The 115,343-nt window shown below is 66.6% G+C and carries 98 protein-coding genes, 1 tRNA gene, 2 rRNA genes and 1 pseudogene (2 of these 102 cut by a window edge); 41 read left to right on the top strand and 61 right to left on the bottom strand.

All coding sequences use genetic code 11. The annotated features are described in order from the left end of the window. A 23S ribosomal RNA gene (locus M9952_06125) occupies positions 1–312 on the top strand (it extends 2,770 nt beyond the left edge of the window). A gap of 48 nt (positions 313–360) precedes the next feature. After that, a 5S ribosomal RNA gene (gene rrf, locus M9952_06130) occupies positions 361–477 on the top strand. A gap of 89 nt (positions 478–566) precedes the next feature. Here the strand turns inward: rrf and M9952_06135 are convergent. Further along, the gene (locus tag M9952_06135) at positions 567–1,280 is read right to left on the bottom strand and encodes an HAD family hydrolase (GenBank protein ID MCO5312501.1); all 714 of its coding nucleotides are present in this window, start codon (positions 1,278–1,280) and stop codon (positions 567–569) included. Positions 1,281–1,512: 232 nt separating this feature from the next. Between M9952_06135 and M9952_06140 the strand changes: the two genes are divergently transcribed. Genes M9952_06140 through M9952_06170 form a run of 7 tightly spaced genes read left to right on the top strand, consistent with a single transcriptional unit; the run spans position 1,513 to position 7,996 of the window. Beyond that, the gene (locus tag M9952_06140) at positions 1,513–2,511 is read left to right on the top strand and encodes a hypothetical protein (GenBank protein ID MCO5312502.1); all 999 of its coding nucleotides are present in this window, start codon (positions 1,513–1,515) and stop codon (positions 2,509–2,511) included. After that, positions 2,508–4,070 (top strand): aldehyde dehydrogenase family protein, encoded by a 1,563-nt coding sequence (locus M9952_06145; protein ID MCO5312503.1) that lies wholly within the window; start codon positions 2,508–2,510, stop codon positions 4,068–4,070. Before M9952_06140 ends, M9952_06145 begins: the two co-directional genes overlap by 4 nt. Further along, positions 4,067–4,933: an aldehyde dehydrogenase family protein gene (locus tag M9952_06150; protein MCO5312504.1), complete on the top strand. Its 867-nt coding sequence runs from the start codon at positions 4,067–4,069 to the stop codon at positions 4,931–4,933. Before M9952_06145 ends, M9952_06150 begins: the two co-directional genes overlap by 4 nt. Positions 4,934–4,990: 57 nt before the next feature. Continuing rightward, a complete protein-coding gene (locus tag M9952_06155; GenBank protein MCO5312505.1) occupies positions 4,991–5,797 on the top strand; it encodes a TatD family hydrolase in 807 nt (268 codons plus the stop codon). Next, a complete protein-coding gene (locus tag M9952_06160; GenBank protein ID MCO5312506.1) occupies positions 5,794–6,408 on the top strand; it encodes a hypothetical protein in 615 nt (204 codons plus the stop codon). Before M9952_06155 ends, M9952_06160 begins: the two co-directional genes overlap by 4 nt. After that, entirely contained in the window at positions 6,405–7,265 is an 861-nt protein-coding gene (gene rsmA, locus M9952_06165) for a 16S rRNA (adenine(1518)-N(6)/adenine(1519)-N(6))-dimethyltransferase RsmA (protein ID MCO5312507.1), read from the top strand. The genes M9952_06160 and rsmA overlap by 4 nt, the downstream gene beginning before the upstream one ends. An 11-nt stretch (positions 7,266–7,276) precedes the next feature. Further along, a complete protein-coding gene (locus M9952_06170; GenBank protein ID MCO5312508.1) occupies positions 7,277–7,996 on the top strand; it encodes a 4-(cytidine 5'-diphospho)-2-C-methyl-D-erythritol kinase in 720 nt (239 codons plus the stop codon). A gap of 36 nt (positions 7,997–8,032) precedes the next feature. Here the strand turns inward: M9952_06170 and M9952_06175 are convergent, their stop codons facing one another. After that, positions 8,033–8,134, bottom strand: a complete 102-nt coding sequence (locus M9952_06175) for an AURKAIP1/COX24 domain-containing protein (GenBank protein MCO5312509.1) — start codon at positions 8,132–8,134, stop codon at positions 8,033–8,035. Between the two features lie 209 nt (positions 8,135–8,343). Between M9952_06175 and M9952_06180 the strand changes: the two genes are divergently transcribed. The 11 genes from M9952_06180 to M9952_06230 all read left to right on the top strand — a co-directional run bounded on the left by M9952_06180 (position 8,344) and on the right by M9952_06230 (position 22,097). Beyond that, positions 8,344–9,696, top strand: coding sequence for a hypothetical protein (locus M9952_06180; GenBank protein ID MCO5312510.1), 1,353 nt, complete (start codon positions 8,344–8,346; stop codon positions 9,694–9,696). 150 nt (positions 9,697–9,846) lie between these two features. After that, a complete protein-coding gene (locus M9952_06185; GenBank protein MCO5312511.1) occupies positions 9,847–11,358 on the top strand; it encodes a sugar transferase in 1,512 nt (503 codons plus the stop codon). Between the two features lie 49 nt (positions 11,359–11,407). Next, positions 11,408–12,406, top strand: a complete 999-nt coding sequence (locus tag M9952_06190; protein MCO5312512.1) for a glycosyltransferase family 2 protein — start codon at positions 11,408–11,410, stop codon at positions 12,404–12,406. An 81-nt stretch (positions 12,407–12,487) separates the two neighbouring features. Continuing rightward, positions 12,488–12,560: transfer RNA gene (locus tag M9952_06195), tRNA-Gln, on the top strand. Between the two features lie 49 nt (positions 12,561–12,609). Next, on the top strand, positions 12,610–13,722 hold the full coding sequence (locus M9952_06200; GenBank protein ID MCO5312513.1) for an NTP transferase domain-containing protein: 1,113 nt from the start codon (positions 12,610–12,612) through the stop codon (positions 13,720–13,722). Between the two features lie 13 nt (positions 13,723–13,735). Continuing rightward, complete coding sequence (locus M9952_06205) at positions 13,736–14,722, top strand: ribose-phosphate diphosphokinase (protein MCO5312514.1); 987 nt, start codon at positions 13,736–13,738, stop codon at positions 14,720–14,722. Positions 14,723–14,868: 146 nt separating this feature from the next. Then, positions 14,869–15,480, top strand: a complete 612-nt coding sequence (locus M9952_06210; protein MCO5312515.1) for a 50S ribosomal protein L25 — start codon at positions 14,869–14,871, stop codon at positions 15,478–15,480. A gap of 35 nt (positions 15,481–15,515) precedes the next feature. Continuing rightward, positions 15,516–16,148, top strand: a complete 633-nt coding sequence (gene pth, locus M9952_06215) for an aminoacyl-tRNA hydrolase (protein ID MCO5312516.1) — start codon at positions 15,516–15,518, stop codon at positions 16,146–16,148. 2 nt (positions 16,149–16,150) lie between these two features. After that, the gene (gene mfd, locus M9952_06220) at positions 16,151–19,693 is read left to right on the top strand and encodes a transcription-repair coupling factor (GenBank protein ID MCO5312517.1); all 3,543 of its coding nucleotides are present in this window, start codon (positions 16,151–16,153) and stop codon (positions 19,691–19,693) included. A 20-nt stretch (positions 19,694–19,713) separates the two neighbouring features. Beyond that, complete coding sequence (locus tag M9952_06225) at positions 19,714–20,694, top strand: hypothetical protein (GenBank protein MCO5312518.1); 981 nt, start codon at positions 19,714–19,716, stop codon at positions 20,692–20,694. Then, positions 20,691–22,097 carry a MazG family protein gene (locus M9952_06230; protein MCO5312519.1) on the top strand — a complete coding sequence of 469 codons (1,407 nt, stop codon included), beginning with the start codon at positions 20,691–20,693 and terminating at the stop codon, positions 22,095–22,097. Before M9952_06225 ends, M9952_06230 begins: the two co-directional genes overlap by 4 nt. 57 nt (positions 22,098–22,154) lie before the next feature. Here the strand turns inward: M9952_06230 and speB are convergent, their stop codons facing one another. Then, the gene (gene speB / locus M9952_06235; protein ID MCO5312520.1) at positions 22,155–23,120 is read right to left on the bottom strand and encodes an agmatinase; all 966 of its coding nucleotides are present in this window, start codon (positions 23,118–23,120) and stop codon (positions 22,155–22,157) included. A 135-nt stretch (positions 23,121–23,255) separates the two neighbouring features. Between speB and eno the strand changes: the two genes are divergently transcribed. The 3 genes from eno (at position 23,256) to M9952_06250 (ending at position 26,442) form a co-directional block, all read left to right on the top strand. Beyond that, on the top strand, positions 23,256–24,545 hold the full coding sequence (gene eno, locus M9952_06240; GenBank protein MCO5312521.1) for a phosphopyruvate hydratase: 1,290 nt from the start codon (positions 23,256–23,258) through the stop codon (positions 24,543–24,545). Beyond that, positions 24,542–24,892: a septum formation initiator family protein gene (locus M9952_06245; GenBank protein ID MCO5312522.1), complete on the top strand. Its 351-nt coding sequence runs from the start codon at positions 24,542–24,544 to the stop codon at positions 24,890–24,892. Before eno ends, M9952_06245 begins: the two co-directional genes overlap by 4 nt. 83 nt (positions 24,893–24,975) lie before the next feature. Continuing rightward, positions 24,976–26,442: an aldehyde dehydrogenase gene (locus M9952_06250; GenBank protein MCO5312523.1), complete on the top strand. Its 1,467-nt coding sequence runs from the start codon at positions 24,976–24,978 to the stop codon at positions 26,440–26,442. A 61-nt stretch (positions 26,443–26,503) separates the two neighbouring features. Here the strand turns inward: M9952_06250 and M9952_06255 are convergent, their stop codons facing one another. Continuing rightward, positions 26,504–27,253 (bottom strand): SDR family oxidoreductase, encoded by a 750-nt coding sequence (locus M9952_06255; protein ID MCO5312524.1) that lies wholly within the window; start codon positions 27,251–27,253, stop codon positions 26,504–26,506. 133 nt (positions 27,254–27,386) lie between these two features. On the opposite strand from M9952_06255, the gene M9952_06260 reads away from it, so the two are divergent. Genes M9952_06260 through M9952_06270 form a run of 3 tightly spaced genes read left to right on the top strand, consistent with a single transcriptional unit; the run spans position 27,387 to position 29,904 of the window. Beyond that, positions 27,387–28,328, top strand: a complete 942-nt coding sequence (locus M9952_06260; GenBank protein MCO5312525.1) for a DUF501 domain-containing protein — start codon at positions 27,387–27,389, stop codon at positions 28,326–28,328. Next, entirely contained in the window at positions 28,325–29,248 is a 924-nt protein-coding gene (locus M9952_06265; GenBank protein MCO5312526.1) for a Ppx/GppA family phosphatase, read from the top strand. The genes M9952_06260 and M9952_06265 overlap by 4 nt, the downstream gene beginning before the upstream one ends. Positions 29,249–29,259: 11 nt before the next feature. Further along, the gene (locus tag M9952_06270; GenBank protein MCO5312527.1) at positions 29,260–29,904 is read left to right on the top strand and encodes a GNAT family N-acetyltransferase; all 645 of its coding nucleotides are present in this window, start codon (positions 29,260–29,262) and stop codon (positions 29,902–29,904) included. 38 nt (positions 29,905–29,942) lie between these two features. On the opposite strand, the gene M9952_06275 is transcribed toward M9952_06270, so the two are convergent. After that, on the bottom strand, positions 29,943–30,695 hold the full coding sequence (locus tag M9952_06275; GenBank protein ID MCO5312528.1) for an enoyl-CoA hydratase: 753 nt from the start codon (positions 30,693–30,695) through the stop codon (positions 29,943–29,945). Between the two features lie 57 nt (positions 30,696–30,752). Here M9952_06275 and M9952_06280 point away from each other — a divergent pair, with 57 nt between their 5' ends. Continuing rightward, complete coding sequence (locus M9952_06280; GenBank protein MCO5312529.1) at positions 30,753–31,988, top strand: glycosyltransferase family 4 protein; 1,236 nt, start codon at positions 30,753–30,755, stop codon at positions 31,986–31,988. Here M9952_06280 and M9952_06285 read toward each other — a convergent pair. Both M9952_06285 and M9952_06290 read right to left on the bottom strand, forming a co-directional pair. Further along, complete coding sequence (locus M9952_06285) at positions 31,910–33,097, bottom strand: NAD-dependent epimerase/dehydratase family protein (GenBank protein ID MCO5312530.1); 1,188 nt, start codon at positions 33,095–33,097, stop codon at positions 31,910–31,912. The two genes, M9952_06280 and M9952_06285, sit on opposite strands and share 79 nt — an antisense overlap. After that, positions 33,097–34,128 carry an acyltransferase family protein gene (locus M9952_06290; protein MCO5312531.1) on the bottom strand — a complete coding sequence of 344 codons (1,032 nt, stop codon included), beginning with the start codon at positions 34,126–34,128 and terminating at the stop codon, positions 33,097–33,099. The genes M9952_06285 and M9952_06290 overlap by 1 nt, the downstream gene beginning before the upstream one ends. A gap of 68 nt (positions 34,129–34,196) precedes the next feature. Between M9952_06290 and M9952_06295 the strand changes: the two genes are divergently transcribed. Then, complete coding sequence (locus tag M9952_06295) at positions 34,197–35,438, top strand: MFS transporter (protein MCO5312532.1); 1,242 nt, start codon at positions 34,197–34,199, stop codon at positions 35,436–35,438. Positions 35,439–35,473: 35 nt separating this feature from the next. Here M9952_06295 and M9952_06300 read toward each other — a convergent pair whose 3' ends face one another. Then, positions 35,474–36,457 (bottom strand): PD-(D/E)XK nuclease family protein, encoded by a 984-nt coding sequence (locus tag M9952_06300; protein ID MCO5312533.1) that lies wholly within the window; start codon positions 36,455–36,457, stop codon positions 35,474–35,476. A gap of 71 nt (positions 36,458–36,528) precedes the next feature. On the opposite strand from M9952_06300, the gene M9952_06305 reads away from it, so the two are divergent. Then, complete coding sequence (locus M9952_06305) at positions 36,529–36,996, top strand: tRNA (cytidine(34)-2'-O)-methyltransferase (GenBank protein ID MCO5312534.1); 468 nt, start codon at positions 36,529–36,531, stop codon at positions 36,994–36,996. A gap of 22 nt (positions 36,997–37,018) precedes the next feature. Here M9952_06305 and M9952_06310 read toward each other — a convergent pair whose 3' ends face one another. After that, positions 37,019–37,477: an Rrf2 family transcriptional regulator gene (locus tag M9952_06310; GenBank protein ID MCO5312535.1), complete on the bottom strand. Its 459-nt coding sequence runs from the start codon at positions 37,475–37,477 to the stop codon at positions 37,019–37,021. A 43-nt stretch (positions 37,478–37,520) separates the two neighbouring features. Between M9952_06310 and M9952_06315 the strand changes: the two genes are divergently transcribed. Then, positions 37,521–39,680 (top strand): ATP-dependent helicase, encoded by a 2,160-nt coding sequence (locus tag M9952_06315; protein MCO5312536.1) that lies wholly within the window; start codon positions 37,521–37,523, stop codon positions 39,678–39,680. An 84-nt stretch (positions 39,681–39,764) separates the two neighbouring features. On the opposite strand, the gene M9952_06320 is transcribed toward M9952_06315, so the two are convergent. The 12 genes from M9952_06320 to M9952_06375 form a co-directional block, all read right to left on the bottom strand. Beyond that, entirely contained in the window at positions 39,765–41,255 is a 1,491-nt protein-coding gene (locus tag M9952_06320; protein ID MCO5312537.1) for an HNH endonuclease, read from the bottom strand. A 71-nt stretch (positions 41,256–41,326) separates the two neighbouring features. Next, positions 41,327–42,328 carry a 3-dehydroquinate synthase gene (locus tag M9952_06325; GenBank protein MCO5312538.1) on the bottom strand — a complete coding sequence of 334 codons (1,002 nt, stop codon included), beginning with the start codon at positions 42,326–42,328 and terminating at the stop codon, positions 41,327–41,329. Next, on the bottom strand, positions 42,325–42,993 hold the full coding sequence (locus tag M9952_06330) for an AAA family ATPase (GenBank protein MCO5312539.1): 669 nt from the start codon (positions 42,991–42,993) through the stop codon (positions 42,325–42,327). The genes M9952_06325 and M9952_06330 overlap by 4 nt, the downstream gene beginning before the upstream one ends. An 85-nt stretch (positions 42,994–43,078) precedes the next feature. After that, on the bottom strand, positions 43,079–44,500 hold the full coding sequence (locus tag M9952_06335; protein ID MCO5312540.1) for a hypothetical protein: 1,422 nt from the start codon (positions 44,498–44,500) through the stop codon (positions 43,079–43,081). A 33-nt stretch (positions 44,501–44,533) separates the two neighbouring features. Continuing rightward, positions 44,534–45,520: a DUF4388 domain-containing protein gene (locus M9952_06340; GenBank protein ID MCO5312541.1), complete on the bottom strand. Its 987-nt coding sequence runs from the start codon at positions 45,518–45,520 to the stop codon at positions 44,534–44,536. A 148-nt stretch (positions 45,521–45,668) separates the two neighbouring features. Beyond that, positions 45,669–46,511, bottom strand: coding sequence for a shikimate dehydrogenase (gene aroE / locus M9952_06345; GenBank protein MCO5312542.1), 843 nt, complete (start codon positions 46,509–46,511; stop codon positions 45,669–45,671). Then, the gene (gene mltG / locus M9952_06350) at positions 46,508–47,665 is read right to left on the bottom strand and encodes an endolytic transglycosylase MltG (protein ID MCO5312543.1); all 1,158 of its coding nucleotides are present in this window, start codon (positions 47,663–47,665) and stop codon (positions 46,508–46,510) included. The genes aroE and mltG overlap by 4 nt, the downstream gene beginning before the upstream one ends. Beyond that, positions 47,662–48,105, bottom strand: coding sequence for a Holliday junction resolvase RuvX (gene ruvX / locus M9952_06355; GenBank protein MCO5312544.1), 444 nt, complete (start codon positions 48,103–48,105; stop codon positions 47,662–47,664). The genes mltG and ruvX overlap by 4 nt, the downstream gene beginning before the upstream one ends. A 13-nt stretch (positions 48,106–48,118) precedes the next feature. After that, complete coding sequence (gene alaS / locus M9952_06360; protein ID MCO5312545.1) at positions 48,119–50,704, bottom strand: alanine--tRNA ligase; 2,586 nt, start codon at positions 50,702–50,704, stop codon at positions 48,119–48,121. A gap of 12 nt (positions 50,705–50,716) precedes the next feature. Further along, the gene (locus M9952_06365) at positions 50,717–51,178 is read right to left on the bottom strand and encodes a hypothetical protein (GenBank protein ID MCO5312546.1); all 462 of its coding nucleotides are present in this window, start codon (positions 51,176–51,178) and stop codon (positions 50,717–50,719) included. After that, positions 51,178–51,540 carry a hypothetical protein gene (locus M9952_06370; protein ID MCO5312547.1) on the bottom strand — a complete coding sequence of 121 codons (363 nt, stop codon included), beginning with the start codon at positions 51,538–51,540 and terminating at the stop codon, positions 51,178–51,180. Before M9952_06370 ends, M9952_06365 begins: the two co-directional genes overlap by 1 nt. Positions 51,541–51,679: 139 nt before the next feature. Then, on the bottom strand, positions 51,680–52,783 hold the full coding sequence (locus M9952_06375) for an AAA family ATPase (protein MCO5312548.1): 1,104 nt from the start codon (positions 52,781–52,783) through the stop codon (positions 51,680–51,682). Positions 52,784–52,843: 60 nt separating this feature from the next. Here M9952_06375 and M9952_06380 point away from each other — a divergent pair, with 60 nt between their 5' ends. Both M9952_06380 and M9952_06385 read left to right on the top strand, forming a co-directional pair. After that, entirely contained in the window at positions 52,844–53,647 is an 804-nt protein-coding gene (locus M9952_06380) for a hypothetical protein (GenBank protein MCO5312549.1), read from the top strand. An 87-nt stretch (positions 53,648–53,734) separates the two neighbouring features. Next, complete coding sequence (locus M9952_06385; protein MCO5312550.1) at positions 53,735–54,037, top strand: hypothetical protein; 303 nt, start codon at positions 53,735–53,737, stop codon at positions 54,035–54,037. 24 nt (positions 54,038–54,061) lie between these two features. On the opposite strand, the gene aspS is transcribed toward M9952_06385, so the two are convergent. From aspS to ruvC, 12 genes are all read right to left on the bottom strand, one after another. Then, complete coding sequence (gene aspS / locus M9952_06390; GenBank protein ID MCO5312551.1) at positions 54,062–55,888, bottom strand: aspartate--tRNA ligase; 1,827 nt, start codon at positions 55,886–55,888, stop codon at positions 54,062–54,064. A 17-nt stretch (positions 55,889–55,905) separates the two neighbouring features. After that, the gene (hisS, locus tag M9952_06395) at positions 55,906–57,189 is read right to left on the bottom strand and encodes a histidine--tRNA ligase (GenBank protein MCO5312552.1); all 1,284 of its coding nucleotides are present in this window, start codon (positions 57,187–57,189) and stop codon (positions 55,906–55,908) included. Between the two features lie 207 nt (positions 57,190–57,396). After that, positions 57,397–59,601, bottom strand: a complete 2,205-nt coding sequence (locus M9952_06400) for a bifunctional (p)ppGpp synthetase/guanosine-3',5'-bis(diphosphate) 3'-pyrophosphohydrolase (GenBank protein ID MCO5312553.1) — start codon at positions 59,599–59,601, stop codon at positions 57,397–57,399. Between the two features lie 39 nt (positions 59,602–59,640). Further along, on the bottom strand, positions 59,641–60,162 hold the full coding sequence (locus M9952_06405) for an adenine phosphoribosyltransferase (protein ID MCO5312554.1): 522 nt from the start codon (positions 60,160–60,162) through the stop codon (positions 59,641–59,643). 81 nt (positions 60,163–60,243) lie between these two features. Further along, positions 60,244–61,437, bottom strand: coding sequence for a protein translocase subunit SecF (gene secF, locus M9952_06410; protein ID MCO5312555.1), 1,194 nt, complete (start codon positions 61,435–61,437; stop codon positions 60,244–60,246). Beyond that, the gene (secD, locus tag M9952_06415) at positions 61,434–63,386 is read right to left on the bottom strand and encodes a protein translocase subunit SecD (GenBank protein MCO5312556.1); all 1,953 of its coding nucleotides are present in this window, start codon (positions 63,384–63,386) and stop codon (positions 61,434–61,436) included. The genes secF and secD overlap by 4 nt, the downstream gene beginning before the upstream one ends. A 69-nt stretch (positions 63,387–63,455) precedes the next feature. Beyond that, entirely contained in the window at positions 63,456–63,785 is a 330-nt protein-coding gene (gene yajC / locus M9952_06420; GenBank protein ID MCO5312557.1) for a preprotein translocase subunit YajC, read from the bottom strand. Positions 63,786–63,840: 55 nt separating this feature from the next. Next, positions 63,841–64,956, bottom strand: a complete 1,116-nt coding sequence (tgt, locus tag M9952_06425; GenBank protein MCO5312558.1) for a tRNA guanosine(34) transglycosylase Tgt — start codon at positions 64,954–64,956, stop codon at positions 63,841–63,843. 16 nt (positions 64,957–64,972) lie between these two features. Then, the gene (gene queA / locus M9952_06430; protein ID MCO5312559.1) at positions 64,973–66,115 is read right to left on the bottom strand and encodes a tRNA preQ1(34) S-adenosylmethionine ribosyltransferase-isomerase QueA; all 1,143 of its coding nucleotides are present in this window, start codon (positions 66,113–66,115) and stop codon (positions 64,973–64,975) included. Next, positions 66,108–67,229: a Holliday junction branch migration DNA helicase RuvB gene (gene ruvB / locus M9952_06435; protein MCO5312560.1), complete on the bottom strand. Its 1,122-nt coding sequence runs from the start codon at positions 67,227–67,229 to the stop codon at positions 66,108–66,110. Before ruvB ends, queA begins: the two co-directional genes overlap by 8 nt. A 22-nt stretch (positions 67,230–67,251) precedes the next feature. After that, a complete protein-coding gene (gene ruvA, locus M9952_06440; GenBank protein MCO5312561.1) occupies positions 67,252–67,881 on the bottom strand; it encodes a Holliday junction branch migration protein RuvA in 630 nt (209 codons plus the stop codon). Then, positions 67,878–68,393, bottom strand: coding sequence for a crossover junction endodeoxyribonuclease RuvC (ruvC, locus tag M9952_06445; GenBank protein MCO5312562.1), 516 nt, complete (start codon positions 68,391–68,393; stop codon positions 67,878–67,880). The genes ruvA and ruvC overlap by 4 nt, the downstream gene beginning before the upstream one ends. Before the next feature lie 164 nt (positions 68,394–68,557). Here ruvC and M9952_06450 point away from each other — a divergent pair, with 164 nt between their 5' ends. The 5 genes from M9952_06450 (at position 68,558) to M9952_06470 (ending at position 75,756) form a co-directional block, all read left to right on the top strand. Beyond that, complete coding sequence (locus M9952_06450) at positions 68,558–70,060, top strand: HNH endonuclease (protein ID MCO5312563.1); 1,503 nt, start codon at positions 68,558–68,560, stop codon at positions 70,058–70,060. Between the two features lie 605 nt (positions 70,061–70,665). Continuing rightward, positions 70,666–71,850, top strand: coding sequence for an alpha/beta hydrolase (locus tag M9952_06455; protein ID MCO5312564.1), 1,185 nt, complete (start codon positions 70,666–70,668; stop codon positions 71,848–71,850). 176 nt (positions 71,851–72,026) lie between these two features. After that, complete coding sequence (locus M9952_06460) at positions 72,027–73,685, top strand: acyl-CoA synthetase (GenBank protein ID MCO5312565.1); 1,659 nt, start codon at positions 72,027–72,029, stop codon at positions 73,683–73,685. Positions 73,686–73,695: 10 nt separating this feature from the next. Beyond that, on the top strand, positions 73,696–74,502 hold the full coding sequence (locus M9952_06465; protein ID MCO5312566.1) for a ubiquinone/menaquinone biosynthesis methyltransferase: 807 nt from the start codon (positions 73,696–73,698) through the stop codon (positions 74,500–74,502). Positions 74,503–74,541: 39 nt separating this feature from the next. Continuing rightward, a complete protein-coding gene (locus M9952_06470) occupies positions 74,542–75,756 on the top strand; it encodes an isochorismate synthase (GenBank protein ID MCO5312567.1) in 1,215 nt (404 codons plus the stop codon). 6 nt (positions 75,757–75,762) lie between these two features. On the opposite strand, the gene menD is transcribed toward M9952_06470, so the two are convergent. Then, positions 75,763–77,658: a 2-succinyl-5-enolpyruvyl-6-hydroxy-3-cyclohexene-1-carboxylic-acid synthase gene (gene menD, locus M9952_06475; protein MCO5312568.1), complete on the bottom strand. Its 1,896-nt coding sequence runs from the start codon at positions 77,656–77,658 to the stop codon at positions 75,763–75,765. A 28-nt stretch (positions 77,659–77,686) separates the two neighbouring features. Here menD and M9952_06480 point away from each other — a divergent pair, with 28 nt between their 5' ends. Continuing rightward, positions 77,687–78,421, top strand: coding sequence for an alpha/beta fold hydrolase (locus tag M9952_06480; GenBank protein ID MCO5312569.1), 735 nt, complete (start codon positions 77,687–77,689; stop codon positions 78,419–78,421). A 22-nt stretch (positions 78,422–78,443) separates the two neighbouring features. Here the strand turns inward: M9952_06480 and M9952_06485 are convergent, their stop codons facing one another. After that, complete coding sequence (locus M9952_06485) at positions 78,444–79,361, bottom strand: 1,4-dihydroxy-2-naphthoate polyprenyltransferase (GenBank protein MCO5312570.1); 918 nt, start codon at positions 79,359–79,361, stop codon at positions 78,444–78,446. Continuing rightward, positions 79,358–80,302 (bottom strand): 1,4-dihydroxy-2-naphthoyl-CoA synthase, encoded by a 945-nt coding sequence (gene menB / locus M9952_06490; protein ID MCO5312571.1) that lies wholly within the window; start codon positions 80,300–80,302, stop codon positions 79,358–79,360. The genes M9952_06485 and menB overlap by 4 nt, the downstream gene beginning before the upstream one ends. Before the next feature lie 69 nt (positions 80,303–80,371). Here menB and M9952_06495 point away from each other — a divergent pair, with 69 nt between their 5' ends. After that, positions 80,372–81,493: an AMP-binding protein gene (locus M9952_06495; protein MCO5312572.1), complete on the top strand. Its 1,122-nt coding sequence runs from the start codon at positions 80,372–80,374 to the stop codon at positions 81,491–81,493. An 83-nt stretch (positions 81,494–81,576) separates the two neighbouring features. Here M9952_06495 and M9952_06500 read toward each other — a convergent pair whose 3' ends face one another. The 3 genes from M9952_06500 to M9952_06510 form a co-directional block, all read right to left on the bottom strand. Further along, a complete protein-coding gene (locus M9952_06500) occupies positions 81,577–83,121 on the bottom strand; it encodes a hypothetical protein (protein ID MCO5312573.1) in 1,545 nt (514 codons plus the stop codon). Between the two features lie 111 nt (positions 83,122–83,232). After that, positions 83,233–84,984 carry an alkaline phosphatase D family protein gene (locus tag M9952_06505; GenBank protein ID MCO5312574.1) on the bottom strand — a complete coding sequence of 584 codons (1,752 nt, stop codon included), beginning with the start codon at positions 84,982–84,984 and terminating at the stop codon, positions 83,233–83,235. Positions 84,985–85,005: 21 nt separating this feature from the next. Beyond that, the gene (locus M9952_06510) at positions 85,006–85,746 is read right to left on the bottom strand and encodes an SDR family oxidoreductase (protein MCO5312575.1); all 741 of its coding nucleotides are present in this window, start codon (positions 85,744–85,746) and stop codon (positions 85,006–85,008) included. Between the two features lie 89 nt (positions 85,747–85,835). On the opposite strand from M9952_06510, the gene M9952_06515 reads away from it, so the two are divergent. Further along, positions 85,836–87,113 carry a hypothetical protein gene (locus M9952_06515; protein MCO5312576.1) on the top strand — a complete coding sequence of 426 codons (1,278 nt, stop codon included), beginning with the start codon at positions 85,836–85,838 and terminating at the stop codon, positions 87,111–87,113. Between the two features lie 9 nt (positions 87,114–87,122). On the opposite strand, the gene M9952_06520 is transcribed toward M9952_06515, so the two are convergent. The 6 genes and pseudogenes from M9952_06520 to M9952_06545 form a co-directional block, all read right to left on the bottom strand. Continuing rightward, positions 87,123–89,582, bottom strand: coding sequence for an MMPL family transporter (locus M9952_06520; GenBank protein ID MCO5312577.1), 2,460 nt, complete (start codon positions 89,580–89,582; stop codon positions 87,123–87,125). A gap of 62 nt (positions 89,583–89,644) precedes the next feature. Next, positions 89,645–90,247, bottom strand: a complete 603-nt coding sequence (locus M9952_06525; GenBank protein MCO5312578.1) for a nitroreductase family protein — start codon at positions 90,245–90,247, stop codon at positions 89,645–89,647. A gap of 3 nt (positions 90,248–90,250) precedes the next feature. After that, a complete protein-coding gene (locus M9952_06530; GenBank protein ID MCO5312579.1) occupies positions 90,251–90,919 on the bottom strand; it encodes a hypothetical protein in 669 nt (222 codons plus the stop codon). Between the two features lie 106 nt (positions 90,920–91,025). Then, positions 91,026–94,586, bottom strand: coding sequence for a DNA polymerase III subunit alpha (dnaE, locus tag M9952_06535; GenBank protein ID MCO5312580.1), 3,561 nt, complete (start codon positions 94,584–94,586; stop codon positions 91,026–91,028). Positions 94,587–94,593: 7 nt separating this feature from the next. Next, positions 94,594–95,061 (bottom strand): annotated as a pseudogene (locus M9952_06540) (bacterial proteasome activator family protein). Between the two features lie 241 nt (positions 95,062–95,302). Further along, complete coding sequence (locus tag M9952_06545; protein MCO5312581.1) at positions 95,303–96,412, bottom strand: alkaline phosphatase family protein; 1,110 nt, start codon at positions 96,410–96,412, stop codon at positions 95,303–95,305. Between the two features lie 106 nt (positions 96,413–96,518). Here M9952_06545 and M9952_06550 point away from each other — a divergent pair, with 106 nt between their 5' ends. Beyond that, complete coding sequence (locus M9952_06550) at positions 96,519–96,965, top strand: Rrf2 family transcriptional regulator (protein ID MCO5312582.1); 447 nt, start codon at positions 96,519–96,521, stop codon at positions 96,963–96,965. A gap of 30 nt (positions 96,966–96,995) precedes the next feature. Here the strand turns inward: M9952_06550 and M9952_06555 are convergent, their stop codons facing one another. The 16 genes from M9952_06555 to M9952_06630 form a co-directional block, all read right to left on the bottom strand. Next, entirely contained in the window at positions 96,996–97,988 is a 993-nt protein-coding gene (locus tag M9952_06555) for an RluA family pseudouridine synthase (protein MCO5312583.1), read from the bottom strand. Beyond that, positions 97,985–98,593, bottom strand: a complete 609-nt coding sequence (locus tag M9952_06560) for a signal peptidase II (protein ID MCO5312584.1) — start codon at positions 98,591–98,593, stop codon at positions 97,985–97,987. Before M9952_06560 ends, M9952_06555 begins: the two co-directional genes overlap by 4 nt. Before the next feature lie 9 nt (positions 98,594–98,602). Next, on the bottom strand, positions 98,603–99,418 hold the full coding sequence (locus tag M9952_06565; protein ID MCO5312585.1) for a TraR/DksA C4-type zinc finger protein: 816 nt from the start codon (positions 99,416–99,418) through the stop codon (positions 98,603–98,605). A gap of 164 nt (positions 99,419–99,582) precedes the next feature. Further along, positions 99,583–101,022 (bottom strand): DivIVA domain-containing protein, encoded by a 1,440-nt coding sequence (locus tag M9952_06570; protein MCO5312586.1) that lies wholly within the window; start codon positions 101,020–101,022, stop codon positions 99,583–99,585. 87 nt (positions 101,023–101,109) lie between these two features. Next, on the bottom strand, positions 101,110–101,763 hold the full coding sequence (locus tag M9952_06575) for a cell division protein SepF (protein ID MCO5312587.1): 654 nt from the start codon (positions 101,761–101,763) through the stop codon (positions 101,110–101,112). Between the two features lie 76 nt (positions 101,764–101,839). Beyond that, a complete protein-coding gene (locus M9952_06580) occupies positions 101,840–102,586 on the bottom strand; it encodes a polyphenol oxidase family protein (GenBank protein ID MCO5312588.1) in 747 nt (248 codons plus the stop codon). 3 nt (positions 102,587–102,589) lie between these two features. Continuing rightward, on the bottom strand, positions 102,590–103,699 hold the full coding sequence (ftsZ, locus tag M9952_06585; GenBank protein MCO5312589.1) for a cell division protein FtsZ: 1,110 nt from the start codon (positions 103,697–103,699) through the stop codon (positions 102,590–102,592). Positions 103,700–103,904: 205 nt separating this feature from the next. After that, complete coding sequence (locus tag M9952_06590; GenBank protein ID MCO5312590.1) at positions 103,905–105,227, bottom strand: FtsQ-type POTRA domain-containing protein; 1,323 nt, start codon at positions 105,225–105,227, stop codon at positions 103,905–103,907. Beyond that, positions 105,224–106,243: a UDP-N-acetylmuramate dehydrogenase gene (gene murB / locus M9952_06595; GenBank protein MCO5312591.1), complete on the bottom strand. Its 1,020-nt coding sequence runs from the start codon at positions 106,241–106,243 to the stop codon at positions 105,224–105,226. Before murB ends, M9952_06590 begins: the two co-directional genes overlap by 4 nt. Further along, a complete protein-coding gene (gene murC / locus M9952_06600) occupies positions 106,240–107,652 on the bottom strand; it encodes a UDP-N-acetylmuramate--L-alanine ligase (protein MCO5312592.1) in 1,413 nt (470 codons plus the stop codon). Before murC ends, murB begins: the two co-directional genes overlap by 4 nt. Positions 107,653–107,660: 8 nt before the next feature. Beyond that, positions 107,661–108,854: a UDP-N-acetylglucosamine--N-acetylmuramyl-(pentapeptide) pyrophosphoryl-undecaprenol N-acetylglucosamine transferase gene (locus M9952_06605; protein MCO5312593.1), complete on the bottom strand. Its 1,194-nt coding sequence runs from the start codon at positions 108,852–108,854 to the stop codon at positions 107,661–107,663. Further along, the gene (locus M9952_06610; GenBank protein ID MCO5312594.1) at positions 108,851–110,344 is read right to left on the bottom strand and encodes an FtsW/RodA/SpoVE family cell cycle protein; all 1,494 of its coding nucleotides are present in this window, start codon (positions 110,342–110,344) and stop codon (positions 108,851–108,853) included. The genes M9952_06605 and M9952_06610 overlap by 4 nt, the downstream gene beginning before the upstream one ends. Continuing rightward, positions 110,341–111,711: a UDP-N-acetylmuramoyl-L-alanine--D-glutamate ligase gene (murD, locus tag M9952_06615; GenBank protein ID MCO5312595.1), complete on the bottom strand. Its 1,371-nt coding sequence runs from the start codon at positions 111,709–111,711 to the stop codon at positions 110,341–110,343. Before murD ends, M9952_06610 begins: the two co-directional genes overlap by 4 nt. Further along, positions 111,711–112,796, bottom strand: coding sequence for a phospho-N-acetylmuramoyl-pentapeptide-transferase (mraY, locus tag M9952_06620; protein ID MCO5312596.1), 1,086 nt, complete (start codon positions 112,794–112,796; stop codon positions 111,711–111,713). The genes murD and mraY overlap by 1 nt, the downstream gene beginning before the upstream one ends. Next, positions 112,763–114,223: a UDP-N-acetylmuramoyl-L-alanyl-D-glutamate--2,6-diaminopimelate ligase gene (locus M9952_06625; GenBank protein ID MCO5312597.1), complete on the bottom strand. Its 1,461-nt coding sequence runs from the start codon at positions 114,221–114,223 to the stop codon at positions 112,763–112,765. The genes mraY and M9952_06625 overlap by 34 nt, the downstream gene beginning before the upstream one ends. Then, a protein-coding gene (locus M9952_06630; GenBank protein MCO5312598.1) for a penicillin-binding protein 2 crosses the window boundary here: on the bottom strand, positions 114,216–115,343 show its 3' portion. 1,020 nt of this gene lie beyond the right edge of the window; the window shows 1,128 of its 2,148 coding nt (coding positions 1,021–2,148); the start codon falls outside the window, past its right edge; the stop codon is at positions 114,216–114,218. Before M9952_06630 ends, M9952_06625 begins: the two co-directional genes overlap by 8 nt.

The following is a 115,343-nucleotide window of genomic DNA, read 5'->3' on the forward strand; positions in this document are numbered from 1 at the left end:
AACGTCGCGAGACAGTTCGGTCCCTATCCTCTACAGCCGTAAGTGACTTGAGAAAAGCTATCCCTAGTACGAGAGGACCGGGATGGACGTAGCTCTAGTGTGCCAGTTGTTCCGCCAGGGGCATGGCTGGTTGGCTACCTACGGAAGAGATAACCGCTGAAAGCATCTAAGTGGGAAGCTCCTTTCAAGATGAGGTCACTCACCAGGTTAACTGGGTAAGGCCTGTGATAGACGATCACGTTGATAGGCCGGAAGTGTACGCACGGTAACGTGTTGAGCTGACCGGTACTAATCGGCCGAGGGCTTTAGTTGTTCTACATGGTTGTTCGTACTTGCTATCAACTTTTCAAAGATCTTGGTTTCGGTGGTTTTAGCGAGAGGGTCACACCCGTTCCCATCCCGAACACGGTAGTTAAGCCTTTCAGCGCCGATGGTACTTGGGACGGGAGTCCCTGGGAGAGTAGGACGCCGCCGGATTTCGTATGAAACGGGTTGGAGGAACCAGTTGCTGGTTCCTCCAACCCGTTTTCGCTCGTTTTTCCGTATTTAACCGCCATCAACCGCCATCAACCGAGGAGATCGTCGACGGCGCGGGGAACGTCATGGAGCGTCGATGTGCGGCGGTACCGCGGGTGGTCCAACGGATCCTCGGCGGTCTCGAGCGCCCAGGTGGTGTGATAGGGGACGTGAACTGCCCCGGCCCCAAGCCCAAGCACCGGCCACACGTCCGAATGCAGTGAGTTTCCGACCATCACGAAGCCGGCGGAGTCGATCCCGTGACGTTGAAGGACCTTTGCGTAGGTATCGCTGTCCTTTTCATGCATGATTTCGACGGCGTCGAAACGTTCCGCAAGCTGGGAGGCGTCGATCTTGCGATGTTGATCCTTTAGATCACCCTTGGTGAGCAACACCAGGCGGTGGCAGGAAAGGGCGTCGAGCGCGTCGTGGACGCCGTCGAGGATTTCCACCGGATGGTGCATCATCGCCTTGGCTCGTTCGACCAGCCGAAGTATCTGTGATGTGTCGATCTCGCCATGCGAGATCGCGATAGCGGCTTCGATCATCGAGATCGTCGCTCCCTTGATGCCATAGCCGAAGCTCGGAACGTTGCGGCGCTCGGTCTCGATCAAGGCATCATGGGCCGCTTGGCGTGGGTCGGCGTGATCGGCTTCGAGGTAAGGCGCGACGAGTTCAGCGAAGAGGTCGTAGGACTCGACGAAGTAGTGCTCGTTGTGCCACAAGGTGTCGTCGGCGTCGAAACCGATCCAGATGTCGCTCACCGCTCAAGTGTCGCTCACCCCCCAGTTCTGCGCACCCTCGCGAGGATGGCGGTGGCTCAGCTGGAGCCGCCCGGCAGGCGCCGATGACTGGCTCCCCCCGAGAGGATTAGTCTTTATGCGGTGTGGCGTCGCTGGGGCGCCATGACGAGGATGTGGCGATGGCGAGCGCGTATGGGCGGGCACGTGGCACCGCGGAGGTCGGCGGATCGTCGAGGGCCGTCGGTGGTTTTCGATGAGCGGCGGTGGAACCCTGGGCTATCGGAGAGCTTCTGGGGTCGGGGCTGGAGCGTTCACGACCTTGTCGGTGAGGCCGGTTGGCGCTCCGGTTCCGGTGTTGTCGACCGGACCCGGACCAGCCGAGCTTGGCCGTGTTGCGTTGGAGGCGGTTCGATTCGGCTCGGTCGACGCTGCTGGGCTTGAGCGCCGCGCAGAAGAACTGGGCGGCCGGGTCGTTACGGGATCCTCGCTCGCTGCAGGTCTCGATCTGACGATTCGCTGTATGGACCTGGTCGGTCCAGAGAATCTCGAGTCGGCATCGAGCGTCGCAGCGCTTGCATCACGCGCCGGCGAACCAGACCGCTCCGACCCCGCGTGTCCGGCAATCGCTGCGGTGCGTGTCGACCCCCGCTTCGTCGCGGCCGTGACCGACGCTCTCGCAGGGTCCCCGGTGCGGGTCGTGTCGGGCACCGCAAGGATTGCGATTGGCGAGCATCGGCCATCGCAGCGGTTGGTCGAAATCGGTGAGACCGTTACCGCTGGAGCCCACGAGGTCGACATCGTCTTCGAAGGCGGGCAGCGGTATTCGGACGGTATCGATCGATGGTACGAAGCGATCGTGGCCGCGACGCGTGCGTGCGCGCCGGCAAAGCTCAACGTCGGTCTCGAGCTCGGTGGGCTCGACGGATACCAGGAAGTTCGGCGCGCCTCGATGGTGGCGATGGCGGCCGGGGCCGACATGATCAGGATCGCTACCGGGACCCGTACACCACGAGCGTCGCAGGCCGCAGTCCTCTGCGTGAGCGAGGCGATCAGCGATTTCGCAGTGCAGAGCGGACGGCGAGTCGGTTTGAAGGTCGACGGCAACGCGCTGGGTGTCGAGCAGGCGCTGCGCTATCTGGTGATTGTCAACGAGACGTTGGGAATCGCCTGGCTCCGCCCCGATTGGTTTCGCCTCGCATCGACGGGCCTGCTCGATGAGGTAGTCGAGCAACGTCGGACGGGGCGTTCATGACCCCAGGCGACCCCACCTTCAACGCCACGAGGTCCGCCGGCGGTTTCGCCGACTACTCGCCGGCGCTTGAGAACCGGCGACGTGTCGTCATACGTGAGGTCTACGCCCACGTGATCGACGGGGCATTCGTGCCATCGGCCAGTTCGAAGACGCTCACGGTCGTTGAGCCGGCAACGGGTGAATCACTCGCGGAGGTGGCCTCCGGGAATGCCGCGGACGTCGACCTCGCGGTTCGGGCGGCGCGTCGTGCATTCGACAGGTTGTGGAACGACACGGACCCGCTCGAGCGCGGCAGGCACTTGTTTCGCCTCTCGCAGGTGATACGACGGCGATGCCGCGAGTTCTCGGTCCTTGGAGCGATCGAAAGCGGCCGACCGGTGCGTTGGCTGCGGGAGACCGACGGGCCGGCGGCGGTGGCGCAGATCTTCCATTTCGCTGGTTGGGCCGACAAGTTGGAGTGGGCCGTCGGAGGCGGTGTGAGACCGGTCCCCCTCGGTGTGGTGGGCGTCATCTTGCCGCCGGGGGCCGGCGTGGCAGCATTGGCGCGCTCCGTCGCTGCGGCGTTGGCAGCTGGAAACACCGTCGTGGTGAAGCCATCTCAACGCGCGTCGCTGAGCGCGTTGATGTTCGCTCACATCTGCCGCGAGGCAAGGTTGCCTCCAGGGGTGGTCAACGTGGTCACCGGCGGCGACGACACGGGGGCCGCACTCGCTGCTCACCCGGCGCTGGGGGCCCTGGAGTTCACCGGTTCGGCTGAAGCCGGCAAAGCCGTCGCACAATCGACGGCGAAGGCTGGCACCCGGTTGTTGTTGGAACTGGAAGGCAACTCCGCGCAGCTGATCTTTGACGACGCGCCGCTCGATCAGGCGATCGACGCGGTCGTGCGTGGAATTTGGCAACATCGAAGCGAGCCATGGGATGTCGCGAGCCGAGTGCTCGTCGAGGAGTCGATCGCAGAAGAGGTGGTCGACCGTCTCGCCCGGAGACTGCAGCAGGTACGGGTAGGAGACCCGCTCGACAACAACACCGACGTCGGCCCGCTCGACTCGGCCGAACAGGTGGGTCGGACTGAGGCTCTGGTGGCGGCAGCGAGGCAAGATGGGGCTGAGGTCGTTCGCTGGGCCAAGCGGCCGCCCGAGCGCGGATGGTTCGTCAAACCGACCCTCTTGCACCGAGTTGAATTGCCTCATCGCTCGCTGGCTGAGGTGACCCGCGGTCCGGTGCTCAGCGTGTTGACATTTCGGACTCACGACGAGGCCGTAGCGATTGCGAATCAGGTGGCGTCGGGGCGGTCGGCCGGGGTGTGGACCACCGACGCTGCCCGCTCACAGTGGGTGGCCGATCAGCTGCACGCCGGGTTTGTGTGGGTGAATTCCTACGACCTGGTCGACCCTGCGAGTCCGACTTGGGGACTCGCCCGGTCGCTGGGAGGGGACCGTGGAGGGCGGTTCGGGGTCGGTGCTTATCTCGAGCTGTCCGCCGATCGCGGCCGGTGCGAGGGCGCCAGCGCAATCGACGGGTGTCGGCCTCGACACGGCGACGGGGGAGAGACGCCATGAGTTCGGTCGATCCGCGGAGAGCCTCCCCGATGTCGACGACGTCTCGACGTCGTTACCGGCATCTCATCGGCGGTGCCATGGCCGAATCGATGTCGGGGCGTTGGGCGGAGGTGACCCTCGCCGACGGTACGACGGCAGGGATATGCGAGGCGGACACGGCCGAGGTTTCCGCCGCGGTCGCGGCCGCCATCGACGCACGCTCGGAGTGGGCAGCGCTGGCACCGCAACGGCGAGGCCAGGTGCTCTTCGAGGTGGCAGAGGCGCTCGACGGTCACCGCTCACATCTGGTCGAGGAGTTGTGCCTCGGAGGCACCGACCGGGAAGCGGCGGAGGCGGAGGTCGCCGAGACCATCGATTGCTGGACACATTGGGCCGGGTGGGCAGACAAGCTTGCGGCGGTGTTCGGCGGCGCCAGTGCAGTGGCCGGGTCGTTCCTCGCTTCGACCACCCCGCACCCGATCGGTGTTGTCGGCGTTGTCGCCTGCGCCCGACGCCCTCTGTTTGCGTCGGCAGCGTTGGTGGCTCCGGTCGTCGTTTCAGGCAACGCGGCGGTGGTCCTGGTAGACGGATTTGCCCCATGCGGTCCGCTTGCCGTCGGCGAAATCCTCGCAGCGAACGATCTTGCCGCTGGAGTGATCAACCTGTTACACGGCCCGGCGCCGACGCTGTCATTGGCCCTCGCTGACCGGGTCGATGCGATCGCGCTGCCCGAGGTGGCCATCGGCCTCGACCTGGTGGGGGAACTGGCGGAGCGGGCCAGCAGGCGGTTCGTGAGGGTCGTCCGCCTGAGCGATGCCCGCGATCCGCGTGGGGCAGCCGAGTTCGTCGAGTTCTCGACGGTGTGGCACCCCGCCCGCGTGTGATGTGGTCGCCGATCAAGCTGAGCGTGGTCTTGGTGGGGTTTTACCCACCGGGTGGCTGTGAACGAAGCTGTAGCGATGTGGATCGATAACCACTGCCATCTTCCGGCCGATCAGCCGGAACTCGTGCGTCAGCTGATCGACGAGGCGGCTGCCGGGGGCGTGGAGGCCTTCGTCAATGTCGGATGCGACCTCGCCGGGTCAGCGGCGGCAATCCGAGTCGCCCGAGATCACCCTTCGGTCTACGCGACGGTCGGCGTCCACCCCCACGACGCGAAGGACGGCACGGACGGGATTCGCGATCTTGCGGGCGGCGACCAGGTCGTGGCGATCGGGGAATGTGGACTCGATTACTTCTACAACCATTCTGAACGCGAGGTTCAACGAGCGGTGTTCGCCGAGCAGATCGGCCTCGCCCACGAACTTGGCTTGCCGCTCGTCATCCATTCGCGCGAGGCGTGGAAGGAGACCTTCGAGATCCTCGATGTCGAAGGGGTGCCTCGCAATACGGTGTTTCACTGCTTCACCGGAGGTCCGGGAGACGCCGAGGAGTGTCTCGAACGCGGCGCCATTTTGAGCTTCAGCGGAATCGTGACCTTCCCATCCGCTGAGGACCTCAGGCAAGCGGCAATGATGTGCCCGCTCGACAAGATGATGGTCGAGACCGACTCGCCGTACCTCGCCCCGGTCCCGCACCGGGGCAAGCCGAACCGTCCCGCGCACGTCGCAGTCGTCGGGGAGTACCTCGCGCAACTCCGAGGGGTCGATGGTGAACACTTCGCTCAGCTGACCTCGGCGACGACTCGGTCGTTCTACGGGTTGGGGACCGACGGTGGAGTTGCGCTGAGTCGCGGAGCGGGGGCATGACGCCGATGCGCGGGGCGCAGAATTCCCCAGGCGAATCGGTTCGACGCGTTTTCATCATCGTGTTGAGCGTTCTGACCGTCGTGGCGGTTCCCTGGGTGATCATCGGCAAGATTCGAGATGGTGGATCCGAATCCACGGCCGCGACGTCGACGACGGCGCAGGTCGGTTCCACCTCGGTGGAGACGACGTTGATCGAGTCGCCCACGACGGTCGCCGAAGGCGGCGACGTGGTGCAGGTCGCGTTGAATCCGCGATGGGTTCAGCGGGGTACGAGTCGCTACTCCGAAACCGATGCGCAGCGGCGAGAACGGATTCGACGCCAGCAGCTCGGAGCCGTCGCTCCGTCGGAGTCGGCGGGGCGGGGCGACTCGACGGTTGACGCCTCGGAACCGACGCCGCAATCAGGTTCGGTGACAACGACGGTTGCGCCCCCGAAGAAGTCGACGACGACCGCTGCCGCGGGGACGGCGCCAGCCGCGACCGCCACCCCGACGACAGCCCCGATCCCGACGACCGCCGTCACGGTGCCCGAAGTGGATCCGGTCGAGCCGCCGGTGTCGATCGAACCACCGCCGGCGGTGGCTCCGGCCATGGAGGTCCTCAGTCCATGACCGAGCCGCGACCCGGTTCGACGTTACCGCTGTTGACCCGTACGCGGTTGCTTGAGGTGATGGCTGAACACGACCTCGCGCCACACCGCACCCTCGGTCAGAACTTCGTGATCGACCACAACACCATCCGAAAGATCGTGCGGCTCGCCGGTGTGCAGCCAGATGACGTGGTGGTTGAAGTCGGCCCTGGTCTGGGCTCGTTGACGCTCGGCCTGCTCGAGGCGGGGGCGTCGGTGCGCGCGGTGGAGATCGACGCCCGTCTCGTGCCAGCGATGCAAGCGATCACCGCGGGCGCCGCTGAGGTCACCGTCGCCGATGCGCTCGAGGTCGACTGGTCGAAGGTGACGAGAGGCGAACCCTGCACCCTTGTTGCGAATCTGCCCTACAACGTCGCGACCCCGGTCGTGTTGCGCATCCTCGATGAGGCGCCCGAGATCGGTCGGCTGGTCGTCATGGTGCAAAAGGAGGTCGCCGAACGGCTGGCTGCCACGCCTGGTTCGAAGGCGTACGGTATCCCGTCGGTCAAAGTGACCTACTGGGCCACCGCGCGAATGGTGGGCACCATCGGTTCGGAGGTGTTCCATCCGCGTCCGAAGGTGACCTCTGCGCTCGTGGAAATCATCCGGAGACCCCAGCCCGTCGATGGCTCCGATCCGACCGCGTTGTTCGCTCTGGTGAAGACGGGGTTCGGGCAGCGGCGAAAGACGCTTCGGCGTTCGTTGTCATCGCTGGTCGACGACGAGGCGTTCGTCGCCGCCGGGGTTTCCCCTTCGGCGAGGGCCGAAGAACTCGACGTGGTGGCCTGGTGTCGTCTCGCTGCGGCGGTTCGTAACAAGGCGGAGTCAGCGCTGTCATAGGTTGGTGGACGATGATTGAACTCCTTGCACCGGCGAAGCTGACCGTCTCGTTGCGCCTGACCGGCGTGCGGCCCGACGGCTATCACCTGATCGATGCCGAGATGGTGTCGCTCGATCTGTGCGATCGGCTGTGGATGTCGCCGGGACGCGGTGTTGAGATGCGGGGTCGCTACGCCGGGGAACTGGCCGGGCCGACCGACGGTACCGACCTGGTGTCGAAGGCGCTACGCCTGATCGGTCACGAGGCATCCGTGGTCGTCGAAAAGAACATTCCTGCCGGCGCCGGACTCGGGGGAGGTAGTAGCGACGCGGCCGCCATTCTTCGATGGGCGAACTTCGACGACCTCGCGGCGGCGGCGGAGCTCGGCGCCGATGTCGCCTACTGCCTCGTCGGTGGGCGGGCCCGGGTCCGCGGCATCGGGGATATCGTCGAGCCGCTGGACGAGCGCCGCCAGACGTTCACCTTGGTGACGCCTCCCGTGCATTGCTCCACCCCGGTCGTGTACCGGGTCTGGGACGAGCTTGGGGGCCCGACCGCGCCGATGGACGCGGTCGAACCGAACGACCTGACCGAAGCTGCGCTGATGGCATTTCCGGAGATCGCTCGGTGGAGAGACGAACTCGCCGAGGCGAGCGGTCTCACCCCCCGGCTAGCGGGGAGTGGGTCGACCTGGTTTGTAGAGGGCAGCTTCCCCGGCGCCGGTAGACAGGTCGTGACGACGTTGTCATGACGCGTTCGGCGGCCGGAAAATTCTCCGGCCCTGGGGTTACTTGCCGCGTGCTCGACGTTGGTGACGAGTGCGGCGAAGGAGCTTGCGGTGCTTCTTCTTCCGCATCCGCTTACGGCGTTTCTTAATCAATGAACCCATGGCGGGTGGAACTCTAGCGAGCACCCCCGTACGCGTGCGAACCCGCTGGTGTTCGACACAACACCACCACCCTTCACAGTTCTTGCACGCGGCGCCTACTTCCGTTCGGGTGCGTGCACCGGTAGCGTGGACACGGCCCGTTCGCGTACGGCCGGACGGCGAAGGACCACAGGAGGGACACTCCGGTGGCGTAGGGAAGTTGAGGTTTCATGTCTGAGCTCGGGACGACGGCGGTGGGCACACTGGCGACACTGCCTGATCCGACCCTTGTCGAGGAACACAACCCGATCAGTTTCCGCTTTCCCCGTCGTACCTGGTTGCTGATCGGGCTGGCGACGCTGGTGGCAGGAGTTCTGGCGTCGCTGGCGACACTGGCGTTGCCCGAGCAGTACGCGGTGACCCGGACGTTGTTCGTGATGAACAGTTCCAATCCGACCGATATCGATACCCTCACCCGACTGCTCGAGGAGCTCATCGCCGACAAGGGCTTTGCGATGGAGCTCAAGCAGATGGCCGATGTCGATCTCCCCGTCGAGAAGGTCAAATCGATGGTGAGCACCAACCGGCCACCGTTGTCGGCGTCGCTCGACGTCGTTGTTCGCGCCGCCGACAGGGAAACGGCGGCGACCCTTTCGGCCGCGATCGTTCCCACGCTGGAAAAGGTCTTCGAAACCCCCTTCAAGAACGTCCCCATCAGCTCGCGTATCGCCACGCCGGTGGTGTTGGACATGTGGGAAGGCGGCGTCGCCGAACAGGAATACGTTCCGTGGTGGATGGGCTTCGTGGCCGGCGCTGCCGTTGCGTTCATGTTCGGGTTCGTGGTCGCTGCGTATCGCCAGTATCGGCGTCCGGTGATCGCCTCGGCGCGAGACGTGGGAGAGGCGCTCGATCTCCCGGTGCTCGCTCGCGTCGCGACGATCGGCGACGGCCGAGGAACCAACCCGTCCGACGCCGTTCTCGGCATGCTCAGCGCGATCGAACGGTTGGGAACCGCGGGCCCGATTCATCGCCTGGTGGTCGTTGGCCCCGAGGCGGATCTCGAGCGTTCGAAGCTCGTGTTGGCGCTCGGGTGTGCCATCGCCCGAAATTTCGATCAGCCGGTGGCGATCGTCGACGCTGACCTGCAGAACGCGTCGCTGTCCAAGTTGGTCGGAGCGATCGATGAACCGGGTCTCGCGGAATGCCTCAGCGGCGATCTCCGGGTCGACCAGACCCTGCTTCGCATCGAGAACGGACATATGCCCGCGGTCCTCGACTCGATGGCTCCTCCTGCGGGCATGATCCGATTGATGCCCGCAGGCATCGATCGGAGCGGCAACCTGTTGCGCATGCGGTCGAACCTTCACCAGGTGCTCGGCACGATGTCGGGCAAGTACGTCGTGATCATCGACGGCCCGCAGGTGCCGGGATCGGTGCCGACCCACCAGTTGTTGACGCTTGCCGATGCGACGGTCGTCGTGGTGACAGAGGGGGGCACTTCGATTCGCGATGCCAGGTTCACCGGCAACGCGGTTCGGTCGAACACGACGAATCCGGTTGGCGCGGTGGTCCTGCGCCGGTGAACGCAACCCGTATTTGTGAAGAAACTGAGGAAACCCCCTTGAGTGTTGAAGGGCGGCGTGCTTAGCTCTTGAGGTACTTGGGGAGTCGAGAGTCATGACGACGCGGCGTCGGGGCTCGGCACTGTTTGGGAAACCAACGGGAGTTGATCGATGCTGAAGCCTGCCGCTGCGAGGCCATCCGAACACGACGCATCGGAATTCGAGGCGTCCGAGAGCTCGAAGCGTCGATCGCTGCGGCTCGTCGGTCGAGACGGGGGATTCGCCAGCGATTCGCACGGCGACGCGGCGCCGTTCACCCAGCAACAACGTCGGGGTATCGGCGCATGGGCGTTGTTGCTCGGCGTTGCTCTCGACGCCGTCATCGTCTTGGGGGTCGCCTACCTCACGAGGCGGGGTTCCGGGAGCGATCGCGACCTTGGCAACATCATTCTCGCCTATACAGCGATTTCCACGGTGCTCCTCCTGCCCACGCACCGTCGCGGTCGGGTGGTTCCACGCCCGAGCGAAACCGCCCTTTCGGTTGTCGTGCGCATCGGATTGGCACCGCTGATCGCGTCGGTGCTCGCCGGGTGGGTCTCCGCCGTCGACATCACGGTCTGGGCCCAGTTGGTCGCCATCACCTCGGCACTCGTGCTGCTGGGCAGGCTCGTGTCGTTCAAGCTCGTCCAGGGCCTGCGTTCTCGTGGGTACGACCTGGAGGATGTGATTCTCGTCGGCGCCGGGGCGGTCGGCCGCGACCTCGCCGAGGCCATCGACCAGAACCCGGACTGTGGGCTGTTGCCGATCGGGTTTCTCGACCGCTTCGACGAGCGCGGCCGTCTTCCGGTGATCGATCGCCCCGAGAACCTCGCCGAGGTCTGCGCGGAGCGCAACATCCGCCACGTCATCTTGGGGTACGGTGCCGCCACCGAGCACGAGATCGTCGGGTATGTCCGCCAGTGCGCCGCCATGCCGATCCAGTTCTACACGGTTCCACGATTCTTCGAACTCGGGGTGGCCTCCGGTGCCACCGGCTTCGAGGTCGACGGGTTCGCCATCACCACGCTCGGCCGCGCCGGACGTCACCACCTCATGTGGCCACTCAAGCGGGCATTTGACCTCGTAGTGACCAGCGTGATGTTCATCCTCACGCTGCCGGTGTTCATCGTCGTCGCCGCGGCGGTCAAACTCACCAGTCCCGGCCCCATCCTGTTTCGCCAGGAACGGGTGAGTGTCGACCACGTCCCATTCGAGATTCTGAAATTCCGCACGATGGCCCATGTCGCCGATCCGAAGAAGCAGGCGGAACTCGATCAGCGTGCACAGGCGGTCAACCTCGACGACGACCGAATCACTCCGATCGGTCGGTTCCTTCGCAAGTCGCACCTCGATGAGCTTCCCCAGTTGATCAACGTGTTGAAGGGCGAGATGTCGATCGTCGGTCCGAGGCCGGAGCGTCCGTACTTCGTCGACCAGCACTCCGAGGAGTACCCGGCCTATGCCCACCGGCATCGCGTTCCGGCCGGGATTACCGGCTGGGCGCAGGTGAACGGGTTCTGGGGCGATTCGTCGCTGGAGACTCGCGTGCGTCTCGACAACCGCTACATCGACGACTGGTCGCCGGTGCGCGACCTGGTGATCGGGCTGCGCACGATCCCGACGCTGCTCGGCAAGCGCCGCTGAGCGCGCGCTGTGGTTCCTGCCACGACGAGGTCTCGGTAAGACTGCTCGAATGACTTCGACAACTCCGCGCTCCGGTGGCCAGCCGCTCGTGAGCGTCGTGATCCCTGCGTACAACGAAGAACGGTCCATCTCCACGTGTCTCGACGCGGTGTTGGCTCAGACGTGGGACAACCTTGAGGTGCTGGTGCTCGATGGTGGTTCCCAGGACCGAACCCGCGAGATCGTGGCGGAGTACACCGCCGTCGACCCGAGAGTTCGCGTCGTGGCGAATCCGGGGCGGACCCAGCCGGCCGCGTTGAATGCCGCCCGTGCGAGCATCACCTCGGACTGGATGATCCGGATGGACGCCCACAGCACGATTCCCGCCAATTACGTCGAATCGGTGATGGCGCACCTCGGTACCGGAAAGTGGGGTGGGGTCGGCGGTCGCAAAGACGGTGTCGCCACCACCGCCGCCGGCCGTGCCATCGTCGCCGCGCTCGGGTCCAAGTTCGGGGTCGGCAACTCGAAGTACCACCACAGCACCGAGGTGGAAACCGTCGATCACATTCCGTTCGGCGCCTACCCGATGTCGGTCGTCAACGAACTCGGTGGTTGGGATGAGTCGAACGTGTCCAATGAGGATTTCGAGTTCGACTACCGCGTGCGGCAGTCGGGACGCGAGCTGCTTTTCGACCCGGGCATCGTCATCTTCTGGCAGACCCGGGAGACGATCGGGTCGTTCTTCGAGCAGTATCGACGCTATGGCAGAGCCAAGGCTGTCACGCTGCTCACCCACCCGAAATCTGCCTCGCCGCGCCACGTCCTGCCGGCCGTGCTGGCGTTGGCGATGATGTTCGCGGCGGTCATCGGCTGGCGCAAGCCCAAGGTCGCGGCTGCGATCGTCACGCCCTATCTCGGCGGCATCGCGGTGGCGACCGCGTCGATCGCACCTAAGTTGACCGCCCCGGAGTCGCTTCGATTCGTTCCGGGTGCGTTGATGGCGATGCATTTGGGGTACGGCGTGGGATTGTTGGAAGCGTTCGTGCTGGGTCGGCGTAACCGCTGAGGCGCGGTTCGGATTCGCGGCGGGCCACGGTGGTTTCGGTTGTGGAATGACGGGTTCGATCGAATACGCTCAACAGATCCTTCGCGGGTAGTTCAATTGGCAGAACACCGGACTTTGAATCCGGTTGTTGCAGGTTCGAGTCCTGCCCCGCGAGCATTCATCGATTCGTCCGCACGGATGATGCGGGCGGTGCCGGGGGCGCCGTGACCACAACAGTCGAGCAGCGACGTCCGCTCTACGCCGTGGTGCTCGCGGCTGGGGAAGGGTCGCGGATGAAATCCGAACGACCCAAACCGTTGCACCGGTTGTGCGGGAAACCGATGCTGGCCTACGTCCTGGAGTCCCTCGAGACGAGTTCGGTCGATGCGATCGCCATCGTCGTGGGTCACAAGGCCGAGGTGGTGACAAAGAAGATCACCGAACATCCGCTGTCGACCGCACTGCATTTCGCTCACCAAGAGGTACAGCGCGGCACCGGAGACGCAGCTCAGATTGGCCTTGCCGGTCTGCCGGAGGATGTCGATGACGACAGCGACGTGATCGTCCTGCCCGGCGATGCGCCGCTATTGCGCGCAGAAACGATGCGCGAGCTCGTCGAGCGGCATCGCAGCAGCGGTGTGGCGGCGACGCTGCTGACCGCGGAGCTCGACGATCCGACCGGGTACGGCCGGATCGTGCGGGCCGCGGGCGGGGCGGTGGTCGACATCGTCGAACAAAAGGATGCGACCCCCGATCAACTCGCCATCCGCGAGGTCAACACGTCGATCTATTGCTTCAAACGTTCGCTCCTCACACCGGCCCTGCGGCGACTCAGCCCGGACAACGCGCAGGGCGAGTACTACCTGACCGATGTCGTGAAGGTGCTTGCCAGTGCGGGCCATAGCGTCGACTCGATGATCGCGCCCAACCCGGAGGAGGCTTCGGGGGTCAATGACCGGTTGCAGCTGTCCCATGCGGAGGCGGAGATGCGTCGCCGCACGAACGAGGCGTTGATGCGGTCGGGTGTTTCGATGCTCGATCCGGCGACGACCTATGTCGAAACGACCGTGACCGTCGGCCGTGACGTGACGCTGTTTCCCGGTGTCGTCCTCCAGGGGCGAACGGTGATCGGCGAAGGCGCCGAGATCGGTCCGAACTCGCGCCTCGTCGACAGCGTGGTCGGACGCGACGCGATCATCGAGTCGACGGTCGCTCGAGGAGCGGTGATCGGCGACCGCGCCGTGGTCGGTCCATTCGCCTGGTTGGGCGCTGGGTCCGAGATCCCGTCCGACGCGGTCACCGGAGCGTCCTACAATTCTGACACCGCCCAGCCCTGATCGGGAGTTGCTCATGGAGCTCGTCACCAAGAAGCGTTTGCACCTCGTCGCGGGGCGTAACAATCGCCCGCTCGCAGAGGAGGTGGCGCAACGCCTCGATGTCTCGCTCGGACCGATCTCGGTGTCGGAGTTCGCCAACGGTGAGCTCCACTGCAAGTACGGCGATTCGATCCGCGGCTCCGACGTGTTCATCTTCCAGGGGCATTCCTCGACACCCGAACTGTCCATCAACGACGCGTTGATGGAGCACCTCATCATGGTCGACGCCGCCCGCCGCGCCTCGGCCAAGCGGATCACGGTCGTCGCTCCGCTCTACGGGTATTCGCGTCAGGACCGAAAGGCAGAGGGACGCGAGCCGATCACGGCGAAACTCATCGCCGATCTGTTCAAGGTGGCGGGTGCGAAGCGGCTGGTGTCAGTCGACCTGCATTCAGGGCAGATCCAGGGGTTCTTCGACGGCCCGGTCGATCATCTCACGGCGATGCCGGTTCTGGTGCAGTGGATGCAGGACAACCTCGGCGATACCGATCTGGTCGTGGCATCCCCCGACGCCGGCCGGGTGAAGGTCTCCGAGCGCTACGCGAACCAGTTGCACGCGAACATCGCCATGGTTCACAAGCGTCGCGTGCGCGGTCTGAAGAACACCGTCGAAGCCAAAGATGTCGTCGGTGACGTCGCCGGCAAGGTGTGCGTGCTGATCGACGACATGATCGACACGGGCGGGACGCTGGTGGCCGCCGCCGAACTGCTGGCCGAACGCGGGGCGTCCAAGGTGTACGCGGCTGCGACCCACGGAGTCTTCAGCGGTCCGGCGATCGAACGGATCGAGAATTCCGTGCTCGAGAAGGTCGTGATCACCAACACCGTCTACCAGCCGCCCCAGAACCGGATCGCGAAGATCGAGGTCCTGTCGGCCGCCGGCATCATCGCCGACGCGATCGATGCGGTGTTCGAAGACACGTCGGTGTCGGAGATCTTCCACGGCGAGAACCAGCACTGATCCAAACGTCAGCGCTGACGCAAACCGCCGCGCTCCGGCACGATTTCGGGCCCCACTTGGCCCTCGCGGGGGTGGGCGGATAGTCTCTCAATCCGGCCTTGGCGCGTCCCCGCGCGGCCGTGACGTTCGTTTGAGGAGTAATTGTTATGGCTGAGGTCACCCTGACCGCCACCACCGGCCGCGAACTCGGCACCAGCTCGTCGCGCCGCCTGCGCGCCGAAGGCTTCATTCCCGCCACGGTGTACGGCATGGGCAAAGACGCGAGCTCGGTGCAGGTCGCTCGCCCCGACTTCCGCAAGGCGATGACGACCGACGCCGGTGTCAACGCGCTCATCAAGCTCACGGTCGACGGTGAAACCGAGTACGCGCTCGTCAAGGAGATTCAGCGTCACACGGTTCGTCGTGAGGTGATCCATATCGACCTCCTGCGCATCGATCCCGAGGTTCCGATCGTTCTTGACGTCCCCGTCGTGTTGACCGGCGAGGCGAAGCAGGTCACCGCAGGTGGCGGCATGATCAACCAGCGTCTGCGTAGCCTCCGGGTGACGGTGCGGCCGGACTCGATCCCCACCGAGATCACGATGTCGATCACCAACCTCGATGTCGAACAGACCTTCACCGTCGGCGACCTGGCGTTGCCGGACGGGGTGACCACCGAGTTGGACCCGACGACGGCGGTCGTGTCGGCCCCGCTGACCCGCGCTGCAATCGTCGCTGCCCGCCAGGCGGCCAAGGGCGACGACGCCGCGGAATCCTGATCGCATCCGGTTCGCCCCGGCCCTGCTGATCGATCGTGGTGTTGCGGCGCGGCGGGTCCGCCAGGTCCGGTGCGAAGGAGCACACCACGACCCCGTGGGATCTGATGGTGGTCGGCCTCGGCAATCCGGGCCCGAAATACCGCGGGACCCTGCACAATGTCGGAGTCGAGGCGATCGAGTTGATCGCCGAGCGAACCGGCTCGCGGTTTCGGACCGCCAAGGAATCGGCGCTGGTCGCGGAGACCCGGCTTGGTCCGGCGCGGGTGGCGCTGGTCTTTCCGCAGACCTACATGAACGAGTCGGGCCGAGCCGTGGCCCCGCTGGTGAAGCGTTACGGAATCACCGACCTGTCAACGCTGGTGGTCGTGCACGACGAGCTCGACCTCGAGCCGGGCCGAATGAAGGTGAAATTCGGCGGCGGGCTCGCTGGCCACAACGGTCTTCGTTCCATCAAGGCCCACCTGCATTCCGACGGGTTCACGCGCATCCGCATCGGGGTCGGTAAGCCCCCGGGTGGCAAGGACCGAGGGGCGGATCACGTGCTGGCCCAGCCGACGAAACGCGACCGCGAACTGATTTCGGTGTGCGTGCACGAGGCGGCGGACGCGGTCGAGATGATCCTGACCGATGGGGTGGAGGCTGCGATGGGTCGGTATAACCAGAAATGACCGTGACCGACCCACCGAGGCTCGAAGCGGGCCGCAGCGCATTCGACGGTGCAGGGGCGTTGGGCGCACTCGCTCCGCTCTTGCGCGATGAGCCGGCGCTCACGTCGACCTTTGGTCGGGTCTCGGCGACCATGGCGGTGCCCGAACCCGCTCGGGCCGCGACGATCGCAGCGATCGCCACGTTGTCGGAGCGTGCGCCGATCGTCGTGGCAACGCCGACCGCGCAGGATTGTGAGCGCCTCGCGAGCGATCTGGTGAGCTTCCTTGGACACGACGCGGTCGAGACCTTTCCGGCTTGGGAGACCCTCCCGTTCGAGCGCGTCAGCCCGTCGGTCGAAACGATGGGGCGACGTCTGCGCACGATGTGGCGTCTGCGGACACCCGGACGGTCGCCGAGGGTCGTCGTGGCCTCAGCGCGGGCGCTCGTGCAGCGCCTCGGCCCGCATGCGGATGACGTCGAACCGGTCGTGGTCAGACCCGGCGCGGTGATCGACCAGGAACGGCTCGTGGGCGGCCTGGTCCAGGCCGGCTATCGCCGTGAATACCAGGTGGAACACCGCGGCGAACTGGCGGTGCGCGGTTCGATCGTCGACGTGTGGCCATCGACGGCGGACGGTCCGATTCGAATCGATCTGTGGGGCGATGAGGTCGATCGGCTCACCTCGTTTTCGGTCAACGATCAGCGATCCGATACCGATGTCGACCAGGTTGAGATCTTCCCGTGTCGCGAGCTGATGCTCACCGACGAGGTGCGCGAGCGTGCGGCAGCGCTCGAGACCTCCGAGCCGTGGGGTGCCGAAACGTGGGCGCGCCTTGCCGGCGGAGAAACGTTCGACGGCATGGAGTCGTGGCTTCCGTGGTTGGTGGCCGGCGGGGCGTCTGGCGACGGGGAACGGGTGCTGTTCGATCTCATCGGCGACGACGCGCAGGTGGTCCTCGTCGAACCGCGACGGATGCGCGATCGGGCCGGTGACATCATCGCTGAAGAGGTCGACCTGGCGCGGGTGCTGTCGGGAACGTGGGGGGCGAGTTCGGACGGGGTGCTGCCGCGGCTGCATCTCGATTTCGATCGGTTGCTGAGCCACACACGGGCGCCGAGTTGGTCGATGACGGTCGCTCCCGAAGGGCCCGAGGTCGAGACGATCCAGGCGGCCGGGTGGGCGTCGGCCTCCGGCGACGGTTCGCGCTTGGTTGCACAATTGAAGGATCTCGCCAGCACGGGGTATCGCATCGTCGTCGCGGCGGAGGGTGCAGGATCGGCCGAGCGGCTTGCCCGGCTGCTCACCGAACAGGGTGTGTCCTACCCGCTGCACCTTGAGGGCGGCCCGGCGCTGTGCGAGCCGGGCGGTCACATCGTCGTGGCGCCGCTTCACCGCGGATTCATTCTCACGACCTCGAAGGTCGCGGTGCTGAGTGAAGCAGACCTGACGGGTCGTCGTCGCACTCACCGGGTCGTGCGCGCCCGCAAGCGTCAGTCGGAGAGCTACTTCGACGACCTCAAGGTGGGCAGCTACGTCGTACACCACCACCATGGGGTTGCTCGCTTCGGCGGCATGGTGAAGCGAAGCATCGGCGGGGTCGAGCGGGACTACCTGCTGTTGGAATACCGCGGCGACGACAAGTTGTACGTGCCCTCCGAGCAGATCGACTCGGTGCGGCACTACTCCGGCGGCGAGACGCCGACCCTGTCGAAGATGGGGGGCGCTGATTTCGCCAAGGCCAAGTCCAAGGTCGCGTCAGAGGTGGCGACCATCGCCCAGGAGTTGGTGGTGCTGTACCAGAAGCGGGTGCATACGCCAGGAATCTCGTTCGCGGCCGACACTCCGTGGCAACACGAGATGGAAGACGCGTTCGCGTTTGCCGAAACCCCCGATCAGCTAGCGGCCATCGCCGACGTCAAGGGTGACATGGAAGCCGATCGGCCCATGGATCGACTGGTCATCGGTGATGTGGGGTTCGGCAAGACGGAGGTCGCGATCCGCGCCGCGTTCAAGGCGGTGCAGGACGGATACCAGGTGGCGGTGCTCGTGCCCACGACACTGCTCGCGCAACAGCACTTTGCGACGTTCTCGGAACGCTTTGCCGCCTATCCGGTTCGCGTTGAGGTGATGAGCCGTTTCCTCACCGCGAAGCAGGGCAAAGAGGTCGCCGCCGGGCTGGCCGCGGGCGAGGTCGACATCGTGATCGGGACTCACCGCCTGTTGTCGGGCGACGTCGAGTTCAAACGGCTCGGCCTGTTGGTGGTCGATGAGGAACAGCGCTTCGGGGTCAGCCACAAGGAGGCGATCAAGCAGTTCCGCACCGACGTCGATGTGCTGACGTTGACCGCGACCCCCATCCCTCGAACGATGGAGATGTCGCTCACCGGAATTCGGGACCTGTCGCTGTTGCAGACGCCGCCGGCTCAACGTCAGCCGATCCTCACCTATGTCGGCGAGTACGACGACCGGGCGGTGGCCGAGTCGATCCGCCGTGAGCTGCTGCGCGAGGGGCAGGTGTTCTTCGTGCACAATCGGGTGGCCGACATCGACCAGAAGGCCGAGGAGCTGCGCGACCTGGTGCCCGAGGCTCGCATCGCCGTCGCTCACGGACAGATGGATGAGGGCACGCTCGAACGTGTGGTGGTCGAGTTCTGGGAAGGCGCGTACGACGTGCTCGTGTGTACGACGATCATCGAGTCGGGCATCGACATGCCGACGGTGAACACGCTGGTCGTCGAGCGTGCAGATCTGCTCGGGCTCGGCCAGTTGCATCAGTTGCGCGGACGCGTCGGGCGCTCCGGCAGCCGAGCGTACGCCTATCTGTTCTTCCCGCCCGATCGTGAGCTGTCGGAGGAGGCCTACGAACGCTTGCGCACGATCGGCGAGGCCACCGAGCTCGGGTCGGGGTTCCGGATCGCCATGCGCGACCTCGAGATCCGCGGCGCTGGAAATCTGTTGGGAACGGGCCAGAGCGGCCATATCGCCGCCGTGGGCTATGACCTGTACTGCTCGATGGTCAACGAGGCGATCAACGAGTTGAACGGTGAGACGCCGACCGAACCGGCCGAGATCAAGATCGAGTTGCCGGTGGACGCCAACTTGCCGGCGTCCTATGTCGCCCGTGACGACCTTCGCCTCGAGGCGTATCGCCGGCTGGCGGTGGTGACGACCGACGCCGATGTCGACGACATTGCGAGCGAGTGGACCGACCGCTTTGGGCCGATCCCAGAGCCGGCCCAGTCGTTGTTGGACGTGGCTCGGGTTCGCGTGCAGTGCGTTCGCACCGGAGTCACCGAGATCTCGGTCGCCAAGTCGACCGGGTTCGGCGGTCCCGCGCTCGTCGCCAAGCTCGCTCCGCTCGAGTTGCCGCAATCGAAACAGATGCGTCTCGAGCGCCTGTACAAGGGGGCGCACTATAAGTCCGATCTGCGCCAAGTCCAGCTTCCTGTGAAGTCGGGTCGAGTCGTGATTGAGACCTTGTTGGACGCTTTTGCGAAACTCGTCCCCATCGATGACGTTGTTCCCGCCTCCGAGGTGACCTCCTCGGGCAAACGGGGCATCTGACCAGTACGATCTGAGGTTCTGTGAAACGACTTCTCGCCACCACCACCGCAGCCGCGTTGTCGCTTGCCATGTTCGCCACGGGCTGCGGGGTTGCCGCAGACGAGACGGCGGCCACCGTCGACGGCACCGACATCTCGACCCGCACGATCGGCGAACTCGCCGAGTCGAGCGAGATTCTCAAGAATCTGCAGATTGCCGCTACGTCGCGCGACGGTGTCGTCAACGCCGAAGCGGCGCGCGCTGCGTTGGGGCAGGTGGTCCAGGTTCGAGCGATCGAGGCGTTTGTCGAACGCTTTGGCGACGGGGTGACCGAAGCCGATCGGGCCGCGGCGGAAGCGATCTCCACCGGCGCGACCGACGAGGCCTTCGCCTCGCTCACCACGGACTATCTCGCGGCGAACAACGCGTTGACCAGGTTGTCGGATTCGCTCGCCGACATGGCCCCCGAAGAGGCCCGGTCGGAGCTCTTCCGTTGGACACACCGTTCGATCGGTGCGACCCACTGCATCGAGGCCGCGCTCGTCGACGGCGCGGCGGCCGAGCAGTTCGGCGCCGCGGTCGGCACCGACGCGCCGCTCGCAGATATCGACGCGGAAGCGATCGAGTTCACCCCGCTCACCGATGGTGAGGAGTGCCACGCTGAGGCGGTGCTCACCGGGTTTGTGACGCCCATTCGCAACGCCCCGATCGGTTCGTGGTACTCCGAGGAGATCACCGTGCAGGGGATGACCTACACGATGTTCGTCAAGAAGGGGTCCGAGGAGGCCACCTCGCTCGACAACCCCGCCACCGTCGAGTTGATCGACGGGATCATGTCGTCGGGGCAGACCACCCAGTTCCTGCAGTTCGCCGCCGTCAGCCAGGCCCGTGTGGCCATCGATCCGCGATACGGCACGTGGAACGTCGACCTGGGAGCCGTCGACTCGCCGTTGCGGCCGACGTTTCCGGCGGCTTCCTCGAGCAACGAACCCTCCCTTGAGGACCTGCTCGGAGCAGCGTGAGCCCGCAGGTCATCGTCGTCGGGCTCGGTCCGGGCGGCGCGGATCTCGTCACACAAGGCGCCCTCGACCTGATCGGGGCCAGCGAAGCGGTCTTCGTTCGGACGCAGCGACATCCCGCGTGCGCGATTTTCGCCGACGAGGCCGCACCGGGGCGACGTCAGGTGACCTACTTCGACGACGTCTATGACACAGCGCCGACGATGGACGACGTGTATCGCGAGATCGTCGATCGTCTGTGCGCAGCCGCCGTTGAGCACGGCTCGGTGGTCTATGCGGTGCCTGGGTCTCCGGTCGTGGCTGAACGGACCGTGCAGTTGCTGGTGGCCGATGATCGGGTGGAGACGAGGATCGTGGCGGCGTTGTCGTTTCTCGACCTGGCGTGGGCGCGACTCGGGATCGATCCGATCGATCGCGGGGTTCGGGTCGTCGACGGCCACCGATTTGCGACCGACGCCGCGGGCCAGACGGGCCCGTTGCTCGTGTGCCAATGCGACTCGGCGATGATCCTGAGCGACATCAAGCTCTCGCTCGAGGATTGGCCCGCCGAGCCGGTGACGGTCATCCAGCGACTCGGCTTGCCCGACGAGGCGATCTTCGAGGTGCCCTGGCAGGAACTCGACCGCGAGGTCGTGCCCGATCACTTGACGTCGCTGTACATCCCGACCCTCGACGCGCCGGTGGCGGCCGAGTTGGTCGCCTTCGACGAGCTGGTGCACGCGCTTCGCACCGGTTGTCCGTGGGATCGCGAGCAGACCCACGCCTCGCTGAAGCGTTACCTCCTGGAGGAAAGCTATGAGCTGTTGGAGGCGATCGACGACCTCGACCCCGTGACCGGAGACGGCGCCGACGAGTTGTGCGAGGAACTCGGGGACGTGTTGTTTCAGGTGTTCTTCCACGCGACGATCGCCGCCGAAGCGGGGTGGTTCACGCTTGCGGACGTTGCCCGCGACGTGCACGACAAGCTCTACCACCGCCATCCCCACGTCTTCGGCGATGCGGTCGTCTCCTCGACCGAAGAGATGGTGTCGCAGTGGGAGGCGACGAAGGTGGTCGAGAAGCAGCGCGAGTCGATGCTGGACGGAATTCCGCGCGAGCTCCCTGCGCTCGCCACGGCGCTGAAGATGGCGAAGAAGGCCGCGGCGAAGGGGTTCGTCGATGACGGTCCTGGCCCGCAGGTTCGAGCGCTTGCCGCCTCGATCGAGACCGCAGGGCTCGGGGTCGAGGATCTTGGCGATCTGCTGTTTGCGATCGCCGGGTCGGCGCAGGCCTCGGGGATCGACCCGGAGGATGCTTTGCGCCTGAGCAGTCGTCGGTTCCGGGAACGCTTCATCGAGGCCGAACAGGCCGAACAGGCCGAACACACGACTGTGGCGTCGGAGACGTCGGGGCCGCAGCGGTCCTGAGTCGGCCGCTGATTCGAGGCGGCCGCTGTATCGCGGCGGCTGCTGTATCGATGCGGCTCAGCGAATGATTCCGGCGCGTCGGTCGCGGGCGATGCCGAGGAGGTAGAGCTCGTCGTGCGCAAGGGTTGCCCCCGCGAGCGCCGTGATTTGCCCGGTCGGGTCGTAGGCCGGTGCCACCTCGACCAGGTCGGCGCCGACGATGTCGAGTCCAGCGAGCCCCATGAGGAGCTGTCGTGCCTGCCACGTCGTTGCACCACCGACGACCGGGGTGCCAGTGCCCGGGGCGTACGCGGGATCGAGGAAGTCGATGTCGACGGTGAGATAGCAGGGTCGAGCCCCGACGATTGCGCGGATCTCCGCGATCGTCGCATCGACGCCGAGTTCGAAGAAGCGATCGGCACCGATGACGTTGAACCCGTGTGTGTCGTTCGGGGTGCGCAGTCCGACTTGCACCGATGTCGTCGGGTCGATCAGTCCCTCGCGGGCGGCCCGCAGAAACATCGTGCCGTGGTTCAGTTCCTCGCCCGCATCCCAGGTGTCGCTGTGGGCATCGAAGTGGATGAGTGACAGCGTTCCATAGCGCTGCGAGGTCGCCTGCAACAGAGGGTAGGAGATGACGTGATCACCGCCGAGTGCGACGACGTTGACCCCGGCGTCGAGCAGGCGGCCGATGTGGTCGCGCACGTTCTGCGCCATTTCGGAGGGAATGCCGGGGTGATAGGCGATGTCGAAGTAGTCGATCGTGCGGTGACGCTCGAACACGTTCCATGTCCACGGCCACAGTCCGTCAGGGAACTCGCTGGAGAGCGTGGACGCCTCGCGAATGGCGCGGGGGCCAAAGCGGGCGCCGGGGCGATTCGTCACGGCGTTGTCGAACGGAACACCGACGATCGCGAGGTCGACCCCGTCGAGGTTCCGGGTCGCAGGCCGTCGGCCGAAGGACAGCTGGCCTCCCCAGGTCATGTCGAATCCTGCGGCGTCGGAGACATCGCCCGACTCGGGCTTGGTGGGGTCCGATTCCATGGGGCCAGCTTTGCAGCTGGATCGGCGTGAGCGGTGGTGGTGCCGGACCGGCGAATCGGTTTGGCGGGCGGGGACTCCCTGTGCTCCCATGAACCTCGAACTATCGTTGATTCGAACCGTTTGTGGAGTAGCCATATGAGCATCATCGAGCACATCCACGGTCGTCAGATTCTTGACTCCCGTGGCAACCCGACCGTCGAGGTGGAAGTCCTCCTGACCACCGGAGCCGCAGGCCGCGCCGCGGTCCCCTCCGGCGCCTCCACGGGGCAGTTCGAAGCGGTGGAGCTTCGCGACGGCGGCTCGGACTATCTCGGCAAGGCGGTCACCAAGGCGGTGGAGCACGTCAACGACGACATCGCCGAAGCGATCGTGGGGCTCGATGCGCTCGATCAGCGCCAGATCGACCGGATCCTGTTGGACGTCGACGGAACCCACAACAAGGGCCGACTCGGCGCCAACGCCATCCTCGGCGTTTCGCTTGCGCTCGCCCGCGCTGCGGCCGAAGAGGTCGGTTTGCCGGTGTTTCGCTACGTGGGCGGCGCGAATGCCCACGTGTTGCCGGTGCCGATGATGAACGTGCTCAACGGTGGCGAACACGCCGACAACAACGTCGACCTGCAGGAATTCATGATCATGCCGGTGGGCGCCGGATCCTTTTCCGAGGCGCTTCGATGGGGGACCGAGACCTACCACGTGCTCAAGAACGTGCTTCACGACAAGGGACTCAGCACCGCGATCGGCGATGAGGGTGGATTCGCGCCGAACCTCGCGAGCAACGAGGAGGCGGTGCAGTTGCTCATCGCTGCGATCGAAAAGGCGGGTTACGAGCCGGGTGAGCAGATCGCGATCGCACTGGATGCGGCGAGTTCGGAGTTCTACCGCGACGGCAACTACGTGTTGGCGGGCGAAGGCCGAACGCTGAACCCCTCGGAGTTCGCGGGCTACCTCGCCGAGCTCACCGACAAGTACCCGATCGTGTCGATCGAAGACGGCATGGCGGAAGAGGACTGGGACGGTTGGGCGGAGCTGACCCACCAGATCGGCGACCGAGTGCAGCTCGTCGGCGACGATCTGTTCGTCACCAACGTCGAGCGCCTGTCCCGAGGCATTGAAGCCGGGGTCGCCAACTCGATCCTGGTGAAGGTCAACCAGATCGGTTCGCTCACCGAAACGCTCGAGTCGGTGGAGCTGGCACATCGCAGCGGCTACACCGCGGTGATGTCGCATCGCTCGGGTGAGACCGAGGACACGACGATTTCCGATCTCGCCGTCGCGACCAACTGCGGCCAGATCAAGACCGGAGCTCCGGCTCGTTCGGATCGGGTCGCGAAGTACAACCAGTTGCTGCGTATCGAGGAGTTGCTCGGCGCGGATGCGGCGTTCCGAGGTAGTTCGGCGCTCGCCCGCGGGGCGGCAACGTCGTGACAGGCAGGCGTCGTGTCGTTCGAGTCGGGGTCGTGGTGGCGATGGTCATCGCGGTCTCCGTGCTGATCTCGCCGACGCGACGCCTGATGGCCCAGAGTCGTGACATGGCGGTGGCCGAGCAGCAACTCGTCGAGGTGAAATCGGAGAATCGGCGACTCTCCGAGCGGGTCTCCGCGCTGTCGTCGGATTCGCTCATCGAAATGGAGGCGCGCGAGCGCTTCGGGCGGGTCTATCCGGGCGACGAGTCGTACTCCGTGCCGGAGTCCGGTCCGATCGAGTTGCACCTGCCAGAGGTCTGGCCGTTCACCCGGGTGGACGAGGCGCTCCGCGAGGCAGCGGCTGGTTGAACGGCCGTTCAGGAGCGGTGGGTCCCGTGGTAATCTGATGGGACGTCAGAAGGTGGCCGCGACGGCCGGACCGGGGGTTTGTAATGGTTGATGTCCCGAGCTTCGACTCGCTCTTCATCGGCGGCAAGTGGGTCGCCCCCGCGAGCGATCGGCGTTTCGAGCTGCGAAGCCCGTCGACCGGCGAGCTGCTGGCGAGTGCTCCCGAGGCGGTCGAGGCCGATGTCGACGCGGCCATTGCCGCGGCGCGTGACGCGTTCGACAACGGCCCGTGGCCGCGCATGAGTGCGGCCGAACGTGGGGCGATCATGGACCGCTTCTATGACCTGTTCATCGAGCACTCCAACGAGTTGGCCGAACTGATCACCGCCGAGGTCGGCTCACCGTTGTTGTTCAGCCACTTCGGCCAGGTCGGAGCGTCGGGAATGACGCTCGACTTCTTCCGCAACCTCGTCAAGAGCTACGAGTTCGAACAGGTCCGCGACGGGATGTTGGGGCCGGTGCTCGTGCGTCGGGAGCCGGTGGGTGTGTGCGCCGGCATCATCCCGTGGAATGTGCCGATCTTCATCACGATGCTCAAGTTGGCCCCGGCGCTGGCATCGGGAAGTTGCATCATTTTGAAGCCGTCGCCCGAGACTCCGATCTCGGTGCTTCGCCTTGCTCAACTCATCGAGCAGGCCGGGGTTCCCGCGGGTGTCGTGAGTGTGCTGCCAGCGGGCCGCGAGGTGGGCGAACACCTCGTGACCGCGCCCGGTATCGACAAGGTGAGCTTCACCGGTTCTACCGCCGCCGGTCGTCGCATCGGCGCGCTGTGCGGCGAACGTTTGCGGCGTGTGACGCTCGAACTCGGCGGCAAGTCGGCGGCCGTGGTGATGCCCGATGCGGATTTCGTCGAGGTGGCACCACAACTTCTGCCTTACGGGATCATGAACAACGGCCAGGCGTGCGTTGCCCAGACTCGCATTCTGGTGCCGCGCAGCCGCTACGACGAGGCGGTGGAGGCGTTCAGCAACGCGGTGAGTGCGTTGAAGGTCGGCGATCCAGCGGAGATGGATACCGATGTCGGTCCGCTCATCGCCGAGCGACAGCGCGATCGCGTCGAGGGCTACATCGCCAAGGGCATCGCCGAGGGCGCTCGCGTCGCGGTCGGCGGCGGACGCCCGGACAGTGAGTCCGGTTGGTTCGTCGAGCCGACGCTGTTCGTGGACGTCGACAACAGGATGACGATCGCGCAGGAGGAGATCTTCGGACCGGTTCTGGCGATGATCGCCTACGAGGACATCGACGACGCGATCGAAATCGCGAACGACAGCGATTTCGGCCTGTCAGGGTCGGTGTGGGGCCCCGATGTGGATGCTGCTCTCGACGTCGCCCGTCAGATCCGAACCGGCACGGTGAGCATCAACGGGTTTGCCATGGAGTGGTCGGCGCCGTTTGGCGGGTTCAAGGACTCCGGCCTCGGTCGCGAACTTGGGCCGGAGGGCCTTGAGGCGTACCTCGAGGACAAGTCGATCGCCTTGCCCGCTGGCTACGAGCCGACGTTGACTCAGTAGGTTTCCACCGACCCCACCACTCAGCACTGCATGGCCGACAGTGCCAGCCGGCACTGTCGGGTCAGATGAGCGCGGTGCTGGCGCCGCCGTCGAGTAGTAGCGAGGTGCCGGTGATGAACCCGGCATGCTCGCTGCACAGGAACGCGGCGGCCGCTCCGAATTCGGCGGCGTCCCCGAGACGCCCGACCGGCACCGAAGCGGCCGCACCCGATGGGTCACCCCCGTGAAGCGCCAAGACCCGATCGGTGGCGTGAAGGCCGGGCTGGATCGTGTTGGCGGTCACCTTGTCGGCGGCGATCTCCAACGAGAGCGTCTTGATGAACGAGGTCATCGCTGCGCGCGCCGAACTCGACGCGGCGAGATTCGCGATGGGTTGACGCGCCCCGATCGAGGTGACGGCGATCACCCGACCCCAGCGTTGCGCCCGCATCGGCGAGACGACCGCTTGGATCAGTTCGACTCCGGAGATGAAGTTGAGTTCCAGCGCGCCGCGGTAGGCGTCCGGGTCGGTGCTCAACGCGGTGCCCGGAGGCGGCCCGCCAGCATTGGCGACCACGATATCGATGGTTCCGCCAAGTCGGTCCTGCGCCTCCGCTGCGAAACGGGTCGCGTCCCCTGGCACGGACATGTCGGCGACGATCGCGACGGCCCCGCTGCCGAGCGAGGCGAGCGCGGCGTTCAGACGGTCGGGGTTTCGCCCACAGATCGCCACGGCGACCCCCTCACCAGCGAGCGCCCGTGCGGTCGCGAGCCCGAGTCCGGCAGATCCTGCCGCAACGATTGCACGCCGATGTGAAATTCCGAGGTTCATGGTGCTCCCTGGTAGCTGCCGTTCGGACCCATCCTGTCGGACGTGATGCCACGCGTCACCCCCGACCACAGGAACGGATCGGCGTCCCGGCGGGGAGTCCACCGGTCGGGGGCGCGATGGTACGGTCGTGGTGATGTCCGTGCTCGCGATGCTGTTCGACCCGGCCGGGTTCGACCACCCGGTCGACCTGGCGCCGACCGACCGGTGGGGGGCGACGACGGTCCGTGCGGCCGCCGTCACGAACGTGTTGGCCATGGGCCTTGGAGAGGTCGTCGTCGTCAGCGACCGATCCGCCCACGCCGACCTTCGCGGCGAGGTCGAGGCGTTCAATCGAATCCATCGGCGTCGGTTCGCCTCGCCGCTCACCACGGCGGCGGTCCCACCGGTGACCGTCGACGCGAGTCGTGTTCTGGTTGGCTGGCTGGATCAGCCGACCGCGGCCCCGGCGTTGTGGCATCGCCTGCACCTCGCCGACCTTCCGGTGGTTAGCGCCGGGGTGATGACTCAGCGTGCTCCGATGGCGCTGGCGGCCCCGCGGTGGGACGCCGGTGCGCCGGGGGTGCCGATCCTCGGCGACACCGTTGCGGTCGAACTCGATGTGTGGGCGTCGTTTCAGCGCACGCCGACGCGGGATGGCGCGTATGTGCGCGAGTGCCTCGGGCGGGAGCCGCGTGCCGCCTTCACCATCGCTGCGCGACGTTGCGACGGCCGCCCGACCGTGATTGAGAACCCGCCGTTTCTCGACGACGGGACCCCGATGCCGACGCGGTTCTGGCTGGTCGATCCCGACTACAACCGTCGCATCGGCACGATCGAGGCAAGCGGCGCGATCGATGAGGTGGAGGCTGCCCTCGGCCTTGAGGTGCTCGCCGAGGCTCACGACCGTTATGCCGCGCAGCGCGATGGCGCCATCGCCGACGACCACGAGGGGCCGCGGCCCACGGGTGGTGTCGGAGGCACCCGTGTCGGCGTGAAGTGCCTGCACACGCACTATGCGTGGTACCTGGCCGGCGGGGACGACCCGGTCGGCGCGTGGGTTCATGAACAATTGAGTGGCGGCGAGGAGAACGAGTGACCCGTTACGCAGCGATCGACATCGGTACCAATTCGGTGCGCCTACTCATCGGCGACGGCGTGACGAGCGATGAGCGCGAGATGCGCATCACCCGCCTCGGTCGCGGCGTCGACGCAACCGGCAAACTCAATCCGGACGGGATCGACGCCACGCTCGCGGTGCTTCGGCAGTATCGAGACATCATCGACCGTTACGAGATCGGCGGTTTGCGTGCCACCGCAACCTCGGCGGCGCGCGATGCCGCGAACCGCGACGAGTTCTTCGGTCCGGCGACCGAGGTGCTCGGGGTGACGCCGGAGCTGTTGAGCGGTGACGACGAGGCGAGGTTGAGTTTCCTCGGTGCCGTGTCGGGCGTTGACGCGTCGCATGCCCCGTTTCTCGTCGCCGACATCGGTGGGGGGTCGACCGAGTTCGCGTACGGCACGATCATCGACGGGGCACCGCGATTCGACCGAGGGATCTCCATCGATGTCGGCTGCGTCCGCATGACCGAGCGGTTCATCCACTCCGATCCGCCCGATCCGGCCGAGTTGGCGAACTGCCTCGAGGTGTTGTCGATGCACTGGGACGACGTGCGTGGAGCCATTCCCGAGGCATCGATGGGCCCGACGTTCATCGGGTTGGCAGGAACGGTGGTGAACGTTGCCGCGGTCGAGTTGGGGTTGGCTGCGTACGACCGAAACGCAATCCATCACTTCGTATTGACCAAAGACGCCGTCGAGGACGTGTTCAGAACTCTCGCCACCGAGTCGCTTGAGGATCGCAAGCACAACCCGGGCTTGGAAGAGGCGCGCGCGGATGTGATCGTCGGGGGGCTGTGCATCCTGGTGTCGATCATGCGTAGCTTCGGCTTCAGCGAATGCCTGGTGTCGGAAAGCGACATCCTCGATGGGCTCATTCTGAGCCAAGCCAAACGGTAGGCTCAGCCGCGATGTGGACTCGCCGGTCGATGCAGAAAAGCCTGGGGACTGCACCCGTCGCTCAAGGGGTCACGCTGATCGGTCGTCGGGTCGTGCTTCGGCCATTGAGCAGTGCCGATTTCGACCAGTGGAGCGAAGTGCGGTTGAGTTCGGAGGAGTGGCTCACGAAGTGGGAGCCGGCACGGGTACCGGGGGCCCCCGACATCGTGGAAGACCGTCAAGCCTTCGCCGCGCGATGCGGCGCGCGCGGCCGCGAGATCCAGCTCGGGTCTGGCTACAGCTTCGGGATTTTCATCGACGGGAGCTTCGGTGGGGAGATCAACATCAGCTCCGTGCATCGCGGTCCGTTTCAAAGCGCGTACGTCGGGTACTGGATCGATGTGCGCCGGGCGGGGCACGGGTACATGCCCGAGGCGTTGGTCCTCGTGATGCAGTTTGCGTTCGAGCAGATGGGTCTTCATCGGCTGCAGGTGTCGATCGTGCCTCGCAACGCCGCCTCGCGGCGAGTCGCGGACAAGCTCAACCTCCGCAACGAGGGGATTGCGGAGCGGTACCTGGAGATCAACGGCGTCTGGGAGGACCACGTTCGCTACGCGATCACCTCCGAAGAGTGGCAACAGCGGGGGCCGGAACTTCTGTCGACCTGGACCTACTGACCACGATCGTGGTCAGGTCGGCGGCTGGAGCAGCGTGGTCAGCGACTCGTGATCTTCGCTTGGAGCGCGGCAAGGCGTTCGGCGAACGCCGGTTCATTGAGCGACCACACCTGCGGTTCGAGCTCGGCGGCAACCGCTTCGGAGTGGTCGTCGATCGAAGCCATGGCTCCGAGCGATGCCTTGACCTTGATGACCAACTCGCGGGGCGCGCTCGCGGCGCGATCCGCCATCGAGATGCAGTACTCGACGAGTTCCTCGTCCGCGACGCAGTCCCACGCCAGGCCGATGCGTTTGGCCTCCTCGCCGCTGAGAATCTGGCCGAACAGCACCATCGCCGCGGCGGCCGCCGGGCCGACGATACGGCGCATCATCCAGGTGTGACCGCCACCGGGGTGCAGGCCGAGATCTAAAAAGCGCGTGTCGAAGCGCGCCGACGCCCCAGCGACCCGCACGTCGCAGGCCAAGGCCAGGTTCATGCCAGCACCGACCGCAGCGCCGTTCACCGCGGCGATCGTGGGAAGCGAGCAGTTCGCCACCGCGAGGAACCCGGCGTAGATGCGCTTGAGGCCCTCGTGCTGAGAAGCGCCGAGCTGGCTGAGGTCGGCTCCGGCACAGAACGCCGGAGCGGCCCCGGTGATCACGATGGCACCGAGCGAGTGGTCGGCCTCGATGTCGCTGATGGCCTCGATCAGCTCAGCGTTCAGGTCGAGGTTGAGGGCGTTGCGGCGCTTGGGGTCGTCGAGGGTGAGCACGGCAACTCGGCCGTGGCGGGAGATTGAGAGAAATGACATGGCCTCATCTTCACATGTCCCGCGCCGGCACCGCCGTCCCACCGCTACCCTGACCCGATGAAATCGCTCGTCATAGCCGAGGCGTTCCCGTGGCCGACCGACGACGGGTACCGGCTCCGGTTAGCCAACCTCCTCGGAGCATTCCTGGAGCTCGGGGAGGTGGACTTCCTGTGTCTCGACGGTCGACGCCGCACGCGGGATCACGCTCCGGAGGGGGTGACCGTCATCGACGCACCCGGCGGCCCCGACCGTGCGATCTCGTCGTGGCTCCGGCCGTGGCTCACCGGATCGGATCCTCGCCGGTTGTTGCGGAGCGACTTCAGCGAGGGGCGCCGCCGCCTCGAAACCCTCGATCAGTCGAACTACGACGTCTGCTTCGTCAGCCACGTCGACTGCTGGTACCCGATCGAGGATCTCCTCACGATCCCCACGATCGTCGATTTCGACAATCTCGAGAACCTCCTGACGCGCACGATTCGCGAGGCGGGCCCGATCATCGAGCCGGGAGCGTCGGTCCGACGACGCGTTGCAGCGTCGGCTCGGTGGGTGGTGGCCAGTGCGTTCAATCTGGTGGATGAGCGGCGCTGGGACTCGGTGCAACGCCGTCTGGCGAATTCGGTCGACCTGGCGTTTGTGTGCAGCTCACTCGATGTGGAACGAAGCGGATATCCCAACACCGTCGTCGTGCCGAACGGCTACGAGCGGACCTTTGAACCTGCCGACCACGTCGAGTTGAACGACTCGACTGCACCGGTGTTCCTGTTCGTCGGGTTGATGAGCTACGACCCGAATTCTGATGCTGTCCGCCGTTTCGCCTCGGCGGTGATGCCTCGCATCCGACGCGAGCTTCCGGGGGCGCGGTTTCGTATCGTTGGGCGCAACCCCGAGTCGGTGGCATCGCTTGAGCGCCTCGACGGGGTGGAGGTCGTGGGGGCGGTCGATTCCCTCGAAGCGGAGCTGCGTGGGGCGGACGTCGCGGTCGTCCCGTTACGTGCCGGCGCAGGAACTCGACTCAAAGTTGTGGAGGCGATGGCGAATCGCCTACCGATGGTCACGACATCGATCGGGTGCGAGGGGATCGACATCGTCGACGGTGTCCACGCCTGGATTCGCGACGATGACGAGGGAATCGCTGAGGCGTGCATCGAGGCCGTGCGCAACATCGACGCCCGCCGATCGGTGATCGATGCCGCCGAGGCGCGATACGAGGAGCGTTACCGCTGGGAGTCGATCCGATCGACGGTGGCCTCGATGGCCTCGTCGGTTGCATCGGAGGGCTTGCGCCGATCGTAGGGTGGGGCCTCGCGCACGACGGCGGGGGAGTGTCGGAAGAACTGCTCGACGTCGCGTTCGTATCGGTACTCACCGGAGTGGGATCCTACGGTGCGTCGGAGTCGAAGTCCCTCGATGAACGCCTTGATCGCTTGGGCCGACGTGTAGTCGTATTCGAAGCCGGATTGCTTCAGCTTCGTGTTGTCGACGCCGCGTCCGTAGCGCAACAGGTTGAGGTACTCCTCGGGAAGTCCGGACAGCCCGAACTGGCGCAGCGGCAACGTGGCGAGGGAGGTGACTCGGGCCATGAGCGGCAGGCGCCGTTTCCCACACAGCGAGACCACCTCGCTCCACGGCAGCAGACCGTCGCCGGCGACGTTGTAGACGCCGGACAGATCGTGGTCCAGCACGTACAGGATCGACCGGATCACGTCGCTTTCGTGCACGAACTGAAACCGCGGATCGAATCCGAGCACCGACGGTACGAGTGGGAGTTCCAACGCTCGGGTGAGCGGGGTGGAGATCTCGGTGCCGATGACGTTCGAGAACCGAAGCAGTGAGACGCGAACGTGCGGGTTGTCCTCCGCGAAGTCGCGGACGTAGCTTTCGACCTGGTCGAGGCTGCGTTCGACCGGGCGTCGCAGCGGTGCGGACGGCTCCATGTCCTCGGTGAACCACGTCGGGTCGCTCGCCGCGCAGCCGTAGACCGCGGTGGAGGATTTCACGATCACGTTCCGCACCGTGGAGTCCGGTGCGGACGCCGCTGCGAAAAGGTTCATCGTGCCGATGACGTTGACTTCGTGCATCGCCCGAGCGGTCATGATGGTGGGGTCGACGATCAAGAACGTATGGATGATCGTGTCGATCTTCGCCGCGGCCACGATCTTGTGCAGGATCGAGTAGTTGGCGTCGACGCGCACGTATTCGGTTCGTTCGAGTTCGACGGTCGGTTCGGTCGTGTCGAGCCCGAGGATCACTTCGACGCAGGGGTCGTCCTCGAGAGCCTGCGCGATGCGACCACCCCAGAAGGAACCGAGGCCCGTGACGAGGACCCGGCGGCCTCGGGGAGGAGTAACCGCTGGCCGTTCGCCGGAACGTTCGACGGATTCGTAGGTCGATCCGGGGGCCATCAGCCGAACCAGACCGATCGTCGTTTGCTCAGCATTTCGTACAGAGCGTCCTGGATCTCATCGCGGATCTTTTCGGATTCGTCCATGATCCGGCTCTTTGAGTAGCGGGCGAGGTCGGGTTCGACGTCGAAATGGATCGGGTCGAGCACCCGGAGTTTGAACTTCGACGGGAAGTACGTGAACAGACCCGCCGGTCCGAACAACAACATGTTGGCGGTGATGGGGACATACGGAGCACCGAACACTCCGGCCAACGACGGCAACTTGGCGACGATGGGCATCGACTCCTCGGCACCGACGACCGCGATCGGGATGATGGGAACGCCCGCTCGCATGGCGATCTCCACGAACCCACCCCGACCGAACCTGGCGAGTCGGTACCGTTCGTCCATCCGCTTCGCCGGACCCTTGGAGCCTTCAGGAAAGACCAGGACCAGCTGATTCTGCTCCCGTAGCAGGCGGTAGGCGTTGTCTGGGTGAGCCGGGAGGCCGCCGAGTCGTGACCACATGGTGCCGACGACGGGCAGGGTGCGAAAGAAGTTGTCGGCGAGGCCGTAGACCGGCCGACGAAGCTGCGTCTCGATGCCGTGCATGATCGCCGGGGCATCGGACGGAATCGCTCCCGCGTGGTTCGCGACGAGCAACGCCCCGCCGTCGATCGGGATCTTTTCGAGCCCTTCCCATTCGACGCGGAAATACGACGAGTACAGCGGTTCGTAGAGGAAACGGGCGAGGCGCCGAGCTCGTTCGGATCGGCCCCACTCGTCGACGTCGCCGCGGCGGATCTCGGCATCGGTCAACTCAGGTCGCGAACGTCGCCGCGTGGGCTTCACCGGTACCAGCGCGGTCGAACTCGATGCGGTGGAGCCGTCCTTCGGCGCGGATCCGTAGGCGGTCCCCTGCGCCCGGGCAGCGACCCGGCCGAGAGATTCGCTGGTGAGGATGGGGTCTCGCGGTTTGGGTTCTCGCCTTGGTCCGCCTTGACGGCCTTGACTGCCTTGACGGATGGCGGCGTCGCGTTCGGGGGCCATTGGCGTTGAGCCTATCGGGGCACGCTTATCGTGGCTGCAATGTCTGGCGTCGAAACATCCCGCGAGCGATGAGTGCTGGTGGGCTTCGTGGGGCCACGGTTGCGTTGCAACACCGGGAGTTCCGGATCTTCTGGATCGCGGCGTTCGTGTCGAACACCGGCGGTTGGATGCAAAGCGCCGGGCTCCCCTATGTCGCCTACCAACTGACCGGAACCAACGGCGGAGTCGGTGCGACCGGGTTCATGCAATACGTTCCCGTCCTGATCGCGGGCGCGGTCGGCGGGTGGCTCGCCGACTCGTTCGATCTGCGGAAACTGCTGATCCTGACCCAACTCGCGCAGGCGTGTATTGCGTTCGCTCTGTGGGTCTTGGTCTCCCAGGGTTGGGCGACCCCCACGAGTCTGGCGGCGGTCGCGTTTCTCGGTGGGTTGGCGAGTGGTCTGAACATCCCGGTGTGGCAGTCGTTCGTCGGCAAGCTGGTGCCGCGCTCGATCATGTTGAACGCGGTGACCCTGAACTCGACACAGTTCAACGCGGCCCGGGCGTGCGGCACGTTCAGCGCAGGGATTGTCATCGCCCTGGCCGGCCCCAGCCTCGTGTTCGCCATCGATGCGGTGAGCTTCGTTGCCGTTCTGTTTGCGCTGTCGCTCATCCGTGACTACCGCCGCCGCGACCCGGTCCCCCGTGTCCACCCGGTTCGGGACCTGATCGCCGGCGCCCGGTACGTCTGGGGCACCGGCGCAATCCGCAGCGCGTGTTTCGCCATCGCTGCCGTCGCCGGGTTCGCCAGCCCGTTGTTCTCGTTCCTGCCGGCGAGTTACGGACAAGACGAGTTCGGCGTGACCGGTTGGCGGCTCGGCCTGCTGTTGGGTGCCGGGGGAATCGGTTCGCTCGGGTTGGCACCGCTCATCTTGACGCGCGGGGCGACCATGAGTCGTCGGCGGTTGCTCGGGGTGTCGATGGCCACCTACGCGTTGGCGACGATGGCGGTCGGATTGGCGCCGACTTGGCAGGTCGCGGTCGTTGGGCTCGCCTGTTACGGCGGGTCGTACCTCGCCATCGCGTCGGCTTTGAACACGACGATTCAGCTGACGGCCCGCGACGACATGCGCGGCAAGGCGCTGGCGATCTTCGTGATGTGTCTCACCGGTGCACTGCCGCTTGGGCTCCTGGTGTGGGGATGGGCGGCCGATACGATCGGCATCCGGCCCGTCACCGTGGGGGCCGGCGCGATGTTGTTGGGGGCGACGGTGATCATGTGGTTCAGCGGAACCTTCGACGCGATGGTCGTTCCGGTGGCCGATTCGTAGCGGCCAAACTCGGCTCCCCGGTCGGGATCGCTGGGTCAGGGCTCCCAGGAGTGGTCGTCGGCGATCTCCCCCGAGAGGTGTGATCGTCCGGTATCGCAGGACGTCAGCAGCGGGCACCATCGACACGACGGGGAGGCGACGAGGGTCGGCTCGCGTTCGCCGATCATCAGCTCGACGATCTTGTGCGCCGCGGACGCGGTTCGTAGGACCGCCGAGTGCAGGACCTGTTCGTCGACGTCCTCGGTCTGCATCGACGCGCTGTCGAGGTAGTAGCTCACCAGGAGTCGCGGAGGAACTCCGACACGTAGAGCGTCGAGCAGTGCGTAGAAGCGCAGATCCTCGACGTGGGCCGGGGAGCGTCGGCCGGTCTTGAAGTCGACGATGACCTTGCCGGCGACGTGGCCGTCGGCCTGGCCGATCGTCAGGTCGGGCTTGCCGCTCAAAACGATGCGGCCCTCGAAGAAGTCGGCTCGCATCGGAACCTCGGTCGCCGGACGCCACTTGCGATCGAGCGGCGGGAAGCATTCCTGGAAGGTGACCAGCGCGTTGTTGGCCTCGGCGCGCACCATGTCGAGGTCTCCCGCCTCCGCGGTGGACAGCCATTCGCCGACCGACTTGGCCTCGGCGATGAGGCGGGCGATGGCCTCGTCGATGAGGTCGAGTGGTGCCCACTCTCGGGTCGTTGTGACGTCGACCTCGATCGCCTTGTGGGCGACGATGCCCCGGGCCACGGGAACGCTCCAGGAGAACTCAAGGTCCTCCTCGGCGAGATAGCGGGTCTCGCAGCCGTGCACCTTCTCCAACTTGTGTTTGGAGAGCCAGATTGTGTCGTCGAGGTCGTCTCCGAGCAGGCGAATCGTCGCAGCGAGCCGCTTTTCCAACTCGGCTCGTAGATGTTCCTTCAGCCCGGGCTCGAACGTCGGCCGTTGCGATCTCGGCGCGCCGAGACGGGCGAGAACCTCGGCCTGAGCGTCGTTGAAATGCGGGTCCGCTGGGACTCGATGCTCCGGCTCGCTCATCGAATCGAGTGTAGAGACGACAACGGATCGTCGTTGCCCGAGTCGCCACCGACCCGGTAGGCATGGGCATCATGTTTCACATCGTGCTGGTCGCGCCCCAGATTCCTCCGAACACCGGCAACGTGATCCGATTGTGCGCCAATGTCGGAGCCTCGCTGCACCTTGTCCGGCCGCTCGGCTTCGACATCGACGATGCGTCGTTGCGCCGGGCGGGCCTCGACTATCACGAGTTCGTGACGATGCGGGTGCACGACGACCTTGCTCAGTGTCGCGCCGCGATCGGCGACGGTCCGTCGTGGTATGGCCTGAGCCGTCACGGACGTCGCACCTACACCGACGTCGCGTACTCGCCCGGCGATGTCCTGGTGTTCGGTTCGGAGGCGTCGGGGTTCACGCCGGAGGTGCGTGCGGGGTTCGGCGAGCGACTCATCTCGCTGCCGATGCGGCCGGACAACCGCAGCCTCAACCTCTCCAACAGCGTGGCGGTGGTGGCCTACGAAGCGTGGAGACAGAACGGCTTCGCCGGAGCCCAGGACTGAAGCGCTGGTCGGGATGCGGAGGTCAGAAGTTCTCGATCAACGAGGACGGATCGGCGACCAGATCGCGAACGAGCGCGGGGAGGTCGCCCGACGCCACATCAGCGATGGTCGTGTGGTCGACGATCGCTCGTAGGTTGCAGCGCAGAGCGATCCACATATCGCGTAGGGGGGCGGCGGCGCCGGGGTAGTCCAACTCGGTGGGCTTGAGGCCACGAACTTGAGCGAGGGGGCCTTCGACCGACCGCACGACGTCGCCGATCGAGATCGAGGCCGCGTCGCGGGCCAGGCGGAACCCGCCGTTGGCACTTCGCTGGGACACGATGAGGCCGGATCGGCGCAGGTCGGTGAGGATGCCGCGCAGGAACCCGAGTGGAATGTCTTGTGCCTCGGCGATCTGTTCGGCCTTCGCTCGGCCTTCCGGCGAGGCGGCGATCTCGATCATGGCGCGCATCGCGTAGTCGGCTTTGGCGGTGACATGCACGACGACAGTCTGGCAGACCCCGACGCACTAGACTGCCGAACGAATGTTCGTAGAACCGGATTTGGGCGATAGCGAAGCATCGAACCCTCGTTGGGCGCGAGGCCTCAATGCCGCGCAATACGCCGCTGCGGTGTCCGATGCCGACGCACTTCTCATCGTGGCCGGTGCCGGCACCGGCAAGACCGGCACGCTCGCGGCGCGGGTTGCCCGGCTGATCGAGGAAGGCATCCCGCCGAATCGCATCCTGTTGCTGACCTTCACCCGCCGAGCCGCCCAGGAGATGTTGGCGCGGGCCGGTCGGCTGAGCGACGGGGTCGCCACCGCGCAGGTGTGGGGCGGTACCTTTCATTCGGTCGCCAATCGGCTCTTGCGCCACTACGGGCGAGGAGTCGGACTCGACCCCAACTTCACGGTGCTCGATCAGGCCGATGCACTCGAGCTCTTTGGCATCGTTCGTGCGGCTGCGGTCGACACGGCGGGAACCCGCTTTCCCAAGAAGGAGACGATCGCCGCCGTCTACGACCGCGTGGTGGGCACGCAGCGTCCGCTCGGCGAGGTGGTTCGCGCCGAGTATCCCTGGGTGGTGGGGCATCTGGAGGCGCTTCCCCCGCTGTTCGTCGAGTACACGCGCCGCAAGCGGTCGCGGCGGGTGCTGGATTACGCGGATCTGTTGTTGTTCTGGCGGGCGATGTTGGTTGCCCCCGAGGTGGGTCCGGAGGTTGCTTCGCGCTTCGATCACGTGCTCGTCGACGAGTTTCAGGACACCGACCCGGTGCAGGCGGACATCGTGCACTCGCTGGCGGACTTTGGATGCAAACTCACCGTGGTCGGTGACGATGCGCAGTCGATCTACGGGTTCCGGGCGGCGACCGTGGAGAACATGTGGCGGTTCGTCGACCGTCGTCCGGGGGCTGAACAGGTCACCCTGGAGGACAACTATCGCTCGGTGGCGCCCATTCTGGCCGTGGCCAATGCCGTGTTGGCCCAGTCGGACCGACACTTCGACAAGGAGCTACGCGCTCGTCGTTCGGGCGAGCGTCGACCCGTGCTGGTGTCGTGTCACGACGAGTTGAGCCAGGCCCGCGTGGTGGTCGACAACATCTTGGAGCTTCGCGAAGAGGGCATGTTGCTGTCGGACCAGGCCGTGCTGTTTCGAGCGGGATACCACTCCGACCTGCTGGAGCTTGAACTCGGTCGCCGGGACGTTCCCTATGTGAAATGGGGAGGGTTGAAGTTTCTCGAGGCTGCACATATCAAGGACCTGGTGTCGTTGTTGCGGGTGCTCGACAACCCGTGGGACGAGCTGGCCTGGAGCCGTGTGTTGCGCACCCTGCCGGGGGTCGGACCGGCGTCGGTGCGTTCAATATCGGCAGCGATCGGACTCGACGCTCTGGGTGATGTCGAGTTCGATGGTGCAAGAGGCGACAGCGCTGCGCTCGCTGGCGGCGCTCGAACCCCGCTGGACCGGTTCCTACGGGATGAAATCGCAGTCCCAAGTGCGGCTCGCGAGGAGTTCCTGACCCTGCGGGAGGCGTTGTCGCAGTGCATCGGGCGGAGCGCTGACGGTGTCGGGCAAGAGCCGCCGGTCGCAGCGCAGGTCGAGCGGCTCATCGAGTGGTGCAACCCCAGTTTCGATCGTCGGTACGAACGAGCCGAGGTGCGGGCAGGTGACCTGCAGCAGCTCGCGGTGCTGGCTGAGTCGTATGAGTCGCGCAGTCGTTTCCTGACCGAGTTGACGCTTGAACCCCCGGCGTCGACGGGAGACCTCGCGGATGAGCCGCACAAGGACGACGACGTTTTGACCCTGTCGACCGTGCATTCGGCCAAGGGGATGGAGTGGGGTGCGGTGCACCTCATCCATGCAGCCGACGGGATCTTCCCTGCCGACATGAGCCTTTCGAGCGTCGACGGGCTCGAGGAAGAGCGCCGGCTGATGTATGTCGCGTTGACGAGAGCCCGAGATGCCCTGAGCGTGTATGTGCCGCTGCGCTATCACCACAAGCGGGCTGGGGTGAGCGATCGTCATTCGTTCGCTCCCATCAGCCGGTTTCTGTCGCCGATTCGCGAGCTCTTCGACGAGACTTCGGACGGATCTGGCGAAGGTGGGGCTGCGGGGTCTGCGCTGCGTGGATCCACGCTTGACGCCACCGTGACGGTGGCCGACGAGGTCGACGCACTGAACTCATCGCTATGGAGTCTGTGACCTCCGGCGGTGGCGGCGGGCGATGTGGCACGGCACCCCGCCATGGGCGGGTCTCGTTGATCGCCGGTTTTTGGGGCCGACGGTTCATTGGCGTATCGGTGGTTGGGGTGGTTTGGCCGGGGTGAGTGAGAGTTGCCCGGCGGTGGGGCGCCTGGCCCTCGTCGCTCTACCGGTTCGTCCAGTCCTGCCCGAGTTTCGGCGGGTGCGGGCGTCGTGGGGTCGGTGGATGCGGGTGTTGGGGGTGGCGGCCATTCGGTCGTAACGGCGCCGGATGGTGGCGATCGCGTCGGTCAAATCGACGGTTCCGCCGCGGACTTTCACCTTCGGTCGGGCCGGGGGTTCGGGTTGGGTGGCGAGCTCTTCGGGGATGGGGCCTTGGCGTTGTACCCCGTGTTGTTGCCCCCAGATGGTGATGCCACAGGGGTGGGTGTAGAGGGTCCATCCGTCGGTGGTGATGTGCATGGCCCATCCGACGCGGTGCACCAGGCCGTGGTGGTGTCGGCACAGACAGGCCAGGTTGTTGACCGCGGTGGCGCCGCCGTTGCGGTGATGGCGGACATGGTGGGCTTCGGTCTGTTGGACCGGTGCTTCGCAGCCGGGGAAACAACACCCCCCATCCCGGGCGGCGAGTGCGGCGCGTTGAGCATCGGTGGCGAGACGCACGGAGTGGCCGACATCGAGCGGTTGGCCGAGCGAGTCCAACAGGACAGCGCGGAGTTCCGGGTCACACATCATCCGTTCGATCACATCGGCGGTGAGCGGATCGCCTGTGGGGTTGTACGCCTTCGGGGTGCCGTGTTCGTCGGCCTGCAAGATGATGGTGACTTCGGCGGTTCCTGGCCGGTAGTTGCCCGACAGGGTGAACTGGGTGCCGAACCGGCACAGGTCCATCAACGCTTTGGCCCGCAACTGCGATTCTGACGTCGTCGGTGACCGGTCGAATTGTTCAGCGTCGTTTCGAACCTGTTTGCGGTGACGGTTGGTGGCGTCGGTGATGGCTTGGCGTACGACCTCGGCGTAGTCGCCGAAGAACTCTCCGACGATCTCTACACCGATGACACCGTCGGGGCCGTGGATGTCGCGCAGGTCGAGCCAGGACTCTTCTGCAGGTGGGGCGGGTTCGGTGCCGTCGGTGTCGACGAGTCGTGCCAACGCGGCGATGACTTTTTCCCATTTCGCGAACGTCAAATGCTCCGCCAAATCCAACATGGGCCCGGCGTTGTCGGACCAGGTGGGTTCGATCCGCGGGTTCGACCACCGTCCGATCACGACCAGATGATCAAACCCCGCAACACCGGAACGCAGGCGGTCCAACACGTCGGGCCGATACCGGCGTCGTACCGCCCGAGCGACCGAAACCCGACGCGCCGCGGTCACCCCCGAACAACGAGCGGTCTTGGACACCCACGCTTTGGTGGACAGACCTTCGACGATGTCGGTCATCCCAACAGCATCCAACTCCCCGAGCGCGTCGATCATGTGTAGATCCAAACGGCGTTGCAGCTCGAACAGGACCGCCACGTCGTCGATCCCGGAACCCAGGCTATTCAGTTCGGTGTCGAAGCCCTCGAACATGTGTATGACACTAAACGCGACCCCTGACACTGAAGCCCGAGACAGCCAGATTCGCCCCGACCGGCGTCGATTCAGCGCAACGCCGACAGGGCGTCGAGCAGCACCTCGTGTGGCACACCGGTCACCGGCTCGACCCCATTGGGCCCGTCGAGCACAAAGGTCACCTCGCGGGTCGCCTTCTTGTCCTTGGCGAACAGCGCGATCAGCTCCTCCGAACCCATGGCCTCCGGCACGGAATTCTTGAGCTCGTATCGGTTGATGACCCGGTAGTGCTCGGCCACATCATCGGCATCGATACGTCCGAGGCGGTGCGCCACCTCGGCGGCATACAACAGCCCGATCGCCACGGCCTCACCGTGGCGAAGCTCATGGTCCCCAAGGGTCTCAAGGGCGTGGGCGAGGGTGTGCCCATAGTTGAGGATCGCCCGCCGACCGGACTCGCGTTCGTCCGACGCGACGACCTCCGCTTTGATCCGCACGCATGCGGCAACCCGCTCGTCGAGATCGAGGGCATCGAGATTGCCGCCGCCGAGCCAGTGGTACTTCGCAAGCTCCCCCAGCCCACATCGCCACTCCTCGGGCGGCAGCGTGGCCAGCACCTCGGTATCGCACAGCACCGCAGAGGGCTGCCAATAGGCCCCCACGAGGTTCTTACCCTGCGGAAGGTTCACGCCGGTCTTGCCCCCGATCGCCGCATCGATCTGCGCCAGCAACGTGGTCGCCACGTGCACCACGGGGATGCCACGGTGGTAGATCGCTGCGGTGAACCCCGCGATATCGGTGACGATTCCACCTCCGACGGCGACGACCGCATCAGCTCGCGTCAGCCCCCACTCGGCGAATTCCCGGCACAGGCGTTCGACGGTCGACATGGTCTTGAAGTGTTCGCCGTCGCCGATGCGAAACACGCGATGTTCACGCCCCGGATCCACCGCAATCTGGAGGTTCTCCGACGTCACCACGGCGACCCGGCGAATTCGCGACGGCAACACCGATGCCAACTCGTGGCGGACCCCCTGCCCCACCAGAACCGGGTAGCTCCGGTCTCCCAACTCGACCTCGACGCGGATCATCGCGGCGCCCCAGTCCCGGCCCCAGTCCCGGCCCCAGTCCCGGCAACCTCATCCACCACGGCGGTGGCGACGGCCTCGCCGTCCTGAGCGGCCTCGCCGTCCTGAGCGGGATCCTCCACGGCCGAGAGCCGACTCAGCACCATTTCCACGACCTGTGGAATCGTTGCGGAACCGACGTCGATTTCGATATCGGCGAGCGCACGGTAAAGCGGCTCACGCCGGGTTCGAAGGCGGGTCAGGTTCGCCTCGAGATCACCATCGAGCAACGGTCTGCGAACAGAACTGCTGCGAAGCCGGTCTGCAAGCACGTCGTCGGAGGATCGAAGCCACACCACGAGCGCCTGCCGCCTCAGCGCATCGAGGTTGCGTTGCCGCTCGACCACCCCGCCGCCGGTCGCGATGACCGCCCGCCGAGCCCTGCCCCGCACGCCGTTGCAAGCGCCGTCGAGCGCATCGAGCAACGCCGCGGTCTCGAGGGCACGAAATTCGTCCTCCCCGATCTCGTCGAAGATGGAACTGACGCTCTGCCCGCCCCGAACCGCAGACACCTCCGCGTCGATGTCGATGCATTCGACGCCGAGCGCTGTCGCCACACGCCGCGCCACGGCGGACTTGCCGACGCCGGCCATGCCCACGAACGCGATGGGTGCTGCAGTGGCGATCACGGTCGACAAGGGTAGCGGCACCTCGTCAAGGCCGGCATCCGGCCAGATCAAGGCCGACATCCGGCCGACGAGCGAGTGGCGGTTGCTACTGACCCAACCCGCCGACGAGGGTCGACGGATCGGCGCCGACCGACCCCTCAGTCGGCCCCAGAGCCAAGCCCTCAGCGGCGACGTCGGAACTCCCGGCAGTTTGACCACCAGTTTCCCTAGGACGGTTGGCCCTCCGGACACGCCCCGCGGCAACCATCGACATCACCGGCGCGAGTTCCGACCGAAGCGTCGGGGGTCGACGACCCACGGTCTCGAAGAACAGCCTGGCACCGTCGATCATGCCCACGACGACAACGCTGGAATCGGCGGGAACTCGGATGGCATCGCTGAACATGATCTCATCAGCACCGACCACCTCAACGTCGTTGACGTGGTTCCAGTCGAGTTCCATCTCCCAACGACTGATCCCGGTCCCCTTGACCTCCATACCGCCGGGTCCGAACGCCATGACGCCGCTCTTGCGCTTGCGTTTGATGTGCGGGTGACCACCGAGGTAATTGACCCCCACCACGACCTCCGGCCAGGCATCGCCCATGATCTCCCACGGAGCACGATCATCGGCATCGAAACTCGGGATATCCGAGGCGGCCTCGGCCATCGCGTCCAGATCGCCGAAGAAGATGTCGTGAGCATCCGAGTCGACATCGGCAATGACCGGCATCGAACTGGTGACGGGGCCAGCCTTGAGATCGCCAGCCGACCCGGGCTGGACATCTGCTCCCAACTCCGCCTCCGACCGGGGCTCCGGCTGGGTCGCTCCGTGAAGGTTCGCAACGCCTGGCGCGAGATCAACCGGAGCGGTCCGGGGGGCAGGGGCTTTCAAGAAATCGAGCGCAGGTGCCGGAGCCACTGCAGGCTGAACCGGCACAGACTCGACCGGCACAGACTGAACCGGCACAGACTGAACCGTCACGGACTCTACCGGCACGGACTCGACCGGCACCGCGGGCACGGGCGCGATCGGCGGGGTCGCCCCTTCGATCAGGAACGGCTCGGGCATCGGGTCGGGCAGCGAATTCGGGATCGAATCCCCCAGCGGGCTCGTGGCCGGGGCCGAGCGGTCGCGCAGGCCGATCAGCACCTCGATCACTCGGTCGCTGAACGTCGAGGGCCAACCCACGAGCGACACCGAACCGTCGGCCTGTTGAAGCTCGATCGTCTGCAGGGGGAAATCGGAGTTGTCGATGGCGTCGACGACCGTGATGTTCGAAAGCTCGATCCATCTCCGAACCCGAGCCTCGCCCGGATGGCCGATGCCAAGGCGGCTGTCGGTGAGGACGAACACCACATCGAGCAACGGGCGCTGGTGCCCCTCACCCAAGTGATACCAACCAGCCACAAGTTCATGAATCGGCGTCGCCGGGTTCAGCTGGTCGTCCAGCGATGCAAGCGCATCGGCGGCCCACGGGTTTTTCTGAGGGAACCGATGCGTCACCGCATCGACCAGTTTCATCATCGAAATCTCACTACAGAGTCGGAGTTCGGCTGTTCACGGCGTGTCGAAAAATCTAGCCACACGGGATGGTCGGGCGTCGTCGAAACTGGTGACGGTCTCAGCACCAGCAACCGCCTCGGCGGCGCGGGGGCTGAGCATGGCCAGTTGTCGAGCCAGCTCGGCCTCCGAATCGTCGTTGATCCGGAGGGTGCCGATACCTCGCGAAGGTATCGGCGAGTTGGAAACGTTCAGGGCCGGTCGGGGATCGGAAACGTCACCAGTATCGGACGAGCGCGCCATCGACGCGAAATCGGGGGCGCCGGGAAGAACCGGAACGTCGGCGACGGCCGCCTCAAGCGCCGCTGGAGCGGGCCCAACACCTGGCAATTCCGGCGGTGCAACCATCGACCGAGCGGTCGGCGCCGGAGAAGGAGCAGGAGCCGGAGCCGGAGCCGGAGCCGCCGAACGTTCAGGTCCGACGTCGAACACACCGAGACCGACCAGTTCGTGCGCGAGGCGCAACGCATCGAGTTCACCCAGGCCGAGGTGCTCGACGAACGCACAAACGTTGGCGAACCCGTCGCGGATCGACACGTCGACCACCGCACACAACGCCAACCACCGCCGCTCATCGAAGTCGACCTCCGTGCCCGGAGGCGAGGTTTGCAGCGTCAGTGTGGACGTCAGCGATGGCACCGTGGCGACGATCATCGTCCACTCCTCCAGCGCTGCTTGCGCCTCGGAGATCGCCGTCGACGTGTCGGTGGGGGCGCACGGTTCAGGACAGCGCAGGTCCGGCTCGAAGTAGAACGCGCCCTCCCTGCACCGCAACAGGTCGAACAACACACTTGCGGGCTCGCTGCGCTGCGCCGACTGTCCCGGCGCCGAGGTCGTCGCGCCCACGATCGACCCCAACTCCAGCCACAGCGCGGCACCGCAGCGGTCGGCGTTGACCACGAGCCGACCGCTCTTTTGAGAGGAGGACAACATCCCCAACACGTCAACGAGCGGAAACGACTCGAGGTTCCCTTGCAGTGCCATCGTTCCTCCAGCGTCGAATGGTCCCGGGTCTCTATCGGCACGTCGACCCGATCCATGAAGCCCAAAAGCCCGGCTTTATCGCAGATCCGTCGATTCGGTGGCGCTCACCCGCCCACGGCCGCCGTCACTCGCCTGCCCCCAGCAGCCGTCAGTCGCGCTCGACCGCCCTCAACATCGCCTCCGTCGACGCCTTCACCCCGGTCCAGCGTTCGAACTGAACCGCGGCCTGCCCAATCAGCATCGACAAACCGTTCGCCGTCCGTGCGCCGCGTGCCTCCGCGGCGGCCATCCACGCGGTGACCCTCGGGTGATACACGAGGTCATAGGCCAGTTGCCCTTCGGTCGGAACATAGGCCGGCAGCGACACCACGCCGGCATCGCCCATGCCCTGCGGGGTTGCGTTGAGCACGATCCCACACGAGGTCAGGTCCGGGGCCTCCCCGACCCGAGCGACGCCCGCCACGGCAGCGTTCGTCGTCGCCACCGCGGCCTCGGCGCGACTTCGGGTCCGGTTGACGACGGTGATCGAGTTCGCTCCGGCCTCGGCGAGCGCCACCATCGCAGCACGGGCCGCGCCACCGGCGCCGACCACGCCGATGGCGGTGCGCACGTCCACGCCCAGGTGGTCGCGAATCGCCCAGACCAACCCGGCGCCGTCGGTGTTGTCTCCCACCAGGTCGTCGCCGTCCCACATCACACAGTTGACCGCTCCCAGCAATTCCGCCGACGGCGTGAGCCGATCGAGGTGGGCGATCACCGCCTCCTTGTCGGGCATCGTGACCGACAGGCCGAGCCACCGTTGACGACGCATCTCGGCGATCACCTCGCCGACCTCGTCGACGCCGGCGCGAATGCGGCCATACACATGAGGCAACCCGGCGGCGGCGAACGCGGCGTTGTGCAGGTCAGGGGATTTCGAATGCTCGATCGGGTCGCCGATCACGAACGCCGATCGGCCAGTCGGCCCCGCTGCGAGGCTCGGTTCGCTCAACACCAGCCGTTTTGCTGGCAGACCTTCTTGCCGGCCAGAAACTCGTCGTAGCTCGCGGTGAACAGGTGCTCGCGCGGCCCGACGCTCTTGAGCACGTAATAGATCCAGTCTCCGGCGGCCGGACTGATGGCCGCTTCGAGGGAGGTCTTCGACGACAAGGCGATCGGGGTCGGGGGCAGCCCGTCGCGGGTGTAGCTGTTGTACGGCGTGTCGGTCTCGAGTTCCGTCTTGGTGAGACCGCCCTCGTTGCCCCGGCGTTGCACGCCGTAGAGCACCGTCGCATCGATCTGCAGGCGCATCGGCTTGTCGAGACGATTGAAGATGACCCGAGCCACGCGATTCGCCTCGCCCTCGACGTCGCCCTTTTCACGCTCGATGATCGAGGCCATCGTGACGAGTTCCGCTGCGCTGTAGCCGGTTCGGGCCTCGGCGTTGCCATATCCGGCGGCGTCGAGCACCTTGTCGAACTCGCTGACGAAACGCTGCAGGATCTCCTGGGCCGTCGCATCGGACTTGAAATCGATGGTCTCCGGCAACAGGTACCCCTCCCAGTTCTGGGTGGGGTCGGTGTGGTATTTCGAGGTCACCTGACCGGACGCGAGCACCAGGCTCATCTCATCGACGGAGATCTCGGGGAACACCTTGTTGATCGCCCCGAGAGCGTCGACGAGCCACATGCCGGGAATGATGGTGACGACCCGGCTCTGTTCGGCGACCGGGCCCCCGTTGAGCACGTCGATGGCATCACCCATCGCCATGTTCTTCTCGAAACTGATGTACCTGCCGGCCTGCACCGGCTTCACATCCGCGAACTTCGAATACCAGCCCATGACCCGAGCGCTGGAGATGATCTCCTCGGACTCGAGCTGGTCGGCGACGTCGCTCAACGTGGCGCCCTTCGCGATGACGACCTCGGCGATCGCCGGCCCCGCCTCACCGGACGGGTTGATCTGTCGCGCGGTCCACACCAATGTGCCGGCGGCGACCACCCCGATCACCGCGATCACCGCGACGATGGTCAACCCGATCGGGTTCGCCCGACGGGCCATCGGCCGATACGGCTCGTAGTCGTACCCGTCGTCGTAGTTGGCGTCTGCGTACCCGTCGTCGTAGTAGTAGTCGTTGTCGTAACCGTCGTGGTCGTCGTAGCTCACGGATCCTGCTCGGGTGCGTCGGCGGCGGCCCGGCGGTGATCGAGCCACGCCTGCAGCATCACCGCGGCGGCGACCTGATCGATGGCCCGCTTTCGGGCCGCCGGACTCAAGTTCAATTCCTGCAGCGACCGCGCCGCGGTCACCGTAGTCAGACGCTCATCGTAGGTCTCCACGGGTAGCCCGGTGGTGGCACGCAGTTCGTCGCACTCAGCCAGCGCCTTGTTGGCGCTCTCGCTCAGGCGACCGTCGAGGTGCAGCGGCAGCCCGACCACGATGACCTCCGCCTCCGCCTCGAGCGCAAGATCACGGATCTTTCGGTGATCGCGCTGGCGATCCCCGCTGCGCTGCACGACCTCATAGGGGGTGGCGAGCACGCCGTCGCTGGTGCTGAGTGCGACCCCGATCCGTTTCGAACCCAGGTCCAGCCCGATCGCTCGCATCGCGATCGACGCCTCAGATGCCGAGCTTGGCGCGCACGTTCGCGATCGCGTCGCCGATCGCCTCGACATTGCGTCCGCCCGCCGTGGCGAGGTCCGCGCCCTTGCCGCCGCCACCGCCGAGCAGCTTCATGGCCTCGCCGATCAGTTCGCCCGCGTTCAGGTCGCCTCCGACCTTGGTGGCCGACGCGACGGCGACCCCTTTACCGCCGGGGGAACTGATGAGCACCACCGCGTCGAGCCCCTTGTCGCGCAACGACACGGCGAGGTCGCGAACCTCGTCGCGGGTCCCCGCGGCGACCTCGGCCACCAGCTTGTTGTCGACCGCATCGTCGATGAGGTCGCCGGCCGCCGATGCCGCGAGTTGGCGACGAAGCTCGGCGATCAGGGCCTTCGACGACTTGGCTTCCTCGATGCGCTTGCGAACCGCATCGATCAGATCCTCCACGGGCACGCCCAAGGCAGCGGATGCCTCGACGATCCGGTCTTCGACAGACCGCAGCCGATCGATCAGCCCCGTCCCCGCGACCGCCTCGAGGCGACGGATGTTCGAACCGATCGAGGTTTCGCTCGTGATCTTCACCGGCCCGATCTCGCCGAGGGAGCTCACGTGGGTGCCCCCGCAGAACTCGATCGAGCGAGGCCCGGCCTGCAGCACCCGAACACGGTCGCCGTACTTGTCGCCGAAGAACGCGATCGCCCCGAGTTCCAACGCGTCCTGCTTGGCCATCTCGGTGTGGGTCACCGTGGCGTTGGACAGGATCTGTTCGTTCGCGAGGTCTTCGATGTCACGGATCTGTTCACGTGACAGGGCTTCGAAATGACTGAAGTCGAAACGCAGCCGGTCGGGGCCGACCCACGAACCCTGCTGTTTGACGTGATCGCCGAGCACCTCGCGAAGCGCCCAGTGCAAGATGTGGGTGGCGGTGTGGTGGCGACGAATCGCGGCTCGGCGCGGCGAGTCGATCGACGCGGTCACCCGCTCGCCGACCTCGAGCGCGGCCAGTCGGTCGACGTCGTCGGGGGCCACCACGTGGCGCACCAGCCCGGGCGCACCGTAGGTCGTATCGCTGATGTGGACCTGGTGACTGCCCCACGAGATCAGCCCGGTGTCACCGATCTGGCCGCCCGATTCGGCGTAGAACGGAGTCCGGTCCAACACGATGGCGTTGCCGACGACGCCGAGCACGTTCGCCTCGCACTGCTCGACCTCTCGGCCGACGAAGACGGTCTCGCCGCCCTCGCGCAGCTGAGCGAAGGCCGAGGACTCGCTGTCGGTGGCCACCTTGCCCTTCTTGGCCGAGGCCTTGGCGCGATCTCGCTGATCGGCCATCGCCTCGTCGAATCCGTGCTGGTCGAGGTCGTAGCCGGCGATCTCGACAAACTCCTGGGTGACCTCGAGTGGAAACCCGAAGGTGTCGTGCAGTTTGAAGGCCACCGCACCGTCGAGGCGCCCGCCCGTCGGGAGCTTGTCGAGTTCGCTGTCGAGCAACGCCGAGCCGGTCTTGAGGGTCTGGCGGAACTTCGATTCCTCGCGTTCGACCGTGGTGAGCACGGCGTCGGAATTGGTCCGCAGTTCCGGGTAGGCGTCGCCCATCACCTCGATGCAGCGAGACACGAGCCCGGCGAGAACCGGCCGATCGACGCCGGTGAGGTAGGCGAAACGGATCGCACGCCGAATGACCCGCCGAAGCACATATCCACGGTCCTCGTTGGAGGGAATCACGCCGTCGGACACGAGGAAGGTCATCGTGCGGGTGTGATCGGCCATCAGGCGCAACGCCACGTCGGTGATCTCGCCGTCACCGATGCGGTGACCCGTCACCCGCTCGGCCTCGCCGACGAGGTCGGCCAACACGTCGGCGCTGTAGAGCGAATGGCTGCCGCCGAGCAGCGCCAGGATGCGCTCCATGCCGGCACCGGTGTCGACATTCGGCGTCGGAAGGTTCGCGAGCACGCCGTCGGCACCGCGGAAGTACTGCATGAACACGAGGTTCCAGATCTCGACGAAACGGTGTTCGGCCGCGGGGTTGGCCGGGCCGCCGTCGGGGCCGAGGTCGGGTCCGAAGTCGTAGAAGATCTCCGAGCTTGGGCCACACGGGCCGGTTTCGCCCATCTCCCAGAAGTTGTCGGCGTCGAGGCGTTGGATGCGGGCGCGGGGAACGCCGATCGAATCGGCCCAGATGTCCTCGGCGTCGTCGTCGGAGGTGTGTACCGTCACCCAGATGCGATCGCCGTCGACCCCCAGCACCGAGGTCACGAACTCCCAGGCCATCGCAATGGCCTCGGCCTTGAAGTAGTCGCCGAAGCTGAAGTTGCCGAGCATCTCGAAAAACGAGAGGTGGCGGGGGCTGCGACCGATGGCGTCGAGATCGTTGTGCTTGCCGCCGGCGCGGACGCACTTTTGCACCGACACCGCCCGGGGCGGGTTGAACGGCACCGGTTCCTCGCCGAGGAAATACGGCACGAACTGCATCATCCCCGAGTTGTTGAACATCGGGGCCGACGGGTGGTGAGGGATCAGTCCCGCAGACGGAACGACCGTGTGTCCCTTCTCCGCGAAATAGTTCGTGAAGGCGAGGCGAAGATCATTGGCGCGCATGATGCGCACAGCCTATCGGGCTTGTTTGCGGCGCCGGTCGGGGTTACGCGAGCGCCGTGCTGAGCCTCGGGTGGCTTCGGTGTCGCCCGCGACATCGGCGGCCTTGGCGTCGGCGGCCTTGGCGTCGAATCTGTCGGCGGCACTCGCCGCGAAGTTCGACACGCTGTTCGCGAGGGCCGCAGCGTTGTCGGCGGCCGACGCGGTGGTCGCCGCCGCGCTGCCGGCGAAGCTGCGAGGCAACCCGGCGCGCAGGTCGGCCTCGGTCTGACGCCCCTCGGCGATCCCCTCGTTCACCGCCGTGACCACCCGGTCTTTCAGGTCGGTGGCTTTGGTCTTGGCGACGTCGACGACGTGCGACGGCGTGGCCTTGGACTGAATCGCCTCGACCTGTCGTTTCACCTTGCGTTGACCCCACACGGTGGCCGCCGAACCGGTCGCGGCGCCGACGCCCAGCCAGAACACGCGCTTGAACATCAGGACTCCTCCGACTTGGTCAGGCGACGGGCGGCCTTTCGGGTTCCGCGGGCGACCGCCGCGGTTTTGATGACCGGATTCGACAGCACCCGAACGGCCGACGCGGTCGCGCCGTCCATCGTCTCGGTCACCGAACCTGCGACGTCGATGAGGTTCTCGAGGCGCGCCACCTGACGTGCTGCGGTGTCCGCCGCGGCCTCGAGGCGCTCGGCGGATGGCCCGGCGACCTCGGTGAACGCGTCGAGCTCCTTGCGTAACGATCGCACCACGAGTCGCAATTGACCGACCGTGATCGCCAGCGCGGCAATCGCCCCAAGGCTCACGACGGTCGTGACGATCAAGACGATGTCGGTCGCACTCATCTCCAAACACCCTAGTTCTCCCAGCCTGTCCCACCCGTCCCAGCACCTCGCCTGCCCCACCCCAGCCTGTTCTCCGATAACCAGTGGTCGTGATCACGACCACTGGTTATCGGAGAACAGGCGTTTTCGGGGATCCGGGTCAGTGCATGTAGGCCGACTCCGGCGGGGGTTCCAGCTTGGTGGTCGACGCGGCGGCGATGAAGTCGCACACCTCGCGGGACTTTGCGGCCCTCGACAACACGATCGCTGCGTGGGTGAGGTTGTGTCGCACCTCGGGCATCCCGATGAACTCGCTCGCGTGGGCGGCCCCGGTTGCGATGATCAACGCCGAACGGTCGGCCGGACCGATGTCCTCGGAGGCGAAGATGACCATCCGTCGGGCCAGGAATCTCGGGTCCTCGCCGCGGTCGAGCATGTGGTTCAACCAGGCGGAAGCCTGCTCGGCGTTGCCGGATCGCATGTGCTTGATGAACGCGCTCGCGGCGTCGTAATGGTCGCCAGCCTGATAGTGCGCGATCCCGGCGCCGAGGGCCTCGGTCAGCAGGTCGAAGGTGATCTCGCCACCGCTGCCCGGCCTGGTCAGATCGGCCGCCGCCTCAAGCCCGGTCAACAGACGTCGCCCGTCGCCCTCCACCGACCCGATGAGGTGGTCGGCAGCGTCCTCGGCGACCGAGATCGGCCGACGTTTCGCGAGCTCCTCGACGCCGCGATCGAGCAGCGCCCGCAGGTCCGCGTCATCGAGCGGCTCGAGCTTGAGCACCGTGCAACGGCTGAGCAGCGGCCGGTTCACCGTCGCCCAGGGGCTTTCGGTCGTCGCTCCGATGAGGGTCACCAGCCCCGATTCGACGTGGCCCAGCAGCGCATCTTGTTGGCTGCGGGTGAAACGGTGAATCTCGTCGAGGAACAACACCGTCGAGATCTCGCTCATCCCCAGGCGGGCGGCGGCCTGATCGGCGACCGTGCGAATGTCCTTGACCGACGCCGTGACCGCCGAGAGCATCTCGAAATGCGACCCGCATTCCGCGGCGACGAGTCGAGCGATCGTGGTCTTTCCGGTCCCCGCCGGGCCCCACAGGATGCAACTGCGGACGAACCGACGCTCGACCATGTTGCGCAACGGTCGGCCTCGCCCGACGAGATGCTGCTGACCCAACACGTCGTCGAGACGCCGGGGTCGCAGGCGTTCGGCCAACGGGGCGCGGGTCGCGAGTTGATCTCCCGCCGACGCGCTGAACAAGTCCATCGCCAGAGACTAGAGGTCGACCCCAACCGCATTTTCGCGACTCCTCCGTAGCCTGAAGCCATGACAGGGTTTGTGATCATCCCGCTGTTGCTCGCGGTCGCTGCCGGTATCGGCATGGTGTTGACCCGAGCGTCGAAGGAACGCCGCGAGGTGATGGCTCGCCTCGACCGTGAACGCACCATCCGCCCCGGCTACAGCCCCACGGCGGAACTGTTTCGCAGCGCCGGCGTGTCCGAGGCCCACATCGAACAGATGGCGCCGTTCGTTTCGGCCCCACGCATCGCTTCCGCCGACCCGCCGACCAGTTCGATTCCGGCACCGGTGTCCCCGGAGGCAACGGGGGCATCATGGCCGTCGGACCGGCCATCGCAGTGGCCATCGGAGCACGCTGTCGTGTCGGCTCCGACCGCCGGTGCGAAGCGGCCACCAGCACCCTCCCCGGCGGCGCCCGCGCCCACCGTGCCGGCATCCGCACCGGCACCCGCCCCGTCAGCACCCGCCCCCACCGTGTCGATGCCCGCCGTCGCCGCCACCTCCACCCGCGCATCGGGCGGACTGTCGATGCTGCGCCACGTGTCGATTCCCTCAGGGTTCATCCCGCTCGGACCCGAGGGCGATGAGCGCGTCGTCTTCGCAGTGGAACGCAGCGCCCGATCCGTCCGCGACCAGATCGAGCAGCTCTTCGCCGAGGCGGGGGCATCGGTCTCGTGGCTCGAACCGACGGTGGCGGCCGTGGCGCGCGACGGCGAACGGGCCCTGGTGAGCCTCTACCCCGATGCACACACCACCCGCGACCTCGACGGCAACGCGCTGTTCCCGACTGCACGTCCCGACGAGACGGTCGTGCGCATCACGGCGGCCTGACGCCCCAGATCACCGTTCTCCGATAACCAGTGGTCGTGATCACGACCACTGGTTATCGGGAAACGGGTTGTACGCTGGCGCGTGCCCATGACGCGCTCACGCCACCGCACACCGACAGCGCCCAAGGCGCCGACACCGGCCGAGGTGGAACTCGTCGCCAGGATCTCGGTGGGTCTGGGGGTCGGCAGCCTCGTGAGCGTCCTGGTGCCGACCGTGCCGATCATCCTCGGCATCGCCACCCTGCTCGCGGCATTCACCGCCCGACGTCACCGCAGCACCGAAGGCCCCGGCCCGGAACGTCACGCCATCGTGATGGGCATCATCGGTATCTGCGTCGGTGCGCTGATGATGGCGTTCTACCTCTACGGCGCGTCGAAGCTCCGGGGCTGACGGGCCGTCGGCCCGTCGGCAGACTCAGTCGGCAGCCTTGGGCAGCAATCGCAGGCCCAACTCATCGAGCTGGGCGCGGTCGATCTCGGTGGGGGCCTTCGTCAGCGGATCGCCGCCCGACTGGGTCTTGGGGTACGCGATGACCTCGCGGATGTTCTCCTCGCCGACCAGCAGCGCGACGATTCGGTCGATCCCGAACGCGAACCCGGCGTGCGGCGGTGGGCCGAACTTGAACGCATCGAGCAGGAACCCGAACTTCGACTGTGCTTCCTGCGCCCCGATGCCCAACAGTTCGAAGATGCGGTTCTGAATGTCGGCGCGGTGGATACGAACCGAACCCGAACCGAGTTCCCATCCGTTCAACACCAGGTCATAGGACTGACTGCGCACCTTCAACAGGTCCTCGGGGGTTCCGTCGAGCAGACCCCAGTCCTCCTCGTTGGGCATCGTGAACGGGTGGTGGGCCGACACGGGCTTACCGGTGGCCTCGTCGATGTCCTCGAACAGCGGGAAGTCGACGATCCACAAGAAGTTGAGTCCGCCTTCGTTCACCGGGGGACGGCCGATTTCCAGGCGCAACAGTCCGAGCACGTGGCGGACCTTGATCCGTTCATCGGCGACGATCAACAACAGGTCGCCGGTCTGCGCCTCCGTCGCCGAGACGAGCGCGGCAAGTTCGTCGGCGGACAGGAACTTGGCGACCGGGCTGTCGAGTTCGCCCCCCTCCTTCACCCGCATCCACACCAGGCCCTTGGCCCCCCAGCGTTTGGCCTGATCGGTGAGATCGTCGAGACGACTGCGGGTGAACTCGGAACCTCCGGGAACCCGGATGCCCTTGATGCACGGGGCCTTGAACGCGTTGAACCCGGTGTTCGAAAACACCTCGGTCAGCTCGATCAGTTCGAGGCCGAACCGCACGTCGGGTTTGTCGGAGCCGAAGCGCTCGACCGCCTCGGTCCAGGTCATCCGAGGGATCTCTCCGATGTCGTCGCCCGTCACCGACTTCACCACCGCGGCGACGGCGTGGCTGATCGCCGCGAACACGTCTTCCTGGCTCGCGAAGGACATCTCGGCATCGAGCTGGGTGAACTCGAACTGACGGTCCGCTCGCAGGTCCTCGTCGCGGAAACACCGCGCGATCTGGTAGTAGCGATCGACCCCACCCACCATGCAGAGCTGTTTGAACAGCTGCGGCGACTGGGGCAGTGCGTAGAACGTGCCGGGCTTCTGGCGGCTCGGCACGACGAAGTCGCGAGCGCCCTCGGGGGTCGAGGCGATGAGCATGGGCGTTTCGACCTCGAGGAACCCCTGCTCCTCCATCGCCGACCGAATGGCACTGTTGACCTTGGCCCGGGTGCGCAGATTGCGCTGCATCTGCTCGCGACGAAGGTCGAGGTAGCGATGGCGCAGGCGGATCGTCTCGTCGATCTCCTGGCGGTCGTCGAGCTGGAACGGGATCGGCTCGGAGGTGGACAGGATCTCGACCGTGCAGTCCTTCAGCTCGACCTCACCCGTGGCCAGATTCGCGTTCGCCGTCCCCTCGAGCCGCGCGCTCACGGTGCCGGTCACGCTCACCACGTACTCGCTTCGCAGATCCGCGGCACCGTCGACGACGCACTGGGTCAGGCCCGTGTAGTCGCGCAGGTCGATGAAGGCGAGGTGTTCGCCGTGCTCGCGGCGCCGGGCCACCCAGCCAGACAGCGTGACAGTCTCACCGATATTCGCGGCCCTCAGCTCCCCACAGGTGTGGGTGCGAAACGCGGTCGTCAACGACGGCCGAGCGACACTCGTCGAGGCGGAGGTGCTGGCGGGCGCGGGGGTGCTGGCGGGCGCGGAAACAGAGTCGGTCACGCAGCGAGCCTACCGGCTCAACCAGCGTCGATCTGCACCCGCCGGCGCAGCACGTCGACGATCTCGCCACGCGGCACGGTCGTCTGTGCCCCCTCGTGGTCGCTCGAGCGAAGGTCGCGCAACGACACGACGCCGCCGGCCCGTTCATCGTCGCCGACGATGATTCCCCACCGCGCTCCCGAACGATCCGCCTGTTTCATCTGCGCCCGCAGCGATCGCCCGCCGTAGGCCCGGTCACACGACACTCCCCCACGACGGAGCTCCAACAACAGGTCGCGCCCGTGGGAACCGTCGCCTCCGAGTTCGACCACGAACGCGTCAACCGTCAACTCGGGCGTCTCGAACACACCCTCTCGATCGCATGCCAACAGGATCCGCTCGATTCCCGACCCGAACCCCACACCCGGCAATGGCGGGCCGCCGAGGGATTCCACCAGTCCGTCGTAACGCCCGCCCCCGCCGATCGTCGACTGGGCTGCGTCCATTGCCTCGCTGATGATCTCGAACACCGTGTGGGTGTAGTAGTCGAGGCCGCGAACCAACCGCGGATTGAGCGTCACTGGAACCCCGGCCGCGGCCAACCCTTGTTGAACCCGGTCGAAATGGGCGAGCGCAACCTCCGACATCGACTCCATCAGGGTCGGCACCCCGTCGAGCGCAGCGCGGGTCGCCGCTCGCTTCGAGTCGAGGACGCGCATCGGATGCCGGTCGATCTTGGCGGCATCCTCGGGGTCGAGATCGCCGACGCGTCCGTTCAGAAACGCTCGCAGGGCGTCCATGTAGCGCGCACGGCTCTCGGGGTCTCCGATCGAGTTCAGCTCCAACCGGAGCTGCGACAGCCCGAGCGACCGGTAGAAGTCCCACAGGCCGACGATCAATTCGACGTCCACGTCCGGCTCCGCCGCACCGAAACACTCCGCACCGAGCTGATGATGCTGGCGATAGCGCCCGGCCTGGGTGTTTTCGTGGCGGAAGTGCTGGGAGAAGTACCAGACCTTGAAGGGGGTCAGCGGCCGATGCTGGATGACCGAGCGAGCCACCCCCGCCGTCGACTCGGGCCGCAACGCGATATGGGTGCCGTCGCGGTCGGTGAAGTCGTACATCTCCTTGGTGACGACATCGGTTCCCTCACCGACCCGTGCGAACACCGCAAGCTCTTCGAGAATCGGAGTCTGAATGTACCGATATGCGCTTCGACCGAACTGCTCGGCAAAGCGGCTGATGAGCTCGAGCCAACGCTGGGAGGTCGGGGGCACGAGGTCGTGCATCCCCTTGAGGGACTGAAAGGTCGGTGCGGCCACGGCGTCACAGGCTAGTGCCCTGTCTGCGAACCTCAGGGCGACGACCGGGCCAGCGTTGCCTCGCTCCGACTCTGCCATGGACTGGGCGCGCCAGCGGGTCACATCCGACCCGCCAGCGCGCCCAGTCCTGTCCGCCAGTCCTGTCCGCCCGCCAGTCGTGTCCGCCAGTCCTGTCCGACCCGCCAGTCGTGTCCGCCGGCCGACCCGCTATTCCCGGGTGCCGGACCGATAGGCGTCGTACACCGAATCGATCTGGCGCAGGGTCGACAGGATCGCGTCGAGATGGCTCGGATCGCCGAGTTCGAACTCGAAGCGCATCTTCGACACGCGATCGGCCCCGGTCGAGGCGTTGCAGCTCAAGATGTTGACCTGCTGGTCCGCCAGCGACAGCGTCACGTCCTGCAACAGACGGCTGCGGTCGAGCGCCTTGACCTCGACCGCAACGGTGAAGGTGCCCGTCGACTGCTCGTCCCAGGAGACGTTGATCAGTCGTTCGCCGTGGCTGTGCGCCAGCGAGGCCCCGGTCTCACAGTCCGCCCGGTGCACCGACACCCCCCGACCCCGGGTCAGGAACCCGATGATGCGATCGCCAGGAACCGGAGTGCAGCAGCGGGCGATGCGCACCAGTTCGTCGTCGTGACCCTCGACGTGCACGCCCACGGCGTGGCGGCGTTTGCCGCGCGAGGACACCGCCCCGGTGGAGATGACCTCGGTCTGTCCCTCCGACACCCCGCGCTTTTCGGTCGAGAGTTTCGCGACGACGTCGGCCGGGTCGATCCGGCCCTCGACGAAGGCACGCAACAGCGCCTCGAAGGATGCGACCCCGAACTGGGGGGCCAACGCGTCGAGGGTCTCGTCGGTGGCGAGGCGGCGAACCGCCGGCGGCTCCGCCCGAAGCGACTTCGCCAACAGCTCACGGCCGGCCTCGACCTCGTCCTCACGGCGCTCGCGGTTGAACCACTGCTTGATCTTCTGCTGTGCCGACCGGGTGGCCACGAACTCGAGCCAATCGAGCGACGGGCCGGCGCCGTCCACCTTCGCTGTGAAGATCTCGACGGTGTCGCCCGACTGCAGCTTGTGGTCGAGGGTGACGAGCCGACCCCCAACCCGCGCGCCGATACACCGGTGCCCGACCTCGGTGTGGATCTGGTAGGCGAAATCCACCGGGGTCGAACCCTTGGCGAGGGTGTGGACGTCGCCTTTCGGCGTGAAGACGTAGACCTCGTCCTGTTCGAGGTCGGTCTTCAGGTTCGCCATGAACTCCTCCGGGTCGAGCAGCTCGCGCTGCCAGTCGACCATCCGGTTGAGCCAGGGCAGATCCTCCGGCGGCGCGCCCGCACCTTCCTTGTAGACGAAATGCGCGGCGAGGCCTGACTCGGCGCGCTGGTGCATCTCCCGGGTACGGATCTGCACCTCGAGGGGCTTGCCCTGCGGACCGACGACGGTGGTGTGCAGCGACTGGTACAGGTTGAACTTCGGCGATGCGATGAAGTCTTTGAACCTCCCCACCACCGGCATCCACGCCGAGTGAATCGCGCCGAGCGCGGCGTAGCAGTCCTTCTCGGAGTTCACGATGACCCGCAACCCCACCAGGTCGTAGATGTCGTCGAACTCCTTGCCGCGAAGCACCATCTTGTCGTAGATGCTCGACAGGTGCTTGCTGCGCGACGTGACGTCGGCCTGAATCTGCACGAGCGCCAGCCGTTGGCGCAGCTCCTCTTCCACCTGGGTGAGATAGAGCTCGCGCTCCGGCGCACGGGTGGCGACCATGTGATCGATCTCGGCGTAACGCTTCGGGTGCTGTGACGCGAAACACAGGTCCTCGAGCTGCTGTTTCAGCTCACCCATCCCGAGGCGATGCGCCAGCGGGGCGTACACCGCGAGCGTCTCGTTCGCCGTCTTGTTCTGCTTGTCCGCCGGAAGCGCCGCAATCGTTCGCATGTTGTGAAGGCGATCGGACAACTTGATGACCAGCACCCGGATGTCGTCGGCCATCGCCACGAGCATTTTGCGAATCGCCGCCGCCTGTTGGGCCTGCTTGGAATCGAAATGGATTCGATCGAGCTTGGTCACGCCGTCCACGAGGCGCGCGACCTCCGGACCGAACTGCTCCGCAAGGTCGTCGAGGCTCACGTCGGTGTCCTCGACCGAATCGTGCAACAGCGCCGCACAGATCGTGTCCTCGTCGAGGCCGTAGGAGGCGACGATCGTCGCGACCGCGAGCGGGTGGGTGATGTAGGGCTCCCCCGACTTTCGCTTCTGCCCCTCGTGCGCGATCGCCGCCACCTCATAGGCGGACTGGATCTTGTCGGTGTGGCCCCGCGGATGAGCGGCGCGGTACTGCTCGATCAGTGGTGCGAGAGCTTCGATCGGTGGCTGCTGATTGCGCCTCCATGGAAGAACTCGAGTCATCGTCGCCATCGCGTCGCTCCGGGGTCCGCTCGGATGGGGTCAGTCGTAGGTCACGATCGACGATACGGCAACATCGGGAACTCGCGACCTCCCACCGAGGCCAACCAATTCCACGAGGAAGCTCGTGGCGACGACCGTCGCTCCGACACTGCGTAACAACGCCACCGCAGCGCCGGCTGTTCCCCCGGTGGCCAAAACGTCGTCGACCAACAGGACCCGTTGGCCGGGGCTGACCGCGTCGCTGTGGATCTCGAGCGTGTCGGTTCCGTACTCGAGGGCATATTCCTGGCGGTGAACGTCGCGCGGCAGCTTGCCAGGTTTACGCACCGGCACGAACCCGACTCCGAGCCGAACCGCGACCGGGGCGGCGAACACGAAGCCCCGGGCTTCGATGCCGGCGACCACATCGACCTTTCCGAAGAACGGCTCGGCGATCGTGTCGATGGACGAGTTGAATGCCGACCCGTCGGCCAACAACGGAGTGATGTCACGAAAGGTCACACCGGGGGCCGGATAGTCGGGAAGGTCCGTGATGAAACGCGAGAGGTCCTCTGGGGTCATGGGCGCCGAGCGTAGCGGCACCCGCTGCGGGTCCTCGCCCACCGATCGGCGGCGCGGGCGCCGGGCACCCGCGCCACAGACTCAGCGCTTCTTGCCCTGCTTGCGCGGACGCGGCGGCACCGCTCGGTCGTACTTCTGTGCCAACTCCGCCGTGGTCGCGGCCTGATCGACGGAACGCTCCACAGCCCCGACCTTCGCAGTCTCGCGACGGCGGGTGGCCCCTTCGGGAACCACGCCGACCTCCCAACTGTCCACCTTGGGGATGTGATCGGCCTCGGCCTCGATACCCCGGGCACGTGCGCGCGAGCGAACCCGGGAATACGCAGGCTCGCGTTCTTTGAGCCACACCAGCATGGGAGCGGCGACGCCGATGGAGGAATACACCCCGATCGCCAAACCGATGATGAGCGCCAACGAGAAGTCCATCATCGTCGGCTGACCGAACATCAGCCCGCCCACGATGAAGATGGCCAGCGGCGGAAGGATCGCAACCATGGAGGTGTTCACCGAGCGCATGATCACCTGGTTGAGCGAGCGCCTCATGATGGCGTTGTAGGTGTACTTGCCGCTCGGGTCGTACTTGGCGGCGTTCTCCCGCACCCGGTCGTACACGACGATCGTGTCGTACAACGAGAACCCGAGAATGGTCAGGATGGAGATGACCGTCGCCGGGGTGACCTCGAAACGGGCGATGGCGTAGATGCCGACGGTGATCAACACGTCGTGGGCCACCGCGAGCAGGCCCGACACCGCCATGCGCCACTCGAGGGTCCAGGCCATGTAGCCGGCGATCACGATGAAGAACACGATCAGCGCCCGAACCGCGTCGCGGGTGATCGACTTACCCCACGACGGGCCGATCGTGTTGGTGCCGATGTCGGTGACGTCGATCTGGGCGTCGTCGGGAGCGCTGGAGTTCGCGGCATCGGCGAGGGCCTGGCGGATCTCGTTCGACTCCGAAATGTCTTTCGCAGCAGTCGCCTGCACGCGAAGGATCGACGTGCCCTCGGCGTCGGTGATCCGCTGAATCTTGGCGCCACCAAGCTTGTCGAACGATTCGAGTACCTGCTCGGCCTGATCGCTGGAGATGTGTTTGGAGGGAACCTCCCAGACGGCACCACCTTTGAAGTCGATCGACAGGTTGAGACCCCAGATCGAGATCACCACCACCGACACGACCGTCGCCGCCGCGCTGACGAGCATCATCCAGCGCCACAGGCCGGTGAAGTCGAAATCCGTCTGAACCCGATAGAGCTTCTTACGTGTGCTGCTCATGCGGACACACCTCCCTCCACGGGACCCTGCTGTCGCACCTCGTCCCTCGTCGGTGGAACCGAAACACCGAACAGCGCCGGCCGGTCACCCAGCTTCGAACGCACCGACAACAGGGTCGCCGGGCGGATGAACGTGTAGGCCAAGATGAGGTCGAGCAGCGTCGTGACCGCGAGGTAGAACGCGAACCCCTTCACCGCGCCGACCGACAGCGCGTAGAGGATGACCGCTCCGATCAGCTGGCTGACGTCAGCCTTGATGATCGTTCCCCACGCCTGATCGAAGCTCTTTTCGACGGCTCGGCGGAAGTTGCGGCCTTCCGACACGTCCTCTTTGACGTTTTCGAAATACACGATGGAACTGTCGAGCGACACGCCGATCGACACGATGATGCCGACGATGCCGGCGAGGGTCAGCGCCAACCCCTGGGTTTCACCGAGGAACCCGACCACCGCCCACAGCATCGCCGCGGTCACCAACAGCGAGCCGATCGTGATCAACCCGAGGATGCGGTAGTACGCGACCATGTAGATGATCACGACGGCGAGACCGATGAGACCAGCGATGATCCCAGCGCGAAGCGCGCCTTCGCCGAGGGTGGCCGAAACGAACTGCACGGTCTGAGGCTCAAGTTCGATCGGCAACGAGCCGTAGCGCAGCGCCAGCGACAGGTCGCGGGCCTCCTGTTCGGTGAACCCGCCGGCGGCCGAGTTTCCGGAAATCGTGATCTGATCGCGGGTGTAGCTCGCCGCCTGAATGACCGGGGCCGATATCACCTCACCGTCGAGCACCACGCCGAGCTGCCCGGCCTCGGCCCCGACGGCGGGACAGGTTGGCTGGCCGGCGTAACACTGCGCCGCGGCCTGATTGAACAGGTCGATGCCGTCGGCGCCAGTCTTGAACTTCGGCATCACCACCCACTGACCGTTCTGCAGGCTCGGGGTGGCATCTTCGATGGCGCGACCGGTCAACAGCGTCGGGCCGAGTTGGTAGATAACCCGGTTGCCGTCCTTGTCGGGGGTGCCGAAGAGCGTGACGGGCTGATCGGCCTTGTCGTCCTCGGGGGCCGTGATCCCACTCGAGGCCGCCTCGATCGAGTACTCGAGGCCGAGCAGTTCGAGGAAATCCTCGTCGCTCACGTCGATTCCGAACTGGTTCGGAACGGTCGTGGGCGGGCTGGCGGGGTCCGTGGTCGGCGCCTCGGTCGCCGGATCTGCGGCGGGGTCGGCTGCCGGGTCCGCGGCAGGGTCTGCTGCGGTCGTCGGGGCCGCGGTCGTCGGGGCCGCGGTCGTCGTCTGCAACGGGGCCTTGCGGCCACCGCCGGTTCCGTCGCCGGAGACCGCGGCCGTGGTCGGCGTCGACTCGCTGCCCTCGGTGATCACGGTGCCGTCGTCGGTGGTGATCTGCCCACCATCCTCGGCGACGAGGCCGTCGGTGCCGGTCGCATCGGTGCCCGTCGCGTCGGTTCCGGTGATCCCGTAGGACTCGTTGTAGATCGACTCCGCCGTCACGCCCTCGGGAACGTTGAACTGCGCACGGAGCTTGGCCACACGCTCCTCGGCGTCGGCCGGAGGCGCATTGGTCGAGGCGGCGACGAGCGGGCGGAACCGCAACTCGGCCGTACGGCCGACGAGTTCGAGCACCTGCTCCTGATCCTTGCTGCCGGGCAACTCCAACACGATCGTGGAACCCTGGACGCTGATCTCGGGCTCGGCCACACCGATGGCGTCGACGCGGGTCTGGATGATCCGCTTCGTCTGTTCGAGGGTGTCGGCCGAAATGTCGGTGAGCTTCTCGCCGTCGGCCACCGGCTGCAGCACCACCGACACTCCACCTTGGAGGTCGAGGCCGAGCACGGGCTTCCAACCGGCGATGATCACCGCAACGCACGCTGCGATCGACAGCACCGTGGTCAGCAGCAGCGGGATGCCGCCGGAACGCTTCTTCGCCATGTATTGCCTTCGCTGTTCGTCTGAGTGTTTCGGGGGTGGTGACGTCGGGTCCGTGTGGCCCCGTTGGCGTCAGGACTTGTCGGGCTCCGCAGCGTCCGCGGACACCTTACGGGCGATGGATGCTCGGGTAACTCGAATGACCGCGTCGGTGTCGACCGAGAGATGAACGATCGGCTCGTCCGATTCGATGTAGCTGATCGTGCCGTAAATGCCCCCGCTGGTCACGACCTCGTCGCCCACGGCCAGGCTGTCCATCAACTCTGCGTGCTGCTTGCGCTGCTTTCGCTGCGGCACGATCAGCATGTACAGCAGCGGGATGAAGATGATGAGCGGAAGCAGTGCCCCAAGGCCGCCGCCGGAGGAGTTCTGTGCGAGCAGGGTTGCGAGATTGGTGGTCACGAAGGGTGCAGCCTAGTGCCACGTGTGCGTTCCGTGGTGGTCCTGGCCCCGGGCGCTACTGCCAGACCGCCGCGACCTCGGCGCGCAGATCCGACAGTGTGCCGGCCCCGATCGCGGCGCGAATGTCGTCCATGAAGCCGAGCAGCCAGGCGAGGTTGTGCAACGTGCACAGGGTCGCGGCACTCGGTTCGTTGACCGCGATGAGGTGACGAAGATATCCACGGCTGTAGCGCTCACACACCTGGCAGCCGCACTCGGGGTCGAGCGGGTCGTCGCTGCGGATGAACTCGGCGCGCTTGATGTTGAGTTTGCCCGCTCCGGTGAGAATCGTGCCGTGGCGTGCCAGACGGGTGGGCAACACACAGTCCATCATGTCGACCCCCCGTGCCACCGCTTCGATGATGCCCACGGGATCGCCGAGCCCCATGAAATAGCGCGGTTGATCGACGGGAAGGTGTGCGAGCGCCGCGTCGAGCGCCGGCAACATGACCTCGCGGGACTCACCGACCGACAGCCCGCCGATCGCATAACCGTCGAAGTCCAACTCGACCGTGCGTTGGGCCGACTCGACGCGCAGGTCGACCTCGGTGCCTCCCTGCACGATTCCGAACAAGGCTTGACGCTCGACGATGTCGGGTTTGTCGAAGGTGCCGTGACTGCGCCGCGCCCGCGCCGCCCAGTCGGCGGTGGTCTCCAGCGCCGCTCTCAGCGAGTCGCGCGAGGCGGGAAGCGCACTGCACACATCGAGCACCATCTGAATGTCGGCGCCGAGCAGCTCCTGGATGCGCACCGCGTCCTCAGGGGTGACACGGTGGTAGCTGCCGTCGTAGGTCGACTGGAACGTGGCCCCGTCCGCATCGACCTTCGGGTTGAGCGAGAAGATCTGAAATCCGCCGGAGTCGGTGAGCATGTGCCCACCCCACGTCTCGAACCCGTGCAAACCACCGAAATGGTCGATCACGTCCGCTCCCGGACGCAGCATCAAGTGGTAGGTGTTGCCGAGGATGATCTCCGCTCCGAGGTCGTCCATGTCGCGGGTTGTCACCGCCCGCACGGTGCCACGGGTTCCGACCGGCATGAACACCGGCGTCTTGAAGCTTCCCCGACGGGTCCGCACCGTTCCGCTTCGGGCGGCCCCGTCGGTGGCCTCGATATCGATGTGCAACTTCACGTGATGCCCCTTTGGCTCAACGGCGGACCAACCGCTCGGATGCGTCCGACCGGCGCCCCAAGAGCATGGCGTCCCCGAACGACAAGAAGCGGTATCCGTTCGCCAGTGCGTGAGCGTAGAGGTCTCGCCAGTGCGACCCGGTGAAGGCGTCGATCATCACGAGCAGGGTCGAGCGGGGCAGGTGGAAGTTGGTCAGCATCGCGTCGACGACCTTCCAGTCGAACCCCTCGGAAATGAACAGGTCCGTGGCGCCCGAGAGCTCGCCGCGGGCCGCCGCCGACTCGAGTGCGCGCACGGTGGTGGTACCGACGGCGACGATGCGACCACCCCCGGCGCGGGCGGCCTCGATCGTGCCCCACGTGTCAGGCGGCACCCGGTAGTGCTCGACGTGCATGGTGTGCTCGCCGATCACCTCGGTCGTCATCGGCCGGAAGGTGCCGAGGCCGACGACGAGTTCGACCCGGACGATCGGCACCCCCAGGGCCTCGATCCGTCCGATCAGCTCGGGGGTGAAATGCAGCCCCGCCGTGGGCGCCGCGGCGGAACGCGGTTCGTTCGCATAGACGGTCTGGTACCGATCGGGGTCGTCGAGATGTGCCGCTCCGAGGTAGGGCGGCAGCGGCATTTCCCCGGCGTCGTCGAGCGCTGCCAACAGGGCCTCGCGGTGGGGCACCTGCGCATCGACGAGCGGGCGCACGCGGCGGCGCCCCTCGCCGAGATCCTCGCCGAACTCGAAGGTGAGGTGCTCGTCGACGGAGTGGGTCGTCCCCGGCTTCAGCTTCGCTGATGGCCGAGCGAGCGCCTCCCACCATCCCTCGCCGAGCGGTTCCAGCAACAACACCTCGGCCGATCCCCCGGACGACCGCTCAAAACGCACCCGTGCCGGGAGCACCTTGGTGTCGTTCACCACGACCACATCGCCGGGGGCGAGGAACGTGTCGAGGTCGGCGACCACGCGATCGAGCGGTGGGCGCGCGGCATCGAGGGAAACGAGCATCCGCGCCGAGTCGCGCGGTTCGACGCCGACGGTGGCAATGTGCTCGGGTGCCAGTTCGTAGTCGAAGTCGGAAACCGGCCGCGAGCCCACCGGCGGGAGGTCTGCCGGCGGGTTGCCCGCCAGCGGGTTGCCTGCCGGCTCATTGCCTGCCGGCTCAGTCATCGGCCGCGGTGGGCTCGTCGAACAGGCTGGGCGAGCCGACCTGCAGTTCGGCCGATGCCGGCGGCGTCAGACCGATGTGGCGCCACGCCGCGGGAGTGGCGACGCGGCCGCGCGGGGTCCGCATGAGCAGCCCCTGTTGGATGAGGAACGGTTCGTAGACATCCTCGACCGTCTCGGTGGGTTCGGCGACCGCGATCGCCAAGGTCGACAACCCGACCGGCCCCCCGCCGAACAGCTCACACAGCGCCACCAGCACTCCCCGGTCCACCTTGTCGAGCCCCAGATGATCGACCCCGAACAACTCGAGCCCATCCGACGCGACCTGGGTCGTGATCGCGCTGTCGGCCTCGACCTCGGCGAAATCGCGAACCCGTCGCAGCAGTCTGTTGGCGATACGCGGTGTTCCCCGACTGCGGCGGGCGATCTCGTGCGCTCCCCGGCCCTCGATGCGGGCACCCAGGATGTGAGCGGCGCGGGTGACGATGTTCTCGATGTCCCTCGTCTCGTAGAAATCGAGCCGGGCGACAAGGCCGAAGCGATCGCGTAGGGGCCCGGTGATCAGCCCGGTGCGGGTGGTGGCGCCGACGAGGGTGAACCGCGGTAGGTCGAGACGGATCGAGCGGGCGGCCGGGCCCTTGCCGAGCACGATGTCGAGTTGGAAGTCCTCGACGGCCGGGTACAGCACCTCCTCGACGGTGCGGCTGAGACGGTGAATCTCGTCGATGAACAAGACATCGCCCTCCCCCAACTTGGTGAGGATTGCGGCGAGATCACCTGCACGCTCGAGCGTCGGGCCGGAGGTCACGTGCAACTGCACGTCCATCTCGTTGGCGATGATGCCCGCCAACGTCGTCTTTCCGAGACCCGGTGGGCCGGCGAAGAGGAGGTGGTCGGCCGCCTGCCCGCGCCGGCGCGCCGCCTCGAGGATGATGTTCAGACGTTTCTTGAGCTCCGCCTGGCCGACGAACTCGGCCAGTGTCCGCGGCCGCAATGCTGCCGCGTCGAGCGCTGCCTGTGAGGCGTCGCCTGCCCCGACGAGCGCGTCGAGTGAATCGGTCACCTCATCGGCAGCGTCCTGGTCGGTGTAGTCGGGGTTCAGCAGTTCGTCGCGCATCGTGTCGCCTCTTCAGCCTGGATCAGCTCGCCGCCAGCGCCTGGAGGGCTTGGCGCAGCAGGGTCGATGCGTCGCCCTCGAGTGGCAACGTCTTGAGTGCTCTGGCCACCTCGTCGGTGGAATATCCGAGGCCCGACAATGCCTCGCGGACGTCGTGATGCGCCGCCGGACCGGCGTCAGCGCCAATTCCAGGCGTGGCTCCCGCGGCCGAACCGTCCTCGCCTCCCACAGCTCGCAGGTCGATGTCGCCGAGTTCGAGGCGCGACTTCAGTTCGACGAGCAGCCGCTGCGCGGTCTTCTTGCCAACTCCCGGCACGGTGCACAGCGATGCCAGGTCGTCGGTTGCGAGCGCGAGCCGCAGCGAATACGGCGAGAGGGTCGACAAGATGGCGAGCCCGAGCGACGGTCCCACACCGTGGGTGCCGATGAGCGTTTCAAACGTGTCGCGTTCCTCGCGTGTGTGGAACCCGTACAGGGTTTGGGCCTCCTCGCGGATGTGGTGGTGGACCCATACGAACGCCTCGGCCCCCTCGGCGCCGAGCGCACCCGAGGTCGCCGGGGTGGTCGCAAGCCGATACCCGATGCCGCCGACCTCGATGACCACCTCGGTGCCCTGCCGGTCGAGCAGCACGCCACGCAACGACCCGATCATCGAATCGCCTCACGTGCTGCGTTCGGCCGGGCGGGGTCAGGGTTGTAGGCGATGTGACACAACGCCACCGCAGCGGCATCTGCGGCGTCGGCCGGACGCAACACCTTGTCGTGGCCGAGCAGGCGGCGGACCATCTCCTGTACCTGTTCCTTTCCAGCCGACCCATAGCCGGCGACCGCTTCTTTGACCTGGTTGGGCGAGTATTCGACCACGTCGCAGCCACGATTCGCGGCCTCAGCCATGATGATGCCACTCGCCTGCCCGACGGGGATCGCCGTCGAGACGTTGTTTTGAAACAGCACCCGCTCGATCGCCACGGCAACCGGCGGAAACTCGTCGAGCAGGCCGATGACGTCGCGCTGCAGCATCGCGAGACGCCGGGGCGTCGCCATGTCCGGGGGCGTTCGAATGACACCGATCGCCGCGGCGACCGCCGCTCCACTTCGCCCCTTGGGGGTGAGCACGCAGTAGCCGCAACGCGACAATCCGGGATCGATTCCAAGCACGAACACGCGTACGACACTAGCCGCGGATGGCTGCACGGTCGCGTTTCGCCCTCTTCAGGATCGTCAGCGCTGATGAATACGGCCGTTCTGGCGTGGGATCCGGCGCTTCCGTTTCTGGGTTTGGCTGTCTCGGGGCTTCGTTGTCGGGGGTCGCGTTTAGTGTCATACATATGTTCGAGGGCTTCGACACCGACCTGAATAGCCTGGGTTCCGGGATCGACGATGTTGCGGTGTTGTTCGAGCTGCAACGCCGTTTGGATCTGCACATGATCGACGCGCTCGGGGAGTTGGATGCTGTTGGGATGACCGACGTCGTCGAAGGTTTGTCCACCAAAGCGTGGGTGTCCAAGACCGCCCGTTGTTCGGGGGTGACCGCCGCGCGTCGGGTGTCGGTGGCTCGGGCGGTGCGGCGCCGGTATCGGCCCGAGGTGTTGGACCGCCTGCGGTCCGGGGTCGTGGGGTTTGATCATCTGGTCGTGATCGGCCGGTGGTCGAACCCGCGTATCGAACCCACCTGGTCCGACAACGCCGGACCCATGTTGGATTTGGCCGAGCATTTGACGTTCGCGAAATGGGAAAAGATCATCGCCGCGTTGGCACGCCTCGTCGACACCGACGGCACCGAACCCGCCCCACCAGCCGAAGAATCCTGGCTCGACCTACGCGACATCCACGGCCCCGACGGTGTCATCGGTGTGGAAATCGTCGGAGAGTTCTTCGGCGACTACGCCGAAGTCGTACGCCAAGCCATCAACGACGCCACCGCACGTCACCGCAAACAGGTTCGAAACGACGCTGAACAATTCGACCGGTCACCGACAACCTCAGAATCCCAACTACGCGCGAAAGCGTTGATGGACCTGTGCCGTTTCGGCACCCAGTTCACCCTGTCGGGTAACTACCGGCCAGGAACCGCAGAAGTGTCAGTGATTCTGCAGGCCGACGAACACGGCCAACCACGCGCGTATTCGCCTACAGGCGATCCACTCACCGCGGACGTGATCGAACGCATGATGTGTGACCCAGAACTACGCGCTGTCCTGTTGGACTCGTTGGGCCAACCGCTCGATGTCGGCCACTCCGTGCGATTGGCGACCGACGCTCAACGCGCCGCGTTGGCGGCACGCGACGGGGGGTGTTGTTTCCCCGGCTGTGAGGCACCCGCACAACAAACCGAAGCCCACCACGTACGCCACCACCGCAACGGCGGCTCCACCGCAGTGAACAACCTGGCGTGCCTGTGCCGACACCACCACGGCCTGGTGCACCGCGTCGGCTGGGCCATGCACATCACCACCGACGGATGGACCCTCTACACCCACCCCTGTGGCATCACGATCTGGGGTCAACAACACGGCGTACAACGCCAAGGCCCCATCCCCGAAGAACTCGCAGCAGAACCCGAACCCCCGGCCCGACCGAAGGTGAAAGTCCGCGGCGGAACCGTCGATTTGGCCGACGCGATCGCCACCATCCGACGCCGTTACGACCGCATGGCCGCCACCCCCAACACCCGCATCCACCGACCCCACGACGCCCGCCGGTCAAGCACAGGCCGAGGCTCAGGCGGGACCCGAAGCGGAACTGGCGGCAGGAGGGCCGGACGACGAGCCACCGCCAGGCAACTCTCCCTCACCCCGACCAAACCACCCCAACCACCGATACGCCAATGAACCGACACGTCAATGGCCCACCCACCGGAGTCTCCCCACCAAGCGTCGGTAAAGGCGCTGACACCGACGCGCGCCCGAACCCGACCGGCCCGCGTGTTGACGTGATGATCGTTCCTCATAGGGTTGTGCGCGTGCCGAGTCCCCGTCCCGACCGTTTGACGTCGCACCCGCCAACCACCGCTCCCGTCCCGACGGAGGCCCTCGGTCCCACTCCGACTCCAGTCCGCTCGGCCACTCACGACACCACTCACGCCACTGCACGCGCCTCCATACACGCCACCCCACGCGTCTCCGCGTTCTCCGTGCTGCCCACCGCGGTCGTCGCCCTCGTCACCTTCGTTGCCCTCGTCGCTTCGGCATGCACGGGCGGCTCGGACGAGGCGACCGCCTCGGCCCCCGACACCACGTCGGTTTCCACCGTCGCGAGCGGCGACATCGACGGCTGGACCCCCGACCCGCTGGTTTGGCGCACGTGCGAGTCGAGTCGCCGCCACCACTGCGCCACGCTGGTCGTTCCGTTCGACTGGTCCGACCCCGATGGCGAAACCATCGAACTCGCGGTCGCCCGGCTGCCCTCTACGGGCGCCAACGTCGGGTCGCTCATCATGAATCCGGGCGGGCCCGGCGGCAGCGGCGTGCAATTCCTCACTGGATCAGACTTCAACGACACGCTCACCGACTCATTCGACCTCGTGAGCTGGGACCCTCGTGGCGTCGGAGACTCCACAGCGCTGAGCTGCGCCGGACCAGACACGCTCGAGGAGTTCCTCGCGAACGACCCCAGCCCCGACGACGAGGCCGAACGCGCCGCACTCGACCAAGATGCCCGACGCATCGCGGACGATTGCAGCGGATCCGGATCACCTCAGGCCGATCTCGCGAAGCACATCGGCACCGACAACGTCGCCCGCGACCTCGAAGCGCTGCGCCTCGCCCTCGGCGACGAGTCGCTCAACTACCTCGGGTTCTCCTACGGCACCATGGTGGGCCTGCGCTACCTCGCAGCGTTCCCAACCCACGTGCGAGCGATGGTCCTCGACGCCGTGGTCGACCCGACCGAGCACCTCGAAACCTGGCTCCTCAACCAGGCCACAGCATTCGAAACCGCGCTCCAGGCCACCTTCGACGAGTGCACAACCAAGTGCCCCGTCGACGACCTCGCCGCCGCCTACGACGAGCTCCACGCCCTCGTCGAACGAGCACCGGTCCCCGCCGGCAACGGCCGAAAACTCGGACCCGCCGAACTCGAAACCGCTGCGATCTACATCTCCTATAGCGGCGACGCCTCGATGGAATTCGCCCGGGCCGTCAGCGAAGCGCTCAACGATGGCGACGGAACCTCCATGTACGAGATCGCCCAGGGGTACTACGACCTGTCCGGGTACGCCGCCTACGCAGCGGTGGAGTGCGTCGACTCCGAACACCCCGTCGGTTCCGAGGCCTACGCCGCATTCACCGACCGAGTCATCGCCGCCGCGCCTCGGCTCGGCGCCTCCGTCGCGTCGGAGCTGTTGCCCTGTGCCTTCTGGAACGCCCCCGTCGCCTCCGTATCGGGCCCCGTCACCGGCGACGGATCGCCGCCGATCCTCGTCGTCGGCAACACCGGCGATGCCGCCACCCCGTACTCGAACGCAACGAACGTCGCCGACATGCTGACTAACGGCGTGCTCGTCACCTACCACGGCAACGGTCACACCTCCTATGGTCGCTCGTCGTGCATCGACACCATCGTCGAGCGTTACCTCATCGACCTCGAGGTTCCGACCCAGAATCCGCAATGTGGGAAGTGAGCCCTGCAGGTGAGCGCTGCAGGTGAGCGCTAATCGTAAACCCGGCGAGTTGCTCGACCGCTGCCGTGGCCGCACCGTTTCTGACGGCCCGTCAGAAACGGTGGGACGATCGTCTAGAATCGCGGTCCGGCCACCGCCGTCGCTACCGCCGCATCTATCAAGGGGAGATCGCGTCCATGGAGTTCAACCTCGCTCAGGTGTTCGATGCGCTGGCAGACGCGCTCGACGACCGCGTCTGTATCAAGACCGCGAAGGTGACTCGCACCTACGCGGAGATGGGTGAACGGACCAGTCGCTTCGCCAATGCACTGCGAGCCCGCGGCCTGAGCGTGCACGCCGAGCGCAGCGATCTGGCGAACCACGAGTCCGGCCAGGATCACGTGGCGTTGTATCTCCACAACTGCCCCGAATACCTCGAGGGGATGATCGGCTCGTACAAGGCCCGTGCGGTGCCGTTCAACGTCAACTACCGCTACGTGGCCGAGGAACTCGAGTACCTCTTCCGAGACTCGAACGCGAAGGCCGTCGTCTTTCATTCGCGCTTCGCGCCCACCCTGGCCGACATCCGAGATCGCCTCCCCAACCTCACCGTCTTCTTCCAGGTCCGCGACGAATCCGAAAACGACCTGCTCGAAGGCGCCGAATGGTACGAGGACGCGCTCGCCGAAGCGTCACCGGAAATCCCCGAGGAACTGCGAGCCTCCTGGTCTCCCGATGACCTCTACATCCTCTACACCGGCGGCACCACCGGCATGCCCAAGGGCGTTCTGTGGCGCCAGGCCGACATCTTCTGCGCCGCAATGGGTGGCCGCCCCTACGGAAGCGCCGACGAACTCGAGTCGGTGGACGCCGTCGTCAAACAGGCGCTCGGCGGCGGAATTACGATCCTGCCGGCCCCGCCGTTCATGCACGGCGCCGCCCACTGGACGGCCTTCATCTGCTTCACCCAGGGCGGAACGATCGCGCTTCAGGGGGTCGTCGACCGCCTCGATGCCGTCGACATGCTCACCTCGATCGAACAACTCGGCGTCAACACCATCGTCCTGGTGGGCGACGCGTTCGCCCGGCCGATCATCGACGAGATCGAACGGGGCGATTACGACCTCAGCTCGCTGTTCGTGCTGACCAACGGCGGCGCGGCGATGAGTGTCGGCGTGAAGTCCAAGCTGCTCGAACTGCTGCCGACCGCGATGATCATCGACGGCATCGGCAGCTCCGAGACCGGCCAGCAGGCGTACCAGGTGTCGAGCGCCGGCAGCGAGATCGCGAGCGGGACCTTCAGCCCGACCCCGGGCGCTTGCGTGATCAACGACACCTTCGATGCGCTCATCTCCCCCGACGACGACACGGTCGGCTGGCTCGGCCAACGCGGTCGCGTGCCGCTCGGCTACCTCGGCGACGCCGACAAGACCTCGCGCACCTTTCCGGTCATCGACGGCGTGCGCTACTCGATTCCGGGCGACCGCGCCCACTACACGCTCACGGGGCCGATCGAGGTGCTCGGCCGGGATTCGGTGACGATCAACTCCGGAGGCGAGAAGATCTTCGCTGAAGAGGTCGAGGCCGCCCTCGCCCCTCACGCCGACGTGTTCGACGTGGTCGTGTGCGGCCGACCGAGCGAACGCTGGGGCAACGAGGTCACCGCCATCGTCCAACTACGCGAAGGCGCCGCCGCGGATGAGGCCTCGCTCCTCGCCGAGGCACAACGCCACATCGCCCGCTACAAACTGCCCAAGGCCTTCGTGTTCGTCGACAAGATCGAACGGTCCCCTTCCGGCAAGGCGGACTACCGGTGGGCGAAGGGGCTCGCGGCCGACGACCTCAACGCCTCCTAGGCTCGCGGAGGTGACTCCCCGAACCACGTCTGAGAACGCTCCCGAGAACGCGCCCGAGAACGCTTCGAGCGTCGCGCCGTCGAACGCTTCGAGCGTCGCGCCGTCGAACGCTTCGAGCGTCGCGCTCGACCCTGCGCTGCCCCAGGGCGAGGACAAGGCCCGCGCCGTTCAGGAGATGTTCGACACGATCGCCCCGCGATACGACCTCGTCAACCGCATCATGACCTTTCGCATGGATGTCGGGTGGCGTAAGCGCACCGTTTCGGCCCTCGGCCTCGTCCCCGGTTCGGTCGTGGCCGACGTGGCCTGCGGAACCGGTGATTTCTGCCATGAGCTCAGCGCGAAAGGTTTCGTCCCCGTCGGTGTCGATTTCAGCTTCGGCATGTTGGCCGCCGCTCCGAAGCCGTTCCCTCGGGTTCAGGCGGACGTGTTGGCGCTGCCCTTCGCGGATGGCGCCATCGACGGCATCACGTGTGGATTCGCCCTACGCAATTTCGTCACCCTCGACGGGTTCTTCGACGAGTTGGCCCGCGCCGTGCGCCCCGGAGGCCGCATTGCACTCGTCGACGCCACCACCCCGCCGAACCCCATCATGAAGTTTGGCCACGGCATCTACTTCGGCAAGGTCGTGCCGCTCATCGGCGGGCTGATCTCCGACAAGGCCGCCTACGCCTACCTCCCGAAGTCGCTCGCCTACATGCCCGAGCCGGACGAGGTGCTCGCCATGTTGCGAGCCGCAGGGTTCGGCGACGCCGAGCGGCGGCTGCTCAGCGGCGGTATCGCGCACCTGTTCACGGGCACCCGCAACCGGGACTGAGCCGTGTCGGCCCTTTCCCCTGCGTCGACCCCACCGGTGATGTTGACTCGGCGCGCCGAGCGGGATGAACGCGACGGCCCCGACTCACGGCCGGCGACCAGTTTCTTGTCGCCGCGCCGCGAGCTGCGCGGCTGGGGTGAGGCGTGGCGTATTTCGGTTCCCGCACCGTGGGTCGACCACCTCGACACGGTGAGCGAGGCGCTGTCCTCGATCGAGCACCGAGACCTGGACTCCACCGCCGAGTCGGACCGCGGCACCTCGCACCCACACGGGTCCGGCCCGGTGGCCTTCGCCGCGTTGCCGTTCGACCGGTCCGCGCCGGCCGAGTTCATCGTGCCCTCCTGGCTGCTCGGCACCACCCCCGACGGGCAGCGCTGGGTGACCCACCTCGACGGGCTCGAACAGCCCGAGCCGACACCCGAGTTCCCGGCGCCGCGGTCGCTGTCGTTGAGCACGCCGATGACCGCCGCGGCGTGGAAGGAGTCGGTCGCCGCGGCGACCCGACGCATCGCGGCCGGCGAACTCGACAAGGTCGTGCTGTCACGGGCCCTCGAGGTGATCGCCGATGTCGCCTTCGACCCCCACGTGATCGCCGCCCGGCTCGCGGCTGCCCATCCGCACGCCTATCGCTACGACATCGACGGGTTCGTCGGCGCCACGCCGGAACTGTTGGTCTCCCGCTTCGACGATGTCGTTCGGGCCCACCCGATGGCCGGCACCACGCCCCGAACCGGCGACCCGACGATCGACTCGGCCCAGGCCTCAGAACTGCTGCACTCTCCCAAGAACCGCGGCGAGCACCAGATCACCATCGACATGGTGCTCGACACCCTGTTGGGGTTCACCAGCTTCGTCGACGCCGCCCCTGCCCCGTCGGTGGTCGCCGCCGGCAGCGTGCAACACCTCGCCACCGAGGTCGAGGGGCGCCTCAGCGAGCCGGCGGCCTCGGTGCTCGACCTCGTCGCCGCCCTGCATCCCACCCCCGCGGTCGGCGGACGCCCCCGCGACACGGCGCTCGCCCTCATCTCCGAACTCGAAGGCGACGACCGCGGCCCCTATGCCGGCCCGGTCGGCTGGGTCGACGCCCAGGGCAACGGCGCCTGGGCGGTCGCGCTTCGAGGAGCCCACATCGAAGGCAACCGAGCGCGCCTACGTGCGGGGGTGGGCGTGGTGGCCGACTCGGACCCCGACAGCGAGTTCGCCGAAACCCAGGCGAAGTTCACCTCGGTGCTCGCGGCGATCACCCGTCTGTAGCGGCCATCACCCGCCTGTAGGCCCCAGCACCGCACGCGCCGCCGCCGCGACCCGGTCGTTGAGGTCCCGGTGGGCGGCAACGTTGGCGGCCCGGTCGCTGCGCACCCGCACGACGAGCGGGCGGGGCCGTTCACGAAACGCCCGCACGACCTCTCGAAGTTCCTCGATCGCAGGAGTGCGCTCCACGCTGCCGATGTCGATCGTTTCGATGCGGTGCGCCCCGGCGAGTCCGAGCAGATGCGTTCGATGCGGGGTCCCGAAGAGCTGCTCGAAACGCTCGCCGTCGAGCTGATCCGCCTGGGGCAGGAACGAAAAGATGCCGCCGCCGTCGTTGTCGATCACCACGACGCACAACGGCGCCGCCCGCGACGCAAGCCCGAGCATCGCGTTGGTGTCGTGGAGGAACGCAACGTCTCCGATCAGGCACACCGTCGGGCGCTGCGAGGCGAGGGCAACTCCCACGGCGGTGGAGGTGACCCCATCGATGCCGTTGGCCCCACGATTCGACAGCACCGTCGCCGAAGCGCCACCGCCGTACCATTCGAGGTCGCGCACCGGCATCGATGACGACACCACGAGATGATCCTCGGCGCCGAGTTCCTCGAGCACCGCACGCGCAACCGCCACCTCCCCGGTGGCGTGGGCGTCGATCACCTCCCGGGCGGCGCCGCTCAGGCCTCGCCAGGTCGCCACCCACTCCCGTGGCGCGGCGGCACCCGAAACCGCCACCACGGCGTCGCGCAGGCGCGCGGCGAACGCCGCGGGCTCGGCCCACACCCGCCGGCCGATGACGTGATCCGGGTCGGGTATCGCGCCCCAACGATCGACGCCGACCTGGAGCGCAGCGCTGTCGGCGAGCCACTGGTACATGACCTTGGAGGTCAACAGGGCGCCGAAACGGACCACGACCTCCGGCGGGCCCAACGCCGCCACCTCCGGCACGCGCAACAGCGGGTCGACACCCACGAGTGCAGCGTCGAGGGCCACGTCGTCAGCGGCGCCGCCCGCAGCGTTGACATCCGCAGCGATGCCCGTACGCCGGTCCGAACGCATACGGGACTGCGCGTCGCTGAACACCGGCCAGCCCAGCGCCGTCGCCAACGCTGCGACCGCCTCGGCCTCCACGAGATCGGTGGCCGTACGGTCGCCGCACACGATCACCCCACGGCGCCCCGCCATCTGCGCCGCCAGCTCCGCGAACTCGTCCTCAGAACAGCCGGCGGGGTCGCCGGGCGCGGCATCGACGTCGGTGGCCCCGTCATCGGCGAGCGGCGGCAACGGGGCGATCGGACCCAGCAGCGGCTCGCGAAACGCGAGATTGAGATGCACCGGCCCTGGAGCGTCGCCACAGCGCCGGTCACCACGCGCCCGGCGGTGGGCCTCGGCTGCAAGCGGTCTCCACTGCGCTGCGGCATCGAGTTCGGCCGGGCCGGGCTCTGCAAACCAGCGCACCGCCGAACCGTACAGCCCCCGTTGATCGATCGTCTGTGGCGCGCCGACCCCCTGAAGTTCCGGCGGCCGATCAGCTGTACACACGATGAGCGCGACGTTGCCATGATGAGCCTCGACGACCGCCGCGTGATACTCGACCGCCGCGGTTCCGCTGGTGCACACCAGCACTGTCGGGACCTGGGTCGCAAGCGAGATGCCGAGCGCCAGAAACGACGCCGAGCGTTCGTCGTGGTGCACGTGGGTGACGAGGCCCGGGTGAGTCGCAGCGGCAACCGCGAGCGGGGTGCTGCGAGATCCTGGAGATACCACGACGTGGCGGACCCCGCAGCGCGCCCACTCGTCCATCAGGGTCGCGGCGAACGTCGCCCCGGCATTGAACGCGTCGGCATTGAACGCTGCGGGGGTCGCCGCTGCGGAGGTCGTGACGAAATCCGGGTTTTGGGACACCACGTCCCCAGCCTACGACTACGTTGCCTGCGTGACTTCCACGACAACGAGGGCAGTGCTGTTGCACGGGTTCGCCCAGAACCGCAACTGCTGGGGACCCCTCGCCGGCCGACTCGCCTCCGAACGTGACGTGTTGGCCCTCGACCTTGCCGGCCACGGCACCGCGAGCGAGGTGACCGCCGACCTGTGGCAAAGCGGCCAACTCGTCCTCGACGCCATCGGCGACCAACCGGCTGCGGTCATCGGCTACTCGATGGGGGCCCGCGTCGCCCTGCACGCGGCGCTCACCCGCCCCGAGGCGATCGACCGTCTCGTGTTGATCTCGGGCACGGCCGGCATCGACGACCCGAACGAACGCGAACAGCGACGCGTCCGGGACGAGGCCCTCGCGGAGCGGATCGAAGACCTCGGTATCGACGCCTTCCTCGACGAGTGGCTCGCGCTGCCCATGTTCGCCGGCCTCACCGACGAGACCCGCTTCCTCGAACAACGTCGCACCAATACCGCAGCCGGGCTCGCCTCCGCGCTGCGCCACAGCGGAACCGGCACCCAGGAACCGCTGTGGGACCGACTCGGAGAACTGACGATGCCGACGTTGGTGATCGTCGGCGAACTCGATCCGACCTATGAGGCCCTCGGAGAACGCCTCGTCGACGGGATCGGCGACTCATCGATGTTCGTGGTCGTCGGCAACTCCGGCCACAGCCCGCATCTCGAACAACCCGAGGCGGTGATCGACCTCATCACCACCTGGGCGGCGGGCTGAGCCGCCCATCCGCCCAGCCGGCTCAGATGTAGGTGGACACGACCAGTCCGGCGGTCAGGAACACACCGAAGATCAACTGCACCTTGCCCGTCGCGCCGAGCACCGGAATCAGCGCCGGGCCCTTCGCCCCGCCGAGCACCGCCTGAATCGGCTTCTGCGCAGGGATGATGGCGATGAAGGCCAGCCCGGCGATCGGCCGCCCTCCGAGGCCGGCGACAAAGGGCAACAACAGGAACGGCACGATCATCAATGCGCAGTACAGAAACCGGGTGCGCACGTCACCGAGTTTCACCGCAAGGGTGCGCTTGCCCGAGATCGTGTCGCCGGGGATGTCGCGAAGGTTGTTGACCACCAGCATCGCGGTCGCGTAACACCCGCAGATCACCGCACACCCCCAGGCGAGGGCGGGAATTCTCTCGATCTGCACGTAGGTCGAACCGACGGTCGCCACGAGGCCGAAGAAGACGAATACGAACACCTCGCCGAGGCCGAGATAGCCATAGGGCTTCGGCCCGCCGGTGTAGAAGTAGCCGGCCAAAATGGCGGCCACGCCGACGGGCACGAGTTCCCACCCGACCCGCAACACCAGCACCGAACCGGCCACGGCAGCGACACCGAAGGCGACGACCATCGCCCGCTTCACCTCGTCGGGGGTGGCCAGCCCGTTTCCGACGAGACGCACCGGACCAACCCGCTTGGACGGGTCGTCGGTGCCGCGCTTTCCGTCGGAGTAGTCGTTGGCGTAATTCGTGGCGATCTGCAGCGCCAACGCCACGACGAGCGCGAGCACGAAATGCGCCCAGTCGAGACGATCGGCGACGCGCCACGCGGCAGCGGTGCCGACAAACACCGGCACCACGGCCGCTGGCAGGGTGCGCGGCCGTGCACCGAGCACCCATCGGTTCTGTCCGACTCCCGACATGAACGTCGTGCGGCTCAAGGACGCCGCGGGAAGCGGCTGAAGTCGGGCTTTTCCTTGTTCTTATAGGAGTCGCGTCCGTACTGCGCCTCCTCGGTTTGGTAGAAGAGCAGCGTGGCGTCGCCGGCGAGCTGTTGGATGCCCGCAAGGCCGTCGTCGGCAGCGTTGCACGAGGCCTTCACCATGCGCAGGGCCATCGGCGACATGTCGAGCATCTCGGTGCACCACTGCACCGTCTCCTCCTCGAGCGCCTCCAACTCGACGACCTGATTGACCAGGCCCATCTCATAGGCCCGCGTCGAGTCGTACTGGCGACACAGCATCCAGATCTCCCGGGCGCGCTTTTGGCCGATGTTCGCCGCGAGCAGGCCCGACCCGTACCCGCCGTCGAAGGAGCCGACCTTCGGGCCGGTCTGGCCGAAGATGGCATTGTCGGCGGCGATGGTCAGGTCGCACACGACGTGCAACACGTGACCGCCACCCACGGCGTACCCGGCGACCATCGCCACCACGGGTTTGGGGGTGCGGCGAATCTGGATCTGCAGGTCCAAGACGTTGAGCCGCCCGATGCCTTGTTGTGCCACCGCGTCGTCGCCGAGGTAGCCGTCGTTGCCGCGGATGCGCTGGTCGCCCCCCGAACAGAAGGCATAGTCACCCTTGCCGGTCAGCACGATCACCCCGACTCGAGGGTCGTCGCGGGCGATGTCGAAGGCGCGCTGCAACTCCTGGAGGGTCTGCGGACGAAACGCGTTGCGAACCTCCGGGCGACAGATCGTGATCTTCGCGATGCCGCCGTTGGTGTTCTCGGGGAACCCGATCTCATAGGAGATGTCGCGCCACTCCATCGGCTGGTCGGGGTAGGTGGTGTCGGGCTGCGGCTCCCAGCGCAACGCCGGACGAATCGTGGTGTGGGCGGGGTCGACAACCGTGCCGATCGAACGTGGGGGTGGAATCGAGCTCATATCATCTTCGACACTACTCCCCTGCGGTCGCCACGCTCCGACTCGCGCCAGCGCCAGTACGCTGAGGCGGTGGCCAACGTCGTCGCCGTCAATGTTGCCGCCGGACCGGGCTTCGTCGAGTGTCTACAGCGCACCTGGGATGCCGGCGACGCCGTGTTGCCGATGTCGCCGAACATGCCCGCCCCGCTGGCCGCGACGATTCTCGACGCCCTGCGCCCGACCCACATCGTCGAGGCCGACGGCGAACGCCGCAGCCTGCCCGGCGGAATCGGCACCGACGACGGCGACGCGCTGATCATGGCCACCAGCGGCACCACCGGAGTGCCCAAGGGGGTCGTGCACACCCACGATGCCTTGGAGTTCGCAGCGTACGCCTCGATGACCTACCTCGACACCCGCACCCACGACCGCGACGTGACGTGGCTGGCGTGCCTGCCCGTGTTTCACATCGGCGGGTTCTCGGTGATCACGCGGGCGCTGCACTGCGGCACGGGCCTGGTCGTCCACCCCGGGTTCGATGCCGACGAGGTGGAACTGGCGGCGGTCGGGGGTGCGACCCACACCTCGCTGGTGCCGACGACGCTACGACGCATCGACCCGACCTTGTTCGAACGAATCCTCCTCGGCGGCTCGGCGATCCCACCCGACCGGCCCGCCAACACCGTGGCCACCTACGGCATGACCGAGTCGGGCGCAGGGGTCGTCTATGACGGACTTGCCCTCAACGGCATCGGCATGCAGATCGCCCTCGATGGCGAGATCCTGCTTCGGGGGCCGTCCATGTTGCGTTGCTACCGCGACGGCACCGTCCCCTTCGACGAGGGCGGCTGGTATCACACCGGCGATCTCGGCACCATCGATGCTGACACCGGCCGCCTCAGCGTCGCCGGGCGAGCCGACGACATGATCATCACCGGCGGTGAGAACGTGTGGCCTCACCTCGTGGAGGCGGTGCTCCTCGGCCACCCCTCGGTCGAAGACGTCGCCGTGGTCGGCCGTGACGACCCCGAGTGGGGGCAACGGGTGACCGCCGTGGTCGTTGCCGCGGCCGACGCGCCCGCCGTGCGCCTCGCCGAACTTCGCGAGTTCGTCAAGGCCGACCTCCCCCCCTGGTGTGCCCCCAAAGCCCTCGAGTTCGTCGACCGGCTCCCCAAGACCGCCCTCGGCAAACTCCAACGCAAGCTCCTGTAGCGACAGACCCCGCGCACCTTGCCCGTTCTCCGATAACCAGTGGTCGTGATCACGACCACTGGTTATCGGAGAACGGGCGAGGGTCACCAGGAACCGCCTCTGGAGCTGCTCGAGGACGTGCGCAGGATCGAACGACGGTCGATGTCGATGCCGAAGCCCGTGCCGAAGACCTCGACTCCGGCGTCGGTCGATGCGGTCTGATACGTCGCCCGACCCTCGGCAACCGACGAGCCTTCGACGACTCGACGCCCCGCCCCGGCCGCACCGGCAACGTCGCCACGCGCACTCGCCTCGACCAGGCTGACCATGGCCGATCCTGCCGACGCCTCGTCGAAGGTCACCTGACGCCTCGTGACCTCCACCTGCGACCCTCGCGTGGCCTCGGTGGTGATCGTCGCTCCGACCGGCCGCAGGTGCCGGTTCAACTCGAGGCTGACCGAACCGTTGACCGAACCGACAGCGGCATTCGCCGACGCCCCGACCTTCGAACCGGACACCAGCGAATCGCCCAGCGAGGAACCCGATCCGACCACCCCACCCAACGCCGTTCCCACCAACCCTGCGAGCGCTCCGCCGAACTCGATCGTCGTCGCACCGCCGACCTCATCATGAAACAGCGCCACATCGGCCGATGCCGTCGGCAGAACCTCCAGGAGACGGGCGATCGGCTCGGGCAATACGGTCTCGGACAATTTCGCAACGACCGAACCGTCGAGCGCCAAGCCTGTTTCGATGCTCACCGCAGCCGGGATCGGTGCCAGGACACCGGCCTTCGCACCCGTTGCCGCAGCACTTCCCAACCAGTCCGGGGTCAAGCGGTCGATCGCGTCGAAGAACCAGCGCTGGGAACTCGACGCCATCGACAACATCTTGGCGAACTCGGGCGACACCTGTTGGGCGCCGAACGCCAGCAGGACCCCGTTGAGATCGCGTCCCTCCACGATGTAGGTCGAGCGTTCGATGCCCGAAACCTTCGCCTCGATCCCGAGATCGACGACGTTTCTGCTTCCGATGCGCAGCGAACTGTCGACTCCTGCGCCGATCGCCCCCGACACGGTGACCGTGTAGGTGCCATCCGGATTGCGCACGTAGTCGACGGTTGAGCCAACGTGTGCCGCCGCCAGCACACCACCGCTGAGTTCGAGGCTCAGCGAACCGGTCTCGGTCGGCATCGGTTCAGCAGCGACCTGCGGTCGAACGTCGGCCGGGGCACCCGTGGCCGGCGACCGCCCGGTCGCCGGGGCCGGCACCAGGCCGGTTGCGGAGACCGACGCCGCGAGCGCCGCCGACACCCCCGACACCGCCCCGTCGGCGACCGCGGCCACCCCGCGTTGCAGCGCGACCGACCTCGGCGGAGCCTCGGCACCCGTCGCGCTGGTGTGGCGCTGCTGGGCCGCCTGGTGGCGCACGATCCGCGCCGTTCCGACGGCCAGCGTCGCGGTCGAGTCGATTGCCGCACCGTGGCGTTGAGTCCACGAACGTCGAAAGGCATTCGCCCGTTCGCCGTGCCACGTCGCGCTGTTCAGCGCGGCGTCGACCTCCCGGCGAATGCGCCGAAGGGCCACCCCGCGCTGCTCCAGGCGAGTCGCCATCCGCTCCAGTTCCTCGACATCGGCTCCGACCAGCATCGCCACGCTCCTTTCAGGTGACGATGAGCCTTCACGACCTGGCCGCCGATGTCAGTGGGGGATATCCCCCGAGACGGTCTCGCGCAAACGACGCGGGTCACCCGACGCGGGTCAACCGACGCGACGAGCCTGCGGCGACCCCGCGTCCACCGCCCATCGGTCGACCGTGGTCGCCGGGGAGTCCGGGTCCCACACGTCGTCGACGTAGACGAACTCGCAACCCAACTGCTCCGGGGTCACGGTCACGACGCCGTAGCCGTTTCGGGCCTCGAAGTACCGGATGTGGTCGTTCGCCGCTCGGTAGTCCTGGGCGAAGATCACCGAGGAGATGGCGGTGAACACGAACTCGGTCATCGCTGGTGGCGACGAGGGTGGGCCGTCCGGGAGGACCGCGGCCGGATCATCGGCCTCGGCGATCAACTCCGGCCGAACGTCGAGCACGAAGCTCGCATGCCAGTCGCCGGTGACGATCACCGGGTTCGACACCTCGGCGAGCGCCCCGAGCACCCGCGCCCGCGACGCGACGTACCCGTCCCAGGTGTCGAGGGTGTACTCCGGAGCCTCGCGGGTGGCGAGGTTCATACCGGAGAACATGATCGGGTTCGCCAACACGTTCCAGGTCGTGTCGCTTGCGGCGAGTTCGTCGAGGAGCCACGCCTCCTGGGCAGCACCGAGGTTGGTGCGCTCGGGATCGAATCGCTGCTCACAACTCGGCCGATCGTCGGAGTACAGCAGCGGCGGGGTCCCCTCGGGCATCTCGACGCGACACGGCGCGGGATCGGCGTGCTGTCGGGTCTCGATCGCGTAGAGCGTGACGAGGTCGCCGAAGCGCAGTGCCTGATGCACCCGCAGCGATTCGAACGACTCCGGCACCCCGTCGAGGCGAACCGGCATGTGTTCGTACCAGGCCTGGTAGCCGGCGAGACGTCGATCCCGGCTCAGCGGCTGATCCACATCGTCCTGACCCACATCGCCCGCGTAGTTGTTGGACACCTCGTGATCGTCGAAGGTGATCTGCCACGGCACGGCCTCGTGAGCGGCGATGAGCGCCGGGTCGGAGCGGACCTGCCCATAGCGCACCCGGTACTGCTCCAGGCTGTGGGTCTCCTCGTTCGCCCAGACCCGCTCGCCGGTCTCACCAGGGGAACGGTCGCCGACGGAGTACTCATAGATGTAGTCGCCCAGGAACAACACCGCATCGAGGTCGGGGGTTTCCACCGCCCGACGCCACGCGGCGTAGTGCCCCCATTGGTAGTCCTGGCAGGAGGCGACGACGAAGCGGAACTGCTCGGCCGCCGCGCCCCCAGGCGTAACCCCCGCCGCTCCCGGTGCCGGCATCGTGCGGGTGCGGCCGGTCGAACTCGTCTGGTCGCCGATCCGGAACCGGTAGTGGTACCACGACCCCGGGTCGAGGCCCGTGACATCGAGGTGAACCGAATGCGCGAGCCGTGCCGGCGCCGAGGCCAACCCGGACGCGACGAGTCGCTCGAAGCCCTCGTCGAGCGCCACGTCGTAGGCGACCTCAAGGTCGCGTTCGCCCATCGCGGTCGCCGCCGCGAGCGGGTCGGCGACCAGGCGGGTCCACAACATCACCGAGGTGTCGGTCGGGTCGCCACTCGCCACCCCCAACGAGAACACCCCCGCTGGAAGCCCGATAGCGGAGGGCGCAGGCACAGCGGCGACTTCCGGCGATTCCGACGTGCTCGTCGACGCGCCGCCGGACCCGCCGCCGGACCCGCCCGTGGATGCTCCGTCGCCGCTCGAACACGATGCGACCGCGACGGTGACCGCGGCGGCGCCGACGCCGCTCAGAAAACTGCGACGATCGATCCGGTGTGCCGAGATCGGGTCGTTATCTGCCATGTCCCCCCTTTGCCGAATTCACTACAGCAGCATCCCGCCGTCGACGACCAGCGTGTGGCCACACACCCACGAGGCGGCGTCGCTGGCGAGGAACAGCGCGGCGTTCGCGATGTCGTCGGTCTCGCCGAGTCGCCGGGCCGGGATCATCGACGCGATGGCCTCCTCGCCCTGTTCCCACAACGCCCGGGCCATGTCGGTCTTGACCAGACCGGGAGCGATGGCGTTCACCCGCACCGTCGGGGCCAACTCCTTGGCGAGGGTCCTGGTCAGGTGAATCAGTCCCGCCTTCGAAACGTTGTAGTTACCGATCGACGACTCCACCGACAACCCGCCGATCGAGGAGATGTTGATCACCGACCCTCCGGGACGGTCCTTCATCGAGGCGTTCCACGCCGCCTTGGTCCAAAACAGCGGGCCCCGCAGGTTCACCTCCACGATCTTGTCGAACTGCGGCGCCTCGATACTCAACGTCGGGCCCATGTGGGGGTTGGTGGCGGCGTTGTTCACCAGAATGTCGATGCCGCCAAAGCGTTCTACGGTGGCGTCGACGCACGCCGATGCGGCATCGAGATCGCCGGCGTTCGCCGCGAACACGGCGACCTCGCCGGGCATCTGCGCCGCCGCCGCTTCCAACGCGTCGATCTTGCGTGAGGAGATCATCACCTGCGCTCCGGCAGCGGCGAAGGTCGCCGCGATTGCCCGACCGATCCCCTTCGATGCGCCCGTGACGAGCGCGACCTTTCCATCGAGGCGTAGTTCCATGGGCGCACGTTACCCGCTCCGCTTCGGAGATAGCCTCGCCGAATGCACGTGCACCAACCCCGCCGCGAACGACCGGCGTCCCGGCACCGATGAAGCACAAGCTGTTCGCACTCCTCGGCGGCACGATCGCACTGGTCGTCGTGGTGATCCTCGCGTTGTCGATCCTCGCCCAACGGACCCAGATGGTGCCCAGCGGTCCGCCGCCGACGCTTCCTTCCGGCGCCGAGCAGTTCTCGGTCATCCGGGCCTTCGCCGACGAGGTCGCCTGGAACCGCCCCGCGGCCGAGTTCGGGGCATCGACCCGTTTCGCGCAGTACGCCGAGCGGTTCTGGAACTACGGCAGCTTCGGCGGGTGGGACGACCCAGACAAACGCGGAGCGCTCGACGTCCGCTTCGGCGACTACTCGATGCCGATCTACGACGCCCGCGAGGCCACCGGCACCAAGTCGGTCTACATCGCCAACTTTGGCTATCCGCCCTACGCCGGCTACCACGTGGAGATTCCGTGGAACGACCACTGGGAGCCATCCTCCGGAAACGACGCCATGATGATCGTGGTCAATCCCGACACCGGCGAGGCGTGGTCGACCTGGCTGCTGTTGAAGTCGAACCCCTCGACGTGTCTCACCCCGAGCAACATCGCCGCCGGGTTCAGACCGTTCTCGGACCTCTGCGCCGGTGGGGCGTCACGCCTCGACAACGCTGATGGATCGGTCGGCGATTTTCGGACCTGGAACAGCTACGACAGCGAACGAGGTGCCGGCCTCCCGAAACTCGCGATGCTCACGACCCCCTACGAGGTGCGCGCCGGGGCCATCGACCACGCGCTCGCGCTCACCGTGTTCAACCCCATGTTCGGCCCGACGTGCACGACCGACACCATCGACACCGCCGCCGCCGGCGACTCGTGTGGGTTCTACGTTTCCCCGGCCACCCGAATGGAATGGCCCGAGACCGCCTACCAGGGTTGCGGGGCGAACAGTCAGCCGACCAACGACGAGACCCGCCGAAAGACCGTGCCCCAGGGCATGAGGTTCGCCCTCGACATCTCCGACGCCGACCTCGAGGCCTGGCTCGACGAGCGCGGTTATCAAGGGCCGAAACGCGAAACGGCACGGATCTTCGCGGTCGCCTTACGCGACTACGGGATGATCGTCGTCGAAACCGGGTGCTACGGGCGCGCCATCGCCGTCGACGGGTTCGTCAACCCCCAGGCCCGGGCGATCTGGGAGGAACTCGGCATCACCGACGACGGCACGGCCGACCGACTCCTCGACGGGCTCATGACCCAGGACCGGGTCTATGTCGTCGAGCCCGCTCCGCTGTCGCCCGCCATCACCGAACCCCGACCGGGCCTTCGCCGCTGACCGGTGCGTTCAGGCCGCCTCGGGTTCGTGCAACATCCCGCGGGTGACCCAGCCGCGCTGGTCGGCCCACGCCAGCATCGGCGGCAACACCACCAGCGCGCTGACCAACGCCACCAACACGTTCATCCCGACGACGAGACCGAAATCGCGCAGCAGCGGAAACGAGCTCAACGAGATCGTCGCCACGCCGGCGATGGCGGTGAGCGCGGAGACGATGAACGCCCGACCGGTGCGCGCCGCGGCGATGTCGACCGCCTCAGACGGCCCGTAGCCGCGTTGTCGTTCCTCGATGAACCTCAACAGGATCAACGAGGTGAACTCGGTGCACACCGCCACCACGAGGGGTCCGCCCACCGCGGTCATCGGCGACAGCTGCAGGGAGAACGCCCAGGCGATCAACGATGACGCTCCGACGGCGATCAGCACCGGAACCAGCGACAGCAACGACCGAACGACGCTGCGGAGCCGCACGGTCAGGAAGATTCCGACGAAGGCGATCGACAGGTACGTCAGCAGGATCCGGTTGTGCTCGAGATTCTCGAGCAGGCCGACCCCCAGCACGACCAGACCCGCCGGCGTCATCGTGGCGCCTTGTGGCGGCAGCCGATCCTCGGCGACGTCACGACGCATCTCGTCGACGAGCACCTTGCGATCCTCCAACGAGCCCGGACCGATCAGAAAGAAGGTGTTGAGGGCGTCGTGGCGGCCATCGGCCCCGGTGTGAAACACCTGACGCTGCACGTCCACCGGAGCGAGCTCGTAGGCCTCACGCACCAGGTCCGCCGGCGGCGTCACCCGCGCCGCTCCCGGCAGCGCGGTGGCGTCGGAGACCAACTCGACGATGCTCGACGCCCGAACGAGAGCGTCGGGGTGCGCGTCCATGTAGTCGTTGGTGAAGGAGTCGATGTAGTCGATCGACTCCTGAGACCACACCTCAGGCCCCTCGAAGAACACCGCCAGCTCGCTCGAACCGCCGATCTGCTCCTCGGCGAGCTGCAGGTTCTTGATGAGCACCGACTCCTGGTTCACCCACTTCACCGGGTCGCTCTGGATGTGCAGGCGCTCCTCGACGGTGACCCCACCGATGAACAGGCCGATGGCGATCACGATCAACGGCACCGCGCTCACCGGCGGCAACTTGCCCAGCCACACGACCAGCTTGCCCAGGACACCGGCGCGGTGGGGACCCTTCGGTGTCGGCTTGCGGTATTCGCGGATGCCGAGAATCGACAGCGGGGCCACGATCGAACACAGACAGATGACGGCGACGCCAACCGCCAGCAACAAGCCGAAGTCGCGGATCATCGGCACCGCCGCCCAATGCAGCGCGGCAAACGCGAACACCGCGTCGAAGGTGACCACGAGCAGCGCGGGTCCGAGGTTTCGGGCGGTTTCAGCCATCGGGTCCTCGGATCTACCCTCCCGCGCCTCCTCCTCGACGCGGGCATGGAGTTGGATCGCGTAGTCGATACCGATCCCCAACATCACCGGGAGCCCCGCAACGGTCACCAGCGTCAGCGGGATCCCGAGGAACCCGGCGGTGCCGAACGCCCAGATCACCCCGATGGCCACCACGGCGAGGGGCAACAGGCGCCAACGCACGTCGAACAGCACCAACAGGATCACCGCCATGATGCCGAGCGCGATGGCGCCGAGGGTCAACATCCCGCCCCGGAGATACTCGTTGATCTCGGCCAACAGCTTCGGGGCCCCGGTCGTGCGAACCGTCGCGTTGTTCAGGTCGAGACCGGCGACGATGTCGTAGGCCTTGTTGGTCGCCGCCGTCGCTACATCGACATCGAGGTTGCCGGCGAAGCGGGCGATGATGAGCGCGTGGGTGGAGTCCGGAATGACCATCCGCTGCGATGCCCGAACTTCTCCGGCGTTGTCGTAGAGCAGGAAGTCGGTCCATTCCGGGGTGCCGAAGCGCATCTGTTCGGCGGGGATCGCCGTGACTCGTGCGACGGTGGCCGCGGTGTCGGCCTCGCGAACCTCCTTGTCGTGGCCCTCGGAACGTTCGGTCGCGTCCGCGAGCGCGCGGGCGCCCACCGAGTCGAGCAGCGTGGCGAGCGTCGGGTTGTCGGGGTCGGAGGAGATCATCGAATTCGTGAACTCGAGGGTGGTGCGAAGGTCGACCACCGCCAGCATCTCGTCGATGTCGCGCAACTCGGCCGTCGCTGCGGCGAGCTGTTCGTCGTTGTGGGGGTCGGTCAACAACTCGGCGACGGTGTGGCCCTTATCCATCGTGATGACGCTCAGGTTGGCGTCGCCACCGAAGCGGTCGGCGAAATCCACGCTGGTGAGATACGAGGGCTCATCCGCGTTCAGGTAGCTGTCGGTACCGGTCGCGAAGGTCAGCCGCGTCGCGCCGAACCCCATGGTCAACGTCAGCAGCAATCCCACCACGGTCACGAGGCCGGCGCGGCGTGCGGCCGTCGTGGCGAGCACCGTCCAAAAACGCTTCATCATCGCTACTCCCAGTTTCGGTGGTCGGCGATGCGGCACCGACGGCGACGCATCGGTCCCATTCTTCACCAAACGCCGCGGTGTGTGACACCCGAAAGCTCGCGACGTCCACGCCGGGCCGATCGCGACGACCGATCGCCGCCGTCGGGCCACCCGAGCGCCACCGTGCCCAGCAGTCGGTAGTGCGCCGGCACCCCGAATTTCTGCGCCACTGCCGCCTCGTGGCGGAACTGACCGAACAGCAGCGATCCGAGACCCTCGGCGGTCGCGGCCAGCAGCATCGCCATCACCCCGGCTCCGCCGTCCACCCACCAGTACGGCACCGTCCATGCGGCGACGTCGTCGCCGAGGCCGCTGTGTCGCTTGTCGGATTCGCTGTAGCGCTCGAGGTAGGCCTCAGGCCGCACCGCGGGGATCGCCAGCACCGGTGCCCGAAGCAACCCGGGCCACGGGAAGCGATCACGCCGTGAGACCGGCAAGGTCACGTCCCAGTATCGGCCGACCTCGTCGGGCCCGTTCAACACCAGCCACTCCAACGACGCCGAATTGCCCGCGCTCGGGCCGCGCAGCGAGGCGCTCAGAACCCGATCGAGGAGTTCGTCGTCGATGGGGTCGCTGCGATAGGACCGACAGGAACGCCGAGCGGCCAGCGCCTCGGCAAGGTCCATAAATCAGCCGTTGTACTTGAGCAGGTCCTCGGCGAGGATCCAGCCGAAGGCGATCAGGCAGTCGCCGTTCGCGGCCTTGAGTCCGTTGAAGAACTCGACATAGCCCGCCTCGTGCTTTTCGGGCTTGAGCGACTCGTGGTCGAACACGACCGCCGCGGTGCCCGAACCCGTCACGACGAAGGCCTTGTCGTCGTAGTTCGCGTCGACGCCGAACCGCTTGGCGAGACGTCGCCCCCACGCACGCTCCTCACCACTGGCCTTGTGGTCGGGGCGGGGGGTGATGTCGTTGAGCGCCTTGAACGCGTCGTAGCCGTCGACCGAAGCCAACCGGGTACCGACGAGAACGTCCTCGTCGGGGAACGCCATCAGCGCTCGCCGGTAGTTTTCGCTCATGATCGACCGCACGACCTGATCGCGTTTGGCGTTGCGACGGATGTGCGCGAGCCCGACGATGATGGCCGGCGTGCCGCCGATGCGCTCGAGCGTGGAAAACGAGTAGCCGCGAAGGTGGCCACCTTCACGAATCTGGGTCACGAGCACCCACGAGTCACGCTGGCACCCGATCACCTCGAGATCGAAGTTGGCGCCGGCCTCGGCACACAGATCTGCCATTTCCGCCAGCTCCTCGTCGGTCAGCTGGCTGCAGTCTTTCGTGCTGACGTCGAACGCCATGGAACCCCTCACCTCAATCGGAACGTCAAAAACCGGTGTCACCAGTTCAGCGCCCTATCTTACTTGGGTCAAACCGGGCCCCATGCCGCGGGGGCCGACCCGCGTCTCACACGATGATCGCCTCGGCGCCGAGCAGCACCCGCAACTCGCCCACCAGCCCGGAGTCGATGTCGACGCCGAACGCGTCGGGCAGGCGCAGCACCTGGCGGGCGCCGATGTGCAAGAAGACCTCGGACTCGCCCGGAAACTCCTGAAACAGCGTGTGGAGGCGCCCGATGTTGTCGTCGGACAGCTGATTGGGATTCACCTGGATCCGAAGCGGCGGCGCGCCCTCCACCATCGGTTCGAACAACTCGATGTCGCGCGGGATGAGCTTGGGCTGATCGTCTCGCTTGTCGACCCGACCGGTCACCAACACCACCGCGTCGTCGACGAGTTTGTGCCCGTGATCGGCCATCGACTTGGGAAACACCATGCATTCCACCGAGGTCTGGAGATCCTCGAGGTTGAACACGGCCATCAGGTCGCCCTTTTTGGTCCATTTGCGCTGCAGGCCGGTGATGACACCGCCGACGGTGCGCATCGCCCCGTCCTCGAGTTCGGCGAGGTCGATCAGCCCGCAATCGACCTTCTTGGCGAGCGAACGTTCGGCCCCCAACAGCGGATGGTCCGACACATACAGCCCCAACATCTCCTTTTCGAACGCCAGCCGCTCCTTCTTGTCGAACTCGACGTCGGGCACCCGGGGCAACTCGTTGAACGAGGTCTCGGTGTCCTCCACCTCGCCGAAGAGGCTCATGACCCCCATGTCGCGTTCCTTGCGCCGCGCGACGGTCTGATCGATGACCTGCTCGTAGACCGACAGCAGCCCCTGTCGGGGATGTCCGCAACTGTCGAAGGCGCCGGCCTTGATGAGCGACTCGACCGTGCGCTTGTTCAGCACGGTCATGTCGACGCGTTCGCAGAAGTCGTAGAAATCGACGTAGGCGCCGTTGTCGCGACGCTCACGCACGATGTGTTCCACGAGCGCCTCGCCCACGCCACGAATGCCCGAAAGCCCAAAGGAGATCTCGAGCGACTCCTTCGACGCGCCGGCGCCATCGCCCGACTCTTCGTTCAGGTAGGGCACGAAATCGACATCGGAGCGGTTCACGTCGGGCACCGTGACGGTGATGCCCATCACCCGACATTCGGCGAGATACACCGCCGCCTTTTCCAGCGAGCTCTTCACCGAGGTCAGCAACGCGGACAGGTACTCGGCGGGGAAGTTCGCCTTGAGATAGGCGGTCTGATAGGCGATGAAGCCGTAGCCGTAACTGTGGCTCTTGTTGAACGCGTAGTCGGCGAAGCGTTCGATGATGTCGAACAGTTCGGTGCCGAGCTTTTCGCCGTACCCGGTGTTGACGACCCCCTCGACGAACCCCGCCCGCTCCTTGGCCATCAGCTCGCGGATTTTCTTTCCGCACGCCTTGCGCAGGTTGTCGGCCTCGGCGAGGGAATAGCCCGCGAACTTCTGCGCGACGCGCATCACCGATTCCTGATAGATCATCAGGCCGTAGGTGTCGCCGAGCAGGTCCTCCGCGTCGGGGTGGAAATACGACACCGCCTTACGCCCGTTCTTGATGTCGGCGTAGTCGTTGTGCATGTTCACCGACATGGGCCCGGGGCGATACAGCGCCACCAGCGCGGCCACATCTTCGAACTTGTCGGGCGCCAACGAGCGCACGAGCGCGCGCATGGCGGTGCCCTCGAGTTGGAACACCCCGATGGTGTCACCCCGACCCAACAGTTCGTAGGTCTTGGCATCTTCCAACGACACGTTGTCGATGTCGAGGTCGATGCCGCGTTTGGTCGAGATCAACTCCAACGCGTCGCTGATGACGTCGAGGTTGCGCAACCCCAGGAAGTCCATCTTCAACAACCCGAGCGACTCGACCCCACCCATTTCGTACTGGGTGACGACCGGCGACTCCTCGATCGGCTTGCCCGACTCGGGCTTGCGCTGAATCGGCAGATAGGTCGTGAGCGGATCCTTGGTGATCACCACCGCAGCCGCGTGGATGCCGTCGCTTCGGCGCAGCCCCTCGAGCCCCTTGGCGACGTCGATCACCGCTTTCACGTCGGGTTCGGCCTCATACATGGCACGAAGCTCGGCCGCCATGGCGTAACCCTCTTCGTACTTCGGCTTTTTCTCGAGGCACGCGTCGAGGGGCGTATCGCGACCCATGATGAGCGGCGGCATCGCCTTGGCGACCTTGTCGCCCACCGCATAGGGGTACCCGAGCACCCGGGCCGCATCGCGAACCGCATTGCGGGCCTTGATCTGGGAGAAGGTCACGATCTGAGCGACGTGATCACGCCCGTACACCTCGGCCGCGTAGCGGATCATCTCGTCTCGGTACCGGGTGTCGAAGTCCATGTCGATGTCGGGCATCGAGATACGACTCGGGTTGAGGAACCGTTCGAACAGCAGGTCGTACTTAATCGGATCGAGGTCGGTGATCCACAGCGTGTAAGCCACCGCACAGCCCGCCGCAGAACCACGTCCCGGACCGACGCGGATCCCGTTGTCGCGGGCGTGTTTGATGAGGTCCCACGTGATGAGGAAGTACGAGCTGAAGCCCATGTCCGCGATGACCTTGAGCTCGTAGGCCAGGCGTTCCACGACGTTGTCGGGCAGCGGGTCGCCCCAGCGCAGGCGTGCGCCCTCGAAGGTCAGGTGGCGTAGATATTCGCTGTCGTCGGCAAAGCCTTCCGGCAACGGGAAGTTCGGCAGCAACGCGTCGCCGAATTCGATCTGAACATCCGCTCGCTCGGCGACCCACAGCGTGTTGTCGCACGCCACCTCCACCTCGCGAAACAGATACCGCATTTCCTCGGCGGTCTTGAGGTAGTGCTCGTCGCCGTGGAACCGGAACCGGTCTTTATCGCTGATCAGCGACCCGGTCTGGACACACAACAGCGCGTCGTGTGACACCGCGTCATCACGGTGCACATAGTGACTGTCGTTGGTCGCCAGCAACGGGGCCTGGATCTTCTTGGCGATCCTCAACAGGTCGGGATTGGTGCGGATCTGGTCGTCGATTCCGTGGTCCTGAATCTCCACGAACAGGTTGTCGCGACCGAAAATGTCCTGCAGGCGCGCCGCCTTTTCCACCGCCGCGTCGAACCCCTCGTTCATCAGCGACTGCAGCACATGGCCACCGAGGCACCCGGTGGTTGCGATGACGCCCTCGGCGTGGCTCTCCAACAACTCCCAATCGAGGCGAGGCTTGTAGTAGTACCCCTCCATGAAGGCCCGGCTGGAGAGCTGGATGAGGTTCTTGTAGCCCGTGTTGTTCTCGGCGAGCAACGTCAGGTGGTAGTAGAGCTTCTTGCCCCCCTCGACATCGCCGCCGGAGTCGTCGTCCTTCTTCGAACGGCGCGACGGACGTTCGTGACGCGAGTCGTGGGCCATGTAGGCCTCGAAACCGATGATCGGCTTCACCCCGACCTTGTTGCACGCCTTGTAGAAGTCGAGCACCCCGTACATGTTGCCGTGATCGGTGATCCCGATCGCCGGCTGACCGTCCTGCGCTGCGGCCGCGACCCCGTCGGAAATGCGCGCCGCCCCATCGAGCATCGAGTACTCGGTGTGCTGATGAAGATGAACGAACGAGTCACCCATGTGCGGATCAGATGTAGCCCGGGCCGCCTGCCGGCCGCCCATCGGCCGACCACCCGTCGACCGGGCGCCCGCCCGACCCCGGCATGGACATCTGACCGCCCTGGCCCGGTTGCGCTGCGCCCGGAGGCAGCTGCCCACGCATCTGCATTTCGATCTGATTGCGCGCCGCAAGCTGCTGGGCCATCAAGCTGGCCTGGATGCCGTGGAACAGGCCCTCGAGCCAACCGACGAGCTGGGCCTTGGCGATGCGCAACTGTGCCTCGGTCGGCACGCTGTCCTCGCCGAAGTCGAGCGTGAGGCGGTCGAGTTCCTCGCCCAGCTCCGAGGACATGGCGGAGCGCAACTCGGCGATCGAGTTCTCGTAGATGTCGCGAAGCTGCTCTCGCGCCGGCTCGTCGAGGCTGGTGGTGTGGACCTCGTCGAGAAGCTGCTTGATCATTCCGCCGATACGGATCAGCTTCGCCGGCGACTCGATCTCGGCCTCGTCGTCGGCCTCGTCGCCGGGCGCCGCGGCCGCCGAGTCGCCCTCGGCCCCGTTCGACGACACCGAACCGCCGGCGTGTGCGTGGCCGCCGGCCGAGGCCTCAGGCGGGACGCCGTCCGACACGACGTCGGGAGACAACAACTCGGGTTCGCGAGACTCAGGCATGGTCCCGATGTTAGCCACCACCCCCGACAGCCTCGTCGTGCACCATCGGAAGTGCCGGAGGTGAATCTCAGGTGCGATGCACCAGCAGTGGAACGTACATCTCGGGCGCCGTGAGCGAGCCGTGCCGGCCCTTCAGATCGTACGGGCCGGTGTCGGTCGGCTCTTCGAAGGCCACCGGTTCGAACGGAACGATCGCGACGTCGCCCAGCCTCGACGCCGCGGCGGCGGTGACCGTCGGACCGAACCACCCCTCCTCGATGCACTGCTGGCGGCTGCGCACCCAGGCCACGTCGCTGTGGTGTGCGAGCGCCGCCTCATAGAGGTCCTCCGCAGCGCCGGGCATCGCGTGCAGCCATCGAAAACGCGCTTCGCCCGATTGGAAATCGACGTGGCTGAGCACCTCGGGTGCCGGGCGGACCTTGTCGGGGCAGTCGATGTGGCCGTGATCCGCGGTGATCACCAATGCGGCGCACTTCGGCATGACCGAAATGAGATACCTCAAGATGCCGTCGACCGCGACGAGTTCGGCGTCGTAGTGCTCGTCGAGACCGTATTCATGCGCGACCTTGTCGATGCCGTCGTAATACACGTAGATGAACGGCTCGCCGCGCTTGGCCAGATGCGCCACCTCGATGGCCATCGTGGAGGGCATTCGATACCCCATATGACGGGCATTGTGCAGGTGCGCGGCGGTGAAACCGGAGTGTTCGAACTCGGCACGCACCACGATCGGCGGACGCTGCGACATGAACGGATCGTGGGGATTGATGGTTCTCGGCGGAATCGCACCGCGGGCATCGCCGCGATGAGTCGTCCAACGCAACACGTTCAACACGTCGCGATCGATGGCGATTCGGTACCCGATCACACCGTGTTCGCCGGGCGTCAACCCCGTCGTGATCGAGGTCAGCGCCGTCGCGGTGGTCGACGGGGCAACGGTGGTGATCGGCATCGCCTCGAACTGCGCCAGCGTGGGCAACAACGACAGACGCTGTTGCATCTGTTCCCAGCCGAGTCCGTCGAGCACCAGCACGATCGTCGTGTCGGCATCGATCGCGCCGCGAGGCATCCAGGAGGGAGCCTCCTCTGGATCGCCCAGGACGGCCGGGATGATTCCGGCGTTGCATGCCCCGCCGTAGTCGGGAAGCACGGGTTGTGGAATGGAGTCGCTCGTCACTGACCCCCACGGTAGTGCCGCCGGCGCCGACACGGACACCGACTGCGCACCCTCTCCGCATCGGCGCCGACACCCGCTTGCCACGCTTCGGCCTACGATTGGCGCCGTGAAGGTTTCCACCCGCGGCGACTACGCCTCACGAGCACTGCTGTCGCTCGCGCTCCACGAGTCCGACGGTCCGACCTCGGTGCGCGATATCGCCGAGCGCACCGGCCTGCCGCAGCCGTATCTCGAACAGATCCTCCTGGCGCTGAAGGGCGCCGGCCTCGTTCGTTCCAAGCGTGGCGTCGGCGGCGGCTATGTGCTCGCCCGTCCGCCCGAGGAGATCACCCTCGCCGAGGTCGTGAGCGCCGTCGACGGTCCGATTCAGGCGGGCGATTTCGGCAAACCCCACACCAACGGCTCATGTGACCACGAAGGGCAGTGCGTGTTGTTGGCGATCTGGGGAGACGTCGGCGACAAGATGCAACAGGCGCTCACCGCCTACACCCTCGCCGACATCTCGGCCATCAGCGCAGGCGATCGCCCCTGGCCGGAATCCGCCGGCACCTGAGGCCGCCGCTGCGTCGGCTCGGCCGGGGCCTCACCCCTCGAGCGGTTGCCCATCGGCGTCATATCCCTCGAACGGATCGGGGAGTTCCTCGACGGGGGCGTCGGTGAGCCACGACAGCGTGCCCAGAAGCGCTCCGAGGTCCTCGGCGAGTTCGCTGTGGAACTCGACGTCGTCACCGGTGCTCGGGTGGGTGAACAGCAGCCGACGAGCGTGGAGGAACGGTCGGGTGATGCCCAACAGTGGGCGGCGCCCGCCGTAGACGTCGTCGCCGGCGACCGGATGGCCGATGCTGCGCAGGTGGACCCGAATCTGGTGGGTTCGACCGGTTTCGAGCCGGAGGCGCAAACGGGTCATCGGCTGCGGATCGTTGAACTGCTCGATGACCTCGTAGTGGGTTCTGGCGAAGCGGCCATCGGCGCTGACGGTCATGAGCAACGGATTGCGCCGGGATCGCCCGACGGGGGCATCGATCGTGCCGGTGGCGGGTTCGACCAGCCCCCACACCAACGCCTCATATTCTCGTTCGACCGCGTGGGTTGCGAGTTGCTCGACGAGGTCGTCGTAGGCCTGCGGTGTCCGAGCGACGACCATGAGCCCCGACGTGCCCTTGTCGAGGCGGTGCACGATTCCCGGCCGGTGGCGCTCCCCCACGTCTTCAAGTTCAGCGAAGCGGGCCAGCAGGCCATTGACCATCGTGAGTTCGTCGTGGCCCGCTCCGGGATGCACGATCATGCCCGCGGGCTTGTCGATGACGATGACCGACTCATCCGCGTAGACGACCGGGACCTCGACCGAGGCGTCGGCCACCGGCGGTTGCTCGGCGATGTGGGGATCCTCACTGACAATGACGATCTGATCGGTGCGCACCCTCGCCGAGGGTTTCGTGATGACCTTGTCGTCGATTCGCACGGTCTGGGCGGCGATCGCTGCGGCCGATTCCGCCCGGGTACACCCGGTGAGCATCGCGACGACCCGGTCGATTCGCTCGCCCGAGAGCGCTGGCGGGATGACTTCGGAAATCACGGCTCGGTGCTGGGTTCCGGCTCGGTGCTGGGTTCCGGCGCTTCTTCGGGAGCGCGCCAGACGGCCACCGCCAGGAGAAAGCCACCGACGACGACCGCCATGTCGGCGACGTTGAAGGTCGCCCAGTAGCGGCTGTAGATGAAGTCCACCACTGCGCCGCCCATGAAACCGCGGTCGAGCGTTCCGGGCGCAGCCGGGCGCAATCCCCGGTCGATGAGGTTGCCGAGGGCTCCTCCGACGATCGCTCCCATGACGAGGCGCTGCGCGAGCGAGACATTGCGCGAGAACACCGCGAGGGTCACGATCACCGACACGACCACGATCGAGATGAGCGCGCCGGACCCCCAGCCGATGCTGAACGCCATCCCCTCGTTGAACGCCAGGCAAAAGCCGAGCGCCGGACGCTCGACCAACGAATTGCAGCGATCGAGACCGCTGAAGATCCAGTCGCCGTTCGCCCAGGCCTTGGTGATCTGATCGATCACCAAAACGCCGAGCGCTATGGCGATCATCGGCAGGTAGGTACGCAGACCTCGGTGCGACGGCGCCGACGCCGTGGCCGAAGTCGTCGTCGACGCGACGACGTTGCCGTCGGAGGAGTTCACGTCCGGAGACTACAGACGGCCGAAGCCGCCGACCTTGTATTCGACCCGCTCGGTCGCCCACGGAATCGCCTTGAGGCGCTCCTCGGGAATCGCCAGGCCGGAGGCGGCACAGATGCCGTAGGTCTTGTTGGCGATGCGTTCGAGCGCAGCGTCGATTTCCTCGACCGTCGATCGGGCACGCGCTGCCAGCTCGAGGTCCTGGTCGCGGGCCACCGCCAAGGTGTCGCCCTCACCGGACTCTTCGTCGAATTGCACGTCGCCGGGTTCACGATTCGCGGTCAGCGACTGTGCCTCTTCGAACAGGACCTCGGCTTGACGCGAGTAGGTCGCTCGCTCGTCGAGCAGCATCGCCTTTTGCGACTCCAGGAACTTGGCGTCGTAGGGCGATGTGGTCAGGCGGGGCTCGGGATTCGCACCCGGACGAGGAAGCGAGCCCAACACCGACCTGACCGGAGAGACCGGCGGGGCCGTCTTTGCCGGTGCCTTGGCCGTCGCGGCCGTCTTTGCGGCCGTCTTCGCCGGCGCCTTCTTGGCCGGGGCCTTCGCCGTCGCGGCCTTCTTTGCCGGAGCCTTGGCCGGGGCCTTCGCCGTCGCGGCCTTCTTTGCAGGTGCCTTGGCCGGGGCCTTCGCCTTCGCCGGAGACTTGGTCGCCGCCTTCGCCGGAGCCTTCTTGGCCGGAGCCTTCTTTGCGGCGGGAGCCTTGGCCGGAGCCTTCTTGGCCGGAGCCTTCTTTGCGGCGGGAGCCTTGGCCGGAGCCTTCTTGGCCGGAGCCGCCTTCTTCGCCGATGTCGCTGCCTTGGACGTCGTCGCCTTCTTCGCTGGCATGCTCCCCCTTCAGTCTCGGAACCTGACAAGCCACCTGCGTCGTTCGCCGGTCGGCCAGGATGCTGACTCGAAAGCGAAGATGCGCGGGCGGCAGCATAGACGCCCCGCAGACGGTTTGCGACTCATCTCCTCGCAGCCAGGTGATTCATCGCCCGGCCCAACGGCTATCGACGACGGCCGAAGCGACGCGTCTGACGCTCGTCGTCGCCGCCGAAGAACCGCTCCATCGCCTCGTCCTCGCCGCCATCGGAGACGGCGAGCGCCTCGTGAAGGTCCTGGGCGTAGCGATCCTCACCGATCTCGGGCAGACCGACCGCGGCCACGGGTTCGTCGCCCGCGAAGGCGTCGACGCCGTAGTCGGGCTGCGGCTCGGGGGTGAACCCGTCGGAAGTCATCGACAACCCGCTGACCTCGCGCCAGCTCCCGGGGGCCCATGGATCGCTCGCACCCTGGCTCTGGGGCTCCGACGGGGACTCCCATCCCTCATCGAAACCCGTATCGAACCCGGCATGGTCAACCGGCGACGCAGCGGGGCTGTCCTCTCCGAACGCCTCGGCGGCCGGAAGTGGGCTGGGGGTGTCGAAGTCGACCGGGTCGGTCTCGACGACGAACGAACCGGGATCGACACTCGCCGACTCCGCCTCCGGATCGAGATACTGCAACGGAACCGGCGCACCGGCATCGGTGCCATAGGCACCCGATTCCGCCTCGGCGCTCTCGGCCGAATCGAAGGTGTCGGCGATCGCCGGCGCAGGCTGCGCCTCGCCAGGTTCCGCAGCAACTACCGGATCGGAGACGGAGGACCCGGTTTCGGCACTCGCCAGGAAGGTTGGGCTCTGCGGGGAGGAAGCGCCGCCGGTGCCCGTGTCGACGGCCGTATCGGTAGCCGTGTCGCGGAACTGCGCAGGCGCCGGAAGCTCGATTCCGGGCAGCGGCGGACGAAGCATCCGCTCGGGGCTGTCGAGCGCCGCGGTGATGTGATCGACCAGCCCGCTCAACGCAGCGCGGTACTCCTCCACCCGCGTCTCGATGGCGGCGAGTTGGGTGACGCTTGAGGCCCGCTCCGAATCGAGCGTTGCGATCTCCGCGAGCACCTCGTCGCGCCGAGCGCCATACTCGCGTGCGGCCTGCTCGGACGCCTCCTGAGTCATCTGGTCGGCCGACGCCCGTGCGGCGCTGACCACGCGGTCCGCCTCGACTCGAGCATCGCGGGTGATCCTGTCGGCGTTGGTGGTCGCGTCGGCCACGAGCTTGGCCGCATCGGACTTGGCCTCCGCAACCGCGCGCTCCGCAGTCTGCGACGCCAACATCAGGGTCCGCGCCGCCTCGGCAGCGGTCGCCTCGTCGGATACCGACGAAGGGCTCGGCGCAACCACGGCCTGCGCCGGCACCGCCGCCGCAGCCTGCGCTGCACTCAACGCCTCGCGAAGGCGCACGATCTCCTGTTCGGCCGAACCGGCACGTGCGAGCGCATCGTCGCGTTCCAACCCAAGTGCGTCGAGCTGACCGCTCAGCTGGAGCAGGTACGCGTCGACCTCATCGATGTCATAGCCGCGGAACTTCTCGTTGAAGTCATACGGAAGTCGCTGTGGAGTCTGGTCCATGCCCGCATGCTAGCGACGTGGTCGACAAAACCGGCGCACGCCGAGCCGATTTCGTGGCGAGGTGCCGTCGTGGGCACCCACGGCCATTCAGTCGTCGAGAATGCCGCGCTCGCGAAGGCGACGACGCTCCTCGCTCGACAGTTCGACGTCGGCTGGAGTCAGCAGGTACACCGATGCCGCCAGCCGTTCGACCGAGCCTCCGAGGCCATACGCCACACCACTCGAGAAATCGAGCATCCGGCGTGCCAACCCACGATCGAGTTCGTTCAGAATCACGATCACCGGCTGATTCTTCTTGAAGTGGTCGCCAACCTCTTGGGCGTCGTTGAACGAGCTCGGGGTCACCGTGTGCGGACGGGCGCTGGCGGGAGTTGCCGGGATGGGCCGAACGGCGCTGGAGCGCGGACGGACCGGCTCGGCCGACGTGGTGGTGCGAGCCGCGGTGGGCAACACCCGAACCGCCGACGGTTCGGCCGAATCGCCCCAGTCGTCATCGGGCTCGACGCGGCTCGACGCCGCTCGCTGCGACGGCCCACGCGCCCCGCCGGAACGAGGACCGGCGCCGCGTTGGGCAGGGTTGGGAACCGCTCGCACCACCGGGTTCGAAGGCGCCGGCGCGACCTGAGGCTCGTCGTAGTAGACGTCGTCATCGTCGTAATCGTCGTAGTCGTCGTAGCCGTCATAGCCGTCATCGGGACCCAGCCCCAGCCATGACATTCCCTTGCGCAGCATCCCCGACATCAACTCCTCCTCGGCAGGCGTCCACAGTCTTGCGCATTGAGGCGGCACACAAGCGGACCTGAGGGCCTACAACCTACTACGCAGTGTCGTGGTCGCCGGGTGCGGGCGTCGCTTCAGGTACTCCGAGGCGAATTGCTGCCGCCTGGCGGCGCGCCTCAGCGCGGCTCCGATGGGACGCGAACTGCGGTTCCCCGTTCACCGTCGAGGTCGCGGTACACCACGCGAATTCGTCCGAAATCTCGTCAACCCCGACACCGGCGAGCGCGACTCTGGCGGCCGCGACGACATCGAGCGCTGGACGGGATGCGACGGTGGCAGCGATCACCTCGGGACCGAACCGGAACGCCATCGTCGTCAGGTCGGCCTCGGAGAACTCGTAGTGCGGCGCCGAAATACAGGGTCCGATCCACGCTCGAATCGCTCCCGCGCCGAGCTCGCGCATCGACTCAACCGTGCGTTCGATGATGCCCTCATACAGTCCGCGCCAACCTGCGTGGGCTGCGGCGACCACCTCGGCACCGTCGACCGATGCGAACAGGACCGGCACGCAGTCCGCGCTCTGCACCGCGACCACCACTCCGGGAACCGAGGTGACGAGCCCGTCGCCTTCGGCGCCGAGATGGTCACCCGGCGCGTCGACGATCATCACGCGGTCGCCGTGGACCTGACGCAACGCAGTCCACGGCCCCGCCATCAGACGTTGCCGGGTACGCCCGAGGACACCGGCCTCGGAGTCGATGGCGAAGTCACCGTCGGCGGCCTCGGAGAACGCGAGGCTGACCGGCTGGCGCCCCGGTGATTCAAACGTCGCCCGAAGGGCCACGGGCTACTTCAGGAACGAGGGGATGTCGAACTCGGTCTCGTCGTCGTCATCGTCGTCACCGAACACATCTGCGATGGGCGGCTCGGATTCGACAGAACGCGAACGCCGTTCGCTCAGGTTCGACGGAGCACGGCGCGTCGGAACCGCAGCCTTCGGATCTTCCCAGCGCTCGAATCCGGCGCCGATCACCGTCACCCGCACCTCGTCGCCCATGTCGTCGTCGATGGTGGTGCCGAAGATGATGTTGGCCTCGGCGTGAGCCACCTCGTGAACGACCGTCGCGGCCTCGTTCACCTCGTGCAGGGTGAGCGCGGAACCGCCGCAGATGTTCAACAAGATGCCGCGTGCGCCGTCGATCTCGCTTTCGAGCAGCGGCGAACTGATCGCCTGGCGCGCCGCCGCGGTGGCACGACCTTCGCCCGAGCCGTAACCGACACCCAGCAGCGCGGTGCCGGCCGCGCTCATGATCATCTTCACATCCGCGAAGTCGGTGTTGATCAGACCCGGGGTGGTGATGAGGTCGGTGATGCCTTGAACGCCTTGCAACAACACCTCATCGGCCATGCGGAACGCGTCGAGCACCGAGGTCTTGTCGTTGGCAACCGACAGAAGCCGATCGTTCGGAATGACGATCTGGGTGTCGACGTTCTCCTTCAACTTGGTGATGCCCTGTTCGGCCTGCACCGAGCGGCGACGCCCCTCGAACAGGAACGGACGGGTGACCACAGCGATCGTGAGCGCTCCGACCGTTTCCTTGGCGATGTTGGCCACCACGGGAGCGGCGCCGGTGCCGGTGCCGCCGCCTTCGCCGGCGGTGATGAACACCATGTCGGCTCCCCGCAACACCTCTTCGATCTCGTCGCGGTGCTCGACCGCCGCCGCCTCACCGACGTTCGGGTCGGATCCGGCTCCGAGTCCGCGGGTCGCATCGCGGCCGATGTCGAGTTTCACATCGGCGTCGCTCATCAACAACGCCTGAGCGTCGGTGTTGATCGCGATGAACTCCACGCCCTTGAGCCCGGCATCGATCATCCGGTTCACGGCGTTGCATCCGCCGCCGCCGATGCCGACGACCTTGATCACGGCGAGGTAGTTCTGAGGGTTGTGGGCCATCTGGCGAGACCTCCGGGCCAACCGGTCTGCGGCTGTTGCGGGTAGTTGCGGATCGGAACGATCGGGGACGATCTTGGGTGGTGGCCCGAACCGGCACTTGGTGCAGCGTCCGGACCGCGACACTGTAGTAGAGCACGGTTGGGTTGTCGCGATTAAGTCGATCGGCGCCGCGCCTGGCCGGCGCCGGCACGTGTTCCCTTCAGGTTTACGCGCCGCCGTCGGCTCCGGGCTCTCGGTTGTTGCCCGTGGCCGTCGCCGCTGGGGTGGGGGGCGCGACGATCCCTTCGGATCGAGGGTCCACCGCCGCGGGTTGCGGTGCTGAGTCGACGACCGCAGGCTCCTCGGCCACCGGGTCGACGACCGCCGGCTCCACCGGCGCTGATTCGGTGGGCGACTCCGCTGGTGGCACCGCGTCTCGAGGGCGAACTGGGGGATGACAGTTCGGCGACCGGCGCATCGTGGGGGCCCTCGGGACCCGCACGTCGATCTGACACACGCCGGTTCGATCGACATTGGAGGTCAACATGGTGGTCAGCGACGACACCTTCGCCGGAGCCTTGTCGACGGTGCCGAACAGAACGGTCGCGTCGTTGGTCAGGGTGAAGATCAATTCCCCGGCCTCGCTGAACTCGATCTCCGCGATCTGCGCCGTCACGGCGAAGGGCAGGGACGCGACGACGTCGACCGCGGCGCCGATCGCGGGAGGAAGCGCCCCGCCCACCTCGACATCGAGGTCGTCGTGCACCAGAACCCGCCGGATGTAGTCGGTTTCGTGCGCCTCGCGAACGACGACGCCGCCCTTCGCGACGATGAACGACCTCTCGGTGTTGGTCACCGCGGCGACCAGGGGCCGGTCGGTCACTCGAATTCGAACCTCGTTCGGCCACGCACGCTCGACGGCGACCCTGCCAAAGCGCGGGTCTGCGCCGAGCGCGGCCTCGACCTCGCCGAGTCGGGTGGTGATCATCGAGTCTCCGAGGGCCAAACCGGTGACGCGCTCCACTTCTGCCAGATCGAGGGAATCGGAACCGACGATCGTGATGCGATCGACGTCGATCAGCGGCGAATGAATGGCCACGAACAGCGCCACAACGGCCAGCGGCGTGCCTACGATCATGGCGATGCGCCGACGTTTGGACCGTCGGCGTTGTGTGGCCACCCCGTCTCGACGAGCGATCATACGCGGGTCGACCGGCGGCGCCTGGAAGCCCGCCTCGCCGTCTTCGGCGCCCAGCGGGAGATCGAGCGCGCTCCGCTCGGAGGCGTCGCGCCCGAGCGGACCGCGGGTCGGCGCCTCCGACTCGACCGGGGTGTCGGAGTCGCGCACCCCAGCGGCGTCCACAGCGGCGAACGTTTCGGTCGTATACCCGATGCCGCCGGATCCGACGAGCAGCGCCTGGCGTTCGACCGCGGGCAACTCCTGGGTCGTGAGGTCAATCACCAACTCGTCGTCCTCGTTGGTGACCGGGGAGGCATTCGTCGGGTTGACCGGCGAGTCGGGCGAGGGAGAGGGCGAGGGAGAGGTCACCGTGCCCCTCCGATCCGTTCGAGTACCGAGGCGTCGAACCCGACCATCACCGTTTCGGGATGCAGTTGTATTCCGTGTCGGTCGCGCACCGCCTCGATCACCGCGATCATGACCTCCGCGACGTCGTTCGCCGAGCCGTCGGCATCGACCTGGATGAAATTGGCGTGCTTGGTCGACACCTCGGCGCTGCCGATGCGCAGTCCCTTACAACCGGCCGTGTCGATCAGCCGTCCGGCGCTGTCACCGGCCGGATTGGTGAAGACCGATCCGGCGTTGTGACCGCCGGGCTGGTGGGTGCGACGCCACTGCACGATCTCGCTCAACAGTTCCTCCCCCGCTGCGACCGCGGCGCCATCGTGGGCCTCGCGCAATTCAAGGGTCGCCTCGACCACGACCTGGTGCGGCCGGATGCTCGAGTGGCGATACGAGAACTCACAGGCGGCGGCGGGCATCGAGACATCTTGGCCGGTGCGAAGATCGACCACGCGGACCGACCGCACGACCGCGGCCATGTCGGAGCCGTGGCCGCCGGCGTTCATCCGTATGGCCCCGCCGATGCTGCCTGGCACCCCGACGGCCCACTCGAATCCGCTCAGCCCCGCGGCGACGCTTCGACGAGCCACGACCGGCAGCCGCGCCGCACCGCCGGCGACCAGCGTCGTCGAGTCGATCTCGATACGGTCGAACCCGGCTCCGAGGCGAATCGCCACGACCGGTGCGCCGCCGTCGGCCACCAACAGGTTGGAACCGTTGCCGACGATCAGCGTCTCGACGCCGTCGGTGCCGCGGTCCTCGTGGCCGTCCGTGTCGGCAGACCCACCCGAACGTCCGGCGAGGATTCGAGCGAGACCGGCCAGCTCCTCGGCGGTGTCGACCTCCACCAGAACCGCCGCCGCCCCGCCCACTCGATAGGTGGTGAATGGACCGAGCGGCACGTGCTCGCGCACCATCAACCCGCGGGCTCGCGCGTCGGCTGCCACCGCGTCCAACGCGTCGCCCATCGACGACGCGCTCACGACCGCCCCTGCGCCGTCAGCTGATCGATCAGCTGATCCGGAAGGGTCGTCAGGTCTCCCGCCCCCATCGTCAGGCACAGGTCCCCCGGCTGCAACAGCGCTGTCAACCCCTCGATGAGCTCGGCTCGAGTCGCCATCCACCGCACGTCCAGATCGGGGCTGGCCTCGCGCACCGCGCGAAGCACCAAGGCCCCGTCCACCCCGTCGATCGGGTGCTCCCCCGCGGCGTACACCTCGGTGATCACCACCACGTCCGCGGCATCGAAGGCCCCTGCGTAGTCGGCCCACACCGAGGCGGTACGGCTATAGCGGTGCGGCTGAAAGACCGCGACGAGGCGGCCTTCACGGTCGGGGCCGGACGACGCCGCGGACAACACCGCCCGAACCTCGGTGGGCATGTGGGCGTAGTCGTCGACGAACCGTACCCCTCCCGCGGCGCCGCGCTCCTCGAAACGCCGCCCGACGCCGCGGTAGCCGGCGATGCCCGTCGCGGCGGCCAACGGATCGATACCGACGGCCCAGGCGAGAACGAGCGCCGCGGTCGCGTTGAGCACGAGGTGATGACCCGGCAGGTCGACTGAGAGTTCCACGACCGAACCGTCGGGAAGCGAGACCTGCCAGGTACTGCCGGATCCGGTGTGGCGTTCGTCGAGAATCCGCGCATCGGCCGCGGTACTCGTGCCGTAGGTCAGCGTCCGCGACGAGGCGTTCGCCAACAGCACCGCCCCCGGGTCATCCGCACAGATCACCGTCGGCCCGTCGGTCTCGGCGACGAATCGACGAAACGCCGCGAGCAGGTCCTCCCAGGAGCCGTGGTGGTCGAGATGGTCGGGTTCGACGTTGGTGACGATCGCCCCGCGGCGAACCGCCGCGAGAAAGGTCGAGTCGCTTTCGTCGGCCTCCAGCACGAGCCACGGGCCGTCGCTCCAACGCGACCCGGTGCCGTAGGGCGACACCGTCGATCCGATGATGAAGCTCGGGTCGGCTCCGGCCGCATCGAGCGCGAGTGCGAGCAGGGCAGACGTCGTGGTCTTGCCATGGGTGCCCGACACGGACAGCGTCGAACGGGTGGCGGAGATTGCGGCCAGGAGGTCGTAACGGTGCATGACCGCGATCCCGCGGGCGCTGGCCGCAACGATCTCGGGGGTATCGGCAGAGATCGCCGTCGACACCGCGACATGGGTGGCATCGCGGAGGTTGTCGCCCCGGTGGCCGATCTCGACACGAACGCCGAGGTCGCGAAGCCGTCGCGTCGTCGTCGACTCGACGATGTCGGTACCCGAAACGACGTGGCCGAGCGCCACCAGCACCTCCGCGATCGCCGACATTCCGGCGCCGCCGATGCCGAGCAGGTGCACGTGCAGGGGTGCACCGCGAAGGTCCAACTCCACGCGATCGAACGGAACCATGCCGGCCATCATCGCCCTCCCTCAAGGATGGACGGATCCGGCAGTTGGGCCACCAGCAGGTCGGCGACTGCGGCCGCAGCATCGGGGCGGCCGAGGCGCCATGCCGCCTCCCCCATCCGAGCGAGGGACGGTCGATCCGCGACGAGCGGCGCCAGCACCTGTTCGAGGTGTTCTGCGGTACACCGGTCGTCGTCGACGAGCACCGCGGCGTGATCCCGAACGAGCGCCGCCGCGTTGTGGCGCTGGTGGTCCCCCGGGGCGATCGGCAACGGCACCAACACCGACGCCACACCGACGACCGCCAATTCGGCGACCGTGGTGCCGCCGCAGCGGCAGATCGCCAGATCGGCGGCGGCCAACACCAGGTCCATGCGCTCTTCGTATTCGACCGCCCGATACTCGACCGCGGCGGCCCCGTCCGCGCCGGAGCGTCCGCCGTCGAGGTCGGGGCCCTCGAAGCGTTCCCAGTCGCGCCTGCCCACGACGTGGTAGAAGGCGAGGTCGCAGCGCTCACTCCAGCGTTGGGCCAGTCCGACCACGGCCTCGTTGATCCGTCGGGATCCGAGCGACCCGGCAAACGCCGCGATGACCACGCGGTCCTCGTCGATGCCGAGTTCACGGCGCGCCGCACGTCGTTGTGCTTCGCGATCCTCCGGGGCGACCCGGCGCTCGAGGATGATGTCGCGAACGGGATTCCCGGTCACCCGCGCCCTCGGAAGATTCGAGCCCTCAAACGGCACCGCCGCAGCCACAGCGAATCGTCCGAACAGGCGATTTGCGGCGCCGGCGACGGCGTTCTGTTCGGCGATGACGATCGGCACCCGACACAACACCGCTGCGAAGGCTGCGGCCGCGCTCGCATATCCGCCCAGCATCAGCACCACCGCGGGTCGACGTCGACGCACGAGGCTCACAGCCGAAAACGCGGCGCTCAACAGCCCGGCAAGGGCACCGAGATTGTCGACCAGTGCCCGCGCAGTGACCTTTCGTTGAATGCCCCGGCCTGGCAACGCCACGAGTTCGATGCCGCTCGGGGGTACCAGCGCAACCTCCTGGCCACGGTCGGACCCCACCCACACCAGGTCGCCCCGCGCGACGCCCTTCGCGACCAGCGCCTCGGCAATCGAGAGTCCGGGCAGGATGTGTCCGGCGGTGCCTCCACCCGCGATGACGATCGGTCGAGACGTCTCCGACCCGGTCATCGCTGTGCCGCCCGACCGGTCGACGACCGACGCTGTGCAGGCTGCCGCGGTGCAGATTTCTTCGCTGCAGGTTGCCGCGCGGGCTGGCGCGCAGCAGGCTTCTTCGCTGCAGGTTGCCGTGTCGGCTGGCGCGCAGCAGGCTTCCTTGCTGCGGGCTGGCGCGCTGCAGACTTCGCGGGGGTGCGCCGCCGCGGGCGCGATTCGGTCGACCTGCCGTCGCTCGCCGCCAGCACCAGGGCACCTCGAGAGGGTGCCCGCTTGGCCAGACGCCGGTTCGAACGTTGGCGACGGCGAAGCCGCGCCTGGGCGGCGTCGCCCTCGCGGGCAACGCTCAGAAGCAGGCCCATCGCCGCAAGGCTCATCACCAGCGACGTGCCTCCGTAGCTGATGAACGGCAGCGTGAATCCCTTGTTCGGCAACACGCCGAGCACCACGCCGATGTTCACAAACGTCTGGATCGAGATCATCGTCGTGATGCCGATGGCCAAGAGCCGGCCGAACCGATCCGCCGCCTTGTAGGCGACCCGGATGCCGCAGACCAGGATCACGACATAGAGCCCGATCACGAGCATCGCGCCGAGGATTCCGAACTCCTCGGCGACCACCGCGAAGATGGCGTCGCTTTCCGCCTCTGGGAGATACCCCCACTTGGCGGACGACCCACCGGGGCCGACGCCGAACCAGCCGCCGTTGGCGATACTCGAAAGCCCGCCGAGCAACTGGTAGTTCTCGTGGTTTGCGTTCGACAGGGGGTCGAGGAAGCCCCAACGGTCCTTGTGATATCCGCGCTGGGACAACGCAAGAAACGTCGCACCAACCGGAATGGCCAGCCCGAACAGCGCGTCGAGTCGCGCCCCGGCGACGACCAACATCGTGGCGGCCACCGCCGCCAACACCACCGCGGTGCCGAGGTCGGGTTCGAGGTAGATGACAAACCCGGCCAACCCGACCACGACGGCGACCGGCATCACCGTGCGTCCTGGCAGATGCATCTCGCGTTCGCGCATCGCCAGCAGCCGGGCGACCCACACGATGATGGCGAGTTTGGCCAACTCCGACGGCTGGAAGGTGACAAAGCCGAAGGAGAACCAACGCCGGGCGCCGTTGTAGGTGCTGCCGAAAATCAGCACCGCGACCAGCAGGGTTGCGGCGGACCCCAGGGCGAGCGGGGCCAACAGCGACACTCGCCGGTACCCGACCTTGTAGCCCGCGAACATCAGGACCGCACCGATGCCGAGAAACAACGCGTGACGCGACAAGAAGGCCGTCGGTGCATCACCGCCGGCGATGGAGCGCACCGTGGTCGACGAAAACACCGCCACCAGGCCGACGCAACACAGCATGGTCACCGAGACCAGCAATGCCCAGAACTCGGTCGGTATCTCCCCTCGGGCAACCTCACGCCGCTCGCGTCGAATCCGCGACCGGGTTGCCCGGGCGTCCGGAAGTCGGCGACGTGGGTCGGTGCGCCCTCGCGATGACGTCATCATCGCGGCTCACCCGCCGTGGCGGTGACCGCCGCGACCGCCGCGACGAAATCGTCGCCGCGCTCGGCGTAGTTCTCGTACTGATCGAACGAGGCGCAACCGGGGCTCAACAACACGACGTCGCCGGGCTGAGCAAACCCTTTCGCCGCCTCCACCGCTTCGCGCATCGACGAGACGCTACGGCCTGGGCGCGGCCGAAGGACGGATACCACCTCGGGGCCGCTTTCACCGATTCCGACGACGGCGCGGACCCGATCCCGCAGGGTCGCAAGCTCCGACAGGTCGAGACCTTTGTTGCGGCCGCCGGCGATCAACACGACCGATTCGAAGCTTTCCACCGCGGCGCGCACCGCATGCGGGGCGGTGGCCTTGGAGTCGTCGACATAGCGCACACCGTCGACGGTCGCGATCGTTTGAACCCGATGGGCCAACCCCGAAAAGTGCGTGAGCGCGCTGGCGATTCCCTCCGGGGTCGCTCCGACCGTTCTGGCCAACGCTGCGGCCGCCAACGCGTTCGCGATGTCGTGAGGCAGATTGCGAGCCATGTCGTGGACCGCGATGAGCGTGTCCCCCTCGGGGGTGACGAGCCGACCATCGACCACGCTGTAGTGCCCGATGGTCGGGCGTGCCGAGTCCGGCGAAAGACCGAAGGTCACATACGTGGCCTCCCCCGTCCCGATGTACCCGCTCACGATCGGGTCCTCGGCGTTGGCCACCGCCATCTGAGCGGGGCCGAGGTCGCGCCAGCTGCGCGCCTTGGCCGCCTCGTAGTGCAGCATCGATCGGTGGACGTCGAGGTGGTCCGGAGCGAAGTTCAACCACGCGGCTGCCGCCGGGAGGAAACGCCGGGTCTGAGCGAGTCGAAACGACGAGGCTTCCACCACGAACACCGACACGTCATCGCGACCGATGGCCTCCACGAAGGGGATCTCGGTGTTGCCCACCGCGAGGCTGCGAACCCCCGAGGCCTCGAGCATCTCCACCACCAGGGTGACGACGGTGGTCTTGCCGTTGGTTCCGGTCACCGACACGAACGGGCGATCGTCGAAGGCCTGGGCCAGATCGAACTCGCTCACGAGCGCCACCCCGGCACCTTGTGCCGCGGCGAACACCGGATGCGACTCCGGCAGCCCGGGAGCCGGCACGAACGCGTCGACGTCCGCCACGAGCCATGCGATCTCGTCGCGACTCGCCGGCGTCTCGATTCCCAACCCCAGCGCCGCAGCTTCCGCGAGCTTGTCGGGGGTCGGGCGATCGTCGGCGACCACGACCCGGCGTCCGCGCGCCGTCAACGCCGCTGCGACCGCGGCGTTGGTGACGCCCCAGCCCCAGAGCAGTAGCGAGCGTTCGGCGAGTCGATCGACGGTCATCACAGCGTGTTGGTCACCTTGAAGAAGTCGTAATAGAACAGTCCCACCCCGACGGCGGTGCACGCGGCCGACAGCATCCAGAACCGGATGATCACCGTGGTCTCCGGCCAGCCGGCGAGCTCGAAGTGATGATGGATCGGCGCCATGCGGAAGATCCGGCGGCCGAACTTACGGAAGCTGATGACCTGCAGGATCACCGACACCGTTTCGGCGACGAACAACGCTCCGATCACCGGCAGCAGCAGCGCGGTGTTCGTCGTGAGCGCGAGACATGCGAACGCCACGCCGATCGCGAGCGAGCCGGTGTCGCCCATGAAGATCTTCGCCGGGTTGGCGTTCCACCAGAGAAACCCCCCGCAGGCGCCCATCATCGCGGCGGCCACCACCGCCAGGTCGAGGCCGACGGTCAGTTCGTCGCCGCCGACCAGGTTGTAGACGATCGGGTTTCGGAAGGTCCAGAACCCGATGAGCACGTACGCGCCGAACCCGAAGATGGCGCTGCCGGCGGCGAGGCCGTCGAGGCCGTCGGTGAGGTTTACCGCATTGGAGGCACCCACGATCAACAGCACCGCCCAGATCGCCCATCCGACCTTGCCGAGATCGGCCCACGATTCGAAGTTGTTGAATCGGGTGAAACTCAGCGTGGTGCTCTGTTTGGTCTGGGTGACCATCAACACCGAGAACCCGACCGCCACCGACAACAGGCCGAACATCTTCGCCCCCTTGCCGAGGCCGAGGTTGCGTTCGTTGCGGATCTTGATGAAGTCGTCGAGGAAGCCGACGAACCCGGCGCCGACGATGGCCATCATCACGTACAGCCCACGTTCGGTGTGGACCCCCCGGTAGCGGCCGCTCACGGCATAGGAAATGGCCGCCGAGATCACGATGGCGATTCCGCCCATGGTCGGGGTGCCCGCTTTGACCGTGTGGCCCTCCGGAACGTCCTCGTGGATCGGCTGACCGAACTTCAGCCGGGTCAACACGTCGATGAGGTACTTCGTTCCGAACAGCGAAAGCACCGAGGCCAGGCCGGCGGCCAGGAAGATACGAATCATGAGCGACCCCAATCGCGTGAGCGAAGCCATGCACGGGCAACCTCACGGTCGTCGAAGGGCAACACGGCATTGCCGATGGTCTGGGTCGTTTCGTGACCCTTGCCGGCGATGACGACCACGTCGCCGGGCCCTGCCGAGGCAAGGACCGCCTCGATGGCCTCGCGACGATCGACGATCGTGTCGTCGGTCCGTCTCCGACCGGCGTTGATGGCGTCGATGATGGCTCGAGGGTCCTCCGAACGGGGGTTGTCCGAGGTGACCGTCACCGAATCCGCCAGACGCTGGGCAACCTCTCCCATTCGCGGCCGTTTCGACGCATCGCGATCGCCGCCGCACCCGAACACGACGCGCAGGCGGCCGCCGGCCCCGTCGGCCGGATCGCACAGTTCGCGAGCCGCACCGAGAAGATTCTCCAGCGCGTCTGGGGTGTGCGCGTAGTCGACGACGACATGAAACGGCTGCCCCTCGGCGATCGTTTCAAAGCGTCCGGGTGGTGCGACGACGTGCGCCAAGGCCGCCGCAATGTCGGCCTCGCGATGGCCGAGCGCGCGCACGGCCTCCGCCGCGGCGAGCGCATTGGATACGTTGAAGCGGCCCGCCAGCGGCAACTCGACCGCTATCGAGCGCCAAACGAAGCTCGACCCCACCGGGATGAAGCGCAGATCCTCGACCTGGTCGAGCGAGAACGACGTGATGGCGATGGCGGCGACGTCTCGCAGGAGGCGGCCGTGGACATCGTCGACGTTGACGATGCCGCGATCGGTGAAGGTCGGTTCGAACAACCGGGCCTTGGCGTCGAAATACCGCTCCTGGCTCGTGTGGAAGTCGAGGTGATCGCTGCCGAGGTTCGTGAAGATCGCGGCGCGAAACCAGGTGCCGTCGACCCGGTGCTGGGCAAGCGCATGGGAGGAGACCTCGATCGCGACGACCGCGACACCGTCGTCGGCGAAGTCGCGCAGCGCCGCCTGGAGTTGCGGGGCCTCCGGCGTCGTTCGAGCGCCGGTCAACGTGCCGATCGTTGCCGCCCGAACCCCGAGGTGCTCGAGGATCTGAGCGATGAGGGTGACCACCGTGGTCTTGCCGTTGGTGCCGGTCACCCCGACCACCGCTACCTCAGACCTCGACGGATCGCCGGCGACCTTCGCCGCGATCGGGCCCATCGCCGAACGAACGTCGGCGACCAGGATCTGCGGCACGGCGATCGACAATGGCCGCTGCACCAGCAGCGCCGCAGCCCCGGAGTCGACCGCTGAACGTGCGAACTCGTGTCCGTCGTGGTCGGCACCGACCACACAACAAAACAGCGCGCCCGGTGCGACCTGACGCGAGTCGTGGGTGACCGCAACGATCTCGACGGTTCGCGAACCCGAGACCGACGCCCCGACCACGTCGCCGAGTTCGCCCAGGGTCACCGCCGGTCGCGACCCCAGGTGCGGCCCGGTCGCGCCGCTAGCCATCGCTCACCTCTGGGACCGTGGGCCCCCCGGACATCGCGGCCGGGTCGGTCGCGGGCGTCGTCGCAACGGCTGGCGCTGAGGTCTCCTCGCCGGGAATCGTGGTCGGCGCAATGGTGGTCGGCGGGGCCGTGGTGGGCGCCGGCGCGGCCTGGGCCCGCACCGGAGCTGAGGAATCCGACGCCAGCGCACTCGTGGAGATCGAGAATCGGCGCATGACCTCCTTGGTCAACGCCTGGAAGACCGGCCCGGCCGCCGTCGCTCCGAAGTGCTGTCCGCGGCCGGGTTCGTCGATCATCACCATGATCGTGATCTCGGGGCGATCCGCCGGGAAGAACCCGACGAAGCTCGCGGCGTAGGTACGGGTGGCGGCGGTTCCGTAGGTTCCGTTCTGCACCTTGTAGGCAGTGCCGGTCTTGGCGGCGATCTCCAAGCCGTCGATTTTGAACTTCGAGCCGGTGCCGCCGTCCTCGACGACGTCTTTGAGCCCGGCGGTGACCATGTTGGCCGCACCGACCGAGACGACGCGATGAGATTCGACCGTGTCCAGCGGGATGCTCTGGCCTTCGGCGTCGACGATCGAGCGGACGAGTTTCGGCGCCACGTACACACCGTCGTTGGCGATGGCGTTGTAGGCCCCCCACATCTGCAGCGGGGTGACGGTGATCGACTGCCCGATCGGAATGGATCCGATGTCGGAGCCGTTCCAGGTCTCCGCCGGCTTGACCTCGCCCGCCTGCTCCTTCGGCAGGCCCAGCGCCGTGTAGGAGCCGAAGCCGAACGAGTGCAGGTACTTCACGATCTCCTCGTTGCCGCCGTGCGCCGCCACCGCCTGGGCGATCTTGATCGTGCCGACGTTGGAGGACTCCGCGAGGATCCGCTTCGTCGTCATCGTTTCCGTCTCGTGTTTGTGGCTGTCGTTGATCGTCTTGTCGTAGAGCTTGATCGAATCCGGCACCTCAAAGGTCGTTTCCGGGGTCATCAATCCGAGGTCGTAGGCGGCGGCGATCGTGGCGACCTTCATCACCGAACCCGGCTCATACAGGCGTATCGCCTGGTTCAGCGACCCCTGCACCACATCGCCGGTCTCGGTACGGGAAACCGAGGCCATGGCCAGGATCTC

This window comes from Microthrixaceae bacterium, from assembly GCA_023957975.1.
Taxonomy (GTDB): Bacteria; Actinomycetota; Acidimicrobiia; order Acidimicrobiales; family Microtrichaceae; genus JAMLGM01.

Excerpts from the sequence above, each read along its gene's own strand:
- M9952_06140 (MCO5312502.1), top strand. The coding sequence starts at position 1,513 with ATGAGCGGCGGTGGAACCCTGGGCTATCGGAGAGCTTCTGGGGTCGGG.
- M9952_06145 (MCO5312503.1), top strand. The coding sequence starts at position 2,508 with ATGACCCCAGGCGACCCCACCTTCAACGCCACGAGGTCCGCCGGCGGT.
- M9952_06150 (MCO5312504.1), top strand. The coding sequence starts at position 4,067 with ATGAGTTCGGTCGATCCGCGGAGAGCCTCCCCGATGTCGACGACGTCT.
- M9952_06160 (MCO5312506.1), top strand. The coding sequence starts at position 5,794 with ATGACGCCGATGCGCGGGGCGCAGAATTCCCCAGGCGAATCGGTTCGA.
- rsmA (MCO5312507.1), top strand. The coding sequence starts at position 6,405 with ATGACCGAGCCGCGACCCGGTTCGACGTTACCGCTGTTGACCCGTACG.
- M9952_06170 (MCO5312508.1), top strand. The coding sequence starts at position 7,277 with ATGATTGAACTCCTTGCACCGGCGAAGCTGACCGTCTCGTTGCGCCTG.
- M9952_06175 (MCO5312509.1), bottom strand. The coding sequence starts at position 8,134 with ATGGGTTCATTGATTAAGAAACGCCGTAAGCGGATGCGGAAGAAGAAG.
- M9952_06180 (MCO5312510.1), top strand. The coding sequence starts at position 8,344 with ATGTCTGAGCTCGGGACGACGGCGGTGGGCACACTGGCGACACTGCCT.
- M9952_06185 (MCO5312511.1), top strand. The coding sequence starts at position 9,847 with ATGCTGAAGCCTGCCGCTGCGAGGCCATCCGAACACGACGCATCGGAA.
- M9952_06190 (MCO5312512.1), top strand. The coding sequence starts at position 11,408 with ATGACTTCGACAACTCCGCGCTCCGGTGGCCAGCCGCTCGTGAGCGTC.
- M9952_06205 (MCO5312514.1), top strand. The coding sequence starts at position 13,736 with ATGGAGCTCGTCACCAAGAAGCGTTTGCACCTCGTCGCGGGGCGTAAC.
- M9952_06210 (MCO5312515.1), top strand. The coding sequence starts at position 14,869 with ATGGCTGAGGTCACCCTGACCGCCACCACCGGCCGCGAACTCGGCACC.
- speB (MCO5312520.1), bottom strand. The coding sequence starts at position 23,120 with ATGGAATCGGACCCCACCAAGCCCGAGTCGGGCGATGTCTCCGACGCC.
- eno (MCO5312521.1), top strand. The coding sequence starts at position 23,256 with ATGAGCATCATCGAGCACATCCACGGTCGTCAGATTCTTGACTCCCGT.
- M9952_06250 (MCO5312523.1), top strand. The coding sequence starts at position 24,976 with ATGGTTGATGTCCCGAGCTTCGACTCGCTCTTCATCGGCGGCAAGTGG.
- M9952_06255 (MCO5312524.1), bottom strand. The coding sequence starts at position 27,253 with ATGAACCTCGGAATTTCACATCGGCGTGCAATCGTTGCGGCAGGATCT.
- M9952_06260 (MCO5312525.1), top strand. The coding sequence starts at position 27,387 with ATGTCCGTGCTCGCGATGCTGTTCGACCCGGCCGGGTTCGACCACCCG.
- M9952_06270 (MCO5312527.1), top strand. The coding sequence starts at position 29,260 with ATGTGGACTCGCCGGTCGATGCAGAAAAGCCTGGGGACTGCACCCGTC.
- M9952_06275 (MCO5312528.1), bottom strand. The coding sequence starts at position 30,695 with ATGTCATTTCTCTCAATCTCCCGCCACGGCCGAGTTGCCGTGCTCACC.
- M9952_06280 (MCO5312529.1), top strand. The coding sequence starts at position 30,753 with ATGAAATCGCTCGTCATAGCCGAGGCGTTCCCGTGGCCGACCGACGAC.
- M9952_06285 (MCO5312530.1), bottom strand. The coding sequence starts at position 33,097 with ATGGCCCCCGGATCGACCTACGAATCCGTCGAACGTTCCGGCGAACGG.
- M9952_06290 (MCO5312531.1), bottom strand. The coding sequence starts at position 34,128 with ATGGCCCCCGAACGCGACGCCGCCATCCGTCAAGGCAGTCAAGGCCGT.
- M9952_06295 (MCO5312532.1), top strand. The coding sequence starts at position 34,197 with ATGAGTGCTGGTGGGCTTCGTGGGGCCACGGTTGCGTTGCAACACCGG.
- M9952_06300 (MCO5312533.1), bottom strand. The coding sequence starts at position 36,457 with ATGAGCGAGCCGGAGCATCGAGTCCCAGCGGACCCGCATTTCAACGAC.
- M9952_06305 (MCO5312534.1), top strand. The coding sequence starts at position 36,529 with ATGTTTCACATCGTGCTGGTCGCGCCCCAGATTCCTCCGAACACCGGC.
- M9952_06315 (MCO5312536.1), top strand. The coding sequence starts at position 37,521 with ATGTTCGTAGAACCGGATTTGGGCGATAGCGAAGCATCGAACCCTCGT.
- M9952_06320 (MCO5312537.1), bottom strand. The coding sequence starts at position 41,255 with ATGTTCGAGGGCTTCGACACCGAACTGAATAGCCTGGGTTCCGGGATC.
- M9952_06325 (MCO5312538.1), bottom strand. The coding sequence starts at position 42,328 with ATGATCCGCGTCGAGGTCGAGTTGGGAGACCGGAGCTACCCGGTTCTG.
- M9952_06335 (MCO5312540.1), bottom strand. The coding sequence starts at position 44,500 with ATGATGAAACTGGTCGATGCGGTGACGCATCGGTTCCCTCAGAAAAAC.
- M9952_06340 (MCO5312541.1), bottom strand. The coding sequence starts at position 45,520 with ATGGCACTGCAAGGGAACCTCGAGTCGTTTCCGCTCGTTGACGTGTTG.
- ruvX (MCO5312544.1), bottom strand. The coding sequence starts at position 48,105 with ATGCGAGCGATCGGGCTGGACCTGGGTTCGAAACGGATCGGGGTCGCA.
- alaS (MCO5312545.1), bottom strand. The coding sequence starts at position 50,704 with ATGCGCGCCAATGATCTTCGCCTCGCCTTCACGAACTATTTCGCGGAG.
- M9952_06365 (MCO5312546.1), bottom strand. The coding sequence starts at position 51,178 with ATGTTCAAGCGCGTGTTCTGGCTGGGCGTCGGCGCCGCGACCGGTTCG.
- M9952_06370 (MCO5312547.1), bottom strand. The coding sequence starts at position 51,540 with ATGAGTGCGACCGACATCGTCTTGATCGTCACGACCGTCGTGAGCCTT.
- M9952_06375 (MCO5312548.1), bottom strand. The coding sequence starts at position 52,783 with ATGGACTTGTTCAGCGCGTCGGCGGGAGATCAACTCGCGACCCGCGCC.
- M9952_06380 (MCO5312549.1), top strand. The coding sequence starts at position 52,844 with ATGACAGGGTTTGTGATCATCCCGCTGTTGCTCGCGGTCGCTGCCGGT.
- M9952_06385 (MCO5312550.1), top strand. The coding sequence starts at position 53,735 with ATGACGCGCTCACGCCACCGCACACCGACAGCGCCCAAGGCGCCGACA.
- M9952_06400 (MCO5312553.1), bottom strand. The coding sequence starts at position 59,601 with ATGACTCGAGTTCTTCCATGGAGGCGCAATCAGCAGCCACCGATCGAA.
- M9952_06405 (MCO5312554.1), bottom strand. The coding sequence starts at position 60,162 with ATGACCCCAGAGGACCTCTCGCGTTTCATCACGGACCTTCCCGACTAT.
- secF (MCO5312555.1), bottom strand. The coding sequence starts at position 61,437 with ATGAGCAGCACACGTAAGAAGCTCTATCGGGTTCAGACGGATTTCGAC.
- secD (MCO5312556.1), bottom strand. The coding sequence starts at position 63,386 with ATGGCGAAGAAGCGTTCCGGCGGCATCCCGCTGCTGCTGACCACGGTG.
- queA (MCO5312559.1), bottom strand. The coding sequence starts at position 66,115 with ATGACTGAGCCGGCAGGCAATGAGCCGGCAGGCAACCCGCTGGCGGGC.
- ruvB (MCO5312560.1), bottom strand. The coding sequence starts at position 67,229 with ATGCGCGACGAACTGCTGAACCCCGACTACACCGACCAGGACGCTGCC.
- ruvA (MCO5312561.1), bottom strand. The coding sequence starts at position 67,881 with ATGATCGGGTCGTTGCGTGGCGTGCTGCTCGACCGGCAGGGCACCGAG.
- M9952_06450 (MCO5312563.1), top strand. The coding sequence starts at position 68,558 with ATGTTCGAGGGCTTCGACACCGACCTGAATAGCCTGGGTTCCGGGATC.
- M9952_06455 (MCO5312564.1), top strand. The coding sequence starts at position 70,666 with ATGAATCCGGGCGGGCCCGGCGGCAGCGGCGTGCAATTCCTCACTGGA.
- M9952_06460 (MCO5312565.1), top strand. The coding sequence starts at position 72,027 with ATGGAGTTCAACCTCGCTCAGGTGTTCGATGCGCTGGCAGACGCGCTC.
- M9952_06470 (MCO5312567.1), top strand. The coding sequence starts at position 74,542 with ATGTTGACTCGGCGCGCCGAGCGGGATGAACGCGACGGCCCCGACTCA.
- menB (MCO5312571.1), bottom strand. The coding sequence starts at position 80,302 with ATGAGCTCGATTCCACCCCCACGTTCGATCGGCACGGTTGTCGACCCC.
- M9952_06500 (MCO5312573.1), bottom strand. The coding sequence starts at position 83,121 with ATGCTGGTCGGAGCCGATGTCGAGGAACTGGAGCGGATGGCGACTCGC.
- M9952_06505 (MCO5312574.1), bottom strand. The coding sequence starts at position 84,984 with ATGGCAGATAACGACCCGATCTCGGCACACCGGATCGATCGTCGCAGT.
- M9952_06510 (MCO5312575.1), bottom strand. The coding sequence starts at position 85,746 with ATGGAACTACGCCTCGATGGAAAGGTCGCGCTCGTCACGGGCGCATCG.
- M9952_06515 (MCO5312576.1), top strand. The coding sequence starts at position 85,836 with ATGAAGCACAAGCTGTTCGCACTCCTCGGCGGCACGATCGCACTGGTC.
- M9952_06520 (MCO5312577.1), bottom strand. The coding sequence starts at position 89,582 with ATGATGAAGCGTTTTTGGACGGTGCTCGCCACGACGGCCGCACGCCGC.
- M9952_06525 (MCO5312578.1), bottom strand. The coding sequence starts at position 90,247 with ATGGACCTTGCCGAGGCGCTGGCCGCTCGGCGTTCCTGTCGGTCCTAT.
- M9952_06530 (MCO5312579.1), bottom strand. The coding sequence starts at position 90,919 with ATGGCGTTCGACGTCAGCACGAAAGACTGCAGCCAGCTGACCGACGAG.
- dnaE (MCO5312580.1), bottom strand. The coding sequence starts at position 94,586 with ATGGGTGACTCGTTCGTTCATCTTCATCAGCACACCGAGTACTCGATG.
- M9952_06565 (MCO5312585.1), bottom strand. The coding sequence starts at position 99,418 with ATGCCAGCGAAGAAGGCGACGACGTCCAAGGCAGCGACATCGGCGAAG.
- M9952_06570 (MCO5312586.1), bottom strand. The coding sequence starts at position 101,022 with ATGGACCAGACTCCACAGCGACTTCCGTATGACTTCAACGAGAAGTTC.
- M9952_06575 (MCO5312587.1), bottom strand. The coding sequence starts at position 101,763 with ATGTCGGGGATGCTGCGCAAGGGAATGTCATGGCTGGGGCTGGGTCCC.
- ftsZ (MCO5312589.1), bottom strand. The coding sequence starts at position 103,699 with ATGGCCCACAACCCTCAGAACTACCTCGCCGTGATCAAGGTCGTCGGC.
- murC (MCO5312592.1), bottom strand. The coding sequence starts at position 107,652 with ATGGTTCCGTTCGATCGCGTGGAGTTGGACCTTCGCGGTGCACCCCTG.
- M9952_06605 (MCO5312593.1), bottom strand. The coding sequence starts at position 108,854 with ATGACCGGGTCGGAGACGTCTCGACCGATCGTCATCGCGGGTGGAGGC.
- M9952_06610 (MCO5312594.1), bottom strand. The coding sequence starts at position 110,344 with ATGATGACGTCATCGCGAGGGCGCACCGACCCACGTCGCCGACTTCCG.
- murD (MCO5312595.1), bottom strand. The coding sequence starts at position 111,711 with ATGACCGTCGATCGACTCGCCGAACGCTCGCTACTGCTCTGGGGCTGG.
- mraY (MCO5312596.1), bottom strand. The coding sequence starts at position 112,796 with ATGGCTTCGCTCACGCGATTGGGGTCGCTCATGATTCGTATCTTCCTG.
- M9952_06625 (MCO5312597.1), bottom strand. The coding sequence starts at position 114,223 with ATGGCTAGCGGCGCGACCGGGCCGCACCTGGGGTCGCGACCGGCGGTG.